Here is a 114,500-nt window from a genome sequence, read left to right on the forward strand (position 1 = left end):
CTCGATATTGGCGAACTGGATCCGCTCGGCTCCATCATGGCTGACAGCTGTTCCCGCACCCATGTCGATGGTCAGGCGGTAGTCCATGTTGGTCCGGCCCGGAGTGTCGGGTAGGTTGAAGAAGCTCAACATGTCATTGCCGGGACCGCCATCGACCGTATCCGAACCGCCACCGGGAGAGATCCAGTCAGCGCCATCCAGACCGTTGATGATCTCGGTCGCCGTGGTGCCATCCACCGACTCGCCCGCATTGGTACCGTTGATGGTACTGGGGATGGTTCCGGCCAGCGCCGCCGCCTGAGTCAGGGTCAGGGTACCGTCATTGAACTGGACGAATTCGATATCCGATCCCAGGAAATCGACCCCCTGGCTCGAAGTCAGCTGAACACCTCCGGTCACGTTCTGGCCCGACACGAATTGCTGTGACACGTTCAGGATTGCGGTGTCGTTGCCATCGCCCCCCGTCATCGAGTCGTCGCCCAGACCGCCGATCAGCGTATCGTCGCCTCCGCCGCCTTCGAGCGTGTCATTGTCGGCGCCACCATCCAGCAGGTTCGTGTCGGTTGTCGACACCGGTGGCACGGTGACTCCGGTCGCCGAGATGTTCAGCGTTGCCACCTGCGTCGACGAGATCGTTCCTCCGCCAAAGCGCTGCAAGGAGATGATATAGGTGCCATCTGCCACGAACGTGTGCTGGATGAAGGAATCACGCCCGCTGGTCGAACCGCCAGCCCCATTTGATGTGCTGCTGTCATCATTCGACGTGATCTGAGTGCCGTTATTGTCGTACAGCGCCAAAACGGTGTCATAATCCGCGCCATCGATATCGAAAGTCCAGACCTGACCGGCTTCTGCGGTAAAGCGGAACGCTTCCTGCGTTTCATCCGAACCGGTGATTTCCAGAGTCTGGTGCGGAACCGTGGTCGGATCGGCGACATTGTCAAACGATTCCAGCGACCAGTTCTCGGGCAGGGTCATCGGGTTGGACACCGGGTTGTTGACCGTATTGTCGACCACCGTGGGTGCGATCGTCTGCGTGACACGAAGAAGGTCGTCGCCGGGTCCGCCCAGCAAGGTGTCCTGACCTTCGCCGCTGTTCAGCACGTCGTTGTCCAGGCCACCGTCAAGCTCGTCATCGCCGTCGAGGCCCAGAATGGTGTCGTTGCCGTAGCTGCCGCGCAGCGTATCATTGCCAGGCGTACCGATCAGGGTCTGGTCGCGCAGCGCCTGCAATTCGGTGAGGTTGAAAGTCCGGTCGGTAAAGCGCACGAATTCGACATTGCGCAGCGTCACGACACCCTGTCCGGTGTCGATCCGTAGCGCATCGTCCGGCCCGTCGACCGAGGCGCTTGTACTGACAATGCTGAACACAGCGGTATCGGTTCCGTCACCACCGTCCAGGGTGTCGTTGCCGCCCCCACCGGACATCTGGTCAGCCCCTTCGCCACCGTTCACGGCATCGTTTCCAAGGCCGCCATCCAGGGTGTCGTTGCCACCGTTACCATTGACGGTATCGTTGCCCTCGCGCCCCCAGAGACGGTTGCCATTGGCGTCACCATCCATGCTGTCATCGCCGCGGCCACCAAAGGTATTGACGGTCGTCAACGTGCCCAGATCCGAAACCGCCATGGTCCGATCCAGGAAACGCACGAATTCGACATTGCTGATGACCACATCGCCATCCGGGCTCTGGATGGTGATCGGATCAGAGGACCCGATGATGTTCACGTCACTGCTGTTGGCATTGACGACAACGGTATCGGTGTCCGCACCACCGTCGACAGTGTCATAACCGGCGTTGCCGCGCAGGCTGTCATCGCCGGCGCCGCCGTTGAGGACGTCGTCACCGGGACCGCCGGACAAGGTGTCGTTGCCGCCCTCGCCCGAGATCGTGTCATTGCCAGCCAAACCTCCGATCGAGTTGGCATTGTCGTCACCGGTCAGACTGTCGTTGCCTTCCGTGCCCGACGAGGCGTTGATGGCAGCGATCACGTTCTGGGCCGCCTGCGAGGGGTCGCTGGTGCTGGCGTTGAACACCTGTCCGTTGGTCTGGTCGGCAAGCGATTCAAGATCCGAGTTGGCCGTCGAGCTGTTCCCGATCACCACTGGCAAAACCTGCAACGGCACCGGGCCATAGGGATCCGAGAAGGGGGTGTCGGTGTAGTCGACGAAATTTGTGCCCTGTACCTGCTCGATCGCGGTCTGCAAAGGCACCGCATTGCCGACCGGCGGCGGCGGAACCGCGATATCTGCCGCAAGCGCCTTGCTCACCACTTCGGCACGCAGTTGCGGGTCGTCGGCATCCTCGTCGGTGAACACAATGATCTTGTTGGATTTGTTACGGGTATCCCAGGTGCCGGCATTGCCGTTGATGGCATGCAAAAGCGCCGTGTTTAGGTTCTCGGTCATGCCCGAGGTCGAGGTCGACAGGTTGTTCAGCGCCGCCAGTGCCGCTGCCTTGCGGTCGGCCACGCTGTCTTGCTTGGTGAACGACAGGTTGGTGACCGTGTTGCTGTCCCAATAGGTCACGATCGCCAGAGTACTCGCGACCGGTTTCTCGGTCGTCCCGAAAAGGGCATTAGCAATCTCGATGGCCGCAGCCTTTGCCGCCGCGATGTCATTGGACATCGAGCCGGTCTTGTCGATCACGATCACCACGTTCTGACCCGGACAGGCGAATTCGCCGGTGGTCAGGTTCATCTCACCATCGGCGAACCGGGCATATTCCACATCTTTCAGCGTGTCGGTTCCATCCGGGCTGTTGGCCCGGTTGTCCGCAACCGTGATGGTACCATTCGCGTTCGAGGTGATCGTATAATCGCTGCAATTGCCGCTGAAGACAGCCCGGTCGGTCCCGGTACCACCATTCACAGAGTCGTTGCCGCCGCCCCCTTCGAGAACGTCATTGCCGCCATTCCCGTAAAGGTAGTCGGTGCCATCCCCCGACTTGAAGTAGTTGCTGCCGTTACCGCGGCCCCAAAGCAGATCGTTGGTGGCCGGGTTGTTGCCCGACGTGTCCTCGTTGCCCGAACGGGCAAGAGCCAGGTCGATGGCCGCCCCGCCGGTATACTCGGTACCCGGAATGATCGCTGTGTCGGAATCGACGCCCTCATACGACAGCCGGTTCGGTTTGGACAACTCATCGTTGATGTCCTTTTCAAAAACCAGCGTCGGGCCCTTGGCGCTGTCCGTGCTGGTCGTGCCCCGAGGAGAATCCCCAATCCCCTGAAGCGCGTGAACCAGTTCGTGCCGCAGCACATGTTCGATCTCGACCGCAACACCTTTGCCGTTGGCATCAAAATAGGCCAGGTCGGAAACCGCCGCGAAATCCAGCTCGACCCGACCGGTTCCTCTAAAGGCCCGAGCCTCGCCGGCCACGAACTTGATATCGAGCGGCAGGGCTGCGGTGACCTTGTCCAGCAGGGTCTTGCCGGTGGCCGAATTCGCATACATGTCACGCAGCGCATTCTCCAGAATGGTCTGCTGTGCAGCCGAATAGCCTGTAAATGTCGTGTGCGACAAAACTGTTTCAATGGTCATGATCGTTCCCCCAATTGTTCAATGTTCCGGGCGGCGCGGCCTCTCTATCCGCCACCGACAACAAAATCTCCGCAACCCCTCGCGCTCACTCATCAACCTCGTGCAATGCTGCGTGCCACCAAGTATCGACAGCACCGGCCTCGTCGTCGAGCAACGGCAGGCCGTGTCGCAGGAGCGCGACATACAGCGCCTTGTAGAACGCGGCGCTATTGCCGCGTTCCGTCTCGATCCATTTCGCCACGGTCATGTCGAATGGAACGAAGAAATTCTGTGGGGCGGTGCGAAACGCCCAAGCCAGCGGCCCCGCAAGCGATCCGGGCACGCAATCCTCTTTGGCGGTCCAGCTTTCGGAAGGCTGTCCGGCGGAGACATGCGATACATAGGATTCCGTCGCACCCGCCAGGCAGGCAAAGGACATGCTGCGCCAGCCTGGTCCGGTTGCATAGGCCTCGGGTGCTGCGCCCTGCGACCGCAAGGCGCCATCGGCGATCAAACGCAGGTCGGACGCGAACAGGGTCAGTGACAACCGCCCCGATCCGGTCTTTGACAAAGCCAGCCATGGCGAAACCAGCCGTGCCCCCACCGGAGGCCAGGACACCGGTCCGGCGGTAGAGTCCGTAAAGGCTGGGGCCGTCATCACGGTCAGATCAACAGGCACGCCAACACGACCCGCTGCCGCCATCGCGGCAACAAGCAAATCAATATGCTGCCGCGCCAGTCGAAGCGCATCCTCGTCGGTTTCGGGCCGCTTGCTGACGCTGTTCAGGATATCCCCTGAAATTGCAGAAACAGTCATCTTCCAACCGTCACCTTCATTACAGCCCCCCTTCGCAACGAGTTCAGACCCAAGAAAACCGAGCACCGTAACAAGGCAGAAGAGCAGGCGCCAGCCAACCGGACCCTTCGTTTCGCATGTCACGTCAATGTGCATGCAACCCACCAATCACCCTGTGACACACGTGGTTCGGCCCCCGTTCGACCTTCCTATCAAACTACTGTGCACGTTTTGACGCATTCGTTACTCGAAAACCTATTCCATTTTTAATATAGATTGAAAGCGCGATATTTGACGCAGATCAATTCCGAAATTTTCTCCGATAGCCGGGGAGCAATGAAAACTGGCCGCGTTCGTTTTTTGCCGCCAATGAAAACCCTTACGCTCTTCAAGTTCGTGAAACGACATCGTGGCGTCGAGTCTAAAAGAATCGCACGCACATTTCAAATCATGGATCATAGTACGGCACCGCGCCGTGCTGCCCACCGGAAACAGCATGAAAACCGAGGCCCGCGTTCGATAGGATCGGGGGCGGTTCAGAATCCGCTGAGCAACACGAAACCGATAGCGATGGCCAGCAGGAAAAGAGTTTCGACCACCAGAATGACGCCGTAGCTCGGCTTGACATGGGCAATGGTCGCAAGGCTTGTCTTTACCCCCAGGGCCGAGATGGCGATCACAAGGCACCAGCGCGACAGGGTTCCGATGGCGTCGATCACAACTTGCGGGATCACGCCGGAATTGGCCAAGACCGCCAGTGCGATGAACATCACCAGGAACCAGGGCAGGGTGACCCGCTGGCTTTGCGCGCCGCGAAAGCTGAACATCACGACCAGCATCACCACCGGCAGCAGCGCAACCCGTACCATCTTGACGAATGTGGCGATGACGCCCGCCTCGTCGCTGATGGAATAGCCCGCGCCCACCACCTGCGCCACGTCATGGATGGTGGCCCCGATCAGGAACCCCGATTGCAGATCGGACATGCCCAGGCTGGCAAACAGGATCGGATAGGCGATCATCGCGATGGTCGACAGCGCGGTCACCCCGATCACCACGAACAGCGTGTCCTGCTCGCGATCGGCCCGCGCGGGCAGGACAGAGGCAATGGCCAGCGCCGCCGACGCCCCGCAGATTGCCACCGACCCGCCCGCCAGCAGGCCAAAGGCCATGCGGCGCCCAAAAAGATAGGACAGCGTGGCGCCACAGGCGAGCGTGGCGAGCACAAAGCCCCCCACCGCGCCCACGGCGCCATAACCGATGCTTTCCACATCGCCAATGCTCAGCCGCAGACCCAGCAGCCCGACCCCGAACCGCAACAGCGTCTTGGCCGAGAAATCGAGGCCGGGGGCAAAGGCGGCATCGCGATGCAGAAAGTGAAAGGCCATGCCGATCAGCAGCGCGAACAGCATGGCCGGCGCCCCGTAATGCTCGGACAGAAAGGTAGCGGCGGCCGCCACAACGCAGACCAGAAGAATGCCACCAAAGTGGGTGTCCCAACGGGACTTGAGCGCCGATACCATCGGTTATGTCCTTGGCAGGAAAGGGGGGGTAGGGGTGGCCTTAGGCCACCCAGCGTCCCGAATAGTCGAACGCGTTGTCATAACCGAACAGCGCCACCGCGCCGCCGGTATGCAGGAACACAACCCGCTCGCCCTTCTTGAAATGCCCCTTGCGGATCAGGTCGATGAAGCCCGCGGCGCCCTTGGCCGAATAGACCGGGTCGAGCAGGATCGCCTCAAGCTCGGCAAACATGCGGATCGCCTCCAGCCCGCTTTCGGTGGGAATGCCATAGCCTTCGCCGACATAGTCGGTATTGGCGACCACGTCCTCGCGCGCGACGACACCGGGGCAACCCAGCTTCTCGGCGGTGGCGCAGGCCAGATTATAGACATTCTCTTCCTGCTTGGGCTTGGGTGCCCGCACACCGATACCCAACAGCGGGATCTGTGCGTTCATCGCCTGAAGCCCGGTGATCAGCCCGGCCTGAGTGCCCGCGCTGCCGGTGGCGTGCACGATATGATCCACCTTCAGCCCGCGCTCGTTGAACTGGTTCAACATCTCGAAGGCGCAGTTCACATATCCCAGCGCGCCGGTCGGGTTCGAGCCGCCGCCGGGGATGGTATAGACCTTGCGCCCGTCGGCGCGGAACTTCTCGGCCACCTTTTCCATCTCGGCATTCATGTCCAGCCCGCTGCCGGGACGCTTTTCGGTGGTGGCTCCATGCAGATGGTCGAGCAGCACGTTGCCGTTGTTGTTGTAGTTGGCGTTGTTCGAGCCGGTCCGGTCCTCGAGCAGGATATGGCAATCCATGCCCAGCTTGGCGGCGAATGCGGCGGTCTGGCGGGCATGATTTGACTGGGTCGCGCCCTGCGTCATCACCATGTCGGCGCCCTGCAACTCGGCCTCGGCCATCAGGAATTCCAGCTTGCGGGTCTTGTTGCCGCCGGTGGACAGGCCGGTGCAGTCGTCGCGCTTGATCCAGATCTCGGGCCCGCCCAGTTCGGCGGTCAGCCGGTCCAGCCGTTCCAGCGGCGTCGGCAGATGGGCGATGAAGCGGCGGGGATAGCGGGCAAGATGCATGGTCTGAGCTCCTGAATTGGGTTTAGGGCAACTTACCCTCGAATTTCCGGGCAATCTAATGCAAACTGCGCGGGATAACATGCATGATCGGCATATTAGCGAGGCAGGGCGATGCAACTGGACTGGATCGACGATATCCTTGCGGTGATCGACACCGGGTCTCTGGCGGCGGCGGCAGAGCGGCGGCTGTTGACCCAGCCCGCATTTACCCGCCGGGTGCGCGGGATCGAAGAGCGGATCGGCGCGGCGCTGTTCGACCGCAGCCGCAAGCCGGTGGCGGTGCTGCCCGGCGTGCTGGCGCTCGAGCCCGAGCTGCGCGAGCTCAGCGGACGGTTGCGACGCTTGCAGCAGGATCTGAGGGTCTCGGCCGAGGATGCCAGGCGCGGGGTCACCCTGGTCTGTCAACATGCGATCACCACCACCATCTCGCCCCGGATCGTGCGGGATCTGACGGCGTCTCAGGATATCTCGGTCCGGGTGCGCTCGGGCAACCGGGATGAATGCCTGATGCTGCTGTTGTCGGGCGAGGCCGATTTCGCGGTCGCCTACGAGGTGCCGGGCGAGCGCGACCCGATGCTGCCGCAGGCCTTTGACCGGGCCGAACTGGAAACAGACCTGTTGGTGCCCGTGCACGCGCCAGGGCTTGAGACGGCAGAGGCCCGCACCGCGATGCCGGTGATCGGCTATCCGCCGGATGTGTTCCTGGGGCAGGTTTTCGACCGCTTTGTTGCGCCGCGCCTGCCGTCTGGCTTCACCTACGAGATCCGTGCAGAGACCGCGCTGACGCTTGCGGCCTGCGAATACGCGCTCGGGGGCATCGGAGTGGCCTGGCTGCCGCTGACACTGGTGGCACCACATCTGGCGGCAGGGCGGCTCTGCCGGGCCGAGGGCCTGCCGGAACAGCCGCTGACAGTCACCCTGATGCGATTATCGGGCGGCAGCCCACGCCGGAGCGACCAAAGCTGGCAAATGCTCAGCCGCCAGCCCGGCCCGTCATAGGGCGTTCCATACTTTCTGGCCGGTCTCGTCCAGCCGGTCGCGCGAACAGAACAGCGACAGGGTCAGCGGTGCCTGCCAGTCCGGACCGCCGATGATAGTGACCCGTCCGGCGGCCAGTTCCTCAGCAATCACGCTTTCGGGCAGCCAGGCCATGCCGCTGCCCGACAGCACCCGCCGCTTGATTGCCTCGGTCAGTGCATCCATGTAGCGGATCGCCAGCGGCGGGGTGCGATTGCCGATGGTCTGGTCGACCACGGTGCCCAGAAAGCTGCTCGGATCATAGCTGAGATAAGGGATCATCTGGCGCCCGTCTCCGTCCAAATCCCAGCCCCCCGCCTGAGCAGCCCCAGTCTCGGCCACCGGATACATCAGCTCGACCCCGATATCCTTGCGCGCGAACTGTTTCTCCTCGAACATCGGCTGCACGTCCTGATGCCGATAATAGAGCAGGAAATCACAGGTGCCGTCCGACAGCAGCTGACAACAGGTGCGCAGGTTATCCGAATAGACCCGCACCCGCAGGTTGGGGATCAGGTCCTCGAACTCGGCGATGCGCCGGGTCAGGTAGTTGACCGAAATCGTGTGCAGCACCGCAAAGCGCTGGAACGCGGTCACCCCCTGTTCCTGTGCGCGCAGCACCTGCCGAATATCGGTAAGGCTGGCGATAGCTTCCTGCGCCACCGGCAGGAATTGCTGACCCGCCTCGGTCAGTTGCACCGGGTAGGTCGAGCGTTTGATCAGCGGGGTACCCAACCAGTTTTCCAGCGACTTGATACGACGACTAAAGGCGGATTGGGTGATGTTGCGCTCTTCCGACGCACGGGTGAAATTCAGCGTCCTCGCCAGGCAGGTGAAATCACGAAGCCAGTTGATGTCCATCTTTGCGCCCTCGTTTTCACCATAATTACCTGATTTTGCTTATTTATGCAACATTCGCATAGTTTAATGATGTATTTGAGTTGGCCATAACGCCCGACCCGTGCCTAGCCTTTTCATTAGCATCCGACCGTCACCCGCTGGGGGCGCGGAGCACATATGCGGGGCAGACGGCGCCAAGAACCGAACCATCCCCGCCCATCCAACCGGGAGACTCTGAATGAACCTGAACCTGAAAACCGCAACGGCAAGCGTACTGGCTTTGGCCTGTGGTCTGGCGGCGGGCACGGCCTCGGCCGAAACCACGCTGCGTCTGAGCACCTATGTGAACGAAGCCGATATCCGTTACGCGGGTTTTACCCATTTCGCCGATCTGGTCGCCGAAAAGACCGGCGGCTCGGTCAAGGTCGAGGTGTTCCCCTCGGCCACGCTGCACGGCTGGTCCGAGGGCGTCGATTCCGTCCAGGGCGGCGTGTCCGATATCAGCTGGATCAACGCCGACAACCGGCTACCCTGCTATGCGGTGACCTCGCTTTATCCCGCCGAGGTGAGCCTGGAGGACCAGACCGGGCTGGACGCCGCCTATGCCGCGCTGATCCGCGACGAGGCTGCCAATGCCGGGTTGGTGCCGCTCTTTAACTCCAACTACTCCTACGACCAGGAATGGTGGTTCGAAGAGCCGGTTGCCGATATCGGCAATCTGGACGGCAAGCTGGTGCGCTCGATCGGGCCGCTGGTATCGATGATGATCGAGACCTGGGGTGGCGAGCCGGTCTTTGTGGCGCCTAAGGAAGTGTTCCAATCCGCCGAGCGCGGCGTGGTCGATGGCATCAACATGGGCGTGGCCACCTATTCCTCTTGGAAGCTGTGGACCGTGATGCCCTATATGGTCAACGCCAACCTGTTCTATGGCAACATCCAGTACATGATGAACAAGGCCAAGTTCGACGCGCTGAGCGCGGATGAACAGGCAGCGCTCACCGCAGCGGCGGCCGAGACCGAAGCCTGGCTTCAGCCGCGCTACGAGGCCTGGGTAGACCAGCAGGTCGGCAATGCCGTCATGCAAGGCGGCGGGGCTGCCGTATCCATCTCGGACGACCAGCGCGCCAGCCTGATTGCCAGCGTCAAACCCAAATGGGACGAGACTGTGAACAATGCCTGCGGCAACGAGCTTGCCGACAGCATCCGCTCGCTGCTGGCCAGCCACGCACCCTGATCGGCGGAAAATACCTGTGGCCCCGCACGACCGGGGCCACAGTTGCCGCTTATTCAAAACCTGAGAGGTCTGTCATGAATGACGGAATCGACCGCCTGATCCGGGGTGTCGAGCGCGGCGTCGTATGGCTCGCCGGGCTGGGGGCCGTCATCGTTCTGGTCCAGATGGTCTGGATCACCTACGGCGTGTTTGTCCGCTATGGTCTGGGCAAGCCCGACCGGATGGTGACCGAGGCCACCGCGCTGCTCCTGTTTCCCGTGGCCTTTGCCGGGCTCGCCTTTGCCCTGCGCGAAGATGCCTTTCCCAAGGTGACCATGCTGACCGACCAGCTGCGCCCGGGGGCGCGGCGGTTCTTCGACATTCTCAATCACCTGCTGATGCTGGGGGTAGGGGGGTTCTTTGCCTATGCCGGTGTCAGCGCCACGATCCGGTCGTTCAACTCGGGCGTGGCCTCCGAGATCCTGCACTGGCCCCGCTACATGTTCTGGGCACCGGGCGCGGTCGCGCTGGTCCTATTCACCCTCTACACCGCATTGCGCCTGATCCGCCTGATCACGCGCCCGGCCCCGACTGGAGACCTCTAATGGAATGGTATGTTGTCGGCCTGGGACTGCTGGGCCTGTTGATGCTCTTCATCTCCATCGGGTTGCCGATCCCCTTTGCACTGGCCGCCGCGTCGCTGCCGTTTCTCTGGCAGATCCAGGGCTGGAAAACCTCGATCGTGTCTTCGGAGTTGAAGCTCTGGGGCGTCTGGATCGACTATATCCTACTAGCGGTCCCGCTGTTCGTGTTCCTGGGTGAGCTGATAGGCAAATCGAATATCGGGCCAAACCTCTATCAATTCCTGCATCAGGGCGTGCGGCTGCGTGGCTCTGCCGCCTATGGTTCGATCGGGGCCAGCGCCGGGTTCGGCGCGGTCTGCGGCTCGTCCATGGTGGGGGCGCTGACCATCGGTGGCGTGGCCCTGCCCGAGATGCTGCGGCTGGGCTATGGCAAGCGTCTTTCGTCGGGCGTGCTGGCCGCCGGCGGCACCTTGTCGGTGCTGATCCCGCCCAGTCTCATCCTGCTGTTCTATGGCATCGTCACCGATCAGAGCATCGGCGACCTGTTCATCGCCGGTGTGATCCCCGGCATCATCCTGGTGTCTAGCTTTGTCGTCGTGGTGCTGATCTGGGGCATGCTGCGCCCCGAGGATATCCCCGGCAGCGAGGATGCGGCCAAGATGCCGATGCGGATGATCCTGGCCACAGTCGGCCCGGTCGTGCTGATCGGTCTGGTGATCACGGTTGCCATCTATGCCGGTATCGCCACGCCCACCGAGGCCGCCGCCGTCGCAGCCTCGCTGACGGTTCTGCTGGCCTTCTGGGTCGGCGGGCTGACCTGGCAGGGGTTCAAGGAGGCGATCTTTTCCACCATGCGGACCATGGGCTATCTGGGTCTGCTCTTGTCGGCGGGGGTGCTGTTCGGTTTCGTGCTGACCTACTACCGGGTCCCGCAGCAATTTACCGAGCTGTTTTTGTCCTTCGACCTGTCGCCCTATACGGTCCTGGCCATCGTGCTGGTGTTCTACATCATCCTGGGCATGTTCCTGGAACCGGTGTCGATGACCTTCATCACCCTGCCGACGATCTATCCGCTGATGAGTGCTGCTGGCTTTGACCTGATCTGGTTCGGCGTGGTCTACACCATCACCATGGAAATCGCGGTGCTGACACCGCCGGTTGGGCTGAACCTCTACGTGATCCAGGCGATCAGCCGCGATCAGGTCACCATCGGTGACGTGATCATGGGCTGCCTGCCCTTCATCGGGGCGATGATCCTGCTGATCGCGGTGCTGATCGTGGCGCCCGACGTGGCGCTCTGGCTGCCGGAGCAGATGCGCTGATGCCGGGCCTGCCATATCTGCGTGAGGGGTCGGGGCCGGTTCTGGTCTTTGTCCATGGCTATCTGGGCGGTGCCGCGCAATGGGAACAGGAAATCGCCCGGTTCAAGGACGCGTTCGACGTGATCGCGCCCAACCTGCCGGGCTTCGGCGCCGCCGCCGACCGCCCGGGATGCGCCAGCATCGAGGAGATGGCGGCGGCGGTACTGGGTCTGCTCGACGAGCTGGGCATCGCCGAGTTCCTGCTGGTCGGCCATTCCATGGGCGGCATGATCGCCCAGCAGATGGCAGCCGACCGGCCCGATGCGGTCAAGCGGCTGGTGCTTTACGGCACCGGGCCGCTGGGGCTGATGCCCGACCGGTTCGAGCCGATCGACACCTCGCGCGAACGGCTGCTGGCGGATGGGGTCGAATGCACCATCCGGCGGATCGGGGCCACCTGGTTCCGGGCGGGTGCGGCGGCGACGGGCTATCCGCTGCTGGTCGAGATCGGCGCCCGGGCCAACCCGCAGGCGGCGATGGCCGGATTGGGCGCGATGGCCGCCTGGGACGGGCGCGCGGCGCTGCCCCGGCTGAGCATGCCGACCCTGGTCCTGTGGGGCGATTGCGACAAATCCTACCGCTGGCCGCAGATCCACACGCTCTGGTCCAACATTCCCGATGCGCGCCTGTCGGTGGTGCCCGGCGCCTCGCATGCGGTGCATCTGGAGAAACCGGGCTTCTTCCACGCGATCCTGGCCGATTTCCTGACCGAACCCTGACAGCTCTGGCAAATCCTGCCCGTTTGCGCTGAGATGCCCGCGTATCGGACCAAACGGGGGTGGCGATGATCCTGTGCTGCGGCGAAGCGCTGATCGACATGATTCAGGCCCCCACCACCGGTGGGGCGCGCGGCTTCCTGCCTCAACCGGGGGGCGGGGCGCTCAACACCGCGATTGCGCTGGGGCGGCTGGGACAGCGGGTCGGGCTGGTCACCGCGCTGTCACGCGACATGTTCGGCCAGCAGCTGGCCGAGGCGCTGACCGCCAGCCATGTGGACCTGTCGGGCGCGGCGCGGGTGGAGCGGCCGACGACGCTTGCCTTTGTCCGGCTGCGCGACGGCCAGCCCGAATATGCCTTTTACGATGAAAACAGCGCCGGGCGGATGCTGGGCGCCGCCGAGCTTCCCCCGTTGCCGGAGGCAGCCAAGACCTTGTGTTTCGGAGGCATCAGCCTTTCCTGCGAACCCGGCGCCGACGCCTATGCCGATCTGCTGAGCCGCCACGGGGCAGGGCGGGTGGTGCTGATCGACCCCAATATCCGGCCCGCCCTTGTCGAAGACGAGGCGCGTTATCGCGCGCGGCTTACCGCGATGATGGCGCGGGCCGATATCCTGCGCCTGTCGGACGAGGATCTGGGTTGGCTTTACCCCGAGGCGCCCGATCTACGAACCGGGGCGCGGGCCCTGCTGGCTCTGGGTCCGGCGCTGGTGGTGGTGACGCGCGGCGCGGCGGGCGCGGAGGGCTACCTGCCGGACGGCACCGAAATCTCTGTGCCCGCCCTGCGGGTCACCGTGAGCGACACCGTCGGCGCAGGGGACACGTTCATTGCCGGGCTGCTGGCCTCGTTGTCGGATCAGGGCCTGCTGACACCGGCCTCGCTGGCGCGGCTCAACCCGGAACAGCTGACGGCCGCATTGAACCATGGGGCGCGGGTAGCGGCGATCGCCGTGTCGCGCGCCGGGTCGAACCCGCCCTGGGCGCATGAGCTGGCCATGCCGCACCCCTCGTGACCGGCGCCCTTTTTGGGCGCCGGTATGGGTTCAGTAGACGACGACGGAGCGGATGCTTTCGCCGGCATGCATCAGGTCGAAGCCCTTGTTGATCTCGTCGAGGCTCAGCGTGTGGGTGATCATCGGGTCGATCTCGATCTTGCCGTCCATGTACCAGTCGACGATCTTGGGCACGTCCGTCCGGCCCTTGGCGCCGCCGAATGCGGTGCCCTTCCACACCCGGCCGGTGACCAGCTGGAACGGCCGGGTCGAGATCTCGGCCCCCGCCGGCGCCACGCCGATGATGATGCTCTCGCCCCAGCCCTTGTGCGCGCATTCCAGCGCGGTGCGCATCACGCCCACATTGCCGGTCGCATCGAACGAGTAATCGGCGCCGCCCCTGGTCAGCTCGACCAGATGGGCCACCATGTCGCCCTCGACCTCGGCCGGGTTGACGAAATCGGTCATGCCAAAGCGCGTCGCCATCGCCACCTTGTCGGGGTTCAGGTCGACGCCCACGATCTGGTCGGCGCCCGCCAGGCGCAGCCCCTGGATCACGTTCAGACCGATGCCGCCCAGGCCGAACACCACCGCGCGGCAGCCGATCTCGGCCTTGGCGGTGTTGATCACCGCGCCGATGCCGGTGGTGACGCCGCAGCCGATATAGCAGATCTTGTCGAACGGCGCGTCGGGCCGCACCTTGGCCAGCGCGATCTCGGGCAGGACGGTGTGGTTGGAAAAGGTCGAGCAGCCCATGTAATGCAGGATCGGCGTGCCATCGAGCATGGAAAACCGGGTGGTGCCGTCGGGCATCAGGCCCTTGCCTTGGGTGGTGCGAATGGCCTGGCACAGGTTGGTCTTGCCGCTCAGGCAGTATTCGCACTGGCGGCATTCGGGGGTGTAGAGCGGGATCACGTGGTCGCCGGGTTTGAGCGAGGTGACGCCTTCGCCCACTTCCAGCACCACGCCCGCGCCCTCGTGGCCCAGGATGGCCGGGAACAGCCCCTCGGGATCGGCGCCCGAGAGGGTGAATTCGTCGGTGTGACAGATGCCGGTGGCCTTGATCTCGACCAGAACCTCACCGGCCTTCGGCCCTTCGAGGTTCACCTCCATCACTTCCAGGGGCTTGCCCGCCTCAATCGCTACCGCCGCGCGCGTCCGCATCTCGTCTCTCCTTGGTTCAATAATTGTCAGGGGGGTGGCTGCGCGCCTCGGCCACGAGGCAATCGAGCCCCTCCGAAGTGAGCGCCATAAGAAAGGCCTCGATATCCGCCAGTTCTTCGGGGCTGAGGCCCAGCGGGCGGATGCGAGCATCCTGATCGGGGTGTCCGGTGCCGCCCATGTTGTAGAACTCCAGCACCTCCCCCAGCGTGGTCAGCGCGCCGTCATGCATATAGGGCGCGGTCACGGCCAGGTTGCGCAGGCCCGGCGTGCGGAACTTCCACCGATCCGCAGGGTCCTCGGTCACCTCGTAGCGGCCCAGATCGGCCTCGCGCGGAGCACTGACCGAAAGGATGCGGGCGAAATCGAGCTGATGCACCACGCCGGGCGCCACCTGGACCGGATGGCTGGCGGGCGGGTTCTGGCGCCGTTCTTCGCGCATCCGGCCATAACCGGTGTCGTGAAAGGCCTGATCGGTGAACAGCGCATGGTCTGTTTCGATCACGTGGCACGAAGCGCAATCGGCCTTGCCGGTGAACAGCGCGAAACCGCGCTGCGCCGCCGCGTCCATCGCGGCCTCGTCGCCGCCATAGAACCAGCGGTCAAAGGCGCTGTTGCCCAGCGTCAGGCTGCGCTGATAGGCGCCAAGTGCCTGACCGATCCGGTCAAGCGAGGCGGGCGCGGCAAAGGCCGCGTCAAAGAGGGGCCGGTAATCGGGCAGGAGATTCAGCTCGGCCACAACATGGCCGATCGAGGGGTTGGCCATCTCATTGCGGGCCACCAGGGGCGCGACGAACTGGGTCTCCAGTGCTGGATCCCGTCCATCGTGAAAGAGCGGGGTCAGAAAGCCCACATTGATCACGCTGGGCGCGTTACGCTTGACGCTGCGCCCCTCGACCCCGATGGCGGTGGCCAGTTCCCAGTTGGCAAACCCCTGTTCGGGCACATGGCACATGGCACAAGACATGGTGCGGTTGATCGACAGGCGCCGGTCGAAGAACAGCTTGCGCCCCAGTTCGATCTTGGCCTCGGTCGGCGGATTGTCCGCCGGATGCGGCACCAAGGGCAGGCCCAGTTGTGGTGTCAGGCTGCGCTCTAGCGCCGCTTTGGTCCAGCTTTCGGGGTCTGCGGGGCAGGTTTCGGGACTGATCGGGGCGGGCAGGGCAGTGCCATAGTCCCCGGCCAGCGCAGCGGGGGCAAGCAGGGCCAGCGCGGTCGCGACGGCTCGGATCACGCGCCCGCCTCTTCCATCAGCAGGGTTTCGATATCGGTCAACAGCAGGCGCGGGTCGAGAAAGCCCAGCCCATAGACGTTGCGGATGTCGCCCTGCCGGTCGACCAGATAGAGACGCAACAGGTGGCTGATAGTCTCCTGATCCTCGGACCGGTCGACCACCTGGCCATAGCCGTCCAGAATGGGGGTCAGCGCTTGTGAACCGGACGTGGTAAGTACATGCCAGTTCAGCTTGTCACCCGCCTGCGCGTCCGAGGTGATGGGATAGGCAAAGGCCTCGATCGCCTCGACCGTGTCGCGGGCGGGGTCAAAACTGATGGTCAACAGCTGCACATCCTCGTTCAGGCCGGGCAGATCGCGGCTGGCATCGTGCACGTCGAAAAAGACAGACATCGCCAGCGGGCAGCCATTCACGTCGCCGCAGGTGAGATAGACGAAGCTGACCAGCGAGATCTTGCCCCGCGTCAGGTCGTGCAGTCCGTGTTCGCGCCCGTTGATATCCAGCACTCGGCCATCGGGCGCGGATTTGATCCGGTTCAGGCGGTAGCTGCCCGGGGCGGGCGGGTCGAACTGGTAAGCATCGCTCGCCTCGAAAACCGAGGCCATCGGGCTGGGCCGGGCCGCGGGCTGGGGCTGCCAGACCTGCCACCCGAGGGCTGCCGCCACCAGCGCCGCGACTGTCAGCCCGGAAAGGAGGTATCTCTTGCGCATCCGCCGCCACCGTCCATGTCAAAGGAAAAGCCGGGACAGCGATGGGCCGCCCCGGAAGTTTGGGAGGTATCAGGACGAATAAAGCGCCGAGCTTCCAAAGCGCATTATATGCGCGCGGCCCAGACCCAGTTCATAGAAGTCGACGGCGAAATCCTCGACCAGTTCCTTGCCGTCCCAATTATAGGCCTTAAGGTACTGGACATCGTCGTCGCCCTTCTTGTCCCAGTTGGCGAGCAACGAGGACGAGAAATAGACACGCTTGCCGTCCCAGCTCTGGCTGACCATGTTGACCTGGCGGTCGATGACCTTTTCGTAGATCTGGAACGGTTTGTGCGGATCCGAGATGTCAAAGAGCCGGGTCTTTCCATCCATGAAGCTGTTGATCCACAGCGTCTGGTCGTCGGCGGCAATCGAGATATCGACCGGCAGCGGGATATCCGCCGGGTTGCCGATATCGGCCACCGCCTTGGCCTGCCACTCGCCTGCGTCATCCTCGTAGATCAGCCAGAGCTGCGAAGTGAGCGCCGTGGTCGAGAAGGCATAATTGGCGTTCGGCCCCCAGGGAAAGCGGATTTCCAGCGGCGCGCCGGGAACGTTGAACACTTTCTTGGGCTGGCGGGTGTGCAGATCCCATTGCACGATGGTATTGCCAAAGCGTTTCATCGCCTCGGCGTCCTGCAACATCTGGCCGAAATCCATCATGTAGTTCGACCAGCCTGTAAACGACGAGGTCAGCATGACGTTCTTGCGGATCAGCGCCCGAATGTCATAGCCGTACCCATCTGCCACCGCGTCGCCCACGGCAACCGCGCCCTGCATGTCGGCGGTTGTGGGCATCCAATAGGTCGCCACGTAATCGCCGTCATCGTTGTATTCGACCAGCGCGGTGCGCCCGCCATGGTCGTCATCGTTGCTGAGACCGGTGATCATCATGCTGCCGGGCAGGGCAAAGAAGGTATGCGGCCCCACGACCCCGCCGCTGTCCTTGACGAATGTGTCGATGGTCTTGTGCAGTTTCGGGTTCGACGGGTCGGAATGCACGTCGAAGATGAAGATGCGGTTGGTGTCCAGCCCGCCGGTCCAGAAATAGCGCCGATCGGCCGAGAACCCGCCATGATGCGCCTCGTTCCGGCCGCCGACCGAGACCGAGTTGATCACCTGACCACGCGTTTCCGAGCCGGGGCGCAGGTCGATGGTGACCAGCTTGTCCTGCTCGTCGCCCATGCCCTCGACCCCCAGGGTCCAGACATAGACGAATTCCTCTTGCCCGGTGATCTTGGGCAAATAGGGCGACTGACAGGTTTCGTCTGCAAATGCGCGAAACGGCAGACCCATTGCCAGGGCACCGGCGGCCAGGGCGCCGAATTCTCTTCTCTTCATGATCTTCCTCCCAAAAAAATTCGTTAATGCGTTTCGTTCAACCCCGCGCTCGCGCTGGCCAGCGCTTCGGCATTGGTGGTCTCGGCATCGACCACCGAACAATGCTGGATTGCCGCTGCCGCGCGCACCGCCTCGGCCGACAGGACCGGCAGGATACGGTTCTGGACCATCGGCTTGATCCGGTTCGAAGGGCCCACGACCCCCATGGAAAAAATCGCGCCCAGCCGTTCCACATTGATCGGCACCGCGATGCTGCTGACTCCCTCGTCAATCTCGCCATCGCAGATCGCATAACCATAGCGACGCACCTGGTTGAGTTCGCGCTGGATCAGGTCGGGATCGGTGATGGTGTTCTGGTTGAAGCGCATCGGCTGTATGTCCAGCAACTCCTCGCGCAGTTCCGGCGTGATAAACGCCGCGATAGCCTTGGCCGAGGAACAGGCATGCGCCGGGCGTGGCCCAAGACCGGGATAGATATAGGACAGCGACGGATCGTCAGGTGTCTCGATATGGATCAGATCGACCCGTCCCCCCCGATAGCGGGCCAGAAAACCGGTTTCGCCTGTAGTCTTCACCACTTGCTGCATCATCGACGAGACCGCGTTGATCACATGCATGTCCGATTTGCCGGTCAGCGCGATTTTGACAAAGCGCATGCCCAGAACATAGCGGCTGCCGCAGTCCGTCACCTCGACAAAGCCGCAATCGACCAGAGACGAAATGTTGCGATAGATGGTCGCCCGCGGCACGTCGGTCAGACGCGCCAGCTCCGTTGCGTTCAGCGGGCTGGCCGCACCGGCAATGGCTTCGAGAAGGCGGATAAGGCGTTCTTGCATGATAGTCTCACATTTCGGACATTTTCACCGTAATGTGAGAATCACTTTTCTGACAAGACCCTTTCTGAACCCGCTCCTTCGGCGATTCTGGCGGGCAGAACATCCCCGCCATGCCGGGACAATTCGCCCGCACCTCAAGGTCGGATCGTGTCTGATTTCCCGGAGCATTCGGAGCGCACCGGCAAAACCGGCGATGCTCTACAGAGGATCGAGGCCCGCGACCCGCCGGACTTCGCCGATCAGGACATCAGCAAACGCTCGCGCCAGGCGCGACACGGGCGTGTGGGCGGGTGTCAGGACGGCGATGCGATAGACGATCGACGGAAGAAACGGCCGAAACACCACGCGCGGCTGGTTGGGTTCGGATTGCTGATAGTAATGAACGCTCATCGGGCTGATGATCGCCCAAGCCAACCCATCCTCGACAAATGCAAATTGCGAGGCCGCGTTCTGCATTTCAAACCGAATGGCAAGGTCCAGGCGTTCTCTGGCAAAGGCGGCCTCGACCTGGCGACGGATGAAGTGACCGTCGATAAAGGTCGTCATCGGCAAACCGACCAGATCATGCGGCGTAAGCACCTGTTTTCGCGCCAGTTCGCTGTCGGCGGCCACGGCGCACAGGCAATCCATGCTGGTCTCGGCCTCGGTCACCAGCGGCGAATGAGTCGTTGCCTCGGCAATGCCGACATCGAATTGCTGCGATGCCAACCGTTCATAGACCCGTTCCGAGGACTGGCTGACCAGCGAGACCGAGACATTTCCCCGGTCTTTGACGAAACTCGAAATCAGTCTGGGTAGCATGATAGTACTGAACACTGGCAGGCAGGCGATGTTCAGATGACCCTCCTGCAAACGCCCCACGGCCCTCATGTTGTGCGAGAGCTTGCCCAGATCGTCGAGGATCGTTGCGGATTGATCCAGCAGGTAGTGGGCCTCGGGTACCGGATGCAACCGACCCCGCCTGCGCTCGAACAAGGGGTATCCGACCGAGCTTTCCAGCCCGGCGATCAGGGAACTGACGGCGGGCTGTGTCCGGCCCATGTTGCGCGCCGCTTCGGTGACCGATCCGGTCAGCATGACCTCTCGGAACGCTTCAAGCTGTCTGAGGTTCATGTCCCGCCCCGCATTCTGGTTGAATGATTCAACCATGCCATAAGAAAAATCGATCATATCAAAAAAATTTACAATTTGTGCTAATCGGCTGAACCGGTCACTCTTTGCGGCAGGGCCCTGTAGAAGGCGCCGGATTGTTGGCTTGTTCCTGACACCCGTGTCCTGTTCCCGCCGACGACGACCAAAACCGTGAAAATAACCACCAACGGAGAGTGACACATGAAATTGCGACACAAACTGATTGCGGCGACCGCAGGTCTGTTGCTGGCGGCTGGCGCCGCGACTGCGCAGGACATGAAATTCTGGCGTATCGGCACCGGCGGGGCCGGCGGCACCTATTTCCCGATCGGCGGCCTGATCGCCAACGCGATTTCGAACCCGCCGGGCGCACGCGCCTGCGAAGATGGCGGTACCTGCGGAGTTCCCGGTCTGGTCGCGATCGCGGTGTCGACCAACGCGTCGGTGGCCAATGTCAATGCCATTCATGCCGGACAACTCGATGCCGGTCTGGCGGGCGCGCAAAGCGTGGTGCAGGGCTATAAGGGCGAAGGCAAGTTCGACGGCGTCCCCAAGGACAAGATCCGGGTCATTGCCAACCTCTATCCCGAGGACATGCACCTGGTGCTGGCCAAAGGTACCAGCATCGACGACCTCAAGGGACTCGAAGGCATGCGCGTCGGCGTGGCGGCCGCGGGGTCCGGCACCCAGGTTTCGGTGCGGATGATCCTCAAGCACTATGGCATCACCGTCGAAGAGCATGAATTGAGCCTTGGGCAGAGCGCACAGCGCCTGGCCGACGGTCAGCTGGACGCGTTCTTCTATGCCGGCGGCACGCCCTTTGCGGCGTTGATCCAGCTGGGGTCGACCAAGGGGTTCGAGCTCTACTCCTTCTCGGATGACGAGCGGGACACGATCAACGGCATCATCCCCTATTATGTGCACAGCAATATCGCGGGCGGCGTCTACGAGAACATCACCGCCGATACCGCCACGGTTGCCGTGAATGCCCAGCTGATCACCTCGGTCGATCAGGACGAAGAGCTGGTATACGAGATCACCAAGGCGCTCTGGAGCGACAAGACCCGTGCGCTGCTGGACAAGGGTCATGCCAAGGGCAAGGCGATCCAGCTTGAAGCCGCGCTGACAGGTGTTCTGATCCCGCTGCACCCGGGCGCCGAACGGTTCTACAAAGAAATCGGCATGATCAAGTAATCGACAGGAACCTTCGAAACGGGCGCCGGTTTGCGCCCGTTTCCCTCACCGATCCCGAGGCGCCGCGCGCCTGCGGACGGATATTCAACGCTTCAATCCGGAAAGGCTGACATGGCGACCTTTGACGTTAACGAGGCCGAACAGCTCGAAAAGAAGTATGACAGCGCGCTTCAGACCCGAACGGTCGGTCCCTGGATCGTCAGGTTCGTCTTTTTGTTCTCGTTGTTCTTCGCTGGCTATCACTATGTCACCGCCGGGATCGGAGTGCCGGTCGATTACTGGCACATGGGTTTTCACATGGCCGGTGTGATCACACTGATCTTCATCAGCTTTCCCATGTTCAAGCGCGATCGGAACCAGCCGCTGCGCCCCAACGCGTGGTATCGCTTTGGAAACGTCCCGCTGCTTGACTGGCTCTTCATCGTCGTCGGAATCACGACGTCGCTCTATATCGGGGTGACCTGGTACGGGGTCGACGTCACCATTTTCGGCGTCCACTTTCAGATGGTCGAGCAGGTGATGCGCCAGGGCGATCCGTGGTTGATCGACGTTGTCTTCGGCACTGCCCTCATCGTGGTGCTGCTCGAAGCGGTCCGGCGCACCTTGGGCATGGTCGTTCCGATCATCATCCTGCTGTTCACCTGTTACGCGGTTTTCGGCCAGTACATCCCGATCCAGACCATCATGCATCCGGGCATCAACTGGTCGCAGTATATCAACAACATGTATTTCCCGTCCGAAGGCATCTATGGCGTGACGCTGTGGATCGTCTCGACGGTTGTGTTCCATTTCGTCCTCTTTGGCGTGCTGGCGCAGCGGATGGGGCTGGGACAGCTGTTCGTCGACATGGCCACCGTTGTGGCAGGTCGTTACACCGGCGGGCTGGCCAAGGTCAGCGTCGTTTCCTCGGCCTTCTTCGGCACCATTTCGGGATCGTCCATCGCCAACACGGTGTCGACCGGTTCGCTGACCATCCCGAACATGAAGCGCATGGGCTATCCCGGTCACCTGGCCGGCGGGGTCGAGGCGGCCTCGAGCGCGGGCGGACAGATCACGCCACCGATCATGGGGGCCGCGGCCTTCATCATGGCCGAGTTTCTCGAAGTGCCCTATACCACCATTGTTCTGGCCGCGGCGATCCCGGCAGCGATGCATTATATCGGCGTGCTCTGCATCGTGCATTTCCAGGCCAAGCGCATGGGGCTGAAAGGCGTACCCGAGGCCGAGATCCCGCAGCTCTGGCGCGTGATCAAGCGCGGCTGGCCCGCCTCGATCCCTCTGTTCGTCCTGATCTATGTGCTGTTCAGCGGCTACTCGCCCCATATGGCGGCGTTCTGGGGGATCACCTCGGCCCTCGTTGTGGGCTTTCTCAACCCGATGCATCGTATGACCATCCGCGACGTGATGGACGGCGCGGTGCTTGGGACCAAATACGCGCTGGCCGTGGGTGCAGTTGTTGCGGCGATCGGGATCGTTGTCGGTGTGGTCAATTCCACCGGGCTGGGTTTCCGGCTCGGCTTCATGGTGGCCAATGGCGCCCTGTCTCTGGCCGAAACCGTGCACGGGCTGATCAGCTGGATCCCGATGCTCGAGATCTCGATCCCCAGTCTGACATTGTTCATCTCTCTGGTACTGATCGCGATCACCTGCATCCTGATGGGCGCGGGCCTGCCGACCACCGCGCTTTACATCATGCTGGCCACGGTGGCGCAGCCAGCGCTGGCCAACCTGGGCGTTCCGCCGCTCGCCTCGCATCTCTTCGTGCTCTACTATGGCGTTATTTCCGAGATCACGCCGCCGGTCTGTGCCTCGGCCTATGCCGCAGCGGGTATCGCGGGTGCCGATCCATTCAAGACAGGGCTATCGGCCTTCTCTCTGGGCATTGCCAAGCTGATGGTGCCCATGGTGTTCGTCTACTCGCCCGCGATGCTGATCGTGCTCGAGGATTACTTCACCTGGGGAGAGTTCCTGCAAACCGTCCTGACCTGTGGTCTGGGCGTGGTGATGATGGCAACCGCCGTCAGCGGCTTCTTCATCGCGCCGATGCCAAAACCGCTCCGCTGGCTGATAGCCTTTGCCGCGCTGTTCATGGTCACTCCCGGATCAAAGAGCGACCTGTTCGCGATGATGGTGGCGCTGCCGGTATTGCTCCAGCAAATCCATGCCAGCAAACGGGTACAGGTTGCGTAATGCCGGGTGCTGGGCGAGGCTCTGTTCACGTTCTGGGGGCGGGTATCGTCGGTATCTGCACCGCGCTGTCCCTGCTGGAAAAGGGGTTCGATGTCGAGTTGATCGACCGAAGCGATCCCGCCAGCGGGGCCAGCCATGGCAATGCCGGGGTGATTTCGCCATGGAGTTGCGTCCCGCAGTCGATGCCGAGTCTCTGGAAACAGGTGCCGGGATGGCTGATCGACCGCGAGGGGCCGCTGTCGGTCCGGCTGTCCCACGCGCCGCGCATGTTGCCCTGGCTGATGCGGTTCCTGCGCGCGGGGGCCGCTGATCGATTGCCCGCGATTGCCGATGCGATGAACGCGCTCAATCGTCCCAATGTCGAACTCTACCGCCAGCACCTGAAAGGGACGGGGCAGGAGGGTCTGCTGCGGGACTCGGCCTATGTGCACGTCTTTCGCAACCCCGCAAACGCGGATCTGGATGCGCTTGGCTGGCGGATGCGGCTTGACCGGGGGGTGCCCCTGGAACGGATCGACGGCAATACGCTGCGCGAGATCGAGCCAGAGATCGCGCCCGACTATAAGGCGGCGATTGTGATCCGCGATCAGGCCCGCGCCACCGATCCCGGCGCCCTGGGCCGGGCGCTGATGGACAAGGCCCTGCGCATGGGAGCCCGGTTTCGCCGGGCCGAGATTCGCGGTCTGCGACGCGACGGGAGCGAATGGCGGATCGACACCGCTGGGGACACGCTCACAAGCACTTGCACCGTTGTCGCCATGGGAGCATGGTCAGCACGGCTCTTGGCGCCGCTCGGACTGACACTGCCGCTTGAGGCGGAGCGGGGCTATCACCTGATGTTTGCCAACCCGGGGATCGCGGTGAACAATTCGGTCATGGATGTCGAAGGAAAGTTTGTTGCCAGTTCGATGCGCGACGGGTTGCGATGCGCTGGAACCGCCGAATTCGCGGGGCTGGACGCGCCACCCGACTATCGCCGTGCCGAGGTGTTCCTACGCATGGCCAAACGTCTGTTTCCAAGGCTCGATACCGAAACCGTCACCCCGTGGATGGGGGTTCGGCCCTCCTTTCCCGACAGCCTGCCCGTGATTGGGGCGGTGCCGGGCGCGGCTGGCCTGTTCGCGGCCTTCGGGCACTGCCATTACGGGTTGGGCATGGCGCCCAATACCGGGCGCATCCTGGCCGGGCTGATCGCGGGCGAGCCACTGAACCTCGATCTTGCGCCCTACGATATCGGCAGGTTCGCATGACCAGCGCCGACGCCATCGTGATCGGCGGCGGGCTGGTCGGGGCCGCGATCGCCTTTGGCCTGCAACGTCGCGGGATCCGGACTCTGATGCTGGACGAAGGTGATGTCGCCTTTCGCGCGGCGCGCGGCAATTTCGGGCTGGTCTGGGTGCAGTCCAAGGGGGTCGAAATGCCTCCCTATGCCCAGTGGACCTGGCAATCGGCGCAGGGCTGGGAACAGCTGGCGACCGAATTGACCGATCTGACCGGGCTGCGCCTTGATTATCGGCGGCCCGGGGGGATCGAGATCTTTCTCTCCGATGACGAGATGACCGAAAAGGCCGAGCGAATGGAGCTGCTGTGCCGCCACGCCCCGCATGTGGATTATCGCATACTGGAACGCCGCGCGCTGGGAAACATGGTCCCCGGCCTCGGACCCGATGTGGTGGGGGGCTGCTATTCCTCGACCGACGGACATGTCAATCCGCTGGCCCTGCTGCGGGCGTTGCATGCGGGCTTCCAGTTGCTGGGCGGCACGATCAGAAGTGGCGAGAAGGTACAGGAAATCAAGCCGCGGTCACACGGGTTTCAGGTCGGAACTGCCAGCCAGAGCTTCGACTGCGAACAGGTTGTCGTCGCCTGCGGCCTTGGCACGCCGGCCTTGGCCCAACAGGTCGGGTTGCAGGTTCCGGTGCGCCCGCAGCGTGGCCAGAACCTGATCACCGAACGTATGCGCCCATTCCTCGACCTGCCCCTGTCCGGCATCCGGCAGACCGCCGAGGGCAGCGTGCAACTGGGCGAGAGCAAGGAAGAGGTGGGCTTTGACGATGGCACCACCGCCGCCTGCCAGGCGCGGATCGCGTCCCGGGCCATGCAAACCTTCCCGCATCTGCGCCACGCCCGGATCGTGCGTGCATGGGGCGCGTTGCGGGTGATGTCGCCGGATGGCGCACCGATCTATGCCCGCTCGGAAACCTGTCCCGGCGCCTATGCCGCCACCTGTCACAGCGGCGTCACCCTTGCCGCCGCCCATATCCAGAGCCTTGCCGCCGCGATCGCCGAGGGCGGGCTGCCGAGCGAAACCAGCGGCCTTGGCCCGGAAAGGTTTGAGAATGTCCCGAGTGTTTGAGGTCACGGGCGCCCCCGTCCGCATCCATTTCGAAGGCACAGTGATCGAGGCACAGCCCGGAGACTCCGTTGCGGCGGCGCTGCTTGGCGCCGGGATTCGGCAGTTCCGTACTACCGCCCTGTCCGATACACCGCGCGGGCCGCTCTGCATGATGGGGGTATGTTTCGACTGCCTGGTCGAGATCGACGGCAAGGGCAATCAGCAGGCCTGCATGCACGAGGTGCGCGACGGAATGCGCGTGGCTCGACAGAAAGGGGCCTTTGACGTGACCTCCGTCCTGTCTCTCGATCCCGAGGAGGCACCATGACCGAGCATCACGATATCGTCGTCATCGGCGCCGGGCCTGCGGGTATGGCCGCCGCGACATTGGCCAGCCATCACGGCGCCTCGGTTCTGGTGCTGGACGAGCAACCCCGGCCCGGCGGTCAGATCTATCGCGCCATCGAGCGGCGCCGCGAGGACGGCGCCGCGATCCTGGGGACCGAGTATCTCGATGGCGCAGGCCTGGTCGATCGTTTCCGGGCCAGCACCGCCCGCCATGTTCCCGGCGCGATCGTCTGGCAGGTCGACGCAAGCGGCGAGATCGGGGTGACTGTCGAGGATCGTGCAAGGCTGCTTCGGGCAGATCAGATCATCCTCGCCAGCGGCGCGCAGGAGCGTCCTTTTCCCGTGCCCGGCTGGACCCTGCCGGGGGTGATGAACGCAGGCGCCGCCCAGATACTGCTCAAGGCATCGGGCGTGACCCTGCCGGCGCCGGTCTTCGTCGGCACCGGGCCGCTTCTCTACCTCGTCGCGCATCAATACCTGCGCGCCGGGGTCAAGGTAGCCGGCCTGCTCGACACCACGCCGCGGGGGAACTACGCCCGCGCGCTACCACATTTGCCCGGGGCGATGGGCCACGCGGCCAGCCTGTGGAAGGGTTGGCGCTGGCAACGGGAGATCCGTGCCTCGGGGATCCCGGTAATGAGCGGGGTCGAGGATATCCGGATCGTCGGGGCAGGGGCCGCAGAGGCAGTGGAATATTGCAAGTCGGGCCGCTGGTCCCGTTTACCCGCCGAGACGGTGTTGCTGCATCAGGGTGTGGTTCCCAATGTCAATCTGGCGATGGCTGCCGGATGCCGGCACGACTGGCATCCCGAACAGGCCTGCTGGCATGCGCGCATCGATGTTTGGGGCACCTCCAGCCATCCAAACATTGCCATCGCCGGTGACGGGGCCGGGATCGCGGGCGCCGTGGCCGCCGAAGCGGCCGGGCAGATCGCGGCACTTGGCGCGTTGCACCGGTTGGGCAGGATCACGACCGAACAGCGCGACAGCCTAGCCGCACCCCTGGAAAAGACCGTGGATCATCAGGCTGGCCTACGGCGGTTCCTCGATACGCTCTATCGCCCGGCGGACCGCTTTCGCATCCCGCGAGGTGGCGACACCGTCGTTTGCCGCTGCGAAGAGGTGTCCGCCGCCCAAATCCGCGAGGCGGTCGCGCTGGGTTGCAAGGGGCCCAACCAGCTCAAAAGCTTTACCCGTGCTGGCATGGGTCCGTGTCAGGGGCGGCTCTGCGGTTTGACGGTAACAGAAGTAATCGCCGCCGAACGGGGATGCGCCATAGCCGACGTCGGCGCCGCGCGCCTGCGCGCGCCGGTCAAACCTCTGGAGCTCGGGCAATTGGCGGCGCTCGACGAGGCAGAGTGACGGCGATGGTCCGGGCGACCGAAAGGGCTGATGCCGTGGTCGTCGGCGCAGGATTGCACGGATTGTCGGTGGCGCTGCATCTGGCCCGCGCGGGACTGCGGGTCGTGGTGGTGGAAAAGGACCGCGCCGGGCGGCATGCCTCGGGCGCGAATGCCGGTGGGGTGCGCCGCCTTGGGCGTGCGGTGCCGGAACTGCCGCTGGCCCAGGCCGCGTTGGACCGGTGGCACAGGATATCCGACCTAATCGATGACGACTGCGCATTTGCCCCGGCTGCACAGATCAAGGTGGCCGAAACCGAAGCAGAACTTGCCGCGCTTCAAATGCGTCGGGACAGGCTCCTGTCTTGTGGCTTCTCACATGAAGAGATCATCGGTCAGGCGGCCTTGCGCGCGGTTCTGCCTGCCGCCGCCGCGCATTGCGTCGGCGCCACCATTGTCCATGGTGACGGCCACGCCGATCCATTCCGCACGGTCCGTGCTTTCAGCAGAAAGGCGCGGTCTCTTGGGGTGGCGCTTGTCGAAGGGACCAGGGTCGCAGGGATCGAGCGGGCCAATGGAAGCTGGTTTATAGAGACCTCCGGTCCGAGTTACGCCGCCCCGGTGCTGGTCAACGCCGCGGGCGCCTGGGGCGGAGACCTGGCCGCAATGATGGGCGACCGGGCACCGGTCACCGCCTCGGCCCTGATGCTGATGATCACCGAACGTCTGCGCCCGTTCCTGTCCCCCGTAGTGGGTGCGCAGGGGCGAGCGCTGAGTTTCAAGCAGTTCGGCAATGGCACCGTTCTGATCGGTGGGGCCTATCAGGGAATTGCTGACCCCGATACCGGCACCACAACGTTGGACATGCGCCAACTGGCCCGCAACGCCGCCGCGGCGACAGCGATCTTTCCCAACATGGCGCGCGCGCGTGTGTTGCGAGGCTGGGCCGGGATCGAAGGCATGACCCCCGACCGGTTGCCGGTGATCGGCCCGGCGAGCCGTGACGGAGGATATCACCTGTTCGGCTTCTCGGCCCATGGCTTTGCGCTGGCGCCGATCACCGGCCAGATCATCGCCGATCTGATCCTGAACGGGAGAACGGACCTGCCGATTGCAGAATTCGACATCCAGCGGTTTGCGACGCCCCGCGCCTCTTAGATCGAGGCCCCACGGTCCGGTGACCCGTCCGTTAAGAGTATAAGATTGATTATGTTAATTTTGTCGTTACGCAGACTGGCCCGGCAAGAACACCTAGCGGGGTTCGGTGCCGGAGACTTTAAGCGAGGATGCCGGGCTCGCGGGGCGCTCAACCGCTCAGAAAGAGCCCTCTTATCCAGTCCGAGAACGCGCGAATCTCGTCGCGCTGCTCGACACCGTCACGTTCGACCAGAAAATGCGCCGGTCTGATGGCCAGCCGGTCGGTAACCGGCGCAACCACCAGACCCCGGTCGAGAAACGGTTGGGCAAAGCTCTCCAGCACGATGGCGAGGCCGGAGCCAGCCATCATCGCCTGCAAGGCCATCAGCGAGGAATCGAACCGTGTTACACGGGCCGCAACCGGCAGCGGCAAGCCAATTTGCGCGAACAGACGCGGCCAGTCGGATTCCGACCCATGAATGGTCAGGACATGCACAGCAGCCAGACGGTCGAGTGTCGGTGCCGCGCCAAAACCCGCCAGATAATCCGGTGGACAGACGGGAATAGCGAATTCATGCCCCAGATGGGTGACACGTCCATCCGTCCAGTCGCCAAAACCGAAGCGGATGTCGACATCGCTGATCCCTTCCTGAAACCGGTTGGCCCAGACAAAGGTCGACAATTCGACCTCGATCTCGGGATAACGCTCCAAAAACTCTTGCAGCCGGGGCGCAATCACCAGCGCCGCGCAAGAGATCGAGGCCCGCACCTTGACCCTTTGGCGCCGCGCCTTGCCGAACAGACCGGCGGTCGCGACCTGGATATCGCCCAACCCCTTGCGCACCGGCTGGGCATAGGCCTCGCCCATATCTGTCAGCGCCACACCGCGCGGCAACCGTTCGAACAAGGTGGTTTTCAGATGCTGTTCCAGCAGCCGCATCTGTTGGCTGACCGCGGCAGGGGTCAGCCCCAACTCATCGGCGGCGGCCGAGAAACTGCCAAGTCGGGCGGCGGCTTCGAAACTACGCAGCCAGGTTGGATGAGGAAGGTCCATCGGCGGATTACCTTTAAATATTTTTTGGTCTTAGCCGCAATATCCATTGTTTGGATTGAAAATCAAACTGTGTTCACGCTTCGCGCAGGCCACGGGTGCGATCATGCCGGCACTGGCCCCAAGGCAGGACAGTGCGATGGACAGATTCGATTTCATCATTGTGGGCGCCGGGTCGGCCGGATGCGTTTTGGCTGACCGCTTGACCGCCTGCGGGCGCTACAAGGTTCTGCTGCTCGAGGCGGGCGGCAGCGATAACCGGTTCTGGATCAAGGTGCCACTGGGCTATGGCAAGACCTACGACGACCCGCGGGTCAACTGGTGCTATACCGCCCAGACCGATCCGGGACTTGCCGGGCGGGCCGCCTTCTGGCCGCGTGGACGGGTGCTGGGTGGGTCGTCTTCGATCAACGCGATGGCCTATGTGCAGGGCCTGCCGCGGGATTTCGACGATTGGGAAACCGCAGGCGCGACGGGCTGGAACTGGCAATCGGTCCGCGAGACCTATGCCCAACTGGAAACACGCGACCGGCCCGGACCGGACGGGCGGCGCAGGCTCAGCGGCAGCGGGCCGGTCCATGTCAGCGATGTCAGCGACCGGATGCACCCGTTCTCGGCGCATTTTCTCAAGGCGGCGGCACAGGCCGGCTGGCCGATCCGTGACGACCTGAACGGTGCTGCGCGCGACGGCGTCGCGCGCCTTCAGGGTACTGTCCGCAACGGTCGCCGCTGGTCGGCGGCCGATGCGTTCCTGCGCCCTGCCCTCAAACGGCCCAACCTGCACCTGGTCTCGGAGGCCCTGGTGGAGCGCGTCATCCTGCACGACGGCAGAGCGACGGGTGTGGCGTACCGCGCCCGTGGCCACCGCGTGCAGGCCACGGCCACCCGCGAGGTAATCGTCAGCGCCGGCGCCGTGAACTCGCCGCAGCTGCTGCAACTTTCGGGCATCGGACCCGCCGAGCTGCTGAAACGCCACGGGATCACGGTTGCCCGGGATCTGCCGCAAGTGGGTCAGGGCCTGCAGGACCATCTTGGCATCTCCTATCAGTTCACCGCCACCGAACCGACGCTGAACAACCGTCTGGGCAACTGGCCCGGCAAGATGGCAGCGGGGCTGCGATATCTGCTGACACGCGGTGGGCCGCTCAGCGTGCCGATCAACCAGATCAGCGGTTTCGTGGCCTCGACCCCCGGCGGATCCGCCGACATGCAGGTCTATTGCAACCCGATGTCCTATTCGGTGCGTCCCGATGGCAAACCCGACGTGGCGCCGATGGCCGGTTTTTTGATCTGCGCCCAGCCTTGCCGCCCCACCAGCCGGGGCGCGGTGACGATCCGCTCGCCCGATCCGGAGGTCGCCCCCGATATTCGTCCCAACTCGCTGTCCACCAACGAGGATTGCGCCATGGCCGTTGCCGCCGGACGGATCGCTCAGAAACTGGCGGAGACTCCCGCGATCCGCGCGGTCACGGTCGAAGGACCCGACATCTCCACCATGTCCGATGCCGATCTGCTGGCCGATTTCCGGCAGCGCGCCGGGTCGGTCTATCACGCCAGCTGCACCTGCCGCATGGGGAACTCGGCGCGGGATTCGGTGCTGGATTCACGGCTGCGGGTGCATGGGGTGGCGGGGCTGCGGGTGATCGACGCCTCGTCCTTTCCCAACGTGACCTCGGGCAACACCAACGCGCCGGTCATGATGCTAGCCGCACGCGGGGCCGAGATGATCCTGCGGGACGGCTGACAGAGAACTCGACCCCGCGATGGCGAACCGCCTTTACCATCGCTGTGCGATGTCCCAGAACTGCAAGCGGACCGGAACGTAACGCAGGAAAGGGAACCCGATGACAAATCCCCTCTATGACCGCCTCTTCGGCACCCATGCCGGAAAGGAGACCCCGTTCCTGTTTCTGCCCGACGGGCAGGTGATCAGCCATGCCGGTTTTCTGGCACTTGCCGCGCGGCTGGCCCATGCGGCGACCGACCTGGGTCTGAAACCGGGCGACCGGGTCGCTGCCCAGATCGAGAAATCGCCCGAGGCGCTGGCGCTCTATGCCGCCTGCGCGCAAGCGGGGCTGATCTTTCTGCCGCTCAACACGGCATATACCGCCGATGAACTCAGCTATTTCATCGAAAACAGCGGTGCCGCGCTGATCGTCTGCGAAGGGCGCAGCCGCGACATGCTGGCCCCGATCGCCAAAGGCCTGGGCGCGCGGGTCGAGACCCTGAACGCCGATGGATCGGGCAGCCTGACCGAGCGCGCCGCCGCGATGCCCGAGCGGTTCGACACCGTCGCGCGGGACGGCGGCGACCTGGCGGCCTTTCTCTATACCTCGGGCACCACGGGCCGCTCAAAGGGCGCGATGCTGACCCAGGACAACCTGTTGTCGAATGCCGAGACGCTGGCGCGCGAGTGGCGCTTTACCGCCGATGACGTGCTGCTGCACGCGCTGCCGATCTTTCACACCCACGGCCTGTTCGTCGCCACCAATATTGCGCTGATCACTGGCGGCAGCATGATCTTCCTGCCGAAATTCGACCTCGACCAGGTCATCGCGCAGATGCCCCGCGCAACCGCCATGATGGGCGTACCGACCTTTTACACCCGCCTCCTGGGCGATGCCAGGTTCACTCGCGAATTGGCGCAACACATGCGCCTCTTCGTCTCGGGCTCGGCGCCACTACTGGCCGAAACCCATGTTCAGTTCGAGGAACGCACAGGCCATCGCATCCTCGAACGCTACGGCATGACCGAGACCAACATGAACACCTCCAACCCCTACGAGGGCGAACGCCGCGCGGGCACGGTGGGATTTCCCCTGCCGGGCGTCGAGTTGAAGGTGACCGACCCCGAGAGCGGCGAACCCCTGCCTCAGGGCGAAATAGGCCAGATCGAGGTGCGCGGCCCAAACGTGTTCAAGGGCTATTGGCAGATGCCCGAGAAAACCGCCGCCGAACTGCGCGCTGACGGGTTTTTCATCACCGGCGATCTGGGTTTCGTCGATCCTGACGGCTATGTCACCATCGTCGGACGTGGCAAGGACCTGATCATCTCGGGCGGGTTCAACATTTATCCCAAGGAGCTGGAGCTGCTGCTGGACGATCAGCCCGGCGTGCTGGAAAGCGCGGTGATCGGGGTGCCCCATCCCGATTTCGGAGAAACCCCGCTGGGTATCCTCGTGGCGCAACCGGGCAAGACCCCCGATACACAGGCAATCATGGCGCAGGTTCAGGCCTCGCTTGCCCGGTTCAAACATCCCCGAAAACTGATCGTGATGGATGAATTGCCGCGAAATACGATGGGCAAGGTCCAAAAGAACATCCTGCGTGAACAGTTCAGCGACATGTTTCAGCCCGGCTGACAGGCCCGGCAGTGCCACACCGGCCCGGACCGGATCCAGGATCGGCGACGTCCCCGACACCACGCCACCTTGCACCCGGCCCCGCCAATGCCCTAATAAGACCCGAGCAAGCAAGGGAGGCCACATGCGCCGAGTAGTCGTCACCGGGTTGGGGATCGTCTCCTCGATCGGGAACAATGCCGAAGAGGTCACCGCCTCGCTCAAGGCGGGCCGGTCGGGTATCGTCGCCAGCGAGGAAATGGCCGAACACGGGTTCCGCAGCCGTATCGCCGGCACGCTCAAGATCGACGTGGCCGAACATGTGGACAAGCGCGCGCTGCGCTTCATGGGGCCGGGTGCAGCCTATGCCCATATCGCCATGCAACAGGCCATCGCCGATGCGGGGCTGACCGAGGATCAGATCGTCAACCCCCGCACCGGTCTGGTGGCCGGATCGGGCGGCCCCTCGACCAGCGCCATGCTGAGCGCACATCAGACCGTGCTCAAGACCGGCGCGACCAAGCGGATCGGGCCCTTTGCGGTGCCCAAATGCATGTGCTCGACCATCTCGGCCAACCTGGCCACGGCGTTCAAGATCAAGGGCCTGAACTATTCCATCACCTCGGCCTGCTCGACCTCGCTGCATTGCATCGGCAATGCAGCCGAGCAGATCATGCTGGGCAAACAGGACGTGATGTTCGCCGGTGGTGGCGAGGAGCTGGACTGGACGCTCAGCTGCCTGTTCGACGCGATGGGCGCGATGTCGTCGAAATACAACGACACGCCCGAGAAGGCCTCGCGCGCGTTCGACCAGGATCGCGACGGGTTCGTGATCTCGGGCGGCGGCGGCATCGTGGTGCTGGAAGAGCTGGAACACGCCCTGGCGCGCGGCGCCAAGATCTATGCCGAGGTGACCGGCTATGCCGCAACCTCGGACGGGCATGACATGGTGGCGCCTTCGGGCGAGGGCGGCGAACGGGCGATGCGGCTGGCGGTGTCCACCCTGCCCGAGGACCGCAAGGTCAGCTATATCAACGCGCATGGCACCTCGACCCCGGTCGGTGATGTGGGCGAGGTCGAGGCGGTCCGCCGCGTGTTCGGCGAGGGCCGCGTGCCGCCGATCAGCTCGACCAAGTCGATGACCGGCCATGCCCAGGGGGCGGCGGGCGCGCTCGAGGCGATCTTCTGCCTCTTGATGCTGGAGCATGATTTCATCACGCCCTCGATCAATGTCGACACTCTGGCCGACGGCATCCAGCCCGGCGAGGTCGCGACACAATATGTAGAAAACGCCGGCCTCGATTCGGTGATGACCAACAGCTTCGGCTTTGGCGGCACCAACGGATCGATGGTGCTGAGCAAGTTCAGGGGGTAAGGGCGGATGTCAGGACTTTTGCAGGGCAAACGCGGCCTGATCATGGGGGTCGCGAACGACCGGTCCATCGCCTGGGGCATTGCCAAGGCAATGCACGAGGCGGGGGCGGAACTGGCCTTTACCTACCAGGGCGAGGCCTTTGGCAAGCGGCTGGAACCGTTGGCCGCCAGTGTCGGCAGCGATTTCATGGTCGATGCGGACGTGACCGACGATGCGTCGCTGGACACCGCCTTTGAGCAGCTGGCCGCGCGCTGGCCGACCATGGATTTCCTGGTGCATGCCATCGCCTATTCGGACAAATCCGAGTTGACGGGCCGGTTCCTGAACACGACGCGCGCGAATTTCAAGCATTCTATGGATATCTCGGCCTATTCCCTGATCGAGGTGGCGCGACGCGCCTATCCGATGATGAAGGAGAATGGCGGCACCGTTCTGACGCTGACCTATCAGGGGTCGAACCGGGTGGTGCCGAACTACAACGTCATGGGCGTCGCCAAAGCGGCGCTGGAATCAGCGACCCGCTATCTGGCCAATGATCTGGGCCCCGACGGGATCCGAGTGAATGCGATCTCGCCCGGCCCGATGAAGACCCTGGCCGGCGCCGCCATCGGCGGTGCGCGCAAGACCTTCAAGTTCTGCGACCAGAACGCGCCGCTGCGCTCGAACGCAACGCTCGAGGCGGTGGGCGGTACCGCGGTCTATCTCGCCTCGGACGCAGGCGCCTGCACCACGGGAGAGATCATTCGGGTCGATGGCGGTTTCCACGTTCTCGGCATGCCACAGTCGGAATTCATGTAGAGCGGGCAAGATTTTTCGACGAAAAATCTCGCCTGCCGCGCGCGCTGCGCAACAGATCGGCCCGCCCCTTGCCGGGGCGGGCCGTGTCGTCAGTTGATCGAGACGACCTCGATGTCGAAGATCAGGTCCTGACCGGCCAGCGGGTGGTTGGCGTCCAGCGTCACCGTCGCCTCTTCCAGTTCGACCACCGTCACAGGGATCACCCGGCCATCGGGGGATTGCATCTGCAACTGGGTGCCCAGTTCCAGCGGAATGTCGTCGGGGATACCCTCGCGCGGGATCGCCTGGCGGGCCTCGGGGTTCAGCGGGCCATAGGCCTCCTGACAGGGCACCTCGACGCGCTTTTTCTCGCCGGTTTCCATGCCCGGCATCGCCTTGTCCAGACCGGGAATGATCTGGCCGGACCCGACCGTGAACTCCAGCGGGTCGCGTCCTTCGGAACTGTCGAAGGTTTTGCCGTCGAGCAGGGTTCCGGTGTAGTGGATGCGCACCGTGTCGCCTTGTTTGATCTGGGTCATGCCGTCTCCGTCTGGGGCAGTTTTGAAAGAACGCCCAGCCTAGACCCTGTCACGCCAATGTAAACCCCGCCCCCTTTCGCCCGCCGCGCGACTGTGCGAGGCTGCGCCGCGCGACCCCTTGCGGAGAGGATACGATGTCCATAACCACCTGCGTATTCGATGCCTATGGCACGTTGTTCGACGTCTCCGCCGCCGCCCGGCAGGCGGCGGACGAACCCGAAAACGCCGCCCTGCGCCCGCATTGGCAGGCGCTGGCCAGTCATTGGCGGCTGAAACAGCTGCAATACAGCTGGCTGCGCACGATCACAGGGGCGCATACCGATTTCTGGCAAGTGACCGGCGAGGGGCTCGATTGGGCTCTCGAGGCGGTTGGGCTGGCGGGTGATGCCGCGCTGCGCCAACGGCTGCTGGACCTCTACTGGCAATTGCAGGCCTATCCCGAGGTTCCGGCGATGCTGCGCGCACTCAAGGCCGCCGGGCTGGAAACCGCAATCCTGTCCAATGGCTCTCCCGACATGCTGGACGGCGCGGTGCGCTCGGCCGGGCTGGGCGATGTGCTCGACGATGTGCTTTCCGTGGAAAGCGTCGGCATCTTCAAACCCGATCGCCGGGTCTATGACCTGGTGGGCCAGCGGTTCGGTTGCCCGCCCGATGCGGTGCTGTTCGTGTCCTCCAACGGCTGGGATGCGGCGGCTGCGGCGGGCTATGGGTTCCGCACCGCCTGGGTGAACCGCGCGGGCGAGCCGGTGGACCGGCTGCCCTGGACGCCCGACCATATCCTGTCGGATCTGACCGGCATTCCTGAGCTGGCGGGGGTCTGAATGGCCGCTTTCACCACGACCGATGGCCTCCGCCTGTTTTACGAGGACGAGGGGGCCGGCCAACCGCTCCTCTGTCTCGCCGGGTTGACCCGGTGCAGCCGCGATTTCGAGTTCCTGCTCCCGCATGTGACCGATCTTCGGCTGATCCGCCTCGATTATCGCGGGCGGGGGCAGTCCGACTACGATCCCGATTACCGCAATTACAATGTCCTGCGCGAAGCTCACGACGTCATCGAACTGCTCGACCATCTGAGGTTGGAAAGGGTGACAGTGCTGGGCACCTCGCGCGGGGGCATGATCGCCATGGCGCTGGCCGCCAGCCACCCTGGCCGGCTGGCGGGGGTGATCCTGAACGATGTCGGACCGGTGATCGAGCCGGTGGGCATCGCGCGGATCATGGATTACGTGGGCAAGAAACCGGTCTCGAAAACCCATGACCAGGCCGCACTAGCGCTGAAACAGGCGATGGAGCCGCAGTTTCCCGGCATCCCGCTCTCGGTCTGGCGCAAACAGGCCGAAATCCAGTATGCCGCCACCGAACATGGGTTGGCACTGCGCTATGACGACGGGCTGCACAGGGCGTTGCTGGATCAGGCCGCAACCGGGGCGATCCCCGATCTGTGGCTGTTCTTCGAGGCGCTGCGCAACATTCCCACCGCCGTGTTGCGGGGGGCGAATTCCGATATTCTGGGCGCCGGCACCGTGGCCGAGATGCATCGCCGCCATCCCGGCCTGATCTCGGCCGAAGTGCCAGACCGGGGCCATGTGCCCTTTCTCGACGAACCGCAATCGCTGGACCTGATCCGCCGCATTCTGGAGGCCGCATGAGCAGCATCGAATTGATCGAGGCCGCAGCCGCACGGCTGTCGGGCCATGTCCGCCGCACGCCGCTGCTGAGCTCGCCCTTTCTGGACGAGATCGCCGGGCGCCGGGTGCTGGTGAAACCCGAGTGCCTGCAACATACCGGCAGCTTCAAGTTCCGCGGCGCCTGGTCGGCCATTTCGGCCCTCGACCCCGAGACGCGCGCCCGCGGCGTCATCGCCTATTCCTCGGGCAATCACGCGCAGGGGGTCGCCCATGCGGCGACGCTGCATGGCATCGCCTCGGTCATCGTGATGCCCTCGGACGCGCCCCGGCTCAAGATCGACAACACGAGGGCGCTTGGGGCCGAGGTGGTACTGTATGACCGGGGCCGCGAAAGCCGCGAAGAGATCGGCGCCGCGCTGGCACGCGTACGCGGGCTGACACTGATCCGTCCCTATGACGAACCACAGGTGATCGCCGGTCAGGCCAGTGTTGGGCTGGAACTGGCCGAACAGGCGGCCGAACTGGGCGTCGACAGCGGCGATGTGCTGGTCTGTTGCGGTGGCGGCGGGTTGACCTCGGGCGTGGCACTGGCGCTTGAGGCCCGCGCACCGGGATTGCGCGCGCGCCCGGTCGAGCCCGAGGGGTTTGACGATGTGAAGCGCTCGCTCGCCAGCGGGACCATCAGCCGCAACGCTTCGGAAACCGGCAATATCTGCGACGCGATCCTGACGCCGGAACCGGGCAGGATCACCTTTCCGATCCTCAGCCGGCTCTGCGGTCCCGGACTGGCGGTGAGTGAGGACGAGGCCCTCCGCGCCATGGCGCTGGCCTTTCTGCGGCTCAAGATCGTGCTGGAACCGGGCGGGGCGGTCTCGCTTGCAGCGGCCCTGTTTCACGCCGATCAGATCGAAGGAGACAGCGTGATTGCCGTGGCCTCGGGCGGCAATGTCGACGCCGCGGTGTTTCGCACTGCGTTAGAGCGCTTTGCCTGAACGGGCCATCCAAAGGCAAAATGACGCCATGCGGCGTCAGGATGCTTTACCTTCCCCGGCGTAAGGCTCTAGTCTGGTTTCACACTGGAAAGGGGAGTCGCTGCCAAATGCGGATCGCGGATCTGGGGGATATCAGGCTGCATTACCGGGTCGACGGCGACCCCGAAGGCGCACCTGTGCTGTTCATTAACTCGTTGGGAACCGATCTGCGCCTATGGGAACCGATCCTGCCGCATCTGCCCGCGGGGCTACGACTGATCCGCTATGACAAGCGCGGCCACGGCCTGAGCGACGCGCCGGACGGGCCCTATGCCATGGGCACGCTGGTGCGCGATGCCGAGCGGTTGCTCGACATGCTCGAGGTTCGCGAGGCGGCAGTGGTGGGCCTGTCCATCGGCGGCATGATCGCGCAGGGTTTGGCGGTCAAACGGCTGGACCAGGTGCGCGCGCTGGTTCTGTCCAACACCGCTGCCAAGATCGGCACCAAGGAGATGTGGCAGGACCGTATCGCCGCCGTCACCGCAGGCGGCATCGAGGCACTGGCGGATGCCGTGATGGAACGCTGGTTCTCGCGCGGGTTCCGCACCACGGCCGAGCTGACCCTTTGGCGCAACATGCTGGTCCGGCAACCGGTGCAGGGCTATGCCGGGTGCAGCGCCGCCATCGCGGGCACCGATTTCTATACGCCAACCAGCGGCCTCAGGTTGCCGGCCCTTGGCATAGCCGGGGACGAAGACGGCTCGACCCCGCCGGATCTGGTGCGGGAAACCGTCGAGCTGATCCCCGGTTCGCAATTCCACCTGTTCCGCAAGGCCGGACATCTGCCCTGTGTCGAACACCCCGCCGCCTATGCCGAACGGCTCGTGCAGTTCCTGCACGACGTGGGCCATATCTGAGAGGGCACGGCCATGGCCGATTTTCTTCTGATCCACGGATCCTGCCACGGGGCGTGGTGCTGGCGCGACCTGATCCCTGCGCTGGAGGAGCGCGGCCACACGGTGCGCGCCATCAACATGCCCAGCCATGGGTCGGACGTGACTCCGATCAACGAGGTTACACTGGACAGCTGTCGCGACGCGGTGCTGGACGCCAGTACAGCCGACACTCTGATCCTGGGCCATAGCTGGGCCGGTTATCCGATCAGCGCCGCTGCTGAACGAAACCCTGGCGCGATGCGCGGGCTGATCTATCTGTGCGCCTATGTGCCCCTCTCGGGTCTTTCGATGGTCGAGATGCGCAAACGCGCGCCGCGCCAGACCCTGACCGAGGCGGTGTTGAAATCCGAGGACGGGTTATCCTATACCGTCGACCCCGAACGGGTCGCCGATCTGTTTTATCACGACTGCCGGCCCGAGCGGGTGCGTTACGCCCAGCCGCGCCTCTGCCCGCAAGCGATCGCGCCGCAAGAAACGCCGTTGACCCTGTCCGACCGCTTCTCAAGCGTACCCAAGGTTTACATCCGCTGCGCCGAGGACCGAACGATCCCACCTGAATACCAAGAGGAGATGACGGCAGACTGGCCATCCGACCGTGTCCATGTCATGAACAGCTCTCATTCGCCGTTCTTTGCCGACCCGCAGGGGCTGGCGCGGCTGCTGACACGGATCGAAGGACAGTTCTGATGGCCGCATCAGTGTTTGACAGCGCGCATCTGGCGCGCCTTTTTCCTGCGGGCGATGCCGGGCGGCTGTTCACCGACGGGGCCGAGTTGCGCGCGATGCTGCTGGTCGAGGGGATGCTGGCCAAGGCGCAAGGCGCGCTGGGGCTGATCCCGGCCGAGAGCGCCGGTGCAATCCACCGCGCGGCGATGGAAATCCACCTCGACCCCGGCGTCCTGGCTGAGGCGACGGGGGCAAACGGGGTCAGCGTCCCGGCGCTGGTCGCCGCATTTCGAAGCGAAATGCAGGCGCCCGAACATGCGCAATATGTGCATTGGGGCGCTACTTCGCAGGATATCATCGACACCGGCCTGATGCTGCGATTGCGGCAGGCGGTATCGGTGCTGGAACGGGATCTGGGTGCGATCCTGGAGCTCCTGGCGGGGCTGGCCGAAACCCATGCCGATCTGCCCATGGCAGCGCGCAGCTACGGTCAGCATGCCACCCCCACCAGCTTTGGCGCAGTGGTCTCGGCCTGGGGAGCAACGCTGCTTGATCTGTTGCGCGAATTGCCCGGTCTCAGGCGCGATTGCCTGCTGGTGTCACTGTCGGGCGCCGCCGGCACCAGCGGTGCGCTGGGGCCAGAGGCGGCGCGGCTGCGCACCGATCTGGCCCAGCTTCTGAACCTTTCCGACCCCGGGCGCAGCTGGCATACCGACCGGACCCCGGTGCTGCGGCTCGCCGACTGGTGCACCCGCATCGCGCTGGCGCTTGGCAAGCTGGGCGAGGATGCCATCGAGCTGACCCAGACCGGCATCGCCGAGATCACGCTGGGTGGCGGCGGCGCGTCCTCGACCATGCCGCAGAAACAGAACCCGGTCGGCCCCTCGGCGATGGTGGCACTGTCCCGGCAAGTGCCGGGCCTCTTGGCGGTGCTGCATGGCGCGGGCGTGCACCGGTATCAGCGCGATGGTGCCGCCTGGTTCACTGAATGGATGTGCCTGCCGCAGATCGTGCTGGGCGCTGCGTCCTCGGTACAGATCACCCAGCGCCTGCTGCCCGGACTGGCCCCCTGCCCCGACACCATGGCCGCCACGCTCGAAATGGGTTTTGGCACCATCCACGCCGAGGCGGTGAGCTTTGCGCTCGCCGCCCACCTGCCCCGCCCCGAGGCGCAGGCCACCGTCAAGAGGCTCTGTACCGAGGCGATGGAGAGCCGGGTGCCGCTGCGCGACCTGATTGCACGCGATTGGCCGCAGTTGGACGCGGTGGCACTGACCGACCCGGCCCGACAGCTGGGTGCCGCCCCGGACGAGGCCCGCGCCTTTGCCGCCCGCGTCCGGTCGCAAGCGGTCACTTAGCGGCTTTTCAACCCCGACCGGCGCGGCTAGGGTCTGGCAAACTAAACCGGACGGTTCAGAATGCGCCTGCCCTTTCTCTTCATCCTGGCGACGGTGATGATCGACGCCATGGGAATTGGCCTGATCATGCCGATCATGCCCGACCTGATCGTCGAGGTGAAAGGCGGCACCCTGGCCGACGCGGCGCTGTGGGGCGGCGTGCTCAGCACCGCCTTTGCCGCGATGCAGTTCCTGTTCGGCCCGATCATCGGCAGCCTGTCCGATGCCTTCGGACGGCGCCCCGTTCTGCTGGTCTCGCTCTTTGTCATGGCGCTGGACTATGTGGTGATGGCGGTGGCGGGCAGTATCTGGCTGCTGTTGGCGGGCCGCGTCGTGGGCGGCATCACGGCGGCCACCCATGCCACCGCCTCGGCCTATATGGCTGATGTCTCGCGCCCCGAGCAAAAGGCCGCCCGTTTCGGCATGCTGGGCGCGGCCTTTGGTGTCGGCTTTGTGCTGGGGCCGCTGATGGGCGGGGTCCTGGGCGAGTTCGGCACCCGCGCGCCATTCTGGGCGGCGGCGGTTCTGGCCGGGCTGAACTTCATCCTCGGCCTGTTCGTGATGAACGAAACGGTGACCGCCGCGACCCGCCGCTCCTTTTCCTGGGTCAGCGCCAATCCGCTGGGCGCCTTTCGCATGTTGGGCGGGGTGCCCGGGCTCAAGGGCCTTCTCTGGGCCTATTTCCTCTATTCCGTTGCGATCTATGTCTACCCGGCGATCTGGTCCTATTTCTCGCAGGAGCGGTTCGGCTGGTCACCCAAAATGATCGGCCTGTCGCTGGGTATCTTCGGCTTCCTGATGGCAGTGGTTCAGGGCGGGCTGCTGCCGCATCTCACCCGCCGCATCGGCGAGCGCCGCACGGTGATCTGGGGGCAGCTGTTCGACTTCGTGGGCTTCGGGCTGCTCGCTTTCATCGCCAGCGGCACGCTTGCCCTGATCCTGATCCCGATCACCGCGATGGGTGCGGTGGTCCCGCCCGCCTTGCAGGCGATCATGTCGCGCAGCGTGGCCGACGACCAGCAGGGCGCGCTGCAAGGGGTGATGTCCGCCGTACATGCGCTGTCGATGATCGTCTCACCCCTGTTGATGGCCAGCGTATTCGCCCACTTTACCGGACCACAGGCACCGGTCTATCTGCCCGGTGCGCCTTTCCTCGTCGCGCTGGCATTGATGGCGGCAGGTTTGGTGATCTTTTTGCGCACGCGGACTGCCGTGACGTAATTGCGACGTATCTTTGCCGGTTTCCACCTTGCCGCACCGAGCGCCGCGGTCCACCGTAGGGTAAAGAAATGCCGAGGAGAGCCGGGATGCAGAGAATCCGCGCCGCCGTTTGCCATGAGTTCAATGCACCACTGGTGGTCGAAGAAGTGTTGCTTGCCCCGCCCGGTACCGGCGAGGTCGAGGTGACGCTGGAGGCGGTCGCGATCTGCCATTCCGATATCTCCTATGCCGATGGCGCCTGGGGCGGGCATCTGCCGGCGGTCTACGGGCACGAGGCGGCGGGTACGGTCTCTGCCGTAGGCCAAGGCGTACAGGGCTTTGCCCCGGGCGATCCGGTCGTGGTCACGCTCATCCGCGCCTGTGGCAGTTGCGCCAATTGCGCGGGCGGCCAACCCACGATCTGTGACACACCCTATGACGGGGTCAAGCAAGGCCCCTTGCGTACCGTTGACGACGGACCGCTGCTTCAGGCCATGGCCTGCGGCGCATTCGCCGAAAAGGTGGTGGTCAGCCAGCGCCAGATCGTCAGGATCCCCGATGATATGGGCCGCGACGTGGCCTGCCTGCTCTCCTGCGGGGTGATCACCGGGGTCGGGGCGGCGGTCAACGCCGCCCGGCTGCGCGCCGGGCAGGACGTGGTGGTGATCGGTGCGGGTGGCGTCGGGTTGAACGCCATCCAAGGTGCCCGCATCGCGGGCGCCCGTCGCATCGTCGCGGTGGATATGACCGAAGAGAAACTGAACATCGCCCGCGAGTTCGGCGCCACCCATGGTGTGCTCGCCACCAGTCCGAAACCCTGGCGCGCTGCCTACAAGGCGCTTGGCGGGCGCGGCGCCGATGCGGTGCTGGTCACGGTCGGTGCGGTGCGCGCCTATGACGAGGCACCCAAATACCTGGGCTGGGGCGGCAGGGCTGTGATGATCGGCATGCCACATGCCGGCGCCATGGCACAATACGAACCGATGAGCGCCTCGTTCCAGGGACACGGGCTGATCGGCTCAAAAATGGGCGACGTGGTGATCCAGCGCGATATCCCGTGGATGATCGACCTTTACCAGCAAGGCCGTCTCAAGCTCGACGAGCTGATCTCGGGGCGCTGGTCGCTGGAGCAGATCAACGAGGCCATCGCCGACACCCGCACCGGAAGCGCCAAACGTAACGTGATCCTGTTCACCTGACGCCGGAGACTGTCGGCAAATTTTCCCCGAAAATTTGCCAGCAAAAAATTTTCAATTTTTTGCCTCCGCCCCCCCTCGATGGAGTACCAGATGAAGCTGCAAGACCTCGATATCATCGTCACAGCGCCACCCGCTCCCGGCTGGGGCGGGCGCTACTGGATCCTGGTCAAGGTGACCACCGATACCGGCATCACCGGCTGGGGCGAGTGCTATGCCTCCTCGGTCGGGCCAGAGGCGATGATCCATGTGATCCGAGACGTGTTCGACCGGCACATGGCAGACGAAAACCCCGAGAATATCGAACTGATGTTCCGCCGCGCCTATTCCAGCGGCTTTACCCAGCGTCCCGATCTGACCGTGATGGGCGCTTTCTCGGGCCTCGAGATCGCCTGCTGGGACATTCTGGGCAAAGACCGGGACCGCCCGGTGCATGCGCTGATCGGTGGTCGGATGAACAAACGTATCCGCGCCTATACCTATCTTTATCCGCTGCCGCATCACGATATCGCGGGCTTCTGGACCTCGCCCGACCAGGCCGCCGAATGCGCCGCCGAAATGGTGCGCCGGGGGTATACGGCCGTGAAATTCGACCCTGCCGGCCCTTACACCATCCGGGGCGGCCACATGCCCGCGATGACCGACATCTCGCTGTCTGTGGCCTTTTGCAAGGCGATCCGCGAGGCGGTGGGCGACCGCGCCGACTTGCTGTTCGGCACCCATGGCCAGTTCAACACCGCTGGCGCCATTCGACTCGGGCAGGCGCTTGAGCCCTACTCGCCGCTCTGGTTCGAAGAGCCGACGCCCCCCGACAATATCGAGGACATGGCCCGCGTCGCCCGAAACGTGCGCATTCCCGTGGCCACCGGCGAGCGAATGACCACCAAGACCGAATTCGGCGCCGTGCTGCGTGCCGGGGCGGCCGAGATCTTGCAACCGGCCCTGGGGCGCGCGGGCGGCATCTGGGAGATGAAAAAGGTTGCCGCCATTGCCGAACTGTTCAACGCGCAGATGGCGCCGCACCTCTATGCGGGGCCGATCGAGTGGGCGGCCAATATCCAGCTTGCGGCGTCGATCCCGAACATCCTGCTGCTCGAAAGCATCGAGACCCCGTTCCACGATGCGCTGATCAAGGGCTCGATCCAGGTCGATAACGGATTCGTGATCCCACCGGATGCACCCGGCCTTGGGATCGAGGTGGACGAAGCGTTGGCCCGCGCGCATCCTTTTACCGGCCGCGATTTGCACCTCAACATGCAGGAAGCCCCTTGCGATTATGCCAGCGGCAATGCGTTTCAAGGCGGAGCCCCAACGATCTAGGGGTGACATCATCCCTGTCCTTGAGGCATATTGACGCCATTTACGAGGACAGGACCCCCAACGTGACCGTGCAAGATGCCACCCCTTTGTCGCCAGAGACACCCGATGATATGGCGAGCAACGCCGCCCGCGCGGCGGGCTATCTCAAGACGCTTGCGCATGAGGGGCGCTTGATGATCCTGTGCCATCTGGGGGCGGGCGAAAAATCGGTGGGGCAACTGGAGCACCTCCTGGAGATCCGACAGGCCGCGGTCAGCCAGATGCTTGCCCGACTGCGCGAAGAGGGGCTGGTCAGCACCCGGCGCGAAGGCAAGACCGTTTTCTATTCTCTGTCCGACAGCAATACCGAACAGGTGATCGGGTTGCTCTATTCCCTGTTCTGCGGCACCGAGTAGGGTGCAGGCATTCCTGGCTCAGAACTCTGACACCCGATAGCTGCGTGGGGTCAGCCCGGTCCAACTTCGAAAAGCGCGGATAAAGGCGCTTGCCTCACTGAACCCGGTCCGGGCAGCGATCTCTTCGACCGGGGAGTCAGTGGTGGTCAGCAGCCTGACCGCCAAATCGCGCCGGACCTGCTTGCGTATGTCGGAGTAATCGACCCCGTCCCGTTTCAGTCGGCGGCGCAATGTATGCGGCGCGATACCCAGCGTTGTCGCGATCTGCGCCATATCCGGCAGCGCCCCTTCGGCGCTGAGCAGGGTTTCGACCGCAACGGCGACCTCCAGCGGCAGACCAGCGGTGCCATCCTGCGGCAGAAACGCATCCAGCGGTGTGCGCCGCGCATAGGCGGCGGCCTGCTCTTCGGTCCGAAGGACCGGCAGGCGGGACAGCGACAGCGGGATCGCGATCCCGCTGCCGCCCTGCCCGAACTGCATCGGCGCCCGGTGGAACATGGCGCGATAGGCCGCAGCATGACCGGGCGCGGGATAGTCGAACCAGACCCCATTAATCGCACCGCGATTGCCCACCACCCAGGCCAGCATCCGGCTGACCAGGACCAGCACCATCTCGACCGCGGCGATATTGAGCACCTCTCGCCCCGGAATGCGGGTCATCTCGAACAGCAAGTTGGCGCCATTTTCCCGCAGCGAATAGCGAAAGGAATTGTCCATCAGGTCCATAAAACCAACCGCACGGGCATAGGCTGCGCCCAATGTGTCGGCATGGCTGACATGGGCGGCCATGATTGCGTGCGTCCCCACCCGTTGCGGGCGCTGCTGCAATCCTGCCAACTCATCATCCAGCGCTAGCGTCACCGCCCGCACAAGACGCACGAAATCGGGCGCCTCCAACGCACCGACAACACCAGATAGCCCCGCCCGCGTCAGGATAGACCCTGGGTCGGCACCGCGCGCCACCGCGCCTTCGAGGATATTGGCGACAATTGTCGCCGGGATCGTGACCGCCATACCTGTCACTTAATGTCTATTTTTCTGCTCGGCCAGATCATTGTGTTCCGCCCACTCCCGCCCCTAGGCTGTTGCCAAACCTTCAGGAGGAACGGTCATGGCAACACCCGCCTATATCTATGACGCCCTGCGCACGCCCCGCTCGCGCGGCAAGGCCAGCGGCGCGCTTTACGAAGTGAAGCCGATCCAGCTGGCCGCCGGTCTCTTGCGCGAGATGCAGGCGCGCCACGACATGGACACCGCGCGTGTGGGCGACGTGATCCTGGGCTGCACCGCGCCGGTGGGCGATCAGGGCGCCTGCGTCGCCAAGGCCGCCGTGCAGGCGGCCCATTGGGACGAGGCCGTGCCGGGCGTGCAGTTGGATCGGTTCTGCGCCTCGGGGCTTGAGGCGGTGAACATGGCCGCCGCCAAGGTTGGATCGGATCAAGAGGAACTGGTGGTCGCGGGCGGCATCGAATCGATGAGCCGCATCCCCATGCTCAGCCAGGGTGGCGCGATGTTCACCGACCCCGATTTCGTGATCGACCAGAACTCGGCCCCGCAGGGCATCGGCGCCGACCTGATCGCCACCATCGACGGCTACAGCCGCGAGGATGTGGACGCATTCGCGATGGAAAGCCAACGCCGCGCCGCGCATGCCCGCGACAGCGGCTGGTTCGACCGCTCTGTGGTGCCGGTGCGCGATGAAAACGGTATCACCATCCTCGAGCGGGACGATTTCATCAAACCCGACACCGACATGCAGAAGCTGGGCGCGCTCAACCCCTCGTTCGCGGGCATGGGTGCCTTTGGCTATGATGACATGGCGCTGGCCAAGTATCCCCAGGTGGCGCGCATCAACCATGTGCATACGCCCGGCAACAGCTCGGGCATTGTCGACGGGTCGTCCGCCGTGCTGATCGGCTCGGAGAAGGCGGGCCGCGATCTGGGGCTGGAACCGCGCGCGCGCATCGTCTCGGCCACCGTCATCGCCACCGATCCGGTGATCATGCTGGCGGGCCCCGGCCCGGCGGCCAAAAAATGCCTCGACAAGGCGGGGCTGAAGGTCTCGGACATCGACATCTGGGAAATCAACGAGGCCTTTGCCTCGGTCGCGCTGCGCTACATGAAGGATCTGGATATCGACCACGAGATCACCAATGTGAACGGCGGCGCCATCGCCATGGGCCACCCGCTGGGTGCCACCGGGGGCATGCTGGTGTCGACCGTGCTGGACGAGCTGGAGCGCCGGGGCGCGAAACGGGCGATGATCTCGCTTTGTGTCGGTGGCGGCATGGGCATCTCGACCCTGATCGAACGTCTGTAAGGGAGCGGCAGAATGGGTGATTTTCATTATGCAAAGGATGCCGATGGCATCGTTACCGTGACCATGGACATGGACGGGCCGGTCAACGCGATGAATGCCGAGTTCTGGCCGCTCTTTGCCGCGACCATGGACCGGATCGAGGCGGAGCCCGAGCTGAAAGGCGTGATCTGGACCTCGGCCAAGGACACGTTCTTTGCCGGTGGCGACCTGAAGATGCTGAAAAGCATCGAGCCCGACGGGGTCGAGGCGCTGTTCCGATCCGTCGAGGCGACCAAGGCCGTGATGCGCCGGATGGAGAAACAGCCCGTACCCCATGTCGCCGCGATCAATGGCGCCGCACTTGGGGGCGGGTTCGAGATCTGTCTGGCCTGCAACCACCGCATCGCCGCCGACAACCCGAAAACCAAGATCGGCCTGCCCGAGGTCACACTGGGCCTGTTGCCCGGCGGCGGTGGCGTCGTGCGCCTGACCTGGATGCTGGGGCTGGAAGGCGCGATGCCCTTCCTGCTCGAAGGGCGGCAGGTCTCGCCCGACAAGGCGCTCAAGACCGGGCTGATCCATCAGGTGGTGCCCGCCGACCAACTCCTGACCCGCGCCAAGGAATACATCCTGTCGGTGCAGGGCGATGCGGCGGCGGTGACCCAGCCCTGGGACACCAAGGGCTACAAGATCCCCGGCGGGCCATCGACCGCGCCGCATAACATGACCCGCATCGCGGGCGCTGCCGCGATGCTCTACAAGAAGACACGCGGGCTGATGCCTGCGCCCGCGCGCATTCTCGACATCATGACCGAGGCAGCGGGCAAGGTCGATTTCGACACCGCAACCCGCTATGAAAGCCGCCGTTTCGTGTCGCTGACGCCACTGGCCAGCACCAAGAACATGATCGAGACGCTGTTTTTCGGCATGAACAAGGTCAATGGCGGCGCCAGCCGGCCCAAGGGCGTGCCGCCCTCCAAGGTGCAGCGCCTCGGCATCCTCGGCGCCGGCATGATGGGGCAGGGCATCGCCTTTTCCGCCGCCACGGCGGGGTTGCCCGTGGTGCTCAAGGACCAGACGATGGAGGCCGCCGAGCGCGGCAAGGCCTATACGGCCGGTCTGTTGGACAAGCGGGTGAAACAGGACCGGATGAGTCCCGGCGAGCGCGAGGCGGTGCTGGCGCTGATCACCCCGACCGACAAGGCCGACGACCTGAAAGGTTGCGACCTGATCATCGAGGCGGTGTTCGAAAAGATCGACATCAAGGATGCGGTTCTGGCAGAGCATGAGGCGCTGCTTGCTGAAAATGGCATCTGGGGCTCGAACACCTCGACCCTGCCGATCACCCGCTTGGCCACCGGCGCCGCGCGGCCCGAGAACTTCGTCGGGCTGCATTTCTTTTCACCCGTCGACAAGATGCCCCTGTTGGAGATCATCGCCGGAGAGAAGACTTCGGACGAGACGCTGGCGCGGGCCTTCGACTTTGCCCGCCAGATCCGCAAGACCCCGATCATCGTCGGTGACAGCACCGGGTTCTATACCTCGCGCACCATCGGCACCAAGATCATCGAGGCAGTGGAGCTGGTGGCCGAGGGGCACGATCCGGTACGCGTCGACAACCTGTCGCGCCTCACCGGCATGCCCACCGGCATGCTGTCGCTGCTCGACGAGGTGCAGATCAAGCTGGTGACCGATATCTACAACACTCAGGTGGAAATGGGCCTTCTCGACCCCGACAAGGAACAAAACCCCGCCGCCCGCGCCATGCTGGCCGAAATGATCAGCCAGCACGGCCGCCATGGTCGTGCCACTGGCAAGGGGTTCTATGACTATGACGCTCAGGGCAAGACGATCTGGCCGGGACTGGCCGCCTGGCGCAAGGAAGGGGCCGATATCCCCGACGCGGACATCAAGGACCGCATCCTGTTCCGCGCCGTGCTGGAAAGCCTGCGCTGTCTGGAAGAGGGCGTGCTGCGCACGGTCGAGGATGGCAATGTCGGTTCGATCCTCGGGATCGGCGCGCCGGTTCATACCGGCGGCTATCTCCAATACGTCAACACCTATGGCCCGGCCCGGTTCCTGGCCCGGTGCGAGGAACTGGCCGGCAAATACGGAGACCGGTTCGCCCCGCCCGAGATCCTCAGGAAACATGTGGCCGAGGGTCGCGCCCTGGCCTGACACCGTGGGGCGCGGCTTGCCAGCGCCCTACCCCTGCAACGCGTGGTCCAGCAGGATGCGCGCCGTGTCCTTGGCATCACAGGCCGGTTTGGTGGTACCCATCAGCGAGGACATGACGATTGCGCCCTCTTTCAGAAGCAGGATCTGGCATCCCAGCGCCTCGGGGTCGCGGGCCCCGGCCTGCCGGGCCAGATCGGTGAAGTAATCCAGCAGCACCTGCTTGTGATGCGCGGCCTCCATCCGGATCGGGTCGTCCTTGCACTGATACTCGGCGCCCGCATTGATGAACATGCAGCCGCGATAGCTGTCTTCCTCGAACCACTCTCCCAGAGCATCAAAAGCGGCCAGGAACTTGTCGGCGGGCGTATCGGCCAGTTCGTTTACCCGTGTCTCGAACCAGGCACGGAAATTCTCGTCGCGCAGTTTCAGCACCGCGACGATCAGCTCTTCCTTGGTGCGGAAGTGTTTATAGATCGAGGTCTTCGACACCCCGGTCTCGGCCACCAGTTTGTCCATACCAGTGGCATGAAACCCGTCCCGGTAGAACACCGTCAGAGCTTTTCGCACCAGTTCGTCTTTCTTATTAGGCCGCATGATTCGTCCTTGGGTTACTGATCGGTACATAAACACGCGGGCAACAGAGTGCAAATCACCACCGGTAACCAATTGTCGCGAAATGAAGTTTTTCCGCCACGCCTCCTCCCACGAAAAAATCTGCACAAAAGGACTTGCAAAAGTTTACCGATCAGTACACCTTGAGGCCAAGTTAACAGATCGGTACACCTAAGGATTAACGCCATGCGACGCCGCTATGCCCTTTTCCCGACAAGACATGTTCCCCTGCTTCTGACGCTGGCAATTCTGGCCGCTTCCATCGCCTGACACGGGATACCCCCAATGACACGCCCCCCACTGCCCCCCTTCACCGCCGAAACCGCCGCCGAAAAGGTGCGTCTGGCCGAAAACGGCTGGAACAGCCGCAGCGCCGACGTGGTGACGCCCGCCTATTCCGACGACAGCCGCTGGCGTAACCGGGCCGAATTCGTCACCGGTCAAGACGACATCCACGCCTTTCTGACCCGCAAATGGGACAAGGAGTTGGACTATCGCCTGATCAAGGAGCTGTGGGCCTGGTCCGACAACCGCATCGCGGTGCGCTATGCCTATGAATGGCACGACGACAGCGGCAACTGGTTCCGCTCCTACGGGAACGAGAACTGGGAGTTCGACGAGGATGGCCGCATGTCGGCCCGCCACACCTCGCTGAACGACCTGCCGATTACAGAGGACGAGCGCCTGTTTCACTGGCCCCTCGGGCCGCGCCCCGAGGGCCATCCCGGCCTGACCGAACTTGGCCTCTGAACGGAGATAGAACGATGCCCCGCGCCTTTTCCCAGCTGACCTTCACCCCTGCCGTTCGTGCCCATCAGGAACGGCTCGGCTCCGCCCGCAGCTATGCCAAGTTCATCGAGGGCGGCCCGCAGCAGGGGCATGAGATCGGGCCTGCCGAACAGGCATTCATCGAGGCGCGGGACGGGTTCTATCAGGCCACCGTTTCGGAAATCGGCTGGCCCTATGTGCAGTATCGCGGCGGGCCTGCCGGGTTCCTGCGGGTGCTGGGGCCGCGGACGATCGGCTATGCCGACCTGTCGGGCAACCGGCAGTATATCTCGCGCGGCAATCTGGACGGCAACAGCCGGGTGGCGCTGATCCTGATGGATTACGCCAACCAGCGGCGGCTGAAAATCCTCGGCCGGATGAAATTCATCGAAGGGCCCGAGGCCGCCGCCAGCCTGTTGCCCGAGGGGCAGACTCACCCGGCCGAACGCGCCGCCATCATCTCGGTCGAGGGGCTGGACTGGAACTGTCCCCAGCACATCACCCCCCGGTACACCGAGGCCGAACTGGCCCCGCATCTGAACGCGCTTGGCGCCGAGCTGGCGCAGCTCAGGGCGGAAAACGAACGGCTGAAACAACAGTTGTCCGAGCAGAATTAGGCCGGACAGACCGGCCCCACCTCTTCAAGTCCCAAGACCAAACCCCAACTCATTATCAGAGGGAGCTTTCGACATGCTTCGCACATTGCTCAATACCGCCGCCACCATCACCGCCGGATCGCTGTTTTCCGCCGGGGTCATGACGCTGGGATTCTACATCCTGCCGTCAAGCCTGCTTGCCGCCGAGCCCGTTCAGACCCAGTTCCGCACCGAGACGCTGGAGGGGCTGAAGATCGCCTATCGCGAGGCGGGCGACCCGGCCAATCCGACCGTATTGCTTTTGCACGGGTTTCCGACCTCGTCGCATATGTTCCGCAACCTTATCCCCGCACTGGCCGCCGATTATCACGTGATCGCGCCCGACTATCCCGGTTTCGGCGCCTCGGACATGCCGGATGCGGCGGAATATGACTACAGCTTTGCCGGAACCGCGCAACTGATGACCCAGCTCCTGGATGCCAAGGGCGTCGACGACTATGCCGTCTATCTGATGGATTACGGCGCACCCGTGGGCTATCGCATGTTCGCCGAAGATCCCGAGCGGGTCACTGGTTTCATCATCCAGAACGGCAATGCGTATGAAGAGGGCCTGCGCGAATTCTGGGACCCGATGAAGGCCTATTGGGCCGACCCCTCGGTCGCCAATGGCGATGCGCTGCGCGCTTTTCTGACGCTGGATGCCACCAAATGGCAGTTCACCCATGGCACCCAGAACCCCGACGCGATCAGCCCGGACAATTTCTGGCACGTGCAATACCTGCTCGACCGTCCGGGCAATCAGGAGGTGCAGTTGGAGATGTTCCTCGATTACGGCACCAACCTCGCCGAATACCCGAAATGGCAGGCGCTGTTTCGCGAACATCAGCCGCCCGCGCTGCTGATGTGGGGCAAGAACGACGTGATCTTTCCCGAAGCGGGCGCGCATCCCTACAAGAACGACCTGACCGATCTGGAGTTCCATATCCTCGATACCGGGCATTTCGCGCTCGAGGAATACGGGACCGAAATCGCCGCCGAGATGAAAGACTTTCTGGCACGCATTAACTAAGGAACAGGGTCCCGCTCTGGCGGGATCCACTCCCACAGGAGGATTTGACATGACAGCACATGTGGACCGGATCGCGGCCTTTTCCGACGGCGCCCTGGGCGGAAACCCGGCCGGCGTGGTGATCGCCGACCAGATGCCCGCCGAGGAAGAGATGCAGCGCATCGCGGCCGAGGTCGGCTATTCCGAGACCGCCTTTGCAGCGCCAGAGGGCGCAGGCTGGCGGGTGCGCTACTTCGCACCGGTGGGCGAGGTCGCTTTCTGCGGCCATGCCACCATCGCATTGGGGGCGACGCTCGCGGATCGTTTCGGCGACGGCACCTATGCCCTGCAACTCAACGATGCTGGCATCTCGGTCGAGGGGCAGCGTCATGGCGACCGTGTGCAGGCGGCACTGATCTCGCCCCCCACCCGCAGCGGCGCGGTGGACCTCGAGGTGCTGGAGGCCGCCTTGGCGCTGTTTGGTCTCGACGAAAGCGACCTGGACCCGACCCTGCCCGCCGCCGTGGCCAATGCGGGCAACGATCACCTTGTGTTGGCCCTGCGCGACCGCACCCGGCTGGCAACGATGGAGTACGATTTGAACCGGGGCGCCGCCTATATGCGGCTGAACGGCTTCACCACCATCAATCTGCTCTGGGTCGAGACCCCGCAGCGGTTTCACAGCCGTAACGCCTTTGCCATCGGCGGTGTGCTGGAGGATCCGGCAACCGGTGCCGCCGCCGCCGCGCTGGCGGGGTATCTGCGCGATCTCGGCTGGCCGCATGGCGGCACGATCGACATCGTGCAGGGCGAGGATATGGGCGCCCGCTCGCTGCTAAGGGTCGAGATCGGCGATACCCCCGGCCAAGGCGTCCGCGTTTCGGGCAGCGCCCGCCAGATCGAGTAGAGACCCACACACGCACCAGACCAGAGCGGACCGCGTGACCGCCCAAGCGCGCGGCCCGCTCCAGGCGGCCCTCCCGAACCGCCTGCCCTGCCCTCGTCCGCCTTACCCCATCCAGCGGCGGACGGGGGCATTGCTTTCCTCCAGCGGCTGGGTGATCACGTCAACCAGCGTCGGCCCGTCATGGGAAATCGCCTCGGCCAGCACCCGCTCCAGATCGGCTGGGTCCTCGACCCGCCAGGATTTCACCCCATAGGCCGCCGCGATGGCCGCATTGTCGGTGCGGTTGAAATCCACGTTGTAATAGCGCGCGTCCTTGTCGGCGAACTGGCTGGCCTTGATCCAGCCGAATGTCGCGTTGGAAAACACCACATAGGTGATCGGCGCCCGCGACCGGCAGACGGTCTCCAGCTCTCCCACGGTGAACCCGAACGACCCGTCACCCATCAGCGCCACGGTCTTGGACGCGGGCCGCCCGTACCAGGCGCCCAAAGCGGCCGACAGCGAGTATCCCAGCGCCCCATGAGCGCGGTTGGTGATGAAATGCCGCCCCGGACGCGGCAATTGGTAATAGGCCGAGAAATAGGGGCAGCTGGTGCCGGGATCGGACACCACGGTCGCATCCTCGGGCAGCGTGTTCATCAGCGCGCGGATCACCCGCTCGGGCCGGATCGGCGCCTGATCCGAGCGGGCCAGCACCTCGAACGCGTCGAACTTCCGCCGCTTCTTCTCGGCGATCGCCGCCGCGCCGCCAAAGGTATCGGCCCCCTGCGCGCGGGCGTCCAGCACCGCGTTCACCTCGGCCAGCGCCAGCCGCAGATCGCCCACCACCGCGACCTCGGTCCGGTAATTGGCATTCATCACCATCGGGTCATTGTCGAAATGCACGATCCGGGTTCCGGGTTTCGGCGCCTCCCACCGTGCCGTGGTAGTCGACCCCGCCCGGCAGCCCATGAACACCACCAGATCGGCAGCCTCCATCATCTCCCATGTCTCGTCGGTGCCCCCGTTCGAGCCGACCACGCCCAGACAGTTGGGATGGGTCTCGGCCAGAGACCCCTGCCCCGAGATCGAGGTGGCCACCGGAATGTCAAGCCGGGTAGCAAGCCGGTCCAGCTCCTCCCAGGCCTGGGCGATCACTACGCCGCCACCACAGACGATCAGCGGGTTCTTTGCCGACAGGATTGCCTCCACCGCCGCCTGCGCCGCTCCGGGCGCGGGCGCCTGCGGATAAGCGGGATAGCTGGCGGTCATGGGATCAGCCCAGATATCAGCGGCGTCGACCGGATCATATTGTACGTCATAGGGCAGGCCGATATGCGCCGCCCCCGAGCGCCCCGTGGTCATCGCCCGGAACGCCGCCCGCACCATGCGCGGGATGTGATCGGCGCGGCTGATCACCGTGTTCCACTTGGTCAGGGGCGCCATCAGCGCCTTTTGATCCACCTCGGTCAGCGGGTATTTTCCGTAAGAGGCGACCGAGATATCTGTGGTGATCCCCAACACCGCATAAGAGCTTTCCGAGGCCTCGATCAACCCCGGCAGGATATAGGTGGCGCCACCGCCCGACGGCCCCTCGGCCACACCGACGCGCCCCGTAACGCGGGAATAGCCATCGGCCATATAGGTGGCACAGCGCTCGTCACGGGTCAGCACATGGGTGATCTGGTGATCGAGCCGCAGCATCGCGTCATAAAACGGCAAGGTGGTGTCGCCACACAGGCCAAAGATATGCCGCACCCCCTGCGCCTCGAGCATGCGCACCATCGCCTCGGCGCCATTCATCCGGTTGTCCATGCGACTCGCCCTCACAACATTTGCGTTCAGAATTGTATACAGCTCTGCATCACATCTTGCGCACAAGTCAACCCCGCGATATCCTGCCCCCGACATCGAGGCACCTAATGACCAAATCGGAAAGCAATGTTGACCGGCTTTATGATGCGCTCCGGCGTATGGCGACGGATTTCTCCTTCAAGCCCGACGCCCGAATCAACGAAAGCGCGCTTGCAACCCAGCTCGACGCCTCGCGCACCCCGATCCGCGAGGCGCTGAACCGGCTGGTGGCCGAGGGTTTCCTGACCTTCCGCTCGGGGCGCGGCTTCTTCTGCCGCTCGCTCTCGCCGGAACTGGTGATGGATCTCTACGAGGCGCGGGTAGCGGTCGAGGTCGAGGCGGCGCGCCTTGCCGCCCTGCGCGGCGACGAGCGCGAGATCGCCATCCTGATGCAGGACCTCGAGGATATCGCGCCCGACTATACCGCGCGCGCCGATACCGAAACGCTGCTCAGCATGGATGAATGGTTTCACACACGGCTCTGCGCGCTGTCGGGCAATGGCGAACTGGCGCGGATGCTCGGCAATCTCAATGACCGCATCCGCTATCTGCGCCTGATCGACCTGCGCCGCCTGCAGGCGCTGGGGCCGCAGGGCCAGACCATGGTTTCGGCGCATCAACGCATCCTCGACGCGGTGGCCCGCCACGACGCAGACGGCGCCATGGCCGAGATGCGCGCCCATATCGAGCGCCGCCGCGAAGGGGCGACACAGGCGGTGCGCGATGCCTATGCCCAGCTTTATGTCCCCGAACTCTGAGGCGAACATGTCCCTGATCCCTGGCGGCAAGACGGTCTATGGTGCCACGGTCGGCATCCTGATGCTGGAAACCCGCTTTCCCCGCATTCCCGGCGATATGGGCAATGCGCTGACCTGGCCCTTTCCGGTGCATTACAGGGTGGTGCGCGGCGCTTCACCCGATCGGGTGGTGCGCGGCGATCCTCGCGTGCTGCTCGACGCCTTTGTCGAGGCGGGTCTCGATCTGGTGGCCACTGGCGCGGACGGGATCACCACCAATTGCGGCTTTCTCGCGCTGGTTCAGGACGAGTTGCGCGCGGCCCTCGGCGTACCGGTGGCGACCTCCTCGCTGATGCAGGTGCCGATGGTACAGGCCCTTCTGCCCCCGGGCAAAAAAGCGGTGATCCTGACCATCTCCAAAGCGACCCTGAGCCCCGCCCATCTGGCCGCCGCCGGCGTGCCTGCGGATACACCGGTCTTCGGCACGGATGGAGGGCGCGCCTTTTCCCGCGATATCCTGGGTGACGCGCCCCAAATCGACTTCGCCGCCTGCCGACAGGACATGCTGGATGCGGCCGACGAGATCCTGGAGCAACAACCCGACGCGGGCGCCATCGTTCTTGAATGCACCAATATGGTGCCCTATGCCGCCGATCTGCGCAGGCGCACGGGTTTGCCGGTCTATTCCATCTACTCGATGGTCACATGGTTCCAATCCGGCCTGATGCCGCGCCGGTTCACTCAAGATCTCGACGACCCGCGCGGTTGACCCGTAGCTGGGGGCGCTGCCCCTTCATCTTCGGTGACTCCCCCGGGATATTTTCAGCAAGAAGAAAGAGCAGGCGTCCACTCCTTCATTCTGCCGCAAATACTCCGGAGCGCGAGGCAGCGCCTCGCAAAAGACCCGCCGCGCAGCGGCGCCCGGCCCAACGCCCGCAGGCGCCCCGAAAGGGGCGCCGAGGGGGGCGGGAGCCTACCCGCCGCGCAGGCGCTGCATCAGATAGACCTCGGCCCCCTCGGGGATCGGTTCGGTCAGGCCCGAGGCGATCACCCGCCCGTCGATGGCAACCGAGACACCCGCGTCGATGGGCGCCTGCAATTCGGGATGTGCGCGCACCAGGGCGCGCAGCATCTCGCCGGTATCGCGGGCCTCGACCGAGACCACCTCGCAGCCCCCGGCCAGCGACCGCAGGCCGGACCAGAGATGGACCTCAACCATCCGCCTTGAGCGCCGCCAGGATACGCGGCGGCGACATCGGCAATTGCCGCATCCGCGCGCCAGCAGCGGCCGAGACCGCGTTGGCGATGGCCGCCAGCGGCGGGCAGATCGAGGTTTCGCCCACCCCGCGCACCCCGAACGGATGGCCGGGATTGGGCACCTCGACGATCACCGTGTCGATCATCGGCAGGTCGCTGGCCACCGGGATGCGATAATCCAGGAAGACGCTGTTCTGCAGCCGCCCGTCGGCGCCATAGATATATTCCTCGTTCAGCGCCCAGCCGATGCCCTGCGCGGCGCCCCCCTGGAACTGCCCTTCGACATAGGTGGGATGGATCGCCTTGCCGGCATCCTGCACCACCGTATAGCGCACGACCTTGGTCTTGCCGGTCTCGGGGTCCACCTCGGCATCCACGATATGGGTGGCAAAGCTGACGCCCGCGCCTTCGGGTGTCGCCTCGAAATGGCCCGAGATCGGCCCCCCGGTGCGGCCCATGTCGGCGGTGATATCGGCCAGCGGCAGCGGGTCGAATTCGCCCGCATTCGGCCCCGAGGGCACCGCGCAGCCGTTTTCCCATTTCACCGCATCCACCGGGATGCCCCATTTCTTCGCCGCCCGCTCACACAGTTTCTCGACCGCGTGGCGCGCCGCCTTGATGGTGGCCAGCCCGCTGGCATAGGTCACCCGGCTGCCATGGCTCACGTCGTTATAGCCCAGCGTGGCGGTGTCTGCGATGGTCACCCGGATGTTCTCGTAGGGGATGCCCAGCACCTCGGCCGCCATCAGCGCCATCGAGGCGCGGCTACCGCCGATATCGGGCGTGCCCACCATGACCTGCGCCGAGCCATCCTCGCTCAGCGCCAGCGAGACCGAGGTCTCGCCACCATGGTTGAACCAGAACCCGCAGGAAATCCCCCGCCCCTGCCCCGGTTTCAGCGGTGCGGTGTAATGGGGATGGGCCTTGGCCGCCTCCAGCGTTTCGACCAGGCCGATCCGCTGGAACCTGGGCCCATAGCTCGCCTTGGTCCCCTCGCGCGAGGCATTCTTGAGACGCACCTCGATCGGGTCAAGTCCCAGTTGATTGCACAGCTCGTCGATCACCGATTCCACCGCAAATGCCGCCATGGGCGAGCCGGGCGCGCGATAGGCGGCCTGTTTGGGTCGGTTGGTCATCACATCATAGCCCACCTGGCGCACATGCGGCAGGTTATAGGGGGCAAAGGCGCACATGGCGGTGAAATCCGCCGGACCGCCGGGGAAGGCACCGCCTTGCAGGCGGAACGTACCCTGGGCGGCGGTCAGCGTGCCGTCCTTCTTCATGCCGATCTTGATATCCATCGAGGCCGAGGCGGTCGGCCCGGAGGCGCGGAACACCTCGGACCGGCTCATCACCAGTTTCACCGGCTTGTTGGCCTTGCGCGACAGCGCCAGCGCCACCGGCTCGATGAACACGGTGGTCTTGCCGCCAAAGCCGCCACCGATTTCCGAGGCGGTCACCCGCAGGTTGGCGGTTTCGATCCCCAGAAGCGCGGCACAGGTTTTCTGCACGATCCAGTGACCCTGGGTGCAGCACCACAGCTCGCCCTTGCCATCGGCGCCCAGCGTGGCCAGGCAGGCATGCGGCTCGATATAGCCCTGGTGGGTGGCCTCGGTGGTGAAGTGATCCTCGATCACCAGGTCGGCTTCGGCAAAGCCCGCCTCGACATCGCCATGGCCGCTTTCATGTTTGCGCACCACGTTGGGATGCATCCCCTCGGGCACCGAGTAATCCGCAGCCCCCTGACGGATCACCGGGGCGTCCATCAGCATCGCCTTGTCCACATCGGTCACATGCGGCAGGACCTCGTATTCCACTTCGATCAGCTTGAGCGCATCGCGGGCAGCCAGCGCCGAAGTCGCCGCAACCGCGGCCACAGCATGCCCGTCATAGAGCGCCTTGTCGCCTGCCATGACGTTTTCGAGGATGTTCCAGAAATCACCCTCCAGCCCCGGCGCAAATTCCACCTTGTCCGAGAAATCGGCACGGGTGACCACGGCCTTCACATCCTTCAGCGCCTCGGCCTTGGACGTGTCGATGCGCAGGATGCGGGCATGGGCGTGCGGGCTGCGCAGGATGGCGCCATGCAGCATGCCGGGGGCCGACGCATCGGCGCCGAACCGGGCGCGGCCAGTGACCTTGTCCAGCCCGTCGGGCCGGTTCGGGCGGGTGCCGACAAAGGTGAAACCGTCGGATTTACGATCGTCGAGCGCCATTATACCGCCTCCCTCATGTCGCGGGCCGTGTCCATCACGGCGCGGATGATCTTGTCATAGCCGGTGCAACGGCACAGGTTGCCGGCCAGCCAGAACCGAACCTCTTCCTCGGTCGGGTCGGGGTTCTGCTCCAGCAGCGCCTTGGCCGCGACCAGGATGCCGGGGGTGCAGATGCCGCATTGCAGCGCGGCATAGTCGATGAACTTCTGTTGCAGCGGGTGCAGCTCATCGCCCTCGGCGATGCCTTCGACCGTGCCGATTTCCTTGCCATCGGCCTCGACCCCCAGCACCAGGCAGGAGCAGACGAGCCGCCCGTCAAGCGTCACCGAACAGGCGCCGCAATCGCCGGTGCCGCAGCCTTCCTTGGCGCCGGTCAGGCTCAGCTTGTCGCGCAGGCAGTCCAGCAGGGTTTCGCGCGGGTCGCAGAGATATTCGACCGCATCGCCGTTGACGGTAGTGGATACGTGGATCTTGCTCATCCGTGGTGCCCCTTGATGATTTCACCCTTGGCCCGGGCATAGGCGATGCGCGCGGCGCGTTTGGCCAGCACGCCAGCAACTTCGGTACGGAACGCGATGGTGCCACGCTTGTCGTCGATCGGCTTGCAGGCGGCCGAGGCAGCGGCGGCCAGACGGTCGAGCGCGGCGTCATCCAGCGTGGAGCCGATGATCGCGGCAGCGGCGTCCTGGACCAGCAGGACGGTCGGCGCCACGGCGCCAAGCGACACGCGCGCTTCGGTGATGGTGTCACCGTCCAGGCGCAGGTTCACGGCACAGCCCACCACGGCGATATCCATCTCACTGCGCGGAATGAAGCGCAGATAGGCATCGCCCGCATTCGCGCCGCGTGCCGGAATGTGCAGCGCCGAAACCAGTTCGCCCTTGGCCAGCGAGATACGGCCGGGGCCGGTCGGAATATCCTCGACCGCCACGACGCGTTCGCCATCGGGGCCGGTCACGGTCGCGGTCATGGAGGCCGCGACCATGGCGGGCACGGAATCGGCGGCCGGTGAGCCGTTGCAGAGGTTGCCGGTCAGCGTCGCACGGCCCTGCACCTGGGTGGAGCCCACCAGGTTCATCGCCTCGACCACACCGGGCCAGTCGGCGACCAGCCCCGCATGCTCGCCCAGCTCGGCGCCGGGAACAGCCACACCCAGCGTCCAGCTGCCATCCTCGTTACGGGTGATGTCGCTGACACCATTGATCTTTTTGACGTCAATCAGCGTGTCGGGGGTGACGATTTCGGCGCGCAATTGCACAAGCACATCGGTTCCACCTGCAAGAAACCGCGTGACACCGTCCGCATTTGCAGCCAGCGCCGAAGCCTCGGCAAAACTGGCGGGGCTGTGATAGTTCATGTTTACCTCGCTCCTGGAAACCAGGGTTCCACTGGGTGATTTGGCGCGAGCGTAGAACAGCAGGTCGGGCAGGTCCATGCCCCCCAACGACAGTTTCTGCACACTCACAAGGTCGGTTTTGGACAGAACCAAAGATCTGCAAACGGGTGACGTGCGGGGCCCAGCTGTTTTGTCGCTGTGCAATCGCAGGGACACCACAGACATTTCGACAACGCCGATACACGCGGGGGCGCACTGCGATCATCCGGTTTACACCTGATTTGAGCGGTCCAGAGAGTCACCCCGCGACCGGATCACATGCCACCGGCACCCCCGCAGCGTTCTGATCCGAAGCTCAGGTGAGCGGGCCCGGATCAGAACGATCGCGCCCGCCCCGCAGTCGCATCAGTTGGGGTCAGACGCTCTCGTCGCCTTCGTCGTCTTCATCCCCCTCGTCCCCTTCGTCGCCTTCGTCTCCCTCGTCGTCTTCGTCGCCTTCGTCATGTTCGTTGCCTTCGTCATGCTCGTCGCCTTCGTCGCCGTTGTCGGGCTCGTTCAGCTCGTCGCCTTCGTCGTCTTCGTTGCCGGAATCGGCGAGGTTGTCGTCTTCGTCGCCTTCGTTGCCGTCGTCATCCTCGTCCCCCTCATCGCCTTCGTCCCCCTCATCATCGAGCAGAGCATCGGCATCCTCATCGCCTTCGTCGTCTTCGTCGCCTTCGTCGCCCTCGTCGTGCCGCGAGGGGTGGTCGGGCTCGAGGGGTTCGTCGCCCTCGTCGCCTTCGTCGCCCTCGTCATCCTCGTCGCCTTCGTCGTCTTCGTTATCCTCGTCGCCTTCGTCGTCCTCGTTGCCTTCGTCTTCTTCGTTGCCTTCGTTATCCTCGTTGCCTTCGTTGTGCTCGTTGCCTTCGTTGCCTTCGTCGTTTTCGCCGCCTTCGTTGTTTTCGTCGCCTTCGTCGCCTTCGTCGTTCAGGCCGCCCTCGTTGCCTTCGTCGCCCTCGTTGCCTTCGTTGCCTTCGTTGCCTTCATTGCCCTCGTCGGCCTCGTTGCCTTCGTTGTCCTCATTGCCCTCGTTGCCTTCGTTGTCCTCGTTGCCTTCGTCTTCTTCGTTGCCCTCGTTGTCTTCGTCGGCTTCGTTGGCCTCGTTGCCCTCGTTTGCTTCGTTGCCTTCGTTGCCCTCGTTGCCCTCATTGCCTTCGTTGTCCTCGTCGCCCTCGTTGCCTTCGTTACCTTCGGTACCCTCGTTGCCTTCGTCGCCCTCGTTGCCTTCGTCGCCGTCGTTCAGCTCGTCGCCTTCGTCGCCTTCATCGCCCTCGTCGCTGTTCTGACTCTCGTCGCCCTCGTCGCCTTCATCGCCCTCGTCATCCTCGTCGCCTTCGTCATCCTCATCGCCCTCGTCGCCTTCGTTGCCTTCGTCAGCTTCCTCAAGGAGGCCACTATACGTGTCGTCCTCGTCGCCTTCATCGCCTTCGTCGCCTTCGTCAGCTTCCTGGCCTCTGTCGAAGAACTCGCCATTTTCGTTGCCTTCGTCGAACTCGTCGCCCTCGTCGGCTTCGTTATTCTCGTCGCCTTCGTCGCCTTCGTTGTTCTCGTTGCCTTCGTCACCTTCGTCGTTCTCGTCGCCTTCGTTGCCTTCGTTGCCTTCGTCCCCTTCCAGGCCAATATTGATTATTCCTTCGTCGCCCTCGTTGCCCTCGTCGCCTTCGTTGCCTTCGTCACCTTCGTTGTTCTCGTTGCCTTCGTCGTTCTCGTCGCCCTCGTCACCCTCGTCGCCTTCATCGGCCTCATGCATATTTGCATCTATGCCCTGGTCGTACTCGTCATCAAAGTTGAAGTCCCAGTATGTGCTGTCCTCATCTCCCTCATCATATTCATTGCCCTCGTCAGCTTCGGAGAGGTCGATAGATCCGTCGGTGTTGTTGGAGATGATCGAGAAATTCTCGTCCCCCTCGTCATGTTCGTTGCCTTCATCGGCTTCGTTATGCTCGTCGTTCTCGTCGTTTTCGTCGTTCTCATCCCCCTCGTCGTCCTCGTTGTCTTCGTCGCCTTCGTTCCCCTCGTTGCCCTCGTTGCCCTCGTTGCCCTCATCGCCCTCGTCGCCCTCGTCATCTTCCTGGCCGGCGACACCCTCGTTGCCCTCGTTTCCCTCGTTGCCTTCGTTGTGATCGTCGTCATAGGTCGAGGCCGAGATTTCATTGCCCTCGTTGCCCTCGTCGTTTTCGTTGCCTTCGTTGTCCTCGTTGCCCTCGTCTCCTTCGTCGCCAGAGCTGATCGAGCTCATCACGGAAGTGTCTTCCAGCCGGGCTTCGGGGGTTTCTTCGATGTCGGAGTTGAAAAATTCGGGCATGACAGCCTCCTTTAAATGAGTGTTCAGCGCGCCAGCCATTCACACTCCCAGCCGGACGTCGCAAAATAGTCGAACCAAAATAGGCATAGCTGCCCCTGTCGCAGGCAACATGCATCGGGCCAAGACGGCCGCGACCATACATGAATATCGTTTATTTCATAAGCATATTTGGCCCATGTCCGGAACCGGCCGGTACTTTTCTCCCTGCCTTGCCCCGTTAAAAAGCGCCGCACGGCAAGGCGGATGCGGATCCCGGCGGGGATGTGTCCGGGCTCAGGCCGTTCGCGCGGAACCGATCAAAGATCGCCGCGCAGGTGCCAAAGCTCGGGGAACAGTTCCACCTCGAGCATGCGGCGCAGGTATTGCACACCGCTGGTGCCGCCGGTTCCCCGCTTGAACCCGATCACCCGTTCCACCGTGGTGACATGGTTGAACCGCCAACGGCGGAAATAGTCCTCGAGATCGACCAGCTTCTCGCCCAACTCGTAGAGGTCCCAGTATTTCGCCGGATCCTCGTAGACCTGCCGCCAGGCCGCCTGCACCACCGCATCGGCGTTGTGCGGGTTGTCCATCCGGTAGACCTCGGGCGCGAAACTGGCGCCCGTCTTCGCCGCCAGCGCCCGCAGCGCCACATGATAGAGCGAGGGTTGCTCCAGTTCCGCTGCCAGCATCGCGTGCAACTCGGGTCGGTGCTCATGCACCTTCATCATCGCGGTGTTGCGATTGCCCAGCATGAATTCGATCAGCCGGTACTGATGCGACTGGAAACCCGAGGAATTGCCAAGCGCGTTGCGAAATGTCGTATAGTCGCTGGGCGTCATCGTGCGCAGCACGTCCCAGGCGGAATTGAGCTGGTCGAAGATGCGCGCCACCCGCGTCAGCATCTTGAACGCAGGCCGGAAATCGCCACCCGCCAGCAGCAGATTACGCGCCGCCCTGAGTTCGTGCAGCACCAGCCGCATCCACAATTCGCTGGTCTGGTGCTGGATGATGAACAGCATCTCGTCATGGGCATCCGATTGCGGATGATGGGTCGCCAGCAGCGCATCCATATGCAGATAATCGCCATAGCTCATGTCCTTGGCATAGGACATCTTGGCGCCTTCCTGGCTGGGGTCATAGGCCTGGGACATTGGATCAATCCTTGAGAAGCTCGGTCAGCAGGGCCGAACCGGGCCGGCCCAGTTCGGCAACAACAGAGAAATGGTCATGGCCCGGATCGAACACGTTCGGCACGTCCCAGGCCTCAGAGAGAAGGCGCGTCTGGCGCACCAGTTCGGGCCGCTCGTTGGCACCGACCCAGCAGGTGACCGACAGGCCCGCGCGCCGGGACAGCAAGGCCGGGCTTTCGGCCTCGGCCTCTGCCGCGTCCAGGTGCAGCACCTCGTTCATCCGGTTGCCCAGCAGCGGGCGCAGATCGTGGATACCGCTGATGCTGATCACCCGGTCCAGCCGGTCGGGCAGCGGCCCGTCGGCGCAGGCCATGCGGGCCACCAAATGGCCACCGGCGGAATGACCCGCCAGCCGCACCGGCCCCGCCACATGGCGCGCCGCCTCCTTGATCGCTGCGCGGATCTCCTCGGCCATCTGGCCCAATCGTGCCTCAGGCGCCAGCGTGTAGGACGGCACCGCCAGCGCCCAGCCCCGGCTGAGCGGTCCGGCGGCGAAATGCGACCAGACGCTCTTGTCGAGCTTCTGCCAATAGCCGCCATGCACGAACACCACGAGGCCCTTCGCCACGCCCTCGGGGCGGAACAGGTCCAGCCGGTTGCGCGCGCCCGGACCATAAGAGATGTCAAGCGTCCCGCCCCGGCTCTCACGCCAAGCCGCCGCCGCCGCACCCCAGGTGGCGGCCAGCCCGTCCGACCCCGGCACATAGCTGGAATTGTCGAATGCATCGTCCCAGTCGATCATCGCAGATCCTCCTGTCTTGTCGGCAGGGTAATCGCCGCCTCGATATATTTCAAGCTTAAAGGTTTAGGCTTGAAATATACCCGAATCCCCGTATCCTCTTCCTTGATCAGCGTATCTTGCGAGGGAGGATGCAATGCGTATCGCATGTCTGGGTGGCGGTCCGGCGGGGCTGTATTTCGCCATTTCGATGAAGCTGCGCGACCCTTCGCACGAGGTCAGCGTGATCGAGCGCAACAAGGGTAACGATACATTCGGCTGGGGTGTGGTGCTGAGCGATGACGCGCTGGAAAACCTGGCCGCCAACGACCCCAAGAGCGCCGAGACGATCCGCTCGAACTTTGCCTATTGGGACGATATCGCGGTGGTGCATGACGGGGTGCGCACCGTTTCGGGCGGGCACGGTTTTGCCGGGATCGGGCGCAAGGCGATGCTGCTCCTGCTTCAGGACCGGGCGCGAGAACTAGGCGTCGATCTGCAATTCCAGACCGAGGCGCGGCCCATCGCCGAATATCAGGTGGAATACGATCTGGTTGTCGCCTGTGACGGATTGAACTCGCGCGTGCGCAGCGATCTGGCGGAGCATTTCAAACCCGATATCGACACCCGCCAGTGCAAGTTCATCTGGCTTGGTACCCATCAGAAATTCGACGACGCATTCACCTTCATCTTTGAGAAGACCGAACATGGCTGGATGTGGGTGCATGCCTATCAGTTCGACGAGGACACCGCGACGGTGATCGTGGAATGCAGCCAGGAGACCTGGGACGCCTGGGGATTCGAGCATATGTCCAAGGAAGAAAGCGTCGCCACCTGCGAGCGTATCTTTGCCGCGCATCTGGGCGGCCACAAGCTCATGTCCAATGCCAGCCACCTGCGCGGCTCGGCGGTCTGGATCAACTTCCCCCGCGTTCTCTGCGAGAAATGGCACCACGAAAATGTGGTGTTGATGGGGGACGCGGCGGCCACCGCGCATTTCTCGATCGGCTCGGGCTCGCGTCTGGCCTTTGACAGCGCCATTTCGCTGGCCACCTATCTGCATTCCGAACCGACGATGGAAAGCGCCTTCGAACGCTATCAAGAGGAACGCCGGCTCGAGGTGCTGCGCCTGCAATCGGCGGCGCGCAACTCGCTGGAATGGTTCGAGCAGGTCGAACGCTATCTGGACATGGACCCGGTGCAGTTCAATTATTCGCTGCTGACCCGCAGCCAGCGGATCAGCCACGAGAACCTGCGCCTGCGCGATGCCGACTGGCTGCGCTCGGCCGAACAATGGTTCCAGACCCGCGCGGGCGCTGCGGCCGAGCCCGTGCGCCCGCCGATGTTCACCCCCTTCCGCCTGCGCGACATGGAGCTGAAGAACCGCATCGTGGTCTCGCCCATGGCGCAGTACAAGGCGGTCGATGGCTGCCCGACCGACTGGCACCTGATCCATTACGGCGAACGTGCCAAGGGCGGCGCGGGACTGGTCTATACCGAGATGACCTGTGTCAGCCCCACGGGCCGCATTACCCCCGGTTGCCCCGGCCTCTATGCGCCCGAGCATGAAGCGGCATGGAAACGCCTGACCGATTTCGTGCATGGCGAGACGAGCGCCAAGATCTGCTGCCAGATCGGCCATTCCGGGCGCAAGGGCTCGACCCAACTGGGCTGGGAGACTATGGACGCGCCCCTGAAAGCCGAGAACTGGGACCTGATCTCTGCCTCGCCCATCCCGTGGTCCGCCAACAACGCCACCCCGCGCGAGATGACGCGGGCGGACATGGACGCGGTACGGGACCAATTCGTCGAGGCGGCGCGCATGGCCGAACGGGCGGGTTTCGACATGATCGAGCTGCACGCGGCGCATGGCTATCTGATCTCCTCCTTCATCTCGCCGATGTCGAACAATCGCAGCGACGATTTTGGCGGGTCGCTGGAAAACCGCATGCGCTACCCGCTGGAAGTATTCAACGCGATGCGCGCGGCCTGGCCCGAGGACAAGCCGATGTCGGTGCGGATCTCGGCCAATGACTGGGTGGACGAGGCCGGTGTCACACCCGAGGAGGCGGTCAAGATCGCGGCGCTGTTCCACGCGGCGGGCGCCGATATCATCGACGTCTCGGCAGGCCAGACCTCGATCGAGGCAAAACCGGTCTATGGCCGCATGTTCCAGACCCCGTTCTCGGATCGCATCCGCAACGAGACCGGTATCGCCACCATGGCGGTGGGCAATATCTATGAGGCCGACCATGCCAACTCGATCCTGATGGCGGGCCGGGCCGACCTGATCTGCGTGGGCCGTCCGCATCTGGCCGACCCCTACTGGACCCTGCACGAGGCCGCCCGCATCGGTGACCGCCACGCCGACTGGCCGCTGCCCTATCTGGCGGGCCGCGATCAGGCCTGGCGCCTGGCCGACCGTGACGCCGAGACGGAGATCCGCGCATGATGCTGGAGGGCGCCCATGCGGTGGTGACAGGCGGCGGCACCGGAACCGGCGCCGCGATTGCCGAGGCGCTGGCCCATGCCGGCGCCAAGGTCACCGTCTTGGGCCGCCGCGAGGGACCGCTGCGCGAGGTCGCCAAACAGCACAAGTTCATCGGCTGGGTGACCTGCGACGTGACCGATCCGCAGGCGGTCCGCGCCGCATTTCGGCAAGCGCGCGAGCTGAACGGGCCGGTGGGCGTGGTGGTCGCCAATGCGGGTGCCGCCGACAGCACACCGTTCCAGAAAATGACCGCCGAGGGGTTTCAGCAGATGCTGGATGTGAACCTCAAGGGCGTGTTCAACAGCTTTCAGGCCGGGCTTGCGGATATGGAAAACGCGGGCGAGGGTCGGTTGATCGCCATCGCCTCGACCGCCGGGCTCAAGGGCTATCCTTATGTGGCGGGCTATTGCGCCGCCAAACACGGGGTGGTGGGCCTGATCCGGGCGCTGGCGGTGGAACTGGGCCGCACAGGCATCACGGCCAATGCTATCTGCCCCGGCTTCATCGAAACCCCGATGCTGGAGCGCTCGATCGCCAATATCGTGGACAAGACCGGCCTGAGCGCGGAAGCTGCGGCAAAGTCGCTGCGCAAGGGCAATCCGCAGGACCGGTTCATTCAGGTGGACGAGGTGGCGGGCGCGGTCCTCTGGCTGTGTTCCCAGGCCGCCCGATCGGTGAACGGCCATGCCCTTGCCCTGTCGGGAGGAGAGATATGAGCGCACCCAACCCCCGCCCCGATGCCGGGCCGGACAGCAAGGCGCGGCTGCGCCTCTGGCTGAAACTGCTCAAAACCACGCGCGCGGTGGAATCCGGCCTGCGCGAGAACCTGCGCACCGAGTTCGCCTCGACCCTGCCGCGCTTTGACGTGATGAGCGCGCTGGCCCGCAACGCGGGCGGGCTGAAGATGAGCGAGCTGTCGGGCCTGCTCAAGGTGTCGAACGGCAATGTCACCGGCATCATCGAACGGCTGGTCGAGGACGGCCATGTGCTGCGCGAACCGGTGCCGGGCGACCGCCGCGCCAACCGGGTCCGCCTGACCCGCAAGGGCGAAGAGGAATTCGCCCGTCAGGCCGCGCGCCACGAAACTTGGGTCGACGGCCTGCTGGGGTCGCTCGACGCCGATGAGGCGCGCGCGATCACCGCCACGCTGGACCGCATTCTGACAGAGGGAAAATCATGAGCGCCGCCGACACCACCCATTTCCTGTGCACCATCGACGACGGCATCGCGCGCATCGCGCTGGACCGGCCCGAGCGCAAGAACCCGCTGACCTTCGACAGCTATGCCGAGCTGCGCGACTGGTTCCGCGACCTGCATTACAATGACGACATCAAGGCGGTGGTCTTTGCCTCGAACGGCGGCAATTTCAGCTCGGGCGGCGATGTGCATGACATCATCGGGCCGCTAACCCGCATGAACATGAAAGAGCTGCTGCAATTCACCCGCATGACCGGCGATCTGGTCAAGGCGATGATCAATTGCGGCAAGCCGGTGATCGCCGCCATCGACGGCATCTGCGTGGGCGCGGGGGCGATCATCGCCATGGCCTCCGACCTGCGCATCGCCACACCCGAGGCCAAGGTGGCGTTCCTGTTCACCCGCGTAGGGCTGGCCGGCTGCGACATGGGTGCCTGCGCCATCCTGCCCCGCATCATCGGCCAGGGCCGCGCGGCGGAACTGCTCTATACCGGCCGCGCGATGAGCGCCGACGAGGGCGCCGCCTGGGGCTTTCACAACCGGCTGGTGGCGGCGGACGCGCTGGAGGACGAGGCCCGCAAACTGGCCTCGCAGATCGCGGCTGGCCCGAATTTCGGCCATATGATCACCAAGACCATGCTGGCGCAGGAATGGTCGATGTCCATCGAACAGGCGATCGAGGCCGAGGCGCAGGCCCAGGCGATCTGCATGCAGACCGGCGATTTCGAACGCGCCTACCGCGCCTTTGTCGCCAAGGAAAAACCCGTCTTTTTGGGCGATTGAGGTCGGACCGGGGCGCTGCCCCGGACCCCGGAGTATTTGGGGCGAAATGAAGCCCCTTGGAGGAAAGAGATGGCAGACCGCAGCTTCCTGACCTGGCCGTTTTTCGACGAGACCCATCGCGCCCGCGCCGAGGCGATGGAGGGCTGGTGCGCGCGCCTGCATGTGGATCACGGCAACATTGACGCGGCCTGCCGCAAGCTGGTGGGTGATCTGGGCGCGGGCGGCTGGTTGCAGGCGACCGGTGCCGCCGAGGGCGAGCGGCTGGATGTGCGGACCCTCTGCCTGAGCCGCGAGATCCTCGCCCGTCATGACGGGCTGGCCGATTTCGCCTTTGCCATGCAGGGGCTGGGCACCGGGGCGATCTCGCTGTTCGGCACCCCCGAACAGCAGGCCGAATGGCTGCCGCTGACCCGCAGCGGCCAGGCGATCTCGGCCTTTGCGCTGACCGAGCCGCAATCGGGTTCGGACGTGGCCAATTCCACCATGACGGCCACCCCCGATGGTGACGATTACGTGCTGAACGGCGAAAAGACCTGGATCTCGAACGGCGGGATTGCCGATGTCTATACGCTGTTTGCCCGCACCGGCGAGGCGCCCGGCGCGCGCGGGCTGAGCGCCTTTGTCGTGCCTGCGGGCCTGCCGGGGTTCGAGGTGGTCGAGCGGCTCGAAGTGATGGCGCCGCACCCGCTGGCGCGGCTGCGCTTTACAGATGTGCGGGTGCCGAAATCGGCGCTCTTGGGCGCGCCTGGAGAAGGATTCAAGGTGGCGATGGCGGTGCTGGATGTGTTCCGCTCGACCGTGGCGGCGGCGGCGCTGGGATTTGCCCGCCGCGCGCTCGACGAGGCATTGGCGCGCGTCACCACGCGGCAGGTGCAGGGCGCGCCGCTGTTCGATCTGCAGATGGTGCAGGGTCATATCGCCGACATGGCACTGGATGTGGATGCCAGTGCGCTGCTCACCTATCGCGCCGCCTGGGCCAAGGATATGGGCGCCCCGCGCGTCAGCCGCGAGGCGGCCATGGCCAAGCTCTATTCCACCGACCACGCCCAGCAGGTGATCGACAAGGCGGTACAGCTGTTCGGCGGCGACGGGGTGCGGCGCGGCGAAAAGGTCGAGGAGCTGTATCGCGATATCCGCGCCCTGCGCATCTACGAGGGCGCCAGCGACGTGCAGCGGGTGGTGATCGCCCGCCAGGTGCTGGCGCAGGGATAGGACCGAAACGTCAATGGGAGGAGAGACCATGACCAAGGATCTGGAAAAGGGCATTACCGAAAACGGCACCGGTTATGACGGGGTGGTGTGGAACATTCTGGGCCAGACCTATTACCCCAAGGCGGTTTGCGAGACGACCTTTGCCTTTGAAACCAACTCGGAACCGGGCCAGTTCGTGCCGGTGCATGTCCACCCCACCCAGGACGAATTCATCCTGGTGCAGGAGGGCGAGCTGGACCTGAAGCTGGACGGGGTCTGGTCCAAGGCACGCGCCGGTGATTTGGTACGCATGCCCAAGGGCATCCCGCATGGCTATTTCAACAAGTCCGACAAACCGGCCCGCGCGCTGTTCTGGGTCTCGCCCGCGCGCAAGCTGAAAGAGCTGTTCGAGGCACTGGACAATCTGGAGGATGTCGAACGCGTGGTCGAACTCTCGGCCCAGCACGAGGTCGATTTCCTGCCGCCCGAGGCGAATGACTGAACCATGCTGGGACCAAGCGCACATATCGACACGTTCACCCGGGACAACCTGCCGCCGCCGGATCAATGGCCCGATTTCCTGCTCGACGGGTTCGACTATCCCGAGCACCTGAATGTCGGGGTCGAGCTGACCGATGCCATGGTCGACAAGGGGTTTGGCGACCATACCGCGCTGATCGGCAATGGCCGGCGGCGCACCTACAAGGAACTCAGCGACTGGACCAACCGGCTGGCCCATGTGCTGGTCGAGGATCTGGGCGTGAAACCGGGCAACCGGGTGCTGATCCGCTCGGCCAACAACCCGGCCATGGTGGCCTGCTGGCTGGCCGCGACCAAGGCGGGCGCGGTGGTGGTCAACACCATGCCGATGCTGCGCGCGGGCGAGCTGGCCAAGATCATCGACAAGGCCGAGATCACCCATGCGCTGTGCGACACGCGGCTGATGGAGGAGCTGGTCACCTGCGCCAAGACCTCGAAACACCTGCGCACGGTGGTGGGTTTTGACGGCACCTCGAACCACGATGCCGAGCTGGACCGGCTGGCGCTGCAAAAACCGGTGCGGTTCCAGGCGGTCGCGACCGGGCGGGACGATGTGGCGCTGTTGGGGTTCACCTCGGGCACCACGGGCGACCCCAAGGCGACGATGCATTTCCATCGCGACCTGCTGATCATCGCCGACGGTTATGCGCGCGAGGTTCTGGGCGTTACGCCGGACGACGTGTTCATCGGCTCGCCGCCGCTGGCCTTTACCTTTGGGCTCGGCGGTCTGGCGGTATTCCCGCTGCGCTTTGGCGCCGCCGCGACCCTGCTGGAACAGGCAAGCCCGCCCAACATGGTCGAGATCATCCAGCAATACCGCGCTACCGTCTGTTTCACCGCGCCCACCGCCTATCGCTTCATGCTCAAGGCGATGGACGAGGGCGCCGATCTCAGCTCGCTTCGGGCGGCGGTGTCGGCGGGCGAGACCCTGCCCGCCCCGGTCTATGACGAGTGGATCGCCAAGACCGGCAAGCCGATGCTCGACGGCATCGGCGCCACCGAGATGCTGCATATCTTCATCTCGAACCGGTTCGACGATCACCGCCCCGCCTGCACCGGCAAGCCGGTGACGGGGTATCAGGTGCGCATCCTTGACGAGGCAGGCAACGAGGCCCCGCGCGGCGAGGTGGGGCGGCTGGCGGTACGCGGCCCGACCGGCTGCCGCTATCTGGCCGATGACCGGCAGGCGGGCTATGTGCAGAACGGCTGGAACGTGACCGGCGACAGTTTCGTGATGGATGCGGATGGCTATCTGCATTTCGCCGCCCGCAGCGACGACATGATCGTCAGTTCCGGCTACAACATCGCCGGGCCCGAGGTCGAGGCGGCGCTGCTGTCACATCCGGCGGTGGCCGAATGCGGCGTCATCGGCGCCCCGGACGAGGCGCGCGGCCATATCGTCGAGGCCCATGTGGTGCTGGCGCCGGGCCATACCGGCGACGCGCTTATGGTCAAGACCTTGCAGGACCACGTCAAGGCGACCATAGCCCCCTATAAGTACCCCCGCAGCATCCGGTTCATCGACGCGCTGCCAAAGACTCAGACCGGCAAGATCCAGCGCTTCCGCTTGCGCACGGACATTCAGTAAACGGAGGCCAGACATGACCCACAAGATCATCCAACCCGAGGGCTGGGCCCCCGCCAAGGGCTATGCCAACGGCATGCTGACCCGCGACGGGCATCTCTATGTCGGCGGTCAGATCGGCTGGAACGCGCAGCAGCAGTTCGAAAGCCATGATTTCATCGGCCAGATGGAACAGGCGCTGCGCAACATCCTCGATGTGGTCGAGGCCGCCGGCGGTCGGGCCGAGCATATCACCCGGCTGACCTGGTACGTGACCGACAAGAAGGAATACATGGCCCGTCAGGCCGAGATCGGCGCCAGCTATCGCAAGGTGATGGGGCGTCATTTCCCGGCCATGGCAATGGTGGTGGTCGCCGGACTGGTCGAGGATGACGCCCTGGTCGAGATCGAGGCCACCGCCGTCATAGACTGATCCGGGGCGCCAGACGGCCCGGTTGGACGCTGGACAGGGAAGAGCCAACTGGCTACCCATTGGCCAACGGAAACCGGCGGGTCGCACCATGAGCAGGCAGGGCAACGTTCTTTTCATCATCATCGACCAGTTGCGGGCCGATTGCCTGTGGGGGGCGCTGGCGGGTCATGTCGATCTGCCGCATCTGCGGGCGCTGGCCGAGGACGCGGTCAGCTTTCGCCGTCACTATTCGGTAACCAACCCCTGTGGCCCCTCGCGCGCCTCGATCCTGACCGGGCAATACGCGATGAATCACCGCTCGGTCCGCAACGGCACCCCGCTGCGCCACGACACGCCCAATATCGCGACCGAGATGCGCAAGTCGGGCTACTTGCCGCTGCTCTTTGGCTATACCGACACCTCGCAGGATCCGCGCGCCTATGACGCCAACGACCCGGCGCTCAGGACCTATGAATTCCCGATGAACGGGTTTCACGAGGTCACCGAGATGCGGCTGGAGATGTCCTATCCCTGGCAATCGCATCTGAAGAACCGCGGCTATGCCTTCGACGATTACGCGCAGGTCTATGTGCCCCGCCCGGATGCCGACGGCACCCCGCGCCTGAACGGGCCCGCGATGTACCGGGCCGAGGACAGCGATACCGCCTTTCTGACCGATCAGTTCCTTGCCAACATGCCCGCCTGGGCCGGGCAAAGCTGGTTCGCGCATCTCACCTATATCCGGCCACATCCGCCTCTGGTGGCGCCCGCGCCCTATAACACGATGTACGATCCCGCCAGGTTGCCGCTGCCCGCGCGGCTGTCGACACGCGACGACGAGGCAGCTGAACACCCCTTCTTCGGCCCCGCTACCCGCTATTCCAGCCCGGCCAGTTTCGTGCTGGGCTTCCCGGATCTGGAGCCCACCGACGAGACCATCCAGACCCTGCGCGCGATCTATCTGGGCCTTGCGACCGAGGTCGACACTCATATCGGCCGGGTGATCGGGCATCTGAAAGAGACCGGCCAATATGACAACACCCTGATCGTGGTCACCGCCGATCATGGCGAGATGCTGGGCGACCGCCACAGCTGGGGCAAGATGACGGTCTATGACGCCGCCTATCACACGCCGCTGATCATCCGCGCGCCGGGCTGCAAGGCGGGCCATGTGGTCGACGCCCCGACCGAGTCGATCGACCTGATGCCCACCATCCTCGACTGGGTCGGGCAGGAGGTTCCGAACTCGGTCGATGGCCGCTCGCTCAGGCCCTTCCTGACGGGCGAGGCCCCATCCGACTGGCGGCAGTATTCCTTTTCCGAGCTGGATATCTCGGACCCGCTGGACCCGACGCTCTGGCAGCAGGCGTTCGGTTTTGGCCCCAGCGCGGGCGCGGTGGCGATCCTGCGCGATGCGCGCTTTACCCTTGTCGAATTTGCCGCCGACCTGCCGCCGATGCTGTTCGACCATCAAGGTGAGGGCGAGTTCCGCAACGTGGCGGGCGATCCGGCTCATGCGGCGGATCTGGCGCGGCTGTCCCGGCAGATGCTGCGCCACCGGATGCGCAACATGGACCATACGCTGTCGCTCTGCGCGATCACCCACGATGGGGCCAAGACCCGGCGCCGCTACGACTGAACCGGCGCCTCCGAGCCGTGATCGGTCAGGCATTCGGAATGGTCGCGCAGCACCTCGAGCACGCGGCAATCGCTGCCGCGATGGCCGTCGCAACTGTCGATCATCCGCTGCAACTCGGCCTCCAGCGCGCGTAGCCGGGCCAGCCGCTGCTGCACCTGCGCCAACTGCCGCCGGGCGATGGAATCCGAGGCCGAGCAGCTTTGCCCCGGCTGGTCGTTCAACGCCAGAAGCTCGCGGATCGCATCCAGACCAAAGCCCAGCTGCCGCCCGTGCCGGATAAAGGCCAGCCGGTCCAGCGCGGCCTCGTCATAGCGGCGCTGGCCGCCCGCGGTGCGCCCGGCCTCGGGCATCAATCCGATCTGCTCGTAATAGCGGATGGTCTGCACCTTGGTGCCGGTTCTGCGGGCAAGGGTTCCGATCGAGTACATGGTCAATACCTACAGCGCATGTAGGTTATTGACCAGAGTTCAAGCCCCCTTGCCGACCAGCCCCCGCGCCACCCAATCGTCGAACACCGCCAGTGCACGGTCCGAGAACGCGGCATCGTTGATATGGTCATCCAGCTCGATCAGTTCGGCATTGTCCGGGCAAGCGCTGCGGATCTCGTCACAAAAGGCCGCCAGCCCCTCCGCATCATGCAGCGGCGCGTCGGGGCGGTCCCATTCGTTGCAGCCCCCGGTGGGCAGCATCAGCGTCACGGGACCCTGTGCGCCCGCCAGCTTGCCACAGATGGCGCGTGCAACATCACGGCGTTCGCCCGCATCAAGAACCGCCGAGGTCAGCAGGCGATTATGGGCGTGGCTGGGCCGGTCGGCCAGCGCAGCGGGCGGCGCCTGCCAGCCGACGTAATCGACCAGATCGTAACAGCCCGGCGCCACCAGTTGCGGGATGCCCTGCCTGCCCGCATTGGTCATCCGGTCGGCCCCCGCCGAGAGACCGCCAAAAAGGTGGTTGGCCACCTCCTGTGGCGCGAAATCGAACACGGCGGCAAAGGCGCCCTCGGCCGCCAAGCTCTCGAACGCGCGCCCGCCCATACCGGTCGCGTGGAACACCGCCACCTCGTATCCGCGCGCCTCAAGCGCCGGTTTCAGGCTGACCATATAGCGCAGCACCGTCTTGCCGAAGCTGGTCATGCCGATCAGCGGGCGGTCACGATGCGGCGCCTCGACCGCGCGCGCAGCCCCCAGCACCGCCCCCGCCGCCTGGCTGAGCGAGGCCTTGCAGATCGAATTCAACCCGTATAGCCCCCCGGCCCAGAGGATCATCTGCACATCCGCCGGGATCCGCTCGGGCGGCAACAGCGGCGAGAACGAGACGGTCGAGACGATGTACTTGGGCACCCCAAGCGGCAATGCCGCGCACAGGTCCAGCGCCAGATCGGTGCCCATGGTGCCGCCCAGCACGATCACCCCGTGGATGCGGCCCGCAAGATACAGCTCCAGCGCCTTGGCCGCTGCGCCCCGGGCCATGATCTGCATGGCGGCATTCTCGTCGCCACTGTCGATGGCCGCCTGTATGGAACTGCCACCGGCCTCGGCCACCTCATGCTTGGAGACATCCGTGGGCCGGGACGGATCGCCCAGCACGCTGACATCCATCGACAGCACACCGCCCCCCTGCGCCGCGATCACGCTGGCGAGGTAATTCAGCTCATCATCCTTGGTGTCATAGGTGCCCGCGATCAGGATCGTCTTGTCGCTCATCTCTGCCTCTCCTCCATGAAATCCCCGGCCAGCCGCAGCGCGGTGTCCAGCATGCGTGTCGATCTTTGCCGCCCGCCCGATTCGTCCAGCCGCGACAGGATCCAACCCGGATAGGTCAGCGCCCGCAGCATCAGCATGAAATCGAGCGTGCCGGGCTCGACCTTGCGGCGCACGGCATAGCCCGCGCACAGACCAGCCCGCAGCCGGTCGTATTCAGGCTGGCCGATGAACTTGACCAGAACCGTCGCAAGGTCGAAATCCCGGTATCCCCAGGCACTATCGTCGAAATCAATGAACGCCACGCGATCGTGGTCGACCAGCACATTCTCGGCGACCAGATCGGCATGGATCAAGCCCTGGTCGGTATCGGGGGCGAACCCTTCGAACCCGGCCAACGCCCGCTCGCGGGTTGCGATCATCAATTGCCGCTGCTCGGGGTCAAGGTCAGGGTGTTCCCAGAACCGACCCCAGAGCGGGTCCGGCCCCAGCAACCCCGAACGCCGCCAGTCGGGACGCTGGAAACCCGTGGGCGGCGTCCAGCAGTCCGACAGGTCGTGCATCCGGGCCATCTGCGCCCCGATGATGTGGCCCATGGCTTCGGCATCCAGTCCCGGCGCCAAGCGCCCCATTTCGCCCAGCGGACGACCCTCCAACCATTCCAGCAGGCTGACATGCCGACCCTCGACCCGGCCCAACAAGGTGCCATCCACCTGACGCACCGGTCGCGGAACCAGCAGTTCCGCCTTGCCCAGCATCTCCATCCAGGCAAGCTCCGAGTGCAACTCGGCCTCGCTCCGGTAACCGGGGCGGTGAAACCGCAACGCATAGTGGCGCGTGCCGTCCGACACCTTCCAGACCTCGTTTTCCCGCTGCGCGGCCAGTTCATGGCGGGCCCCGTCGAGGCCCCAGAGTCTCAAGGCATGGGCAAGGGCAACGGTCACGGAACTAACGGCGTTTCGGACAGGACGGTGTCCAGTGTTTCGATCAACTGGTCTGCATTGGCACGGCTGAACGGCATCGGTGGGCGGATCTTCAGCGTGTTGTAATGGATGCCCAGGAAATTCAGCAGCACGCCCCGTTGCCGCATCGCGTTGGCGACCCGCTTGGCAAAGGCGGTGGCGGGGGTCTTGTCGATCCGGTCCAACACCATCTCGGCCCCGAAGAACAGCCCCGATCCGCGCACATCGCCGATGCATTCGTGACGCCCGGCGAGGTCGTGCAGGCCCTCGCGGGCATAGTCACCCACCATGCGCGCGTTCTCCATCAACCCTTCGTCCTGCACCACCTTCAGCGTTGCAAGCGCGGCGGCGGCAGAGACCGGGTTGCCACCGAAGGTGTTGAAATAGCGGAACCGCTTGCGAAACGCGGCCATGATCCCGGGGCCGGTCACCACCCCGCCCACCGGGTGGCCGTTGGCCATCGGCTTGCCCAGGGTCACCACGTCAGGCAGAAAACCCGCCTTCTGGTGACCCCAGAAATGGCTGCCCAGGCGGCCAAAACCGGGCTGCACCTCATCCGCGATCACGATACCGCCCGAGCGGCGCACGGCCTCGATTGCGGGGGCGAGCCAGCCGGGTTCCAGCGCGGGGAAACCTTCATTGGCAAAATAGGGGCAGATGATCAGGCAGGCGAGCTTGTGTCCGCGCGCGGCCAGTGCCTCGATCTGCCCCTGCACAGCAGCGGCAAACGCCTGTGCATGCGCCGGGCCGGGAACGCCACCCAGGGGGCGATAGCTGTCGGGCGCGGGCACAAAGGCCATGTTGTCCCAATACCCGCCCGGCGGCGGATTGGTGCGCGACAGTTGCGACACCGCCATCGTGTTGCCGTGATAGGTGTGATCGGTCGCGATCACCCCGGTGTTGCCGGTAACCGCCTGCGCCATGCGCAGCGCGATATCGTTCGCCTCGGACCCGGTGCAGGTCAGGATCGCGGTGTCCAGCGGCGCGTCGAATGTCGCGGTCAGCGCCTCGACATAGTCGAGGATACCCTCGTGCAAGTAGCGGGTATGGGTGTTCAGCGTCGCGGCCTGCGTCGCAATGGCCTCGACCACGCGGGGGTGACAATGCCCCACATGCGGCACGTTGTTATAGCAATCGAGGTACTTGTTGCCCTCACTGTCCCACAGCCAGACCCCCTGCCCCCGGACCACATGCACCGGTTCGTCATAGAACAGGCTGACATTCGGCCCCAACAGGCGCGCGCGCCGGTCGACAAGGGCCTGGGTCTCTGGCGTCATAGCTGCATCCAGGCGGTTTTCAGGTCCACGTATTTGTCGAGCGCATGCAGGCTCTTGTCATGGCCGTTGCCCGACTGGCCTACCCCGCCCAAGGGCACGGTGCCATCGGCGCCGCCATAGGTGTTCACATGTACCACACCGGCGCGGATGGCCCGCACCATCCGATGCGCACGGCTGAGGTCCGAGGTCCAGAGCCCCGAGGCCAGACCATAGACGGTAGAGTTGGCCAGATCGACCGCCTCTGCCTCGGTGTCAAAGGCGCTGACCGCCAGCACCGGGCCAAACACCTCCTGCTGGTTCAGCGTCGCGTCGCGCGCCACACCCGTCATCACCGTGGGCTGCATGTAATAGCCGCCTGTCTCCTCGAGGATGCGCTTGCCGCCCAGGGCGCAATCAGCGCCTTCGGTCAAGGCGGTTTCGACAAAGCGCAGGTTCTGCTCCAGTTGCGCCGCCGAATGCACCGCCCCGACGGACGAACCCAGATCGAGCGGATCGCCCACCCTGAGCGCGCTGGCATGGCGGCAGAGCGCATCGACGAATTCGTTATGGATCGACCGTTCCACGATCAGACGCGAGCCCGCGACACAGACCTGCCCCGAATTGCGAAAGATGCCCGCCGCCGAAACCTTGGCCGCGTGATCCAGATCGGCCACATCCGCAAAGACCACATTGGGCGACTTGCCACCCAGTTCCAGATAGCAGCGTTTCAGGTTCGAACGGGCGGAATATTCCAACAGCCGCCGCCCGACCGCGCCCGAGCCGGTAAAGACCAGAATGTCGATCTCCATCGACAGGCCCATTGCCTCGCCCACCTCGGATCCCTTGCCGGTGACCACGTTGAACACGCCTTCGGGCAGCCCCGCCTCCAGCGCCAGTTCCGCCAGACGCAGGATCGAGAGCGAGGCGCTCTCGGCCGGTTTGACCACGATGGAATTGCCCATGGCCAGCGCCGGCGCGATCTTCCACGCGCCGATCATCAAGGGGAAGTTCCAGGGCAGGATGGCGCCCACCACGCCCACCGGTTCCTTGTGCACCAGGCCCAGAATGTCGCCCGCGGTCGGGGCGATCTCGCCATAGACCTTGTCGAGCGCCTCGGCGTAATAGCGAAAGGTCCCGGCGGCCGAACCGCTTTCGGCCTTGAAGGCCATGGAAATCTCGGTGCCGTTGTCGCGCACCCCCTGCACCGCAAGGTCCAGCGCCTCACCCTCGATCAGCTCGGCCAGACGGGTCAGCACCTTCTTGCGGGCGGCGGGCGGTTGCCCGGCCCAAACACGGGATTTGAACGCTTGACGCGCGGCGGCAGTCGCCTGCGCGACCTCGCGCGCGCCGCCCCGCGCGATCTGGGTCAGGACGCTCCCGTCGATGGGCGAGATCACGTCAAGCGTCTCTCCTCCACCCTCGACGCGCCCGCCGATCACATGGCCGCGCGGCGGGATCACCCGGGTGCGCAGGGCGTCGATTGCTGCCTGATCCATGGCGGGGGTCCTCCATCCCTATTGGTTCATTATTCAAACCATCGTTTCATAAAATGCTTGTCATAGAGAAATCCCTGTGTCAAGCATGAGCCAAAGAGACCTGCCGCCGCAAAGGGAGAGGAACCGATGAAAACCGCCAATTTCATCAAAGAAAACAACGCCCGCCAATTTTGGCAGCCGATGACTCACCCCGCCGATGCCCAGGCCAATCCGCCCAAGATCATCACCGGCGCCTCCGGTGTCCGCATTCGCGATATCGACGGGCACGAGACCATCGACGCGGTCGGCGGGCTGTGGAATGTCAACCTGGGCTATTCCAACGACGCGGTGAAACAGGCCATTGCCGAGCAGCTCGACAGCCTGCCCTATTACTCGACCTTCCGCGGCACCACCAACGATGCCGCCATCGAGCTGGCCTATGACCTGTGCGACTTCTTCGCCCCCGAAGGCATTCAGCGCGTGTTCTATACCTCGGGCGGCTCGGACAGTGTCGAGACCGCGCTGCGTCTGGCGCGGCAGTATCACAAGCTGCGCGGGCAGCCCCAGCGCACCAAGTTCCTGTCACTGAAAAAGGGCTATCACGGCACCCATTTCGGCGGCGCCTCGGTCAATGGCAACAACAAGTTCCGCACCGATTACGAACCGCTGCTGCCGGGCTGTTTCCACATTCCCGCCCCCTATACCTATCGCAACCCGTTCAACGAGACCGACCCGGCGCGGCTGGCGCAGCTGTGCGCTCAGGCGCTGGAGGACGAGATCGCCTTTCAGGGGGCTGAAACCATCGCCGCCTTCATCATGGAGCCGATCCTGGGTGCGGGCGGAGTGATCCCGCCGCATGAAAGCTTCATGCCGATGGTGCGCGAGATCTGCGACCGCAACGGCATCCTGCTGATCGCCGATGAGGTGATCACCGCGTTCGGCCGCACCGGCGCCTGGTCGGGGTCGCGCCTGTGGGGGGTGCAGCCGGACATGATGTGCACCGCCAAGGCAATCACCAACGGCTATTTCCCCTTTGGCGCGGTGCTGATCGGCGCGCGGATGACCGAGGTGTTCGAGGGCGACACCAGCGGCAAGGGCGCAATCAGCCACGGCTATACCTATTCCGGTCACCCGGTGGGCGCAGCGGCGGCGGTGGTCTGCCTGAAGGAAACACTGAAAGCTGATGTCGCCAGCAATGCCGCCGCGCGGGGGGCCGAGCTGTATTCCGGCCTGCAAGCGCTGGCCGCCAAGCACGAAATGATCGGCGATGTTCGCGGCGGTCATGGTCTGATGGCGGCACTCGAGGTGGTCGCCGACCGCGCCAGCAAGACCCCCGCCGGCGCCGCGACGATGAACACCGTCTACGAGACGGCGTATCGGACCGGGGTGATGCTGCGAGTCTCGGGCCCCAATATCATCCTGTCGCCGCCACTCGTGCTGAGCGCGCAGGATGTCACCGACATCCTGTCAGCGCTGGACGCAGGCTTTACCGCGCTGGGTTGAGCACCGCGCCCCATCGATCGCATCAAAAGCTAGCCGGGCGGCATCCTCGACAAGTCGGTTCAGGAAAAACCGTTCTCGCGCGCAAGCATTGCGGCATGGGTGCGGTTCTTGGCATTCATCTTCTTCGTCAGGGCCCGGACATGCATCTTGACGGTGGTCTCGTGCACGGCCAGTTCACGCGCGATTTCCTTGTTGGACCACCCGTTGCAGATGCCCTGCAAAACATCCTTTTCCCGGCCCGTCAGTTCCCATGGCGTTTCCTCTGCCTCGCCGAACAGAAAATCGAAGGGCGCGAATACCTCGCCCTCGACCATGAACCGGACCGCCAGAACCATTGACCGCGCGTTCATGGTTTTCGGGATGAATCCCGCAGCACCAAGCGCCAGGGCATTCTCGGCAATCCGCCGGGACGCCGCGCCCGACAGCAGCGCCACGGGACGATCCGCGTTTAGCGAGATCATTCGCTTGAGACCGTTCAACCCATCCATCCCTGGCATGTCATAGTCGAGCAAGACCAGATCGAATGCACCTTCCCGTTCGACGATGTCACAGGCCTCGGTCAGATTGTCTGCCTTCTCCACCCGAACATCCATCTTGGCCTCGATAAAGGCACCGATGGTCTCGCGTACTAGATGGTGGTCGTCAGCAATCAGTATCCGCATGGGTATCTTGAATTCTTCAAAGCCTGTTCAACCGAGTTGTCCGATCGTATTCGCCCTTCCCTTTGGTCAATTCATATCAAAATGGGCAAACCCAAAGAAGCGCGTTGGATCACCGCTTCCCGGTTCATTGGCGTGTGCGCGCAAACCTTCGATCCCAAATTACGTTCTAAAGTATAGGATCATACGCTAACGATAGGCTGCTTTACCGTCTTTTTTCTGCAATCACTGTGCCACATACCCAGCACCCCACCGCGGACAGAAGAAAGGAAGTGGACTTGATCAGAGCTATCGCCGCATATCTTGCCGTTCTGGTGATATCTGTGCTTCCCGCCGGGGCGGGAACGCTTTCCGATCCGACCGGACAAGTCGTCCTGACGGTCACGGGGAAAATCGGAAACGGCAATGCATCTGGGGTGGCCGCCTTCGACCTTGAGATGCTCAAGGCCATGGGCACCGCCGAGATCACGACATCGACAATCTGGACCTCGGGTCTCGTGACATTCACCGGAGTGCGTTTGGCGAAGCTACTCGAACATATCGACGCCCAGGGCAGCACCCTTGAGGCGACAGCCATCAACAACTACTCCATCGCAATACCGACATCCGATGCCACGGACGATGGACCGATCATCGCCTATCTGCGCGACGGCAAGCACATGAGCATCCGAGACAAGGGGCCGCTCTGGATCATCTATCCCTATGACCAGTCGACGGCGTATCAGACCGAACTGATCTACTCTCGCAGCATCTGGCAACTCGACCGTATTGTCGTGGCTGACTGATCCCGGCCTTCACCAGCGGAGTGGCCAGATTTGACGCGCATGACACTGAAAAAATACCTTAGGAGCAGCGCCACTGGCGCTGTCCTGGCGTTGCTGCTCGGCGTGGTCGTGGTCAGCACGGTCAGCGTGGTGAACCAGTTCGCTGCATTTCGGCGCGCGGATTCCGACAATATCCCCTGGAACCTGGCCCAGGCCGAAGTCGAATATCTGCAATTCCGGCTCGAGGTCGAAACCCTGCTCACCCAGGGTGCAGTACCTAGGGCACAGGACAGCGTGGACGCGGTAAGACGCAATTTCGACGTGCTCTACAGCCGGATCGCAACCATATCCGAAAGCCCGCTCTATTCAGAGGTCCGCGAAAACCCCCGATCCGCGGGTTCCTTTGATGCAATCCAACGCTACTTCGACTGGGCTGTCCCGATCATCGACGCAAGCGATGTGGAGTTGCTTGACCGATGGGCGGAATTCACCCGTGAAACGCGAACGATCGGCGCGCATCTGCGCAATCTCTCGCTCTCCGGGGTTGCGGTTTCGACACTGCAATCGGATCGTGGCCGGCACGACGTCCTGTCGGCGCTGTCCATCGCCGGTCTTTCCACACTGTTGCTGTTCCTGCTGCTTGCCGGCGTGATCCTGATAGTCTGGAACACAAGCCGAAAGCTGCGCCGCTCGATGTACGAGGCCGAGCTGACGGGCGCGCGGCTCTCCTCGGTCATTTCGACCTCGCCGGTTCCGATTGTCGTCAGCGACAAGAAAATGCGCATCATCGAATACAACATGGCAGCCGAAACGTCATTCGGCTTTTCCCGGGCCGAGGCGATCGGCGCCGATGTCGGCACGCTGCTTGTGCCGCCCGATCTGCGCAGGGCACACAAGGCCGGCGTGCACCGGTACTTTGCAACCGGGCATGCCACGCTCATCGGACGCGAGGGCAACCGGTCGCGCGCCTTGCGCAGCGATGGGACCGAGTTTCCGGTCGAGATCTCGCTTTCCAGCGGCAACGGTCCCGATGGCCGCATCTTCGTGGCTTACATCCGAGACCTTACCCTCGACCTCGAAAAGGAAGGCGAACTGAGAGAGGCGCACGACATCGCATTGGCCGGGGAACGCGCCAAGGAACGGCTGTTGAACACCATGAGCCACGAGATGCGCACGCCCCTGCACGGCATCATGGCGGCGCTCGAACTGCTTGGGAACACCAGACTAACCGAAACCCAGCTGCGCTACATGCGGGTCACCGAGAACGCCGCCGCGACATTGCTTCATCACGTCAACAACGTTCTTCAGGTGGCCAGCGACACCTCGAAACACCTGCGCATCGAAGCCGCGGACTGCGACCTGCACGAACTGGTCTCGGGCGTGATCGACCAGCAGCGCATTCTCGCTGCAAAGAACGGCAACGCCTTGTTTCTGTCCGCTTTCCCGGCAGAACTGGGATATGTCGAGGTCGACGCGCATCACCTGCGGCAGGTGCTGGTCAACCTGCTGAACAATGCGGCCAAGTTCACGCATAACGGCACGATATCCCTCAGGGTTCTCGTTCACTCCGCCACCGGCGAGCTGGAGTTTCGCGTGCAGGATGACGGTATCGGCATCGCGCAGGACGACCAGGTGCGCATCTTCGACGATTTCTTTACACAAGACGCCTCCTTTTCGCATCTCAGTTCCGGCACCGGTCTGGGTCTGGGCATCACGCGTCGGATCATCGCTGCCATGAACGGCAGTATCGGGGTCACAAGCAGCCCCGGTGAGGGCAGTACGTTCTGGTTCCGAATCCCTCTGATCCGTGCATGGGAACCGGCGCCAGACACGGAAAATGCGGCACGCGACGGCCTCCCCGAGCCCGCCACCGGCGCCTCTCTCGGGGCGCTCGACGTTCTCGTGGTTGAAGACAACGAAATCAATCGCATGGTGATCGGCGAGGCGCTGGCTGCATCCAATATCAAGGTGACGATGGCCAGCAATGGCCTCGAGGGGGTCGAACTGGCGGCTCAACAGCGTTTCGACTGCATCCTGATGGATATCAGCATGCCAGGCATCAGCGGCGTCGACGCCTTGCACCTGATCCACAAGGGAAATGGCCTTTCAAAGGATACGCCGGTCTTTGCGGTCACCGCCCATGTGCTTGCCGACGACCGGAAACGTTTTGTCGAGGCAGGTTTCGACCGGGTCATCGCCAAACCGTTCTCCTTCAAGGCCCTGGTTGACGAGATCGCCTCGGCGGCACGCGGACAGGCCCCCGGCCCAGTATCGCAAGTGACAACCGAAGCGGCGTTGATCAATCCGGCGAACGTCGAAGAGATGCGAATGACTTTTGGTCGCGACAAGACCGCCGATTTGCTTGCGGCCTTTCTCGACGATGGCCGGAAAAGCCTGAAGCGGGTGAACTGTCTGACACAGGGCACCGAACTGGACCTAGCAACCGTGGCATCCGAACTGCACAGGTTCAAGGGGACCGCCGCCATTGTCGGTGCCGAGGCATTGGTCGCGGTTCTACAAGACCTGGAACTCCAGGCCGCCAGTCACAACTCCCCGCCTTCGGAGATACAGCTATCGGAAATGGGCCGTCTGCTGGACCGCTCTGTCGTCTCGCTACAGGGCGTTATTGCCGATGCGGATTGATCATCTCTTTCGGAACCACGATCTCCCCCTACGATCTTCACGGTGAGGTTGTCGGCATGCGTCGAAGTGACATCAACGATAGACGCGGCGAAGCACAGGGCAAGGCAGGTCAGAACGACAAATTCGACAGACGCGAACCCATCTTGCTTACGCAAGAATGACTTGAGCATTTGGGTTTATTTCCTCTCTGAGATCAGGATGCGCGATACATCCGGAATGCCCAACCACCCGAAAGAATTGTTGCGCGGTCAACGCTCTAGGGCAAACCGTCATTGGTATGACAATGGCTGTCTTTCAGACATCGGCCCTATCGCAAGATAGCTGCCTTGCGGTCTTGAAATCTCTGACCCACCGCTTTCGACAGAATATGATCTTTTGGACGTAATCATACTGATCCTTCGATCTGCTCCCGATGCGCATCGGGGGGTAAAGCGTCGAAAACCTTAACGCTGCGACATCCTCCGCCGGTAGCCTGATTAAAAAAAGAGGCAGAGCAAATGTTGCAAGACCGTTCCTTTACCGGGGTTTCGTTGTCGCATGGCACCGGCCCGTTCCACTGTTCCGCACGGCCTGAACCCCTGCGGGATGACAACATGTCGATTGTCCAGCGTCTGGGCGAATTCCTCGGGTTCGATCAGGACGCGGTCGACCGCTCCCTCTCGTATGATCCCGATGTTTTCACCGGCTTTCTGCCCGGCACGCGGATTGCGACCAACCTTGGCTGGCGCCCGGTCGAGGCAATCGCCGCCGGCGATCTGGTCGCAACCTTCGACAGCGGGCCAAGACCGGTCACGGCCGTGACCAGAGAGCGCATCGCGATGTCCAGATCGGCGCCTCTACTTGCCATCGCACCGGGGGTGATCGGTAACACGCGTGAGATGGTCATGCTGCCCAATCAACCGGTGATGATCGAAAGCGACACCGCCGAACTGCTGCTCGGGGATCCGTTTGCCGTTGTTCCCGCGATTGCCCTGATCGGCGTAGAAGGTGTAACGCGCCTGACGCCGACCGCCTATGCCGAGGTGACAAAGCTGCATTTCAACGATGACGAGATCATCTATGTAGAGGGCGGGGCGCTGTTGCTATCCTTTGCACATCTGCCCCGAACGCTGGACCTGGGTCTGATGAACCCCGTCTCGACAGAGCGCTATTGCGTCCAGCGCGGGGCGCTGCTCGAATACCTGCTGCACGGCTACGATCAGAACCAGCCGTCCGGACAGGCCTGCGAAGTCAGCATATGAATCCAGTTCAATGATGATCCCGGCCCCGCGTTACGCCCTCAGCCCGCCATGCGGATCGGCGGGTCGCGCGTCAGCGCCTCCAGAAACGCCCGTTGCGCGGGCGAGACATAGGCGGACTTGCGGCGGATGAAATCGGTGGTGACCTCGGCCTCGCCCGGCTCCAGCGGATGCAGGGCCAGACCTGCCTCGCCCCAGACACGGGTAACCAGCCGGCGCGGCATCAGGGTGATCCCGACCCCCGCCGCAACGCCCGCACGAATGGCGTCGAGCGTGCCGAATTCCAGCGTCCGCACCCCCACCACACCGCGCCGCGCCAGCACATCCTCCAGCCGCTGACGATAGGAACAGCCCAGCCGCAGCACCAACTGGCGCACCCCCGGCGCGCCCAGAACCTGGTCCAGGCTGCGCCCGTCGCAACGGGCCACGATGCACAGATCCTCGCGAAACACCGGCATCGCCTCCAGCTCGGGATGCGCCACCGGCCCGCAGACCAGCGCCCCCTCGACCCCATGGGTCAGCACCATCTCGACCAGCTCGCGGCTGGTGCCGGTCTGGATCGAGAGATCCACCGCCGGATGCGCCCCGGCGAACTCGGACAGGACCGGCGCCATATGCAGCGCCAGCACCGTTTCCAGCGACCCCAGGTTCAGCGGCCCCTCGGGCGCGCCATCCTGGGTCACCGCCTTGCGGGCATCACCCAGCAGGGTCATGACCTGACGCGCATAGGGCAACAGAACCTCGCCCGCCGCCGTCACCGCGACCCCGCGGCTGTGGCGATGAAACAGCACCACCCCCAGATCATGTTCCAGATTGCGGATGCGGGTGGTGACATTCGACTGCACCGTGTTCAGCTCGGCCGCCGCGCGGTTCATGTTCCCCACGCGCGCCACACAGTCGAAGAAACGGAGATCGGCAATATCCATGCGTTCACTTTTACAGATTGATTATGGCCCTTGGCATTCCAAGAAAGGATAGTGCGCATGCCCTGCCCTGCCAATGATATCTTGATCCCCGATAGCTCCGATCGCAGCTCTTCATTGGGTTCCGGCGACAATCGGGCCTAGTATCAGGGCAACACCAGCAAGGCAGGGTCCGACATGTACCGAAACAGCTTGATGGAGCGTCTGGCGCTCGACCATCCGATCATCCAGGCGCCGATGGCCGGTGGCGGCGACACGCCCGAGATGGTGATGGCCGTGGGCAAGGCCGGCGGGCTGGGCAGCATGGGGGTGTCCTATCTGCAACCCGACCGGATCGGCGCCAATGCCGCCCGCGTGCGCGAGGGCAGCAATGCGGGCTTTGCCGTCAACCTGTTCGCGCCGCTCGATCCGCCACCCTTTCCCGCCGATCCAGGCCCCGCGCTCGACTTCGTGCGGCCGCATTACCAGGCGCTGGGGATCACCCCGCCCGGCGCGATCAACGGGGCCGAGTTCGATTTCGAGGCACAGGTAGAGCAGGTGCTGGACAGCGGCGCCTCGGTCTTCAGCTTTGCCTTCGGCATCATGCCCGAGCATGTGATCGAACGGGCCAGACAGCGCGGCATGCTGGTGATGGGCACCGCCACCAGCGTCGCCGAGGCGCAGGCGCTCGAGGCGGCGGGGGTCGACGCGGTGATTGCGCAAGGGTCCGAGGCGGGTGGCCACCGGGCCGGGTTCGGCGCCGATCTGACCCGCGCGATGGTGGGCACCATGGCGCTGGTGCCGCAGGTGGTCTCGGCTGTCGGCGTGCCGGTGGTCGCCTCGGGCGGCATCACCGACGGGCGCGGCATCGCCGCCGCCCTGGCACTGGGCGCCAGCGCGGCACAGATCGGCACCGCCTTTCTGACCACGACCGAGGCCGGCATTCCCGAGGCACATAAACAGGCGATCCTGGACGCGAAAGAGACCGACACCACCCTCACCCGCGCCTTTTCCGGGCGCCCCGCACGCGGCATCCGTAACCGCGTCATCGCCGATGGCGAGGCCACGCCCGACCGGTTGCTCGACTTTCCCTATCAGAACGCGCTGACCCGCGCCCTGCGCGCCGAGGCCGCCAAACAACAGAACCCGGAGTTCCTGTCGCTCTGGGCCGGTCAGGGGCTGGGTCTGGCGCGGCGGCTGTCGGCGGCCAAACTGATGCAGCATCTGGTCGCGGAGATGCAGGCCGCACTGGCCAGCGCGGCGCGCTACGGCTGAAGCCCGGTTCAGCCCGCGAAAGCGGCCGCCAGATCGGCGGGCAGGTCGAATTCCTCAAGCACTCGCACGCGCGCGGGCACAGACATCTTGCGCGCGGTCTTTTCGACGATGTCCTGCACCTTTTCAGGGCTGTGCTTGGCCGCGAAGGGTGCGAAATACCAGCGCAGGAAGACGAAACAGATCACATCCTCCAGAGCCTGCACCAGCGCGTCGCGCTTGATGCCTTCCTTGCGCAGCATCCGGCCCGCCGCCTCGATCTCCTCGGCGCCATATCCGGCCTCGGACATCAGCCCACTCACCACTTCGGCATGATGCACCGCCTGCGCCCGGCGCCAGGCCAGGTATCCGGCGCGGCCCTCGGGATATGTGGCGCGCGCCAGTTTCCAACGCTCCACATGCTGGCCTCGCGCCGCAATCTGCAACACATCCGGCGCATCGGGCACCAGCCGTGCCAACTCGGCGCTCATTCGCTCGCCGTAAAGCAGCGCCTCGGGCCGCCCCTCGTCCAGCCGGGGATCGGCGCTGTTGGCAGTGTCGATGGCGTCCAGAACCGCCTGCAACCGGGTCGTCATGACTTGCTCCAGCTATCGGCCGGATCGCTTTCGGCATAGTCGCGCAGCATCGCGATATCCTCGATCTCGGCATGGTTGCGCTGAACGGTCACCCCCGCCGACTTGAGCCGCGAGAAGGCGCGGCTCAGGCTTTCGGGTTTCATGCCCAGGCGGCCCGCGATCAGCATCTTGTCATAAGGTAGCGTCACCTCGCAGGGGCCATCCTCACAATCGCACAGTTCCAGCAGGAACTCGGCCACCCGCTGCGCCCCGGTCTGCGCCTTCAGCTGTTCCAGCTGCGCCACCAGCGAATGCAGATGGCCAAACGTGGTGGCCAGGATCGAGATACAGATCTCGGGGTCGCGCCGCATCAGCGAGACAAAGACGGGGCTGGGGATATGCATCACGTCGCAGGGCGTCACCGCCTCGGCCGAGACCGGGTAGGGCGTGTTGCGCAGCGCCACCGCCTCGCCAAAGCTCTCGCCCCGGGTGAACACGCTCACCACCGCCTCGGACCCGGTCGGCGTCATCCGGAACAGCTTGACCCAACCGTCGATCACCACATGGATCGCCTGCGCCTTTTCCTCTTGCAGGAACAGCGTCTCACCCCGGTCATAGCTGCGCCAAACCGCCTGATTCAACAAGGCGTCCACATGCTGTTCCGGCAACGACCGGATCAGCAGCGAATTGCGCGCGATGGCTTTCTGCGCCTCGTGGGCCACGGGTCTCTCCTGTCTCGGGGCGACGTGCGGCCAGACTAGACCGGTTGCGCGCGTGACGCATCTGCCTTTTGCGCCCGCACCCGTCAAGCCGCATTTGCGGCCCGATCAGCGCAGCCGGACCGACTGGTAAAGCCGCACCTTGATACCGCCGTGATCGACCACCGGGCCGGGCGCCTGAAACGGCAGCCGCGTCGACCGCGCCAGGCTCATCTCTGAGGTGATCAGCCCAACGCGCCAACCGCTGAAGCGTTCCATCAGCACCTTGCCAAGGCTGCCGTAGAGCGAGCGCAGCCGCGCCTGATCGCCGATCCGGGCGCCATAGGGCGGGTTGACGATGACCAGACCGGGCCGCCCCTCGGGCGGGCGGATATCGCTGACCGGGCGCTGATGAAACGCGCAGAAATCGCTGACACCGGCGCGGGTCGCATTGGCGCGGCTGGCCTCGATGGCGCCCGCGTTGCGATCCGAACCGCTATACAGGCTCTCGGGCCTGCCACCCTCGCCCGCCGCGACGCGCATCGCCTGCCACTGGGCGGCGTCGAACCCCGCCAGCTGCTCAAAGGCAAAGCTGCGCGAGCGCCCCGGCGCCAGCCCGGCCGCCCATTCCGCCGCCTCGATCACGAATGAGCCCGAGCCGCACATCGGGTCCAGCACCGGCTCGGCCCCGTCGAACCCGCATTGGCGCAGGAACAGCGCCGCCATTGTCTCGCGCATGGGCGCCTTGCCCACCGCCTCCTTGTGGCCGCGCTTGTGCAGCGCCTCACCCGAAGTGTCGATGGAAAAGGTGCAGAAATCCCGCTCGATCCGCAGCATCAGACGGATATCGGCCTCATCCGAGATGGGGGCGCCCAGCTCCTCGGCTAGCGCACGTTCGACGCGCTGCTTGGCGGCACCCGCGTGATAGATCTTGGACTTGCGGCTGACCGCCTCGACCCGGATCGGCACATCCGCGCGCAGGAAATCGCCCCAGCCAAACTTGCGCGCCCGCTTGTCGAGCTGCGCCAGATGCACCGCCGGAAAGCCACCGATCCGCACCAGCACCCGGCCCGCGCCGCGCAGCACCAGATTGGCACGCATGACCTCGAACCAGGCCCCCCGCGTCTCGACCCCGCCGGGCACCACGCGCGGTTCGGCAAAACCGCAGGCGGATGCCTCTTCGGCCAGAGGCTGTTCCAGCCCCGGCGGCGCCATCAGGAAAATGTCATAGCTTTGCGTTTTGTCCATTCCCGGGGATTACAGCGGAACGGGCAGAGGGGCTAGGGCAATCTCAGAACCCGGTTCAGAGGTGATCGCGGATCGAGCCGGTCTTGGGCGACAGGTCCGGGTCGATGTCGCGCATTTCCAGCGACAGGGCCAGCGAGCGCTGCGCCATGACCGGGGTGACAAAGGCGCGGACCGCTTCGAAAACTTCGGTAGCGGCGGCCCGTTTCACCTCGGGCGCGCGGCCCGCGCGCAGGCGGATCGAGATGTCGATGAACCCGTGTTTGGGGTCGCCATCGGCAATCGCCCAGTGATCGGCGCGAAAGGCGCGCACCCGGATGCCGGGCATGGGAAAGGTTTCAATCCCCTCGGCGGTGGCGCGGATCACTTCGCAAAGCGCGCCGATATCCAGCGCGTCCTCGAGATTGCCGGAGTATTCGACGATGAAATGCGGCATGGCCTCCTCCTCGCACCACGGTCAGGCGGCGCGGTGGCACAGGATTTCAAGTGAAATCCTGTCAGCAGGGATTTCCTTAAATCCCTGCCCCCTTGACCCGCGCCTGAGCACATAACAGGTTAACCACTCTCCGGCAGCCGGGGGCAAGCCCTATCCGACCAGCCGCGCCGGTTGCCCCGGGCGACCGGCGGTCAGCCCCTCGACCCGTTCGACAATCGCGCCCGCGTCGATGCCGAAATGGCGGTAGAGATCGCCGATGGTGCCGGTCTGGCCAAAATGCTCGACCCCCAGGGGGATGGTCCGGTGCCCGGCCACCGAGCCCAGCCAGCCCAGCGTCGCCGGATGCCCGTCGATCACCGTCACCAGCCGGCAATGCGGCGACAATTCCCCCATCAGCCGTTCGATATGCGACAGCGCCGCCGGGTTGCCGCGCGCCCGCGCCCGCTGCGCGGCGCTCCAGCCCGCGTTCAGCCGGTCGGCCGAGGTCACCGCCAGCACGCCGACATCGCGGCGCGCCTCACCCAGCAGGCCGGCGGCGCGGATCGCCTCGGGCGCCACCGCGCCCTGATAGGCGATCACCACCTCGGCATTGGGCCCCGGCTTGCGCAGCCAATAGGCGCCGTCAATGGCCCCCTGGCGGAACGCGTCGTCCACCCGCTTGCCCGGTTGTTCGATCGGATTGGTCGAGAGCCTGAGATAGACGCTGCCCCCGGTCTCGTCGCGCAGCCATGTGCGCTCGTCCGGATCACCCTCGCCATCGCGTTGCAGATAGTCGAAGGCCCATTCCATGATCACTGCCAGCTCGTCGGCGAAGGCGGGTTCGAACGCGGCCAACCCGTCCTGGCTCATCCCGATGAGCGGCGAGCCGATGGATTGATGCGCGCCCCCTTCGGGTGCCAGCGTCACGCCCGAGGGCGTGCCCACCAGCAGAAACCGCGCATCCTGGTAACAGGCATAGTTCAGCGCATCGAGACCGCGCGCCACAAACGGGTCATAGACCGTGCCGACCGGGATCAGCCGCTTGCCGAACAGCGAATGGCTCAGCCCCGCCGCGCCCAACAGCAGCATCAGGTTCATCTCGGCGATGCCCAGCTCGATATGCTGGCCCTTGGGGGTGAACTCCCATTTCGCGGTCGAGGGGATCTTGTGCTCGATAAAGGCATCGGCCTGATCCTTGCGGGCAAACAGCTTGCGCCGGTTCACCCAGGGGCCAAGGTTCGTCGTCCCGGTCACATCAGGCGAGGTGGTGACGATGCGCGCCGCCAATTCGCTGTCGCCCTTGCTGAGATCGTCCAGCACCTTGCCAAAGGCCGCCTGGGTCGAGATCTCGCGGTCGCTCGCAATCTCGATCCCCGGCACGGCAAGGCGGGCATCGGAAAACCGCCGCCGCCCCTTGGCGAAAAACGGCACGCCGTCCAGGAATGCGCGCAGCGCGGCGGGGTCGGCAACGGTGGCCAGCGGCTCCCATTCCTGCCCCTCGGGCACACCCATATGGGCCTGCCAGGCGGCGAACTGGGTCTTGTTCATCAGCCCGCCATGATTGTCCTTGTGTCCCGCGATCGGCGTGCCCCAGCCCTTGACCGTATAGGCCAGGAAACAGGTGGGCCGGTCATGGTCGATAGCGGCGAATGTCTCGGCCATGGTGGCCACGCAATTGCCGCCGAGGTTTTCCATCAGCTCGGCCAGCTCGTCATCGCTGCGCCGGTCAAGCAGCGCCGAGACCGGACCCTGATCGCCCAGATCCTCCATCAACCGTTTGCGCCAGACCGCACCGCCCATGAAGGTCAGCGCCGAATATTGCTGGTTCGGGCAGGCGTCGATCCAGGCGCGCAGGGCATCGCCGCCCGGCTCCTGAAACGCGGCCCGTTGCAGGGCGCCGTATTTGATCCGCACCACGTCCCAGCCAAAGGCGTCGAAAATCTTCTCGACCCGCTCGAACAGACCCTCTCGCACGATCCCGTCCAGCGACTGGCGGTTATAGTCGATGATCCACCAGCAATTGCGCAGGTCGTTCTTCCACCCTTCTTGCAGGGTCTCGTACACATTGCCCTCGTCCAGTTCGGCATCGCCCACCAGCGCCACCATCCGGCCCATGGGCGCGCCCTGCCCCCAGTCCTTGGCGGCAATGTAATCCTGCACCAGCGCGGCAAAGGCGGTGACTGCCACGCCCAGACCCACCGAGCCGGTCGAGAAATCGACGTCATCCACATCCTTGGTGCGGCTGGGATAGGATTGCACCCCGCCATAGCCACGGAAATTCTCCATCCGCGCGCGGTCCAGGTTGCCCATCAGATACTGGATGGCATGGAACACCGGGCTGGCATGGGGTTTCACCGCCACCCGGTCCTCGGGGCGCAGCGCGCTGAAATAGAGCGCCGTCATGATCGACACCATCGAGGCCGAGCTGGCCTGATGCCCGCCGATCTTGATCCCGTCCACCTTGGGGCGGATGTGGTTGGCGTGGTGGATCATCCAGTGCGACAGCCACAGGATGCGTTGTTCGATGGTCTTGAGATGGCTAAGGTCCTGCGGCGTGCTCATCGGCGCTCTCCTTGCAATGCGGGATCAGACCCGCCCGGCGAAGTCTATCATTTCCCTGCCCCGGTCGCGCGGGGTTTCACCGCCGGGTTTGCCCCGCGCATCGGTCCGGTCAGGGGTATTCGGGGGCCGCGCGCCCCTCCCCGAGGCGCGCGGCTGCCACCGCCCTCAGGCGGCGGCCTGAACCTGGGGTGCGTCCAGTGACTGCGCCAGATCGGCCAGGATATCCTCGACCTCTTCCAAACCCACCGACAGGCGGACCAGCCCGTCGCTGATGCCGTGCTCGGCCCGCTCCTCGGGCGTATAGGTGGAATGGGTCATCGAGGCGGGATGCTGGATCAGCGTCTCGGCATCGCCCAGCGACACCGCGCGGGCGATCATGTTCAGCCGGTTCATCATCGCCCGGCCCGCATCCATGCCGCCCTTGAGTTCAAACGCGATCATCGCGCCGGGCTGGGCCATCTGCCGGTTCGCCAGCTCGTGCTGCGAGAAAGACGCCAGACCGGGGAAATACACCTCGCCCACCGCCGGATGCGCGGCCAGCCATTCGGCCACCACCTGGGCCGAGGCGCAATGCCGATCCATCCGCAGCGCCAGCGTTTTCAGCCCGCGCAGGATCAGCATCGCGTTGAACGGGGCCATCACCGCGCCGGTCATGTCCTTCATTCCGTAAAGGCGGATCTCGCTGATCTGCTCGGCACCGCCCACCACAAGGCCCGCCACCACATCGCCATGGCCGCCCAGATATTTGGTGGCCGAATGCAGCACGATATCGGCGCCCATCTCGATGGGCCGGGTCAGGTAAGGGGTGGCATAGGTATTGTCGACCACGACCGAGGCACCGGCGCCGTGTGCGATCTCGCTCACCGCCGCGATATCGACCAGCCGCATGTTCGGGTTGGCCGGCGTCTCGAAATAGACCACGCGGGTCTTGTCGCTGATCGCGGTTTTCAGGTTCTCGGGGTCGGTCAGGTCCACATGGGTGATGGTCACCCCCCATTTCGCCAGCCCGTGCCGCATATAGGAAAAGGTGCAGCCATAAAGCGTCTTGTCCACGATCACCTCGTCGCCGGGCGACAACAGTGTCCACAGAACGGCGGTGATCGCGCCCATGCCCGAGGACAGCGCCAGCCCGGCCTCGGCCCCTTCGAGCGTGGCGATGCGCTGTTCCAGCAGGTCGAGCGTCGGGTTCGAGATACGCGAATAGATATGCCCCTGACGTTTGCCCGCGAACATCTCGCCCCCGGCCTCGGCGGTCTCGAACGCAAAGGTCGAAGTCAGATGGAGCGGCGGCGTTAGCGCGCCCTCGTGATCCAGCGGATCATAGGCGTGGTGAATGGCGCGGCTGGCAAAGCCCTTGGCATGGGTCATGGCGGGATCTCCTGATCTGATGTTGCGGACAGGATATCCAAGTCAAACTGCGATTAGATTGCAAATACTGCCAATAAATGCTCTAGTATTAGCAGTTTCTGCCAAAGAAGACGAAAATGGATAGCAAAGATCGCCAGATCATCCGCGCCCTGCAACAGGACGGACGCATGACCAACCAGGACCTGGCCGAAAAGGTGAGTCTCTCGCCCTCGCCCTGCCTGCGCCGCCTGCGCAATCTTGAAAAGAGCGGCGCCATCCGGGGCTTTGCCGTCGATGTGGATCCGGCCGCCTATGGGCTGCCGATCACCGTCTTTGTCCGCATCCGGCTGGAACGCCACAATCAGGAGGACGTGCAGCGGTTCGAAACCCGCGTGCGCCAGATCGACGAAGTGCTGGAATGCCACATCATGACCGGCGCGATGGATTACCAGCTGCGGGTGGTGGTGTCGGGGCTGGACGCTTACGAACAGTTCATCCGCACCCGTATCCACCCCATCGGAGGCATCGCCTCGATCGACACCAGTTTCGTCTACAGCACGGTGAAGAAGACGGCGGTGTTCCCGCGTTTGGGATGACACGAAAAAGGGCGCGGGGGGTGGCCCCGCGCCCCTGAACTTTCAAACCATCAGGCTCAGCCGATGATCGCGTTCAGCGTCGCAGACGGCCGCATGATCGCCGCCTTTTTCTCGGCCGAGGGCTTGTAATAGCCGCCGATATCCGCGGATTTGCCCTGGGCTGCGGCCAGTTCGGTCAGGATCGCCTGCTCGCCATCGGCCAGCGCCTTGGCCAGCGGGGCGAATTCGGCGGCCAGATCGGCATCGTCGGATTGCGCCGCCAGCGCCTCGGCCCAGTAGCGGGCGAACCAGTAATGGCTGTCGCGGTTGTCGGGCTGACCCACCTTGCGGCTGGGACTGCGGTTGAAATCCAGAATACCCTGGGTCGCCGCCTCGGCGGCGCGGCCCAGCACCCCGGCCTTGGCATTGCCGCGGCTGTCGGCGAGGAAGTTCAGGCTTTCCCCCAGCGCGCAGAATTCACCCATCGAATCCCAGCGCAGGTGGTTTTCCTCGACCAGCTGCTGCACATGTTTCGGGGCCGAACCACCGGCGCCGGTCTCGAACAGCCCGCCGCCCTGCATCAGCTTGACGATCGACAGCATCTTGGCGCTGGTGCCCAACTCCAGGATCGGGAACAGGTCGGTCAGGTAATCGCGCAGCACGTTGCCGGTGATGGCGATGCTGTCCTTGCCTGCGGTGATGGTCTTCAGCGATTGCGCCGTCGCCTCGCGCGGTGCCAGGATCTGGAACTTGTCGGCCACGCCCGCCGCTTCGAGCACCGGTTTGACATAGGCGATCAGCTGCGCGTCATGGGCGCGGTTGGCATCCAGCCAGAAGATCGCCTCGGACCCGGTCAGGCGCTGACGGTCCATCGCCAGCTGGATCCAGTTCTCGATGGGCGCCTTCTTGACGGTGCAGGCACGCCAGATATCGCCCGCCTCGACCGCGTGCGAATGCAGCACGTCGCCATTTGCCAGCACGATACGGATCGTTCCGTCTGCGGGCGCCTCGAACGTGGTCGGGTGCGACCCGTATTCCTCGGCCTTCTGTGCCATCAGGCCAACGTTGGCCACCGACCCTGCGGTGGTCACGTCCAGCGCGCCGTTGGCCTTGAAGAAGTTGATGGTCTCATCATAGACGGTCGCATAGCAGCGGTCGGGGATAACGCAGTTGGTGTCGCCCTTGGCGCCGGTCTCGTCCCAGCCCTTGCCGCCCGCGCGGATCACGGCGGGCATCGAGGCGTCGATGATCACGTCTGACGGAACGTGCAGGTTGGTGATGCCCTTGTCGCTGTCGACCATGTACATGGCCGGACGATCCGCCTTGACCGCCTCGATGGCGGCCAGGATCTCGGCGTCACCCTTCACCCGCTCCAGCAGGTCGCCCAGACCGGAATTCGGGTTCACCCCCAGCGCCGCCATGCGGTCGCCGAATTTCTCGAACACCGGCGCCAGCCAAGCCTTGACCGCATGGCCAAAAATGATCGGGTCCGAAACCTTCATCATCGTGGCCTTCATGTGCAGCGAGAACATGGTGCCGTCGGCCTTGGTGTCCTCGATGGCATCGGCCAGAAACGCGCCAAGCGCCTTGACCGACATGAACGTCGCATCGGCAACGGTACCTTCGTCCAGCTGCCAGTTCTTTTTCAGCTCCGTCACGCTGCCATCGGCGCCGATGAACTCGATCCGGGCCTTGCCCGCCTGCGCGGCGGTGATGGTGGCCGATTTCTCGTTGGCATAGAAATCGTTGCCCGGCATCGAGCTGACCTTGGTTTTCGAGGTCGAGACCCATTCCCCCATCGAATGCGGGTTCTTCTGCGCATAGCTCTTGACTGCCTTGGCCGAACGACGGTCCGAGTTGCCTTCGCGCAGGACCGGGTTCACCGCCGAGCCCTTGATCGCGTCATAGCGCGCGCGCACTTCCTTTTCCGCGTCGGTTGCGGGCGCCTCGGGATAGGACGGGATGTCGTAACCCTGGTTCTGCAATTCCTCGATCGCGGCCACCAGTTGCGGCACCGAAGCCGAGATGTTGGGCAGCTTGATCACATTGGCGGTGGGCGTCTTCACCAGCTCGCCCAGGGCGGCCAGATCGTCGGACTGGCGCTGTTCGGCGGTCAGGTTTTCCGGGAAGGTCGCGATGATGCGGCCCGCCAGCGAGATATCGGGGGTGCCAACCGTGATATCCGCCGCCGAAACGAACTTGCGGATGATCGGCAGGAACGAGGCGCTGGCCAGCTCCGGCGCTTCGTCTACAATGGTATACAATATGTCGGAGTTCATTTTATCAGCCATATTCTCTTACCTTTTTTAGCCTTTCCTGGGGCGTGCGATCCGAGAGTGTGTTGCCACATCCATTGCGGCGCGGGGGAATCGGACCATCGGTCCGACACCGGTTACTCTGATTTGACAGGCTCCCCATACATGGGCGCGCGCCGCGTTTCAATCGAGGGAGACTGCGCATTTTGCCCCAGTCTGCGCAAATCCGCGTGCGCGGGCAGCACGGGCGCCAGATCAGCTCGGATTCAAATGCGCAAAATCAGAGAGTTTTGCGCATATGTGAGGCATCAAGTTGCACGATGGCGCGTCGGGTCACATCACGCCGGATTGCGGCTGCGCCGGGTGATACAGCGCTTGAACCAACTTCAACAATGCGAGGCTTTGGCAAGACTCTGCTCTGCTGTATAGCTTGAGCCCAATGTCTAATTCGCACTCCAGATGGGCTAGACCGGCTATGGTGGAAGATTCAGAACGGGACAATCTGCTGGTCGAACTGCATCGCGGACGTCAGCGTGAAGAAGCGACTCGGGGTATTCTCGAGGTCATTCAAAGGTCGCGTGATGACGAAGGGCCTGTATTCGAGGCTATTCTCACCCATGCGGCAGAGCTGTGCGAGGCAAGCCAAGCCTCCCTGCAACTTGCGAATGCATCAAGGACGCACTTTGAGATTGCCTCTTACTGGGGGTTTGAGAAAACGGCCTTCAGCGCAGGCGGTTCAGCGCCCCTGGACAGTGGTCGACCGATTCCAGAGGTCATTCGCACCGGAAACACGATCAATATCGCCGATCTGCGCGATACCGATTTCTATCGTGATCAAGACCCGGTTATCAAACACGTGGTAGACCTCGAAGGTGTGCGCTCTTGGCTGATCGTGCCACTGATGAATGGACCGCAAGCGATTGGCGCGATTGCTCTGAGCCGCAAGGAGGTCAAACCTTTCGTCGAAGCCGAACTGCGCTTGGTCGAAAGCTTCGCCGCGCAGGCGGTGATTGCCATCGAGAATTCACGCCAGTTCCGCGAGGTGCAGGACAGGCTGGAGCGAGAGAAGGCCAGCAGTGAGATACTCGGCCTCATTTCCCGAAACCGCGATGATGAAAAGCCGGTTTTCGATGTGATCCTTGCCAATGCAAGTCAGCTTTGCAACGCCTCTGTTGCTGCGCTTGTGCTTCTCGATGAGGCTCGAACCGAACTGACTATTGCTGCTTTGCAGGGAAGTTTCAGGAATTTCGCTGTCGGAACGTCCAAATTCACCCTCGATGGTGATTTTGGCGCCTGCCTCGCCGTCCGTGAAACCCGGATTGTCCATCGGCGTTCGACAAGAGACATCCAAAACGTCGAAGCGCGCCGGGACCTCGAGGATGATGGCGTTCGCGCTGTCCTTTGGGTTCCGCTCATGAGAGCAACCGAAGCAATTGGGGTGCTGGGCCTTTTCCGGCCTGTTGAAAGTGCTTTCTCTGAAAGCGAGATCGGTCTTGTGGAAACCTTTGCTGCCCAGGCGGTGATCGCGATCGAGAATGTGCGACAATTCCGTGCGCTCGCCGACCGCACTGCCGAAGTCGAAGCACTCAACGCCTCGCTCGAATCTCGGGTAAGCGAACAGGTGGACGAGATCGAGCGGATGGGCCGCCTGAAGCGCTTCCTGCCAGCGGCAGTGGCCGATACTGTCGTCTCCTCCGGTTCGGAAGAGTTGCTGTCGAGCCACCGAGCGCTTCTGGGCGTGCTCTTCTGTGACATCCGCGGCTTCACCGCCTTCTGCGAAACGGCCGAACCCGAGGAGACCATCGAGGTCCTGCAGACCTATCACGAGGAGATGGGCAAACTGATCAGCACCCATGGCGCAGGCGTCGATCACAGGATGGGCGACGGGATCATGGTTCTCTTCAACGATCCGCTGCCCTGCGAGGATCCGGCTGGGGATGCCGTGCGGCTTGCCATCGCAATGCAGGCACGCATGACCGAACTCTGCCGCACATGGAAGCGCATGGGGTACCGGCTGGGCTTCGGGGTCGGCGTATCGCTTGGATATGCGACCGTCGGCATGGTCGGCTTCGAGGGACGGTTCGACTACACCGCCTCGGGTACGGCGATCAACATCGCCTCGCGGCTCTGCGACGAAGCCGAAGACGGCGAAATCCTTCTCAGCCCGAGAGCCGCGATTGCAGTCGAGGACACGTTCCAGGTCGGGTCTCGCGGTGAATTGAGCCTCAAGGGGCTTCGGGAACCGATCGAGGTTTTCAGATTGGCAATCGGCTCTGCGACTTGAGCGCGGAAGTCGACCGGGTTTCCAAGGGTCTTCTTCGGGCCGGTTTCCAATAGTCTTGACGTGCGCCGGAACAGGTCAGCTGCTACTCCAGCCAACGACCGTTGACAGCGCCCGGCGCTCACCCCCTTCCCCTCCCCTGCCCCGCTGGCTAGATAGGAGCTCCAACCTATCTGGGAGAAGTTTTCTTGGACCGTATCGCCCGCACCATCGCCGCCGAAATCAATGCCCGCCCCGAACAGGTGGATGCCGCGGTCAAGCTGCTGGACGAAGGCGCCACCGTGCCCTTTGTCGCCCGCTACCGCAAAGAGGCGACCGGGGGGCTGGACGACACCCAATTGCGTACGCTGGCCGACCGGCTGACCTATCTACGCGAGCTTGAGGCGCGGCGCGAGACGATCCTGGGCTCGATCCGCGATCAGGGCAAGCTGACCGACGAGCTGTCGCTCTCCATCGCACGGGCCGAGACCAAGGCGCAGCTCGAAGACATCTATCTGCCCTACAAGCCCAAGCGCCGCACCAAGGCGATGATCGCCCGCGAGAACGGGCTGGAACCGCTGGCCGAGGCCATTCTGGCCGACCGCCGCGCCGAGCCCGAGGTGCTGGCCCAGGGTTATCTCTCCGAGGCGGTGCCCACCACCAAGGATGCCCTGAACGGCGCCCGCGACATCCTGGCCGAGCGCCTGACCGAAGATGCCACTCTGCTGGGCGATTTGCGCGCCTTTCTCCACCGCGAGGCGATGCTGAGCGCCAAGGTGATAGAAGGGCAGGAACAGGCGGGCGCCAAGTTCTCCGACTATTTCGCCCATTCCGAGAAATGGGCCACCACGCCGTCACACCGGGCGCTGGCCATGCTGCGCGCCCAGAAAGAGGGCGTCGTGACGCTGGACATCGCCCCCGATGCCGAGGGCGCGGCGCGCGCCGAAACCATGGTGGCCTCGCGGCTGGAAACCCGTGGCACCGGCCCCGGTGACGAGTGGCTGCGCAAAGTGGCGGGCTGGACCTGGCGGGTGAAACTGTCGCTGTCGATGATGGTCGACCTGATGGGCGATCTGCGGGCCCGCGCGCAGGAAGAGGCGATCCAGGTCTTTGCCCGCAATCTCAAGGACTTGCTCTTTGCCGCCCCGGCCGGGGCGCGACCCACTCTGGGGCTTGATCCCGGCATCCGCACCGGGGTCAAGGCGGCGGTGGTCGATGCCACGGGCAAGCTGGTGGCGACCGACACGCTCTATCCGTTCCAACCCAAGAACGACCTGCGCGGCGCGCAGGCCAGCATCGCCCGGATGATCGCCCAGCACGGCATCGAACTGATCGCCATCGGCAACGGAACCGCCAGCCGCGAGACCGAACGGATGGTGGCTGACACGCTGAAGCTGCTGCCGAGTTCGGTGAAGGCCCCCACCAAAGTGGTGGTGAGCGAGGCCGGCGCTTCGGTCTATTCCGCCTCGGAACTTGCGGCGCGCGAATTCCCCGATCTCGACGTTTCGTTGCGCGGCGCGGTGTCCATCGCCCGGCGGCTGCAGGACCCGCTGGCCGAACTGGTCAAGATCGAACCCAAAAGCATTGGCGTCGGCCAGTACCAGCACGATGTCGACCAGCACCGGCTGGGCCAGATGCTCGAGGCGGTGATCGAGGATGTGGTGAACGCGGTCGGTGTCGACCTCAACACCGCCTCGGCGCCGCTGCTGGCGCATGTCTCGGGGCTGGGGCCGGGCCTGGCCGACGCCATCGTAGCCCATCGCGACGTGAACGGCGCCTTTGCCGCGCGGCGAGACCTGCTCAAGGTGGCCCGCCTTGGTCCCCGCGCGTTCGAGCAATGCGCAGGCTTCCTGCGCATCCGCGACGGCAAGGAGCCGCTCGACGCCAGCGCCGTGCACCCCGAGGCCTATGAGGTCGCCCGCCGCATCGTCGGCGCCTGTGGCCGCGATATCCGTCAGATCATGGGGCATGAGGGCGCTTTGAAAGGTCTGCGGGCGGAACAGTTCGTGACCGATGCATTCGGCCTGCCCACCGTGCGCGACATCCTGGCCGAACTGGAAAAGCCCGGCCGCGATCCGCGCCCCAGTTTCGTGACCGCCTCTTTTGCCGACGGGGTCGAGGACATCACCGACCTGCGCCCCGGAATGGTGCTGGAAGGCACCGTAACCAACGTCGCGGCCTTTGGCGCCTTTGTCGATATCGGGGTGCATCAGGACGGGCTGGTGCATGTCAGCCAGCTGGCCGACCGGTTCGTCAAGGACCCGCATGAGGTGGTCAAGACCGGCCAGGTGGTCAAGGTCACGGTCACCGAGATTGATGTACCCCGCAAGCGGATCGGCCTGACCATGCGCAAGGATGGCGGCGCCTCGGCCCGGCAGGAGAAACCGGCCCGCTCTGGCAGCCCCAAGGATCGCAACCCGCGCGGACCGATGCAATCAGGGCCCAAGGGCGGTGGTAACACCGGCGCGTTGGGGGCGGCGCTTCAGGACGCGTTCCGCAAACGCTAAGGCCCCTACCCTGCCGCCTCGATCCGGATTGACCGGATCGAGGGGTCGAGGCGTGAATAGACGGCCAGCAGCCGCCCGCTCCATTTTGCGGCGATGTAATCGGCCATGAACCGGCTGGGCGCCATCAGCACCGCCCGCCCGTCGCCGCGCTCAACCTCGGTCAGATGCTGGAACCAGCTCGACCACAACTCCGGGTCGCGCCCATGGAGCGCCGCCTGTACCTGCGCCCAAACCGGATCGTCGCTGGCCTCTGCCCGCGGGGGCGGTACATGCAGGGGCACCACATTGCCTGCGGTTTCGGCTTGCGGTGTCTCATCCAGTCGCGCCTCGAAATCCGGCCCGATCACGGCCCAGCTGTCGCGTGTGTCCAGCAGCATCTGTTTCAGGTCCAGCTCATAGACACTGACCCGGCCCCGCACGCCCGGACGTTTCACCGTGACCCAGCCCAGCGTGCGCAGCCGCGCCATCTCGCGTTTCACGGTACGTTCGTCCACCGACCACAGTCGCGCAATCTCGTCCCGGCCCATGGACAGCTCGTTGCGTTGCCAGTTGTAACGGGTGGTGATCAGCGCCGAAAGCCGCAGGATCAGCCGCTGGCGATGCTTGTCACCGGCCAGCGCATGCACCGCCAGCGCAGACAGGATATCGTATTTGAGGGCCGACGCATTGCGTCCGACCGGTTTTGCGATCTGCATCATCCAACTCTCTGCCCGTCTGCCTCGACGTTGGGATCTGCTGTCCCTTGCTGCCGGTCCGGCGTCTTCTCAACGCTTTTCCCGATCTTGGAGTAATTAGCGTCCAAAGCTTCGATTCTGTCAAGCGGCTTGGACCAAGGCCCCCTACCCTTCCCCTTTTCAAAGAAAGAAAAAGGGTGAAGTACTGGTGAGGGGGGACACGCTGTCTGTCCCCGTATCTTCCCCGTTTGTCCCCCTATCAGGGGTATTCCGGCGCCTAAGTGACCCCATATCTTGCGGAGCGTAACCGGAGAAACTCGGTCGAATCGCGGCGCTCTGTCAGCCCTGGTCCCGAATCGGAAGCGTCCTGTTTTCAAGGGCTTTCTTACCCGTGGGTAAGGTCGCATTCTCATGATATTTCCTTTTGCCATAAATGCAAATACAGCGTAAATGGGTAACCACAGATAATTAGCGTCCTGAGAAAAGGAAGCCCGAGGCATGTATACGCACGAAGACCTGAGCCACCTGCGCAACCAGTCGCTGAAGCTGCAAGGCTGGATCCGGCAGCAGACCTTCAGCCCCGAGATGGAGAAGACGCTGCGCCGCTTTTCCAGCTGGGAGGTGAGCGAGCTGATCTTTAACGTCAACCAATCGACCTTTCGCGGCAAGCTGGTCGCCGACCCCACCCTGCCCGGTGGCGAGGTCGAACCCGATGGCCGCCAGCGCTGGTTCAGTCTGGAAGAGGTGAACGAGCTGCGCCGTCGGCTCAAGATCAACCGCAAGTCGCTGATGCCGCCGCGCCCGGCGGGCAAGCGCGCGATCCGCGCGGCGGTGGCCAATTTCAAGGGCGGCGCTGGCAAGTCGACCGTCGCCCTGCATCTGGCCCATGCCGCCGCACTGGATGGCTATCGGGTGCTGGTGGTCGATTTCGACCCGCAGGCGACGCTGAGCCATTCCATGGGTCTGACCGACGTGGCCGAGGATTACACCGTCTGGGGCATCATGGCGCGCGACCTGATCCGCGAGACCGAGCGGATGAACAACCGCGCCGCCGCCGCCGAAAGCGGCACCACCCTGCCCCGCCGCCAGTTGCCTGCCTCGATCACCGGCATGGGGCTGGGCGATCTGCGGGTGGGTGATTTCATCAAGCCCAGTTCCTGGTCGACGATCGACGCGATCCCCTCTTGTGCCAACGCGGCCTTTGTCGAATTCGCCAGTGCGCAGTACCGGCACCTGAACCCGGAATGGTCCTTCTTTGCCGCCGTGTCGCGCTATCTCGATCAGATTCCCGATGACGCCTATGACCTGATCCTGTTCGATTGCCCGCCCGCCATCGGTTATCAGTCGATGAACGCGGTGTTTGCCGCCGACATGCTCTATATCCCCTCGGGGCCCGGCTATTGGGAATACGACTCGACCACCTCTTTCATCGGGCAATTGGCCGAGGCGTTGGAGGATCTGTCGCACGGGTTCGACGGCGTCTTACCCACGGGTAAGATCGGCCTGCCCAAGACCTTTGCCGAGATCCGCTTTATCCTGACCCGCTACGAGCCGGGCAATGCCCTGCACCAGGCGATGTATGAGGCGTTCCGCAAGGTGTTTGGCCATCACGTCACGGAACATCCGGTCGAGATGACGCGCGCGGTGGAACAATCCGGCCGCTTCCTCAATTCGGTCTACGAGATGGATTACCGCGAGATGACGCGGGAAACCTGGCGCCGCGCGCGCGGCACTTTCGACAATGCCTATCACGAGTTCCGCGAGGTGATGTTGTCGGCCTGGTCCAAGCTGGAGGATGACGCATGACCCGCAAGCGCAGAATCTTCGATATCGACATGCCGGCGATGGAGGACATCCCCGTTGGCAAGGTCCCCGACAAGGTGCTGGACAAACACCGGCGGGGCCCGATGGCGACCGCGATCTCGGAAAACGCTGACGCGCTGCGCGACCGTCAAGAGACCGAGGACCGCATCCGCGCCGAAAACGACCAGCTGGCGCATGAATTGGTGCGGTTGAAGAAAGAGGGGTTGATCACCGATCTGGTGCCGCTTGACGCGGTCCATGCCGAGCGGCTGACCCGCGACCGCGCCGCCGGGCCGGACCCGGAGCTGGACGAGCTGAAAACCTCGATCCGCGAGATCGGGCTGTCGAACCCGATCCGGGTCGAGAAGCGCGCCGAGGGCGGCTACGAACTGGTGCAGGGCATGCGGCGCCTGTCGGCCTATCGTGCGCTGTACGAAGAAACCGGGGATGGACGGTTCGCCCGCATTCCGGCGGGCATCCTGGCCAATGCGCCGACGGATGATCAATACCGGCGTATGGTGGACGAGAACCTGATCCGCAAGGATATCTCGTTTGCCGAAATGGGCGCGCTGGCACGCGCCTATGCCGAGGACCCGACCAATGATTGCGCCGATGTCGACAAGGCGGTGTCGGTCCTGTTCAAATCCGCCAGCTATACCAAGCGCAGCTATATTCGCGCCTTTGCCAGCCTGCTGATGATGCTGGGCAAGTCGCTGGAACACCCCAACGAGATTCCGCGCAATGTGGGTGTCGATCTTAAACGCAAGCTGGATGGCGATCCGGGGTTGGTCCGGGCGGTCAGCTCTGCCTTGATGGCGCAGCCTGGGCGGAGTGCGGCGGACGAGGTGGCGATCCTGCGCGGCTTTACCGAAGGGGCAGGGGCGCCGGAACCGCAGGCGCGCACGCCTGCGCCCAGTGGCGACAAGACCCGCCGGGCCAAGACCACTTTTCAGATCAGCCGCCCGAGCGGGATCGCGAAATGCTCGGCCTCGAACGGGCGGATCGACCTTCGTTACAATCTGGATTTCACCCGCATCGACCGGCAGAAGCTGGAACAGGCGGTGGCGAAACTGATCGACAGTCTGCAAGAGGACTGACGATATGCGGTCTTACCCACGGGTAAGACCGCCTTACCCCAGCAGATCGGTTGCGGGGTTTTCGACAATCTCAACATCGTCGTAATAGCGCTGCGCCTGCGCCACCGAGCGATGCAGGCTAAGCCGCATCGCTGCCTGGATCGGTGCGCCGTCCAGCGCCGCCTGGGTCAGAAAGCCCGAGCGCAACCCGTGCGGCGTGGCGAAATTCTGCGGCAGCCCAGCAAGCTGCAACCGGTGGCGCAGGATCTGATAGACGGCGTCCGGGGTCAGGCGGCGGGTCAGCACGCGGTCGGATTTCGACACCGGGCGGAACAGCGCGCCATCGGTGATGCCGGACACCTCCAGCCAATGCACCAACGCTTGCGCAGCGCGGCCCTTGAGCACCAGCCGGGGCGTTGCACCGCGCCGGGTGGTTTTGGTTTCGATCAGTGACAACCAGATGATGCCCTCGATTGCGAAATCCTTGAGCGAAACATCCTCGACCCGGATCGCGGTAATCTCGGACCGACGGCGGCCGCCGCTTGCCCAGCCCAGCATCAACAGCGCCCGGTCACGGCAATCGCGGCGCGAGCCGCGGCAGGTGGCGAGCAGCTGTTCCAGAACCGGCCGGGTGATCGGGTTGCGCGACTTGGGCGCGGTGGTTCGCGCCGCCGCGCGCCGGGCCTTGGCACGGGCCTGTTTCAGCAGTGGGCTGTCGAACGGGCTGTCGAGGTTCTTCATCCGGTGAAAGGCCTGCCACGAGGCGATGCGCCGGTTCAGGGTTGCGGGGGCCGGGCAGGTCAGCGAGCGGCGCAGGCCACGCGCGATCAGCGCCTCGGCCACTTCTCGGGTGGGGCCGGTCGCGTCGCTCAGGTCGCGGCTGTGATCGAGGATGAAGCGCAGCGCGCATTCATGGTGTTCTGGCCAGACAAGAGGCGCATCAAAGCTGAGCTGTTTCCAGGCGGTGAGATAGAGCAGGTCCCGCTCGTAAGCGCGCAGCGTGTTTTCCGGCGTGCCGCGTACATAGAGATCGTTGAGCGCCTGACGGTCGCTGTCGGCGAGGGAAGGGGGCGTCAAAGGCTGCGGGATAGAGGGTTTCATGGGGGCGAGGGTGGCAGATTCCGGCGCGCCTGCCAAGAGACATGATAATAGAAAGTTATCACGAGTAACTAATCAGATTCGCGCTTCTCCAAGTAGTGTGCAAAAAGTAACAATTTTGAGCGCAAGAAGCAGAGGTATCATGTATCGAAAGAAGAAACCGGGTTGCGTCATAACCAACGGTATGGCGATGCGGTCGGGGATACGGCAGGTTTTGCCAATCCGGTGCTGTTGCCGAGAATGGCGCCGATTTGCTGTAATCTTGACGCCGTTTCTTGTGGATTTTGTCAGGGTTTCGTAGGCTGAGGCGGATGTTTTCAAGCCGATTGGACCCTGACCTTGAGCCAGAAATCCCAGCCCTCCGGCCCCGCAAAGCCGACCTCGACCCCCATCGTCTCGTCCGATCACCTGGCGGGGACCGATCAAGGCTGGCAGTTCAGCGAACTCGAATACGCGATGACGATGACCTATAACGCGTTCTCGCGCTGGATGACCCATTGCATGAAGGCGGTGGGCTACAAGGATTTCAACCCGCTCGACATTCTGGTGCTGCACAATGTGAACCACCGCGGCAAGGAGAAGCGGCTGTCCGATATCGCCTTCATGCTGAACGTCGAGGACAATCACACCGTCAATTACGCGCTCAAGAAACTGGCCAAGGCGGATCTGGTGACGGGCCGCAAGGTGGGCAAGGAGATGTTCTATTCCACCACCGATCAGGGGCGGCAGGTCTGCGAGGCTTACCGCGACGTGCGCAAGGCCTGTCTGCTGGACGCGGCCGAGGCGACCGACCGCGACTATGACGAAATCAGCCATGTCGCACGGGTGCTGCGCAGCGTCTCGGGGCTCTATGATCAGGCGTCGCGCTCGGCGGCGTCACTGTGATCTTGTCCCCTGGCGTCGGGCGAGGGGTGGCGTCGCATGACCCTTAAGGCCTATGCTTGGGCATAGGCTCGACGATGGAAATCCGAAGGGGGGACCGATCCATGCGCATGTTCCTAGTCGCTTTGCTGCTTGCCCTGACGGGACTGCCCGCCGCTGCTCAGGAAGCCGTCTATCTGATTAGACATGCGGAAAAGGAATTTTCCGGGGCCGATCCCGCGCTGACACCAGAGGGACGGCAGCGCGCCTCGGATTGGGCTGAGATGCTGCGCCATGTCGGCCTGGACGCGATCATAACCTCGGACGCGCTGCGGACCCGGCAGACTGGCGGGATCGTCGCGGATGCACTCGGGCTTGAGGCGACCGCATTGCCCAGAGAGGATATTGCCGGCCTGCTGGACGTTCTGGAATTCGATCACGACGCAAACACGGTTTTGATCGTCGGCCATGCCGAGACCATTCCACGCATTCTGGCGAAGCTTGGTCTGTCTGACGACGTGAGCATTGATCAGAGCGCGTTTGCCAACCTGTTTGTCGTTCTGAGGCCCGCGTCAGATGATCCGGTGCATCTCCACCTTCAGATGCCGTGACCGCGCGGCCCAGATCGCTTTGGGTGTTCCTGCCGGTGCATCATCGGCCTGAGGGCAACTGACGCTTTCCAACGATGCGCGCTGCGCCTAGGGTCGGGGCCGGATACAGCAGTCAGGACCATCAGATGACGACCCCCCAACCAGACACGGCCGCCCGCACCACCCATGATGCCGAGGCCGACGCACGCAACAGCGATATCCTGATCTATGTGGATGGCGAACTGGTGCACCGGGACCAGGCCAAGGTCTCGGTCTATGACAGCGGCTTCATGCTGGGCGACGGCATGTGGGAGGGGATGCGGCTCTATGACGGGGAATGGGCGTTCTTCGACGCGCATATGGATCGCCTCTTCAACTCGTGCAAGGCGGTGGCGCTGGAGATCGGCAAGACGCCCGAGGAGATCCGCGCCATCCTGGACCGCACGGCGGCGGCCAATGGCATGACCGGTGATGCCCATTGCCGGCTGATGATCACGCGGGGGCGCAAGGCCAAGCCGTTCCAGCATCCGGGCCTGTCGAAATGGGGGCCGACCATCGTGGCGATCGTCGAACATTCGGTGCCCTCCGAGCGGGTGCAGGGAACGGGGATTCGGCTTGCCTCGGTGCCGCAGGTGCGCGGGTTGCCGCACAGTCAGGACCCAAAGTTCAACAGCCATTCCAAGCTGAACTGCGTGATCGCATGTTTGCAGGCCGAGCAGGCGGGCGCCGATGAGGCGCTGATGCTGGACCCGCATGGGTTCGTGAACACCACCAATGCCTGCAACTTCTTCATCGTGCGGCGGGGCGAGGTTTGGACCTCGACCGGGGATTACTGCATGAACGGGGTGACGCGGGCCAATGTGATCACGCTGTGCCGCGACGCTGGGATCCCGGTGTTCGAAAAGAACTTCTCGCTCTACGAGGCCTATGGCGCGGACGAGGCGTTTCTGACCGGCACTTTTGGCGCCCAGACCCCGGTGGCCGAGATCGACGGGCGGTTGATCGGCGCGGGCGGTGGAGCCGGGCCGGTGACCCAGCGGCTGCGCGCGCTTTACAAGGCGATGGTGGCGCAGAACGTGGCCGAGCAGAAGGCCCGGCGCGGATGAGCACCGCTTTGCGGGCGTATCGCGCGGCGCTATAATCTGGGCATGACACGCAAGCCCGATCCATATGACGAGGCCGAGGGGATCCCCGGCCCCTATGACAGCGACCCGGTCGAGGAGGACGACCTGTGGTTCCTGCCCGCGCAAGAGCCGGGCGAGGACGAGGTCGATCCGCTGTTTCCCACGCCGCGCGCGGCGCAGCCTTTGTTGTTCGATCCGCTCGAATGGCGCGCGGCGCAGGATGCGCTGTCGGCTGATCTGGCCGATCTGGCGCTGGCTTTCGGGGCGCTGGACGAACGGCTGCGGGCCGGGCCGGGCCAATGGGTGCAGCGGCTGGCACTTTTGGAGGTGGCCGATCTGGGCTGGTGGGCCGGAGACCGCATCGGGGCCGAGCGGCTGGCGCTGTGGTCCGGGTTGCGGCTGGGCGCCACGAGCGAGGATGTGCAGGCGCTGGCCCGGGCCGGTTGGGCGGTGCGTCGGTTGAGCGGAGGCCCCGCGCCGGACGCGGGCGGCTGGGCCGAGGGGCTGGCCGGGTTTCTGGACCGCTCCGGTGCCGAGGGCGATACGGTGCCCGAGACGGTGGCCGATCTGGGCGATGTGATGGCGGCGGCGGTGGCTCTGCACCCTGCGACGCGGGCGGCGATGCTGTTTCACTGCTGGACCATGCTGGGGCAGGGGCCCTCGGTCGGGCTCGAGGCGGCGGTGATGGCGGCGCGCCACGGCGCCGCGATGGGTCGCGGCGGTGCGCTGTTCCTGCCGCTGGCGCTGTCGGGTCCGGGCGCGCTGCGCGGTGCGGGTACGGCGGAGCAGAAGCTGACCGCCTGGTTGCGCGGGGCGGCGCAGGCGGTGACGGCCGCGCTGTTGCATCTGGACCGGGTGGCGACCTGGAGCGCGCGGGCAAGCGAGAAGACAGGCGATCTGAGCGGGCGGACCCCGCCCGCGCTGATCGAGGTGCTGACCGCCTGGCCGATGGTGACCGCGCCGCTGGCCGAGGCCCAGACGGGCGCCTCGCGCGCGGCGGTGCAACGCAACCTCGACCTGTTCGCGCGCCGTGGATTGGTGCGCGAGGTCACCGGACAAGGCCGATACCGGGTCTGGACGGCTGCGGTGTGAGCCGTTTTCCGATCCGGAAAACGGCCCGGAAAACGCGACGTTTTCCGGCCCCGCCTCAGCCGTTTGCGCGCAAACCTCTGGGGGGTTGGCCGAAGCGGGCGCGAAAGGCGCGGGTCAGGGCGCTGGCATTGTCATAGCCGCAGCGGGTCGCGATCTCGGACACGGGCAGGTCGGTCTCGGTCACCAGCTTGCGCGCCAGGTTCAGGCGCAGCCGTCGATAGACCGTTTGCGGCGTCGCATCGAAGGCCGCCCGCATCCGGGTTTCCAGCGTCTTTTGCGTGCAGCCCGCGCGCCGGGCGATCTCGGCGATGGGCAGGGGCTGTTCCAGCGTGTCCTGCATCACCATCACCGCCCGGTTCACCTGCCGGGTCCCGCCACCCGCCGGGGCGTCATGGGAGCGCGCCGAATCCCGCGTCATGAACAGCTGCGCCACCTCCAGCGCCAGCAATTGTCCGTGGTCGCGCCCGATCAGATGCAGGATCAAATCAAAGGCTGCCATCGCCCCGGAACAGGTGATGCGCGCGCCGTCCAGCACGAAACGCTCGCGCAGGGTCTCGACCTGGGGAAAGGTTTCGGCAAAGCGGGTAAGCTCCTCCCAGTGGATGGTGGCCCGATGTCCGTCCAGCAGCCCCGCCCGCGCCAGCAGCCAGCTGCCGGTATCGAGCCCGGCCAGCACCGGATAACGCTGCGCCGCCGCCCGCAGCGCGCGCAGGGTGGCCCAGCCCTCGAGGTCGCGAAACCCATAAGAGGGCATCACCAGCAGCATCGCGCCCCGGCCCGCCGCAAGCCGGTCATGTGGCGCCACCTGCAGGCCCGAGGAGCTGTGCACCGCTGCCCCGTCCGGGGTCAGGAACCGCCAGGCATAGAGCGGCTGGCGCGACAGCATGTTGGCGGCGCGCATCGGTTCCACCGTATTGGCCAGGCAGTGGTTCGAGAAATTGTCGAACAACAGCACATCGTAAACCTGAGTCTGTGCCGAAGTATTTGTCCGATCCTGCATGATGAATGACTAACCCTGCACGATAGATGCGCGCAAGCCGGGATTTCCTGTTTCAAACCGCAACAGGAGCCCGTGCCATGCATTTCGGATTGAGCGAAGAGCAGGAGATGATCGTCTCTACCGTTCGCAGCTTTGTGGAGAAGGAGATCTATCCCCACGAGGATTTGGTGGAGCGCAGCGGCGAGGTGCCCAAGGAGATCGCCGACGAGATCAAGCGCAAGACGATCGAGCTGGGCTTTTATGCCTGCAACTTTCCCGAGGAGGTCGGTGGCGCGGGCCTGTCGCATCTGGAGTTTGCCCTGGTCGAGCGGGAATTGGGGCGGGGCTCGATGGCGCTCAACCATTTCTTCGGGCGGCCTCAGAACATTCTGATGGCCTGCGAGGGTGAGCAGCGCGACCGCTACTTGCTGCCCGCCGTTCGCGGCGAGCGGATGGATGCGCTGGCGATGACCGAACCCGGTGCGGGGTCGGATGTGCGGGGGATGAAATGTTCGGCCGTGCGCGATGGCGGCGACTGGGTGGTGAACGGGACCAAGCATTTCATCTCGGGCGCCGATCATGCGGATTTCATCATCGTCTTTATTGCGACGGGTGAGGACATGACGCCGAAAGGCCCAAAGAAACGCATCACGGCGTTTCTTGTCGACCGGGGCACGCCCGGTTTCACCATCCGCGATGGATACCGCTCGGTCAGCCACCGGGGCTACAAGAACATGGTGCTGGAATTCGACGATTGCCGCCTGCCGGATGCGCAGGTACTGGGCGAGGTCGATGGGGGCTTTGCGGTTATGAACGAATGGCTCTATGCCACCCGGATCACCGTTGCCACCATGAGCGTGGGTCGCGCGCGGCGGGTTTTCGACTATGCGCTGAACTATGCGGCAGAGCGGGAACAGTTCGGGCAGGCCATCGGCAAGTTCCAGGGCGTCAGCTTTCAGATCGCCGACATGATCACCGAGATCGACGCCGCCGACTGGCTGACCCTGGCGGCGGCCTGGCGTCTGGATCAGGGTCTGCCCGCCAATCGCGAGATCGCCAGCGCCAAGGTCTATGCCAGCGAGATGTTGGCGCGGGTCACCGATACCACGCTGCAGATTTTCGGTGGCATGGGGCTGATGGACGA

99 protein-coding genes (1 of these 99 running past the window's edge) are annotated in these 114,500 nt (G+C 64.2%); 59 read left to right on the forward strand and 40 right to left on the reverse strand.

Annotation, left to right across the window (positions count from 1 at the left end; all coding sequences use genetic code 11):
- The 4 genes from AC2FNA_RS11925 to cuyA all read right to left on the reverse strand — a co-directional run.
- The coding region (locus tag AC2FNA_RS11925; RefSeq protein ID WP_496826780.1) for a VWA domain-containing protein at positions 1-3,540 on the reverse strand (3,540 nt) is incomplete at its 3' end.
- 85 nt (positions 3,541-3,625) lie between these two features.
- Positions 3,626-4,471, reverse strand: a complete 846-nt coding sequence (locus tag AC2FNA_RS11930) for a hypothetical protein (RefSeq protein ID WP_496826782.1) — start codon at positions 4,469-4,471, stop codon at positions 3,626-3,628.
- Positions 4,472-4,851: 380 nt separating this feature from the next.
- Positions 4,852-5,838, reverse strand: coding sequence for a YeiH family protein (locus tag AC2FNA_RS11935; protein WP_496826783.1), 987 nt, complete (start codon positions 5,836-5,838; stop codon positions 4,852-4,854).
- Positions 5,839-5,878: 40 nt separating this feature from the next.
- Positions 5,879-6,898, reverse strand: coding sequence for a D-cysteate sulfo-lyase (gene cuyA / locus AC2FNA_RS11940; protein ID WP_011241939.1), 1,020 nt, complete (start codon positions 6,896-6,898; stop codon positions 5,879-5,881).
- Between the two features lie 111 nt (positions 6,899-7,009).
- On the opposite strand from cuyA, the gene AC2FNA_RS11945 reads away from it, so the two are divergent.
- Positions 7,010-7,897, forward strand: coding sequence for a LysR family transcriptional regulator (locus AC2FNA_RS11945; protein WP_496826786.1), 888 nt, complete (start codon positions 7,010-7,012; stop codon positions 7,895-7,897).
- On the opposite strand, the gene AC2FNA_RS11950 is transcribed toward AC2FNA_RS11945, so the two are convergent.
- Positions 7,892-8,776 (reverse strand): LysR family transcriptional regulator, encoded by an 885-nt coding sequence (locus AC2FNA_RS11950; RefSeq protein WP_496826788.1) that lies wholly within the window; start codon positions 8,774-8,776, stop codon positions 7,892-7,894. The two genes, AC2FNA_RS11945 and AC2FNA_RS11950, sit on opposite strands and share 6 nt — an antisense overlap.
- Before the next feature lie 217 nt (positions 8,777-8,993).
- Between AC2FNA_RS11950 and dctP the strand changes: the two genes are divergently transcribed.
- The 5 genes from dctP (at position 8,994) to AC2FNA_RS11975 (ending at position 13,642) form a co-directional block, all read left to right on the forward strand.
- Positions 8,994-9,989, forward strand: coding sequence for a TRAP transporter substrate-binding protein DctP (gene dctP / locus AC2FNA_RS11955; RefSeq protein WP_496826790.1), 996 nt, complete (start codon positions 8,994-8,996; stop codon positions 9,987-9,989).
- A gap of 74 nt (positions 9,990-10,063) precedes the next feature.
- Entirely contained in the window at positions 10,064-10,573 is a 510-nt protein-coding gene (locus AC2FNA_RS11960; protein ID WP_496826792.1) for a TRAP transporter small permease, read from the forward strand.
- Positions 10,573-11,874, forward strand: coding sequence for a TRAP transporter large permease (locus AC2FNA_RS11965; RefSeq protein ID WP_496826794.1), 1,302 nt, complete (start codon positions 10,573-10,575; stop codon positions 11,872-11,874). Before AC2FNA_RS11960 ends, AC2FNA_RS11965 begins: the two co-directional genes overlap by 1 nt.
- Positions 11,874-12,632, forward strand: coding sequence for an alpha/beta fold hydrolase (locus AC2FNA_RS11970; RefSeq protein WP_496826796.1), 759 nt, complete (start codon positions 11,874-11,876; stop codon positions 12,630-12,632). Before AC2FNA_RS11965 ends, AC2FNA_RS11970 begins: the two co-directional genes overlap by 1 nt.
- A gap of 65 nt (positions 12,633-12,697) precedes the next feature.
- On the forward strand, positions 12,698-13,642 hold the full coding sequence (locus AC2FNA_RS11975) for a carbohydrate kinase family protein (protein ID WP_496827125.1): 945 nt from the start codon (positions 12,698-12,700) through the stop codon (positions 13,640-13,642).
- A gap of 30 nt (positions 13,643-13,672) precedes the next feature.
- On the opposite strand, the gene AC2FNA_RS11980 is transcribed toward AC2FNA_RS11975, so the two are convergent.
- The 6 genes from AC2FNA_RS11980 to AC2FNA_RS12005 form a co-directional block, all read right to left on the reverse strand.
- Positions 13,673-14,785, reverse strand: a complete 1,113-nt coding sequence (locus AC2FNA_RS11980) for an S-(hydroxymethyl)glutathione dehydrogenase/class III alcohol dehydrogenase (protein ID WP_496826798.1) — start codon at positions 14,783-14,785, stop codon at positions 13,673-13,675.
- Positions 14,786-14,801: 16 nt separating this feature from the next.
- Positions 14,802-16,016 carry a cytochrome-c peroxidase gene (locus AC2FNA_RS11985; RefSeq protein ID WP_496826800.1) on the reverse strand — a complete coding sequence of 405 codons (1,215 nt, stop codon included), beginning with the start codon at positions 16,014-16,016 and terminating at the stop codon, positions 14,802-14,804.
- Complete coding sequence (locus AC2FNA_RS11990; protein ID WP_496826802.1) at positions 16,013-16,726, reverse strand: SCO family protein; 714 nt, start codon at positions 16,724-16,726, stop codon at positions 16,013-16,015. Before AC2FNA_RS11990 ends, AC2FNA_RS11985 begins: the two co-directional genes overlap by 4 nt.
- Before the next feature lie 69 nt (positions 16,727-16,795).
- Complete coding sequence (gene mtoX, locus AC2FNA_RS11995) at positions 16,796-18,106, reverse strand: methanethiol oxidase (RefSeq protein ID WP_496826804.1); 1,311 nt, start codon at positions 18,104-18,106, stop codon at positions 16,796-16,798.
- A gap of 23 nt (positions 18,107-18,129) precedes the next feature.
- Positions 18,130-18,942: an IclR family transcriptional regulator gene (locus AC2FNA_RS12000; RefSeq protein ID WP_234143615.1), complete on the reverse strand. Its 813-nt coding sequence runs from the start codon at positions 18,940-18,942 to the stop codon at positions 18,130-18,132.
- 198 nt (positions 18,943-19,140) lie between these two features.
- Positions 19,141-20,112: a LysR substrate-binding domain-containing protein gene (locus AC2FNA_RS12005; RefSeq protein ID WP_496826806.1), complete on the reverse strand. Its 972-nt coding sequence runs from the start codon at positions 20,110-20,112 to the stop codon at positions 19,141-19,143.
- 162 nt (positions 20,113-20,274) lie between these two features.
- On the opposite strand from AC2FNA_RS12005, the gene AC2FNA_RS12010 reads away from it, so the two are divergent.
- The 7 genes from AC2FNA_RS12010 (at position 20,275) to AC2FNA_RS12040 (ending at position 28,638) form a co-directional block, all read left to right on the forward strand.
- The gene (locus AC2FNA_RS12010) at positions 20,275-21,267 is read left to right on the forward strand and encodes a TAXI family TRAP transporter solute-binding subunit (protein WP_496826808.1); all 993 of its coding nucleotides are present in this window, start codon (positions 20,275-20,277) and stop codon (positions 21,265-21,267) included.
- A gap of 111 nt (positions 21,268-21,378) precedes the next feature.
- On the forward strand, positions 21,379-23,457 hold the full coding sequence (locus AC2FNA_RS12015; protein WP_496826810.1) for a TRAP transporter permease: 2,079 nt from the start codon (positions 21,379-21,381) through the stop codon (positions 23,455-23,457).
- The gene (locus AC2FNA_RS12020) at positions 23,457-24,707 is read left to right on the forward strand and encodes an NAD(P)/FAD-dependent oxidoreductase (RefSeq protein ID WP_496826812.1); all 1,251 of its coding nucleotides are present in this window, start codon (positions 23,457-23,459) and stop codon (positions 24,705-24,707) included. Before AC2FNA_RS12015 ends, AC2FNA_RS12020 begins: the two co-directional genes overlap by 1 nt.
- Positions 24,704-25,813, forward strand: a complete 1,110-nt coding sequence (locus AC2FNA_RS12025) for an NAD(P)/FAD-dependent oxidoreductase (RefSeq protein ID WP_496826814.1) — start codon at positions 24,704-24,706, stop codon at positions 25,811-25,813. The genes AC2FNA_RS12020 and AC2FNA_RS12025 overlap by 4 nt, the downstream gene beginning before the upstream one ends.
- On the forward strand, positions 25,797-26,120 hold the full coding sequence (locus AC2FNA_RS12030; protein WP_496826816.1) for a (2Fe-2S)-binding protein: 324 nt from the start codon (positions 25,797-25,799) through the stop codon (positions 26,118-26,120). Before AC2FNA_RS12025 ends, AC2FNA_RS12030 begins: the two co-directional genes overlap by 17 nt.
- Positions 26,117-27,502, forward strand: coding sequence for an FAD/NAD(P)-dependent oxidoreductase (locus tag AC2FNA_RS12035; protein ID WP_496826818.1), 1,386 nt, complete (start codon positions 26,117-26,119; stop codon positions 27,500-27,502). Before AC2FNA_RS12030 ends, AC2FNA_RS12035 begins: the two co-directional genes overlap by 4 nt.
- A 5-nt stretch (positions 27,503-27,507) precedes the next feature.
- The gene (locus AC2FNA_RS12040; protein WP_496827127.1) at positions 27,508-28,638 is read left to right on the forward strand and encodes an NAD(P)/FAD-dependent oxidoreductase; all 1,131 of its coding nucleotides are present in this window, start codon (positions 27,508-27,510) and stop codon (positions 28,636-28,638) included.
- Between the two features lie 148 nt (positions 28,639-28,786).
- Here AC2FNA_RS12040 and AC2FNA_RS12045 read toward each other — a convergent pair whose 3' ends face one another.
- Complete coding sequence (locus AC2FNA_RS12045; RefSeq protein WP_496826820.1) at positions 28,787-29,671, reverse strand: LysR substrate-binding domain-containing protein; 885 nt, start codon at positions 29,669-29,671, stop codon at positions 28,787-28,789.
- Positions 29,672-29,807: 136 nt separating this feature from the next.
- Between AC2FNA_RS12045 and AC2FNA_RS12050 the strand changes: the two genes are divergently transcribed.
- The 4 genes from AC2FNA_RS12050 to AC2FNA_RS12065 all read left to right on the forward strand — a co-directional run bounded on the left by AC2FNA_RS12050 (position 29,808) and on the right by AC2FNA_RS12065 (position 35,182).
- The gene (locus AC2FNA_RS12050; protein ID WP_496826822.1) at positions 29,808-31,412 is read left to right on the forward strand and encodes a GMC family oxidoreductase; all 1,605 of its coding nucleotides are present in this window, start codon (positions 29,808-29,810) and stop codon (positions 31,410-31,412) included.
- Positions 31,413-31,512: 100 nt separating this feature from the next.
- A complete protein-coding gene (locus AC2FNA_RS12055) occupies positions 31,513-33,030 on the forward strand; it encodes a malonate--CoA ligase (protein ID WP_496826824.1) in 1,518 nt (505 codons plus the stop codon).
- A gap of 124 nt (positions 33,031-33,154) precedes the next feature.
- The gene (gene fabB / locus AC2FNA_RS12060) at positions 33,155-34,384 is read left to right on the forward strand and encodes a beta-ketoacyl-ACP synthase I (protein ID WP_496826826.1); all 1,230 of its coding nucleotides are present in this window, start codon (positions 33,155-33,157) and stop codon (positions 34,382-34,384) included.
- 6 nt (positions 34,385-34,390) lie between these two features.
- The gene (locus tag AC2FNA_RS12065) at positions 34,391-35,182 is read left to right on the forward strand and encodes an enoyl-ACP reductase FabI (protein WP_496826828.1); all 792 of its coding nucleotides are present in this window, start codon (positions 34,391-34,393) and stop codon (positions 35,180-35,182) included.
- A gap of 89 nt (positions 35,183-35,271) precedes the next feature.
- Here the strand turns inward: AC2FNA_RS12065 and AC2FNA_RS12070 are convergent, their stop codons facing one another.
- A complete protein-coding gene (locus AC2FNA_RS12070; RefSeq protein WP_496826830.1) occupies positions 35,272-35,700 on the reverse strand; it encodes an FKBP-type peptidyl-prolyl cis-trans isomerase in 429 nt (142 codons plus the stop codon).
- A gap of 134 nt (positions 35,701-35,834) precedes the next feature.
- Between AC2FNA_RS12070 and AC2FNA_RS12075 the strand changes: the two genes are divergently transcribed.
- The 10 genes from AC2FNA_RS12075 to AC2FNA_RS12120 all read left to right on the forward strand — a co-directional run bounded on the left by AC2FNA_RS12075 (position 35,835) and on the right by AC2FNA_RS12120 (position 45,429).
- Entirely contained in the window at positions 35,835-36,521 is a 687-nt protein-coding gene (locus tag AC2FNA_RS12075; RefSeq protein WP_496826832.1) for a haloacid dehalogenase type II, read from the forward strand.
- A complete protein-coding gene (locus tag AC2FNA_RS12080; protein WP_496826834.1) occupies positions 36,522-37,349 on the forward strand; it encodes an alpha/beta fold hydrolase in 828 nt (275 codons plus the stop codon).
- Positions 37,346-38,320 carry a threonine ammonia-lyase gene (locus AC2FNA_RS12085; protein ID WP_496826836.1) on the forward strand — a complete coding sequence of 325 codons (975 nt, stop codon included), beginning with the start codon at positions 37,346-37,348 and terminating at the stop codon, positions 38,318-38,320. The genes AC2FNA_RS12080 and AC2FNA_RS12085 overlap by 4 nt, the downstream gene beginning before the upstream one ends.
- 107 nt (positions 38,321-38,427) lie before the next feature.
- On the forward strand, positions 38,428-39,216 hold the full coding sequence (gene pcaD, locus AC2FNA_RS12090) for a 3-oxoadipate enol-lactonase (RefSeq protein WP_496826838.1): 789 nt from the start codon (positions 38,428-38,430) through the stop codon (positions 39,214-39,216).
- 12 nt (positions 39,217-39,228) lie between these two features.
- Positions 39,229-39,942 carry an alpha/beta fold hydrolase gene (locus AC2FNA_RS12095; protein WP_496826840.1) on the forward strand — a complete coding sequence of 238 codons (714 nt, stop codon included), beginning with the start codon at positions 39,229-39,231 and terminating at the stop codon, positions 39,940-39,942.
- Positions 39,942-41,279 carry a class-II fumarase/aspartase family protein gene (locus AC2FNA_RS12100; RefSeq protein ID WP_496826842.1) on the forward strand — a complete coding sequence of 446 codons (1,338 nt, stop codon included), beginning with the start codon at positions 39,942-39,944 and terminating at the stop codon, positions 41,277-41,279. Before AC2FNA_RS12095 ends, AC2FNA_RS12100 begins: the two co-directional genes overlap by 1 nt.
- A 60-nt stretch (positions 41,280-41,339) precedes the next feature.
- Complete coding sequence (locus AC2FNA_RS12105) at positions 41,340-42,539, forward strand: TCR/Tet family MFS transporter (protein WP_496826844.1); 1,200 nt, start codon at positions 41,340-41,342, stop codon at positions 42,537-42,539.
- 86 nt (positions 42,540-42,625) lie between these two features.
- The gene (locus AC2FNA_RS12110; RefSeq protein WP_496826846.1) at positions 42,626-43,717 is read left to right on the forward strand and encodes a Zn-dependent alcohol dehydrogenase; all 1,092 of its coding nucleotides are present in this window, start codon (positions 42,626-42,628) and stop codon (positions 43,715-43,717) included.
- Between the two features lie 90 nt (positions 43,718-43,807).
- Positions 43,808-45,034 carry a mandelate racemase/muconate lactonizing enzyme family protein gene (locus AC2FNA_RS12115; protein WP_496826847.1) on the forward strand — a complete coding sequence of 409 codons (1,227 nt, stop codon included), beginning with the start codon at positions 43,808-43,810 and terminating at the stop codon, positions 45,032-45,034.
- Between the two features lie 110 nt (positions 45,035-45,144).
- Entirely contained in the window at positions 45,145-45,429 is a 285-nt protein-coding gene (locus AC2FNA_RS12120) for an ArsR/SmtB family transcription factor (protein WP_496826849.1), read from the forward strand.
- An 18-nt stretch (positions 45,430-45,447) separates the two neighbouring features.
- Here AC2FNA_RS12120 and AC2FNA_RS12125 read toward each other — a convergent pair whose 3' ends face one another.
- Positions 45,448-46,443 (reverse strand): AraC family transcriptional regulator, encoded by a 996-nt coding sequence (locus AC2FNA_RS12125; RefSeq protein ID WP_496826851.1) that lies wholly within the window; start codon positions 46,441-46,443, stop codon positions 45,448-45,450.
- A 97-nt stretch (positions 46,444-46,540) separates the two neighbouring features.
- Between AC2FNA_RS12125 and AC2FNA_RS12130 the strand changes: the two genes are divergently transcribed.
- Positions 46,541-47,749 (forward strand): acetyl-CoA C-acetyltransferase, encoded by a 1,209-nt coding sequence (locus AC2FNA_RS12130; RefSeq protein ID WP_496826853.1) that lies wholly within the window; start codon positions 46,541-46,543, stop codon positions 47,747-47,749.
- Between the two features lie 12 nt (positions 47,750-47,761).
- On the forward strand, positions 47,762-49,906 hold the full coding sequence (locus tag AC2FNA_RS12135) for a 3-hydroxyacyl-CoA dehydrogenase NAD-binding domain-containing protein (RefSeq protein ID WP_496826855.1): 2,145 nt from the start codon (positions 47,762-47,764) through the stop codon (positions 49,904-49,906).
- 27 nt (positions 49,907-49,933) lie between these two features.
- Here the strand turns inward: AC2FNA_RS12135 and AC2FNA_RS12140 are convergent, their stop codons facing one another.
- On the reverse strand, positions 49,934-50,500 hold the full coding sequence (locus tag AC2FNA_RS12140) for a TetR/AcrR family transcriptional regulator (RefSeq protein WP_496826857.1): 567 nt from the start codon (positions 50,498-50,500) through the stop codon (positions 49,934-49,936).
- 303 nt (positions 50,501-50,803) lie between these two features.
- Here AC2FNA_RS12140 and AC2FNA_RS12145 point away from each other — a divergent pair, with 303 nt between their 5' ends.
- The 4 genes from AC2FNA_RS12145 to AC2FNA_RS12160 all read left to right on the forward strand — a co-directional run bounded on the left by AC2FNA_RS12145 (position 50,804) and on the right by AC2FNA_RS12160 (position 53,837).
- Positions 50,804-51,268, forward strand: coding sequence for a nuclear transport factor 2 family protein (locus tag AC2FNA_RS12145; protein ID WP_496826859.1), 465 nt, complete (start codon positions 50,804-50,806; stop codon positions 51,266-51,268).
- Between the two features lie 14 nt (positions 51,269-51,282).
- Positions 51,283-51,903, forward strand: coding sequence for a pyridoxamine 5'-phosphate oxidase family protein (locus AC2FNA_RS12150; RefSeq protein WP_496826861.1), 621 nt, complete (start codon positions 51,283-51,285; stop codon positions 51,901-51,903).
- 73 nt (positions 51,904-51,976) lie between these two features.
- Positions 51,977-52,951: an alpha/beta fold hydrolase gene (locus tag AC2FNA_RS12155; RefSeq protein ID WP_496826863.1), complete on the forward strand. Its 975-nt coding sequence runs from the start codon at positions 51,977-51,979 to the stop codon at positions 52,949-52,951.
- Between the two features lie 49 nt (positions 52,952-53,000).
- Positions 53,001-53,837, forward strand: a complete 837-nt coding sequence (locus AC2FNA_RS12160; RefSeq protein WP_496826865.1) for a PhzF family phenazine biosynthesis protein — start codon at positions 53,001-53,003, stop codon at positions 53,835-53,837.
- Between the two features lie 102 nt (positions 53,838-53,939).
- Here AC2FNA_RS12160 and AC2FNA_RS12165 read toward each other — a convergent pair whose 3' ends face one another.
- Positions 53,940-55,631: a thiamine pyrophosphate-binding protein gene (locus tag AC2FNA_RS12165; RefSeq protein WP_496826867.1), complete on the reverse strand. Its 1,692-nt coding sequence runs from the start codon at positions 55,629-55,631 to the stop codon at positions 53,940-53,942.
- Positions 55,632-55,738: 107 nt separating this feature from the next.
- On the opposite strand from AC2FNA_RS12165, the gene AC2FNA_RS12170 reads away from it, so the two are divergent.
- On the forward strand, positions 55,739-56,428 hold the full coding sequence (locus tag AC2FNA_RS12170; RefSeq protein WP_496826869.1) for a GntR family transcriptional regulator: 690 nt from the start codon (positions 55,739-55,741) through the stop codon (positions 56,426-56,428).
- A gap of 7 nt (positions 56,429-56,435) precedes the next feature.
- A complete protein-coding gene (locus AC2FNA_RS12175; RefSeq protein ID WP_496826871.1) occupies positions 56,436-57,176 on the forward strand; it encodes an aspartate/glutamate racemase family protein in 741 nt (246 codons plus the stop codon).
- Positions 57,177-57,380: 204 nt separating this feature from the next.
- Here AC2FNA_RS12175 and AC2FNA_RS12180 read toward each other — a convergent pair whose 3' ends face one another.
- The 7 genes from AC2FNA_RS12180 to AC2FNA_RS12210 form a co-directional block, all read right to left on the reverse strand.
- Positions 57,381-57,626, reverse strand: a complete 246-nt coding sequence (locus AC2FNA_RS12180) for a MoaD/ThiS family protein (protein ID WP_011242192.1) — start codon at positions 57,624-57,626, stop codon at positions 57,381-57,383.
- Positions 57,619-59,880: a xanthine dehydrogenase family protein molybdopterin-binding subunit gene (locus AC2FNA_RS12185; protein ID WP_496826873.1), complete on the reverse strand. Its 2,262-nt coding sequence runs from the start codon at positions 59,878-59,880 to the stop codon at positions 57,619-57,621. The genes AC2FNA_RS12180 and AC2FNA_RS12185 overlap by 8 nt, the downstream gene beginning before the upstream one ends.
- Complete coding sequence (locus tag AC2FNA_RS12190; RefSeq protein ID WP_496826875.1) at positions 59,880-60,359, reverse strand: (2Fe-2S)-binding protein; 480 nt, start codon at positions 60,357-60,359, stop codon at positions 59,880-59,882. Before AC2FNA_RS12190 ends, AC2FNA_RS12185 begins: the two co-directional genes overlap by 1 nt.
- On the reverse strand, positions 60,356-61,237 hold the full coding sequence (locus AC2FNA_RS12195) for an FAD binding domain-containing protein (protein ID WP_496826877.1): 882 nt from the start codon (positions 61,235-61,237) through the stop codon (positions 60,356-60,358). Before AC2FNA_RS12195 ends, AC2FNA_RS12190 begins: the two co-directional genes overlap by 4 nt.
- A 394-nt stretch (positions 61,238-61,631) precedes the next feature.
- Entirely contained in the window at positions 61,632-63,560 is a 1,929-nt protein-coding gene (locus AC2FNA_RS12200; protein WP_496826879.1) for a hypothetical protein, read from the reverse strand.
- Between the two features lie 296 nt (positions 63,561-63,856).
- The gene (locus AC2FNA_RS12205; protein WP_496826881.1) at positions 63,857-64,693 is read right to left on the reverse strand and encodes a tryptophan 2,3-dioxygenase; all 837 of its coding nucleotides are present in this window, start codon (positions 64,691-64,693) and stop codon (positions 63,857-63,859) included.
- Positions 64,694-64,697: 4 nt separating this feature from the next.
- Positions 64,698-65,474 (reverse strand): hormone-sensitive lipase, encoded by a 777-nt coding sequence (locus AC2FNA_RS12210; RefSeq protein ID WP_496826883.1) that lies wholly within the window; start codon positions 65,472-65,474, stop codon positions 64,698-64,700.
- A gap of 133 nt (positions 65,475-65,607) precedes the next feature.
- Between AC2FNA_RS12210 and AC2FNA_RS12215 the strand changes: the two genes are divergently transcribed.
- The 9 genes from AC2FNA_RS12215 to AC2FNA_RS12255 all read left to right on the forward strand — a co-directional run bounded on the left by AC2FNA_RS12215 (position 65,608) and on the right by AC2FNA_RS12255 (position 75,267).
- Positions 65,608-67,902 carry a bifunctional salicylyl-CoA 5-hydroxylase/oxidoreductase gene (locus AC2FNA_RS12215; RefSeq protein WP_496826885.1) on the forward strand — a complete coding sequence of 765 codons (2,295 nt, stop codon included), beginning with the start codon at positions 65,608-65,610 and terminating at the stop codon, positions 67,900-67,902.
- A complete protein-coding gene (locus AC2FNA_RS12220) occupies positions 67,899-68,657 on the forward strand; it encodes an SDR family NAD(P)-dependent oxidoreductase (protein ID WP_496826887.1) in 759 nt (252 codons plus the stop codon). The genes AC2FNA_RS12215 and AC2FNA_RS12220 overlap by 4 nt, the downstream gene beginning before the upstream one ends.
- A complete protein-coding gene (locus tag AC2FNA_RS12225) occupies positions 68,654-69,121 on the forward strand; it encodes a MarR family winged helix-turn-helix transcriptional regulator (protein WP_011242182.1) in 468 nt (155 codons plus the stop codon). Before AC2FNA_RS12220 ends, AC2FNA_RS12225 begins: the two co-directional genes overlap by 4 nt.
- Entirely contained in the window at positions 69,118-69,921 is an 804-nt protein-coding gene (locus AC2FNA_RS12230; protein ID WP_496826889.1) for an enoyl-CoA hydratase family protein, read from the forward strand. Before AC2FNA_RS12225 ends, AC2FNA_RS12230 begins: the two co-directional genes overlap by 4 nt.
- A 69-nt stretch (positions 69,922-69,990) precedes the next feature.
- Positions 69,991-71,133, forward strand: coding sequence for an acyl-CoA dehydrogenase family protein (locus tag AC2FNA_RS12235; protein ID WP_496826891.1), 1,143 nt, complete (start codon positions 69,991-69,993; stop codon positions 71,131-71,133).
- Positions 71,134-71,161: 28 nt separating this feature from the next.
- Positions 71,162-71,614, forward strand: coding sequence for a cupin domain-containing protein (locus AC2FNA_RS12240; protein ID WP_011242179.1), 453 nt, complete (start codon positions 71,162-71,164; stop codon positions 71,612-71,614).
- Positions 71,615-71,617: 3 nt separating this feature from the next.
- Positions 71,618-73,240 carry an AMP-binding protein gene (locus tag AC2FNA_RS12245; protein WP_496826893.1) on the forward strand — a complete coding sequence of 541 codons (1,623 nt, stop codon included), beginning with the start codon at positions 71,618-71,620 and terminating at the stop codon, positions 73,238-73,240.
- 13 nt (positions 73,241-73,253) lie between these two features.
- Positions 73,254-73,649 (forward strand): RidA family protein, encoded by a 396-nt coding sequence (locus AC2FNA_RS12250; RefSeq protein ID WP_234140329.1) that lies wholly within the window; start codon positions 73,254-73,256, stop codon positions 73,647-73,649.
- A gap of 88 nt (positions 73,650-73,737) precedes the next feature.
- Positions 73,738-75,267, forward strand: coding sequence for an alkaline phosphatase family protein (locus AC2FNA_RS12255; RefSeq protein WP_496826895.1), 1,530 nt, complete (start codon positions 73,738-73,740; stop codon positions 75,265-75,267).
- Here the strand turns inward: AC2FNA_RS12255 and AC2FNA_RS12260 are convergent.
- From AC2FNA_RS12260 to AC2FNA_RS12280, 5 genes are read right to left on the reverse strand one after another with little or no spacing between them, the layout of a single operon-like run.
- Positions 75,258-75,695 (reverse strand): MerR family transcriptional regulator, encoded by a 438-nt coding sequence (locus AC2FNA_RS12260; protein WP_496826897.1) that lies wholly within the window; start codon positions 75,693-75,695, stop codon positions 75,258-75,260. The two genes, AC2FNA_RS12255 and AC2FNA_RS12260, sit on opposite strands and share 10 nt — an antisense overlap.
- 39 nt (positions 75,696-75,734) lie before the next feature.
- Positions 75,735-76,970 carry a Tm-1-like ATP-binding domain-containing protein gene (locus AC2FNA_RS12265; RefSeq protein ID WP_496826899.1) on the reverse strand — a complete coding sequence of 412 codons (1,236 nt, stop codon included), beginning with the start codon at positions 76,968-76,970 and terminating at the stop codon, positions 75,735-75,737.
- Complete coding sequence (locus AC2FNA_RS12270; RefSeq protein ID WP_496826901.1) at positions 76,967-77,911, reverse strand: homoserine kinase; 945 nt, start codon at positions 77,909-77,911, stop codon at positions 76,967-76,969. Before AC2FNA_RS12270 ends, AC2FNA_RS12265 begins: the two co-directional genes overlap by 4 nt.
- Complete coding sequence (locus tag AC2FNA_RS12275) at positions 77,908-79,206, reverse strand: aspartate aminotransferase family protein (RefSeq protein WP_496826903.1); 1,299 nt, start codon at positions 79,204-79,206, stop codon at positions 77,908-77,910. The genes AC2FNA_RS12270 and AC2FNA_RS12275 overlap by 4 nt, the downstream gene beginning before the upstream one ends.
- Positions 79,203-80,681, reverse strand: coding sequence for an aldehyde dehydrogenase family protein (locus AC2FNA_RS12280; protein ID WP_496826905.1), 1,479 nt, complete (start codon positions 80,679-80,681; stop codon positions 79,203-79,205). Before AC2FNA_RS12280 ends, AC2FNA_RS12275 begins: the two co-directional genes overlap by 4 nt.
- 126 nt (positions 80,682-80,807) lie before the next feature.
- On the opposite strand from AC2FNA_RS12280, the gene AC2FNA_RS12285 reads away from it, so the two are divergent.
- Positions 80,808-82,163, forward strand: a complete 1,356-nt coding sequence (locus AC2FNA_RS12285; protein ID WP_496826907.1) for an aspartate aminotransferase family protein — start codon at positions 80,808-80,810, stop codon at positions 82,161-82,163.
- A gap of 59 nt (positions 82,164-82,222) precedes the next feature.
- Here AC2FNA_RS12285 and AC2FNA_RS12290 read toward each other — a convergent pair whose 3' ends face one another.
- On the reverse strand, positions 82,223-82,825 hold the full coding sequence (locus AC2FNA_RS12290; RefSeq protein ID WP_496826909.1) for a response regulator transcription factor: 603 nt from the start codon (positions 82,823-82,825) through the stop codon (positions 82,223-82,225).
- A gap of 311 nt (positions 82,826-83,136) precedes the next feature.
- Here AC2FNA_RS12290 and AC2FNA_RS12295 point away from each other — a divergent pair, with 311 nt between their 5' ends.
- The 3 genes from AC2FNA_RS12295 (at position 83,137) to AC2FNA_RS12305 (ending at position 87,470) form a co-directional block, all read left to right on the forward strand.
- A complete protein-coding gene (locus AC2FNA_RS12295) occupies positions 83,137-83,607 on the forward strand; it encodes a putative pterin-binding protein (protein WP_496826911.1) in 471 nt (156 codons plus the stop codon).
- Between the two features lie 39 nt (positions 83,608-83,646).
- Positions 83,647-86,229: a hybrid sensor histidine kinase/response regulator gene (locus AC2FNA_RS12300; protein WP_496826913.1), complete on the forward strand. Its 2,583-nt coding sequence runs from the start codon at positions 83,647-83,649 to the stop codon at positions 86,227-86,229.
- 593 nt (positions 86,230-86,822) lie between these two features.
- Positions 86,823-87,470, forward strand: a complete 648-nt coding sequence (locus AC2FNA_RS12305) for a Hint domain-containing protein (RefSeq protein WP_496826915.1) — start codon at positions 86,823-86,825, stop codon at positions 87,468-87,470.
- 38 nt (positions 87,471-87,508) lie between these two features.
- Here AC2FNA_RS12305 and AC2FNA_RS12310 read toward each other — a convergent pair whose 3' ends face one another.
- Positions 87,509-88,393, reverse strand: coding sequence for a LysR family transcriptional regulator (locus AC2FNA_RS12310; RefSeq protein WP_496826917.1), 885 nt, complete (start codon positions 88,391-88,393; stop codon positions 87,509-87,511).
- A gap of 174 nt (positions 88,394-88,567) precedes the next feature.
- Between AC2FNA_RS12310 and AC2FNA_RS12315 the strand changes: the two genes are divergently transcribed.
- Positions 88,568-89,644: an NAD(P)H-dependent flavin oxidoreductase gene (locus tag AC2FNA_RS12315; protein WP_496826919.1), complete on the forward strand. Its 1,077-nt coding sequence runs from the start codon at positions 88,568-88,570 to the stop codon at positions 89,642-89,644.
- Positions 89,645-89,652: 8 nt separating this feature from the next.
- On the opposite strand, the gene AC2FNA_RS12320 is transcribed toward AC2FNA_RS12315, so the two are convergent.
- The 6 genes from AC2FNA_RS12320 to AC2FNA_RS12345 form a co-directional block, all read right to left on the reverse strand.
- On the reverse strand, positions 89,653-90,216 hold the full coding sequence (locus tag AC2FNA_RS12320) for a DUF4202 domain-containing protein (RefSeq protein ID WP_496826921.1): 564 nt from the start codon (positions 90,214-90,216) through the stop codon (positions 89,653-89,655).
- Positions 90,213-90,917 carry a Crp/Fnr family transcriptional regulator gene (locus tag AC2FNA_RS12325; protein WP_496826922.1) on the reverse strand — a complete coding sequence of 235 codons (705 nt, stop codon included), beginning with the start codon at positions 90,915-90,917 and terminating at the stop codon, positions 90,213-90,215. The genes AC2FNA_RS12320 and AC2FNA_RS12325 overlap by 4 nt, the downstream gene beginning before the upstream one ends.
- Before the next feature lie 105 nt (positions 90,918-91,022).
- On the reverse strand, positions 91,023-92,141 hold the full coding sequence (locus AC2FNA_RS12330) for a THUMP domain-containing class I SAM-dependent RNA methyltransferase (protein WP_496826924.1): 1,119 nt from the start codon (positions 92,139-92,141) through the stop codon (positions 91,023-91,025).
- Positions 92,142-92,196: 55 nt separating this feature from the next.
- Positions 92,197-92,574 carry a 5-carboxymethyl-2-hydroxymuconate Delta-isomerase gene (locus AC2FNA_RS12335; RefSeq protein WP_496826926.1) on the reverse strand — a complete coding sequence of 126 codons (378 nt, stop codon included), beginning with the start codon at positions 92,572-92,574 and terminating at the stop codon, positions 92,197-92,199.
- 150 nt (positions 92,575-92,724) lie between these two features.
- Complete coding sequence (locus AC2FNA_RS12340; protein WP_496826928.1) at positions 92,725-95,115, reverse strand: thiamine pyrophosphate-binding protein; 2,391 nt, start codon at positions 95,113-95,115, stop codon at positions 92,725-92,727.
- Positions 95,116-95,280: 165 nt separating this feature from the next.
- On the reverse strand, positions 95,281-96,483 hold the full coding sequence (locus AC2FNA_RS12345; protein WP_496826930.1) for a methionine gamma-lyase: 1,203 nt from the start codon (positions 96,481-96,483) through the stop codon (positions 95,281-95,283).
- A gap of 116 nt (positions 96,484-96,599) precedes the next feature.
- On the opposite strand from AC2FNA_RS12345, the gene AC2FNA_RS12350 reads away from it, so the two are divergent.
- Entirely contained in the window at positions 96,600-97,058 is a 459-nt protein-coding gene (locus tag AC2FNA_RS12350; RefSeq protein WP_234140617.1) for an Lrp/AsnC family transcriptional regulator, read from the forward strand.
- A gap of 56 nt (positions 97,059-97,114) precedes the next feature.
- Here AC2FNA_RS12350 and AC2FNA_RS12355 read toward each other — a convergent pair whose 3' ends face one another.
- On the reverse strand, positions 97,115-99,328 hold the full coding sequence (locus AC2FNA_RS12355) for an NADP-dependent isocitrate dehydrogenase (RefSeq protein ID WP_496826932.1): 2,214 nt from the start codon (positions 99,326-99,328) through the stop codon (positions 97,115-97,117).
- Positions 99,329-99,767: 439 nt separating this feature from the next.
- Here AC2FNA_RS12355 and AC2FNA_RS12360 point away from each other — a divergent pair, with 439 nt between their 5' ends.
- Both AC2FNA_RS12360 and AC2FNA_RS12365 read left to right on the forward strand, forming a co-directional pair.
- Positions 99,768-101,576 (forward strand): GAF domain-containing protein, encoded by a 1,809-nt coding sequence (locus AC2FNA_RS12360; RefSeq protein WP_496826934.1) that lies wholly within the window; start codon positions 99,768-99,770, stop codon positions 101,574-101,576.
- A gap of 185 nt (positions 101,577-101,761) precedes the next feature.
- Complete coding sequence (locus AC2FNA_RS12365) at positions 101,762-104,059, forward strand: Tex family protein (protein WP_496826936.1); 2,298 nt, start codon at positions 101,762-101,764, stop codon at positions 104,057-104,059.
- Between the two features lie 5 nt (positions 104,060-104,064).
- Here AC2FNA_RS12365 and AC2FNA_RS12370 read toward each other — a convergent pair whose 3' ends face one another.
- Positions 104,065-104,757 carry a DnaA N-terminal domain-containing protein gene (locus AC2FNA_RS12370; protein ID WP_496826938.1) on the reverse strand — a complete coding sequence of 231 codons (693 nt, stop codon included), beginning with the start codon at positions 104,755-104,757 and terminating at the stop codon, positions 104,065-104,067.
- Between the two features lie 474 nt (positions 104,758-105,231).
- Here AC2FNA_RS12370 and AC2FNA_RS12375 point away from each other — a divergent pair, with 474 nt between their 5' ends.
- Together AC2FNA_RS12375 and AC2FNA_RS12380 are read left to right on the forward strand one after the other, a co-directional pair.
- A complete protein-coding gene (locus AC2FNA_RS12375; protein ID WP_496826940.1) occupies positions 105,232-106,539 on the forward strand; it encodes an AAA family ATPase in 1,308 nt (435 codons plus the stop codon).
- Positions 106,536-107,633 carry a ParB/RepB/Spo0J family partition protein gene (locus AC2FNA_RS12380; protein ID WP_496826942.1) on the forward strand — a complete coding sequence of 366 codons (1,098 nt, stop codon included), beginning with the start codon at positions 106,536-106,538 and terminating at the stop codon, positions 107,631-107,633. Before AC2FNA_RS12375 ends, AC2FNA_RS12380 begins: the two co-directional genes overlap by 4 nt.
- 33 nt (positions 107,634-107,666) lie before the next feature.
- On the opposite strand, the gene AC2FNA_RS12385 is transcribed toward AC2FNA_RS12380, so the two are convergent.
- Entirely contained in the window at positions 107,667-108,713 is a 1,047-nt protein-coding gene (locus AC2FNA_RS12385) for a tyrosine-type recombinase/integrase (RefSeq protein WP_496826944.1), read from the reverse strand.
- Between the two features lie 336 nt (positions 108,714-109,049).
- On the opposite strand from AC2FNA_RS12385, the gene AC2FNA_RS12390 reads away from it, so the two are divergent.
- From AC2FNA_RS12390 to AC2FNA_RS12405, 4 genes are all read left to right on the forward strand, one after another.
- Positions 109,050-109,595 (forward strand): winged helix DNA-binding protein, encoded by a 546-nt coding sequence (locus tag AC2FNA_RS12390; RefSeq protein ID WP_234140599.1) that lies wholly within the window; start codon positions 109,050-109,052, stop codon positions 109,593-109,595.
- Positions 109,596-109,696: 101 nt separating this feature from the next.
- Entirely contained in the window at positions 109,697-110,182 is a 486-nt protein-coding gene (locus AC2FNA_RS12395) for a SixA phosphatase family protein (RefSeq protein WP_496826946.1), read from the forward strand.
- 125 nt (positions 110,183-110,307) lie between these two features.
- Positions 110,308-111,267 carry an aminotransferase class IV gene (locus AC2FNA_RS12400; protein ID WP_496826948.1) on the forward strand — a complete coding sequence of 320 codons (960 nt, stop codon included), beginning with the start codon at positions 110,308-110,310 and terminating at the stop codon, positions 111,265-111,267.
- A 42-nt stretch (positions 111,268-111,309) separates the two neighbouring features.
- The gene (locus tag AC2FNA_RS12405; protein WP_496826950.1) at positions 111,310-112,377 is read left to right on the forward strand and encodes a helix-turn-helix domain-containing protein; all 1,068 of its coding nucleotides are present in this window, start codon (positions 111,310-111,312) and stop codon (positions 112,375-112,377) included.
- A 55-nt stretch (positions 112,378-112,432) separates the two neighbouring features.
- Here AC2FNA_RS12405 and AC2FNA_RS12410 read toward each other — a convergent pair whose 3' ends face one another.
- Positions 112,433-113,377: a GlxA family transcriptional regulator gene (locus AC2FNA_RS12410; RefSeq protein WP_496826952.1), complete on the reverse strand. Its 945-nt coding sequence runs from the start codon at positions 113,375-113,377 to the stop codon at positions 112,433-112,435.
- Positions 113,378-113,454: 77 nt separating this feature from the next.
- Here AC2FNA_RS12410 and AC2FNA_RS12415 point away from each other — a divergent pair, with 77 nt between their 5' ends.
- Positions 113,455-114,500: the 5' portion of an acyl-CoA dehydrogenase family protein gene (locus tag AC2FNA_RS12415; protein ID WP_496826954.1), read on the forward strand. The gene runs 115 nt beyond the window's last position; the window shows 1,046 of its 1,161 coding nt (coding positions 1-1,046); its start codon is at positions 113,455-113,457; its stop codon lies off the right edge, out of view.

This window comes from Ruegeria sp. YKSD163 (assembly GCF_059612905.1).

Bases quoted from the DNA above. Each gene is read 5' to 3' on its own strand.
- AC2FNA_RS12245 (WP_496826893.1), top strand. From the start codon at position 71,618: ATGCTGGGACCAAGCGCACATATCGACACGTTCACCCGGGACAACCTG.
- AC2FNA_RS12125 (WP_496826851.1), bottom strand. From the start codon at position 46,443: ATGGCGGTCACGATCCCGGCGACAATTGTCGCCAATATCCTCGAAGGC.
- AC2FNA_RS12260 (WP_496826897.1), bottom strand. From the start codon at position 75,695: ATGTACTCGATCGGAACCCTTGCCCGCAGAACCGGCACCAAGGTGCAG.
- AC2FNA_RS12070 (WP_496826830.1), bottom strand. From the start codon at position 35,700: ATGACCCAGATCAAACAAGGCGACACGGTGCGCATCCACTACACCGGA.
- AC2FNA_RS12330 (WP_496826924.1), bottom strand. From the start codon at position 92,141: ATGGACAAAACGCAAAGCTATGACATTTTCCTGATGGCGCCGCCGGGG.
- AC2FNA_RS12020 (WP_496826812.1), top strand. From the start codon at position 23,457: ATGCCGGGTGCTGGGCGAGGCTCTGTTCACGTTCTGGGGGCGGGTATC.
- AC2FNA_RS12375 (WP_496826940.1), top strand. From the start codon at position 105,232: ATGTATACGCACGAAGACCTGAGCCACCTGCGCAACCAGTCGCTGAAG.
- AC2FNA_RS11960 (WP_496826792.1), top strand. From the start codon at position 10,064: ATGAATGACGGAATCGACCGCCTGATCCGGGGTGTCGAGCGCGGCGTC.
- AC2FNA_RS12000 (WP_234143615.1), bottom strand. From the start codon at position 18,942: ATGCAAGAACGCCTTATCCGCCTTCTCGAAGCCATTGCCGGTGCGGCC.
- AC2FNA_RS12220 (WP_496826887.1), top strand. From the start codon at position 67,899: ATGATGCTGGAGGGCGCCCATGCGGTGGTGACAGGCGGCGGCACCGGA.
- AC2FNA_RS12040 (WP_496827127.1), top strand. From the start codon at position 27,508: ATGGTCCGGGCGACCGAAAGGGCTGATGCCGTGGTCGTCGGCGCAGGA.
- AC2FNA_RS12240 (WP_011242179.1), top strand. From the start codon at position 71,162: ATGACCAAGGATCTGGAAAAGGGCATTACCGAAAACGGCACCGGTTAT.
- AC2FNA_RS12400 (WP_496826948.1), top strand. From the start codon at position 110,308: ATGACGACCCCCCAACCAGACACGGCCGCCCGCACCACCCATGATGCC.
- AC2FNA_RS12345 (WP_496826930.1), bottom strand. From the start codon at position 96,483: ATGACCCATGCCAAGGGCTTTGCCAGCCGCGCCATTCACCACGCCTAT.
- pcaD (WP_496826838.1), top strand. From the start codon at position 38,428: ATGCGGATCGCGGATCTGGGGGATATCAGGCTGCATTACCGGGTCGAC.
- AC2FNA_RS11935 (WP_496826783.1), bottom strand. From the start codon at position 5,838: ATGGTATCGGCGCTCAAGTCCCGTTGGGACACCCACTTTGGTGGCATT.
- AC2FNA_RS12275 (WP_496826903.1), bottom strand. From the start codon at position 79,206: ATGACGCCAGAGACCCAGGCCCTTGTCGACCGGCGCGCGCGCCTGTTG.
- AC2FNA_RS12035 (WP_496826818.1), top strand. From the start codon at position 26,117: ATGACCGAGCATCACGATATCGTCGTCATCGGCGCCGGGCCTGCGGGT.
- AC2FNA_RS12015 (WP_496826810.1), top strand. From the start codon at position 21,379: ATGGCGACCTTTGACGTTAACGAGGCCGAACAGCTCGAAAAGAAGTAT.
- AC2FNA_RS12360 (WP_496826934.1), top strand. From the start codon at position 99,768: ATGGTGGAAGATTCAGAACGGGACAATCTGCTGGTCGAACTGCATCGC.
- AC2FNA_RS12045 (WP_496826820.1), bottom strand. From the start codon at position 29,671: ATGGACCTTCCTCATCCAACCTGGCTGCGTAGTTTCGAAGCCGCCGCC.
- AC2FNA_RS12165 (WP_496826867.1), bottom strand. From the start codon at position 55,631: ATGGACAACCGGATGAATGGCGCCGAGGCGATGGTGCGCATGCTCGAG.
- AC2FNA_RS12265 (WP_496826899.1), bottom strand. From the start codon at position 76,970: ATGAGCGACAAGACGATCCTGATCGCGGGCACCTATGACACCAAGGAT.
- AC2FNA_RS11930 (WP_496826782.1), bottom strand. From the start codon at position 4,471: ATGCACATTGACGTGACATGCGAAACGAAGGGTCCGGTTGGCTGGCGC.
- AC2FNA_RS12160 (WP_496826865.1), top strand. From the start codon at position 53,001: ATGACAGCACATGTGGACCGGATCGCGGCCTTTTCCGACGGCGCCCTG.
- AC2FNA_RS12215 (WP_496826885.1), top strand. From the start codon at position 65,608: ATGCGTATCGCATGTCTGGGTGGCGGTCCGGCGGGGCTGTATTTCGCC.
- AC2FNA_RS12230 (WP_496826889.1), top strand. From the start codon at position 69,118: ATGAGCGCCGCCGACACCACCCATTTCCTGTGCACCATCGACGACGGC.
- AC2FNA_RS12320 (WP_496826921.1), bottom strand. From the start codon at position 90,216: ATGACGACCCGGTTGCAGGCGGTTCTGGACGCCATCGACACTGCCAAC.
- AC2FNA_RS12340 (WP_496826928.1), bottom strand. From the start codon at position 95,115: ATGAGCACGCCGCAGGACCTTAGCCATCTCAAGACCATCGAACAACGC.
- AC2FNA_RS12120 (WP_496826849.1), top strand. From the start codon at position 45,145: ATGGCGAGCAACGCCGCCCGCGCGGCGGGCTATCTCAAGACGCTTGCG.
- AC2FNA_RS12080 (WP_496826834.1), top strand. From the start codon at position 36,522: ATGGCCGCTTTCACCACGACCGATGGCCTCCGCCTGTTTTACGAGGAC.
- AC2FNA_RS12205 (WP_496826881.1), bottom strand. From the start codon at position 64,693: ATGTCCCAGGCCTATGACCCCAGCCAGGAAGGCGCCAAGATGTCCTAT.
- AC2FNA_RS12410 (WP_496826952.1), bottom strand. From the start codon at position 113,377: ATGCAGGATCGGACAAATACTTCGGCACAGACTCAGGTTTACGATGTG.
- AC2FNA_RS12285 (WP_496826907.1), top strand. From the start codon at position 80,808: ATGAAAACCGCCAATTTCATCAAAGAAAACAACGCCCGCCAATTTTGG.
- AC2FNA_RS11945 (WP_496826786.1), top strand. From the start codon at position 7,010: ATGCAACTGGACTGGATCGACGATATCCTTGCGGTGATCGACACCGGG.
- AC2FNA_RS12210 (WP_496826883.1), bottom strand. From the start codon at position 65,474: ATGATCGACTGGGACGATGCATTCGACAATTCCAGCTATGTGCCGGGG.
- AC2FNA_RS12290 (WP_496826909.1), bottom strand. From the start codon at position 82,825: ATGCGGATACTGATTGCTGACGACCACCATCTAGTACGCGAGACCATC.
- AC2FNA_RS12075 (WP_496826832.1), top strand. From the start codon at position 35,835: ATGTCCATAACCACCTGCGTATTCGATGCCTATGGCACGTTGTTCGAC.
- AC2FNA_RS12385 (WP_496826944.1), bottom strand. From the start codon at position 108,713: ATGAAACCCTCTATCCCGCAGCCTTTGACGCCCCCTTCCCTCGCCGAC.
- AC2FNA_RS12145 (WP_496826859.1), top strand. From the start codon at position 50,804: ATGACACGCCCCCCACTGCCCCCCTTCACCGCCGAAACCGCCGCCGAA.
- AC2FNA_RS12100 (WP_496826842.1), top strand. From the start codon at position 39,942: ATGGCCGCATCAGTGTTTGACAGCGCGCATCTGGCGCGCCTTTTTCCT.
- AC2FNA_RS12255 (WP_496826895.1), top strand. From the start codon at position 73,738: ATGAGCAGGCAGGGCAACGTTCTTTTCATCATCATCGACCAGTTGCGG.
- AC2FNA_RS12150 (WP_496826861.1), top strand. From the start codon at position 51,283: ATGCCCCGCGCCTTTTCCCAGCTGACCTTCACCCCTGCCGTTCGTGCC.
- AC2FNA_RS12315 (WP_496826919.1), top strand. From the start codon at position 88,568: ATGTACCGAAACAGCTTGATGGAGCGTCTGGCGCTCGACCATCCGATC.
- AC2FNA_RS12395 (WP_496826946.1), top strand. From the start codon at position 109,697: ATGCGCATGTTCCTAGTCGCTTTGCTGCTTGCCCTGACGGGACTGCCC.
- AC2FNA_RS12085 (WP_496826836.1), top strand. From the start codon at position 37,346: ATGAGCAGCATCGAATTGATCGAGGCCGCAGCCGCACGGCTGTCGGGC.
- AC2FNA_RS12055 (WP_496826824.1), top strand. From the start codon at position 31,513: ATGACAAATCCCCTCTATGACCGCCTCTTCGGCACCCATGCCGGAAAG.
- AC2FNA_RS12115 (WP_496826847.1), top strand. From the start codon at position 43,808: ATGAAGCTGCAAGACCTCGATATCATCGTCACAGCGCCACCCGCTCCC.
- AC2FNA_RS12300 (WP_496826913.1), top strand. From the start codon at position 83,647: ATGACACTGAAAAAATACCTTAGGAGCAGCGCCACTGGCGCTGTCCTG.
- AC2FNA_RS12280 (WP_496826905.1), bottom strand. From the start codon at position 80,681: ATGGATCAGGCAGCAATCGACGCCCTGCGCACCCGGGTGATCCCGCCG.
- AC2FNA_RS12005 (WP_496826806.1), bottom strand. From the start codon at position 20,112: ATGATCGATTTTTCTTATGGCATGGTTGAATCATTCAACCAGAATGCG.
- AC2FNA_RS11975 (WP_496827125.1), top strand. From the start codon at position 12,698: ATGATCCTGTGCTGCGGCGAAGCGCTGATCGACATGATTCAGGCCCCC.
- AC2FNA_RS12180 (WP_011242192.1), bottom strand. From the start codon at position 57,626: ATGGTTGAGGTCCATCTCTGGTCCGGCCTGCGGTCGCTGGCCGGGGGC.
- AC2FNA_RS12050 (WP_496826822.1), top strand. From the start codon at position 29,808: ATGGACAGATTCGATTTCATCATTGTGGGCGCCGGGTCGGCCGGATGC.
- cuyA (WP_011241939.1), bottom strand. From the start codon at position 6,898: ATGCATCTTGCCCGCTATCCCCGCCGCTTCATCGCCCATCTGCCGACG.
- AC2FNA_RS11990 (WP_496826802.1), bottom strand. From the start codon at position 16,726: ATGCGCAAGAGATACCTCCTTTCCGGGCTGACAGTCGCGGCGCTGGTG.
- AC2FNA_RS11965 (WP_496826794.1), top strand. From the start codon at position 10,573: ATGGAATGGTATGTTGTCGGCCTGGGACTGCTGGGCCTGTTGATGCTC.
- AC2FNA_RS12235 (WP_496826891.1), top strand. From the start codon at position 69,991: ATGGCAGACCGCAGCTTCCTGACCTGGCCGTTTTTCGACGAGACCCAT.
- fabB (WP_496826826.1), top strand. From the start codon at position 33,155: ATGCGCCGAGTAGTCGTCACCGGGTTGGGGATCGTCTCCTCGATCGGG.
- AC2FNA_RS12305 (WP_496826915.1), top strand. From the start codon at position 86,823: ATGTCGATTGTCCAGCGTCTGGGCGAATTCCTCGGGTTCGATCAGGAC.
- AC2FNA_RS12170 (WP_496826869.1), top strand. From the start codon at position 55,739: ATGACCAAATCGGAAAGCAATGTTGACCGGCTTTATGATGCGCTCCGG.
- AC2FNA_RS12380 (WP_496826942.1), top strand. From the start codon at position 106,536: ATGACCCGCAAGCGCAGAATCTTCGATATCGACATGCCGGCGATGGAG.
- AC2FNA_RS12350 (WP_234140617.1), top strand. From the start codon at position 96,600: ATGGATAGCAAAGATCGCCAGATCATCCGCGCCCTGCAACAGGACGGA.
- AC2FNA_RS12130 (WP_496826853.1), top strand. From the start codon at position 46,541: ATGGCAACACCCGCCTATATCTATGACGCCCTGCGCACGCCCCGCTCG.
- AC2FNA_RS12185 (WP_496826873.1), bottom strand. From the start codon at position 59,880: ATGGCGCTCGACGATCGTAAATCCGACGGTTTCACCTTTGTCGGCACC.
- AC2FNA_RS12140 (WP_496826857.1), bottom strand. From the start codon at position 50,500: ATGCGGCCTAATAAGAAAGACGAACTGGTGCGAAAAGCTCTGACGGTG.
- AC2FNA_RS12030 (WP_496826816.1), top strand. From the start codon at position 25,797: ATGTCCCGAGTGTTTGAGGTCACGGGCGCCCCCGTCCGCATCCATTTC.
- AC2FNA_RS12250 (WP_234140329.1), top strand. From the start codon at position 73,254: ATGACCCACAAGATCATCCAACCCGAGGGCTGGGCCCCCGCCAAGGGC.
- AC2FNA_RS12175 (WP_496826871.1), top strand. From the start codon at position 56,436: ATGTCCCTGATCCCTGGCGGCAAGACGGTCTATGGTGCCACGGTCGGC.
- AC2FNA_RS12310 (WP_496826917.1), bottom strand. From the start codon at position 88,393: ATGGATATTGCCGATCTCCGTTTCTTCGACTGTGTGGCGCGCGTGGGG.
- AC2FNA_RS12105 (WP_496826844.1), top strand. From the start codon at position 41,340: ATGCGCCTGCCCTTTCTCTTCATCCTGGCGACGGTGATGATCGACGCC.
- AC2FNA_RS12065 (WP_496826828.1), top strand. From the start codon at position 34,391: ATGTCAGGACTTTTGCAGGGCAAACGCGGCCTGATCATGGGGGTCGCG.
- AC2FNA_RS12025 (WP_496826814.1), top strand. From the start codon at position 24,704: ATGACCAGCGCCGACGCCATCGTGATCGGCGGCGGGCTGGTCGGGGCC.
- mtoX (WP_496826804.1), bottom strand. From the start codon at position 18,106: ATGAAGAGAAGAGAATTCGGCGCCCTGGCCGCCGGTGCCCTGGCAATG.
- AC2FNA_RS12335 (WP_496826926.1), bottom strand. From the start codon at position 92,574: ATGCCGCATTTCATCGTCGAATACTCCGGCAATCTCGAGGACGCGCTG.
- AC2FNA_RS12110 (WP_496826846.1), top strand. From the start codon at position 42,626: ATGCAGAGAATCCGCGCCGCCGTTTGCCATGAGTTCAATGCACCACTG.
- AC2FNA_RS12355 (WP_496826932.1), bottom strand. From the start codon at position 99,328: ATGGCTGATAAAATGAACTCCGACATATTGTATACCATTGTAGACGAA.
- dctP (WP_496826790.1), top strand. From the start codon at position 8,994: ATGAACCTGAACCTGAAAACCGCAACGGCAAGCGTACTGGCTTTGGCC.
- AC2FNA_RS12195 (WP_496826877.1), bottom strand. From the start codon at position 61,237: ATGAACTATCACAGCCCCGCCAGTTTTGCCGAGGCTTCGGCGCTGGCT.
- AC2FNA_RS12135 (WP_496826855.1), top strand. From the start codon at position 47,762: ATGGGTGATTTTCATTATGCAAAGGATGCCGATGGCATCGTTACCGTG.
- AC2FNA_RS12095 (WP_496826840.1), top strand. From the start codon at position 39,229: ATGGCCGATTTTCTTCTGATCCACGGATCCTGCCACGGGGCGTGGTGC.
- AC2FNA_RS11950 (WP_496826788.1), bottom strand. From the start codon at position 8,776: ATGGACATCAACTGGCTTCGTGATTTCACCTGCCTGGCGAGGACGCTG.
- AC2FNA_RS12405 (WP_496826950.1), top strand. From the start codon at position 111,310: ATGACACGCAAGCCCGATCCATATGACGAGGCCGAGGGGATCCCCGGC.
- AC2FNA_RS11970 (WP_496826796.1), top strand. From the start codon at position 11,874: ATGCCGGGCCTGCCATATCTGCGTGAGGGGTCGGGGCCGGTTCTGGTC.
- AC2FNA_RS12155 (WP_496826863.1), top strand. From the start codon at position 51,977: ATGCTTCGCACATTGCTCAATACCGCCGCCACCATCACCGCCGGATCG.
- AC2FNA_RS12225 (WP_011242182.1), top strand. From the start codon at position 68,654: ATGAGCGCACCCAACCCCCGCCCCGATGCCGGGCCGGACAGCAAGGCG.
- AC2FNA_RS12200 (WP_496826879.1), bottom strand. From the start codon at position 63,560: ATGCCCGAATTTTTCAACTCCGACATCGAAGAAACCCCCGAAGCCCGG.
- AC2FNA_RS12190 (WP_496826875.1), bottom strand. From the start codon at position 60,359: ATGAGCAAGATCCACGTATCCACTACCGTCAACGGCGATGCGGTCGAA.
- AC2FNA_RS12370 (WP_496826938.1), bottom strand. From the start codon at position 104,757: ATGATGCAGATCGCAAAACCGGTCGGACGCAATGCGTCGGCCCTCAAA.
- AC2FNA_RS12010 (WP_496826808.1), top strand. From the start codon at position 20,275: ATGAAATTGCGACACAAACTGATTGCGGCGACCGCAGGTCTGTTGCTG.
- AC2FNA_RS11980 (WP_496826798.1), bottom strand. From the start codon at position 14,785: ATGCGGACGCGCGCGGCGGTAGCGATTGAGGCGGGCAAGCCCCTGGAA.